This is a genomic window from Acidovorax sp. DMC1, assembly GCF_056314325.1.
The window spans coordinates 673,502-785,769 of record NZ_JBQUYO010000001.1 but is presented as its reverse complement, the minus strand read 5'-3'; the positions used below and the strand labels follow the sequence as shown (position 1 = coordinate 785,769).

The 112,268-nt window shown below is 66.9% G+C and carries 101 protein-coding genes and 1 riboswitch (2 of these 102 running past the window's edge); of the genes, 49 read left to right on the top strand and 52 right to left on the bottom strand.

The genetic code is table 11. The annotated features are described in order from the left end of the window. Positions 1-1,230, top strand: the 3' portion of a protein-coding gene (locus ACT531_RS03670) for a hypothetical protein (RefSeq protein WP_476016504.1). Its footprint begins 162 nt before the window's first position; 1,230 of the gene's 1,392 nt are visible here — the last part of the coding sequence; the start codon falls outside the window, past its left edge; the stop codon is at positions 1,228-1,230. Positions 1,231-1,369: 139 nt separating this feature from the next. On the opposite strand, the gene ACT531_RS03665 is transcribed toward ACT531_RS03670, so the two are convergent. The 5 genes from ACT531_RS03665 to ACT531_RS03645 all read right to left on the bottom strand — a co-directional run bounded on the left by ACT531_RS03665 (position 1,370) and on the right by ACT531_RS03645 (position 10,103). Continuing rightward, positions 1,370-3,604, bottom strand: a complete 2,235-nt coding sequence (locus ACT531_RS03665; RefSeq protein ID WP_110960585.1) for an NADP-dependent isocitrate dehydrogenase — start codon at positions 3,602-3,604, stop codon at positions 1,370-1,372. A 241-nt stretch (positions 3,605-3,845) separates the two neighbouring features. Continuing rightward, positions 3,846-4,583, bottom strand: coding sequence for a ligase-associated DNA damage response endonuclease PdeM (pdeM, locus tag ACT531_RS03660; RefSeq protein ID WP_476016622.1), 738 nt, complete (start codon positions 4,581-4,583; stop codon positions 3,846-3,848). A 5-nt stretch (positions 4,584-4,588) separates the two neighbouring features. After that, positions 4,589-7,321: a ligase-associated DNA damage response DEXH box helicase gene (locus tag ACT531_RS03655; RefSeq protein WP_476016503.1), complete on the bottom strand. Its 2,733-nt coding sequence runs from the start codon at positions 7,319-7,321 to the stop codon at positions 4,589-4,591. Further along, on the bottom strand, positions 7,318-9,045 hold the full coding sequence (locus ACT531_RS03650; protein ID WP_476016502.1) for an ATP-dependent DNA ligase: 1,728 nt from the start codon (positions 9,043-9,045) through the stop codon (positions 7,318-7,320). The genes ACT531_RS03655 and ACT531_RS03650 overlap by 4 nt, the downstream gene beginning before the upstream one ends. Further along, positions 9,042-10,103: a ligase-associated DNA damage response exonuclease gene (locus tag ACT531_RS03645; RefSeq protein WP_476016501.1), complete on the bottom strand. Its 1,062-nt coding sequence runs from the start codon at positions 10,101-10,103 to the stop codon at positions 9,042-9,044. Before ACT531_RS03645 ends, ACT531_RS03650 begins: the two co-directional genes overlap by 4 nt. Positions 10,104-10,417: 314 nt before the next feature. Here ACT531_RS03645 and ACT531_RS03640 point away from each other — a divergent pair, with 314 nt between their 5' ends. Further along, positions 10,418-10,957 (top strand): BON domain-containing protein, encoded by a 540-nt coding sequence (locus tag ACT531_RS03640; RefSeq protein ID WP_476016500.1) that lies wholly within the window; start codon positions 10,418-10,420, stop codon positions 10,955-10,957. Positions 10,958-11,122: 165 nt separating this feature from the next. Further along, on the top strand, positions 11,123-12,712 hold the full coding sequence (locus ACT531_RS03635) for an ABC transporter substrate-binding protein (RefSeq protein ID WP_476016499.1): 1,590 nt from the start codon (positions 11,123-11,125) through the stop codon (positions 12,710-12,712). A gap of 50 nt (positions 12,713-12,762) precedes the next feature. Here ACT531_RS03635 and ACT531_RS03630 read toward each other — a convergent pair whose 3' ends face one another. Together ACT531_RS03630 and ACT531_RS03625 are read right to left on the bottom strand one after the other, a co-directional pair. Further along, a complete protein-coding gene (locus ACT531_RS03630; RefSeq protein WP_209816647.1) occupies positions 12,763-13,089 on the bottom strand; it encodes a YnfA family protein in 327 nt (108 codons plus the stop codon). Then, entirely contained in the window at positions 13,083-13,811 is a 729-nt protein-coding gene (locus ACT531_RS03625) for an ArsR/SmtB family transcription factor (protein WP_476016498.1), read from the bottom strand. The genes ACT531_RS03630 and ACT531_RS03625 overlap by 7 nt, the downstream gene beginning before the upstream one ends. Before the next feature lie 79 nt (positions 13,812-13,890). Here ACT531_RS03625 and ACT531_RS03620 point away from each other — a divergent pair, with 79 nt between their 5' ends. Together ACT531_RS03620 and ACT531_RS03615 are read left to right on the top strand one after the other, a co-directional pair. Next, on the top strand, positions 13,891-14,235 hold the full coding sequence (locus tag ACT531_RS03620; protein ID WP_476016497.1) for an NIPSNAP family protein: 345 nt from the start codon (positions 13,891-13,893) through the stop codon (positions 14,233-14,235). Then, a complete protein-coding gene (locus ACT531_RS03615; protein ID WP_476016496.1) occupies positions 14,232-14,588 on the top strand; it encodes an antibiotic biosynthesis monooxygenase family protein in 357 nt (118 codons plus the stop codon). Before ACT531_RS03620 ends, ACT531_RS03615 begins: the two co-directional genes overlap by 4 nt. A 142-nt stretch (positions 14,589-14,730) precedes the next feature. Here the strand turns inward: ACT531_RS03615 and ACT531_RS03610 are convergent, their stop codons facing one another. The 3 genes from ACT531_RS03610 to ACT531_RS03600 all read right to left on the bottom strand — a co-directional run bounded on the left by ACT531_RS03610 (position 14,731) and on the right by ACT531_RS03600 (position 17,441). Next, the gene (locus ACT531_RS03610) at positions 14,731-15,024 is read right to left on the bottom strand and encodes a hypothetical protein (RefSeq protein WP_476016495.1); all 294 of its coding nucleotides are present in this window, start codon (positions 15,022-15,024) and stop codon (positions 14,731-14,733) included. Between the two features lie 80 nt (positions 15,025-15,104). After that, positions 15,105-15,896, bottom strand: a complete 792-nt coding sequence (locus ACT531_RS03605) for a hypothetical protein (protein WP_476016494.1) — start codon at positions 15,894-15,896, stop codon at positions 15,105-15,107. A gap of 120 nt (positions 15,897-16,016) precedes the next feature. Beyond that, complete coding sequence (locus ACT531_RS03600; RefSeq protein ID WP_476016493.1) at positions 16,017-17,441, bottom strand: FAD-binding oxidoreductase; 1,425 nt, start codon at positions 17,439-17,441, stop codon at positions 16,017-16,019. A gap of 170 nt (positions 17,442-17,611) precedes the next feature. Here ACT531_RS03600 and ACT531_RS03595 point away from each other — a divergent pair, with 170 nt between their 5' ends. From ACT531_RS03595 to ACT531_RS03550, 10 genes are all read left to right on the top strand, one after another. Then, positions 17,612-18,283: a TetR/AcrR family transcriptional regulator gene (locus tag ACT531_RS03595; RefSeq protein WP_476016492.1), complete on the top strand. Its 672-nt coding sequence runs from the start codon at positions 17,612-17,614 to the stop codon at positions 18,281-18,283. Between the two features lie 100 nt (positions 18,284-18,383). After that, entirely contained in the window at positions 18,384-19,382 is a 999-nt protein-coding gene (locus tag ACT531_RS03590) for a Bug family tripartite tricarboxylate transporter substrate binding protein (protein ID WP_476016491.1), read from the top strand. Beyond that, the gene (locus tag ACT531_RS03585) at positions 19,379-20,887 is read left to right on the top strand and encodes a carboxylesterase/lipase family protein (protein WP_476016490.1); all 1,509 of its coding nucleotides are present in this window, start codon (positions 19,379-19,381) and stop codon (positions 20,885-20,887) included. The genes ACT531_RS03590 and ACT531_RS03585 overlap by 4 nt, the downstream gene beginning before the upstream one ends. Before the next feature lie 109 nt (positions 20,888-20,996). Next, positions 20,997-21,569, top strand: a complete 573-nt coding sequence (locus ACT531_RS03580) for a hypothetical protein (protein ID WP_343734137.1) — start codon at positions 20,997-20,999, stop codon at positions 21,567-21,569. Positions 21,570-21,582: 13 nt separating this feature from the next. After that, positions 21,583-22,005, top strand: coding sequence for a DUF2752 domain-containing protein (locus tag ACT531_RS03575; RefSeq protein ID WP_476016489.1), 423 nt, complete (start codon positions 21,583-21,585; stop codon positions 22,003-22,005). Between the two features lie 261 nt (positions 22,006-22,266). Next, positions 22,267-23,061, top strand: a complete 795-nt coding sequence (locus ACT531_RS03570; protein WP_060987010.1) for a GntR family transcriptional regulator — start codon at positions 22,267-22,269, stop codon at positions 23,059-23,061. After that, positions 23,058-23,879 carry a transporter substrate-binding domain-containing protein gene (locus tag ACT531_RS03565; protein ID WP_476016488.1) on the top strand — a complete coding sequence of 274 codons (822 nt, stop codon included), beginning with the start codon at positions 23,058-23,060 and terminating at the stop codon, positions 23,877-23,879. The genes ACT531_RS03570 and ACT531_RS03565 overlap by 4 nt, the downstream gene beginning before the upstream one ends. 68 nt (positions 23,880-23,947) lie before the next feature. Then, complete coding sequence (locus ACT531_RS03560; protein ID WP_476016487.1) at positions 23,948-24,622, top strand: amino acid ABC transporter permease; 675 nt, start codon at positions 23,948-23,950, stop codon at positions 24,620-24,622. Between the two features lie 6 nt (positions 24,623-24,628). Continuing rightward, entirely contained in the window at positions 24,629-25,282 is a 654-nt protein-coding gene (locus ACT531_RS03555; protein ID WP_056057035.1) for an amino acid ABC transporter permease, read from the top strand. After that, positions 25,266-26,069: an amino acid ABC transporter ATP-binding protein gene (locus ACT531_RS03550; protein ID WP_476016486.1), complete on the top strand. Its 804-nt coding sequence runs from the start codon at positions 25,266-25,268 to the stop codon at positions 26,067-26,069. The genes ACT531_RS03555 and ACT531_RS03550 overlap by 17 nt, the downstream gene beginning before the upstream one ends. 138 nt (positions 26,070-26,207) lie before the next feature. On the opposite strand, the gene ACT531_RS03545 is transcribed toward ACT531_RS03550, so the two are convergent. Further along, a complete protein-coding gene (locus tag ACT531_RS03545; protein WP_298451438.1) occupies positions 26,208-26,537 on the bottom strand; it encodes an EF-hand domain-containing protein in 330 nt (109 codons plus the stop codon). 333 nt (positions 26,538-26,870) lie between these two features. Between ACT531_RS03545 and ACT531_RS03540 the strand changes: the two genes are divergently transcribed. Then, positions 26,871-27,311: a hypothetical protein gene (locus ACT531_RS03540; RefSeq protein ID WP_291443424.1), complete on the top strand. Its 441-nt coding sequence runs from the start codon at positions 26,871-26,873 to the stop codon at positions 27,309-27,311. Positions 27,312-27,494: 183 nt separating this feature from the next. Further along, positions 27,495-28,064, top strand: coding sequence for a cob(I)yrinic acid a,c-diamide adenosyltransferase (locus ACT531_RS03535; RefSeq protein ID WP_015011964.1), 570 nt, complete (start codon positions 27,495-27,497; stop codon positions 28,062-28,064). A 147-nt stretch (positions 28,065-28,211) separates the two neighbouring features. On the opposite strand, the gene ACT531_RS03530 is transcribed toward ACT531_RS03535, so the two are convergent. The 4 genes from ACT531_RS03530 to ACT531_RS03515 form a co-directional block, all read right to left on the bottom strand. Then, positions 28,212-28,634, bottom strand: coding sequence for a hotdog fold thioesterase (locus ACT531_RS03530; protein WP_476016621.1), 423 nt, complete (start codon positions 28,632-28,634; stop codon positions 28,212-28,214). A gap of 86 nt (positions 28,635-28,720) precedes the next feature. Beyond that, complete coding sequence (locus ACT531_RS03525; RefSeq protein ID WP_476016485.1) at positions 28,721-29,872, bottom strand: ABC transporter substrate-binding protein; 1,152 nt, start codon at positions 29,870-29,872, stop codon at positions 28,721-28,723. A gap of 159 nt (positions 29,873-30,031) precedes the next feature. Further along, entirely contained in the window at positions 30,032-31,573 is a 1,542-nt protein-coding gene (locus ACT531_RS03520; RefSeq protein WP_476016484.1) for an acetyl-CoA hydrolase/transferase family protein, read from the bottom strand. Between the two features lie 142 nt (positions 31,574-31,715). After that, positions 31,716-33,005: a solute carrier family 23 protein gene (locus ACT531_RS03515; RefSeq protein ID WP_476016483.1), complete on the bottom strand. Its 1,290-nt coding sequence runs from the start codon at positions 33,003-33,005 to the stop codon at positions 31,716-31,718. Positions 33,006-33,156: 151 nt separating this feature from the next. Between ACT531_RS03515 and ACT531_RS03510 the strand changes: the two genes are divergently transcribed. Both ACT531_RS03510 and ACT531_RS03505 read left to right on the top strand, forming a co-directional pair. Continuing rightward, complete coding sequence (locus tag ACT531_RS03510) at positions 33,157-33,903, top strand: zf-TFIIB domain-containing protein (RefSeq protein ID WP_476016482.1); 747 nt, start codon at positions 33,157-33,159, stop codon at positions 33,901-33,903. A gap of 175 nt (positions 33,904-34,078) precedes the next feature. Next, positions 34,079-34,990 carry a class I SAM-dependent methyltransferase gene (locus tag ACT531_RS03505; protein ID WP_476016481.1) on the top strand — a complete coding sequence of 304 codons (912 nt, stop codon included), beginning with the start codon at positions 34,079-34,081 and terminating at the stop codon, positions 34,988-34,990. Positions 34,991-35,070: 80 nt separating this feature from the next. Here ACT531_RS03505 and ubiM read toward each other — a convergent pair whose 3' ends face one another. From ubiM to ACT531_RS03490, 3 genes are all read right to left on the bottom strand, one after another. After that, positions 35,071-36,342, bottom strand: a complete 1,272-nt coding sequence (gene ubiM, locus ACT531_RS03500) for a 5-demethoxyubiquinol-8 5-hydroxylase UbiM (RefSeq protein WP_476016480.1) — start codon at positions 36,340-36,342, stop codon at positions 35,071-35,073. Positions 36,343-36,521: 179 nt separating this feature from the next. Continuing rightward, positions 36,522-36,953 carry a hypothetical protein gene (locus ACT531_RS03495; protein ID WP_476016479.1) on the bottom strand — a complete coding sequence of 144 codons (432 nt, stop codon included), beginning with the start codon at positions 36,951-36,953 and terminating at the stop codon, positions 36,522-36,524. Between the two features lie 145 nt (positions 36,954-37,098). Beyond that, the gene (locus tag ACT531_RS03490) at positions 37,099-38,679 is read right to left on the bottom strand and encodes a BCCT family transporter (RefSeq protein WP_476016478.1); all 1,581 of its coding nucleotides are present in this window, start codon (positions 38,677-38,679) and stop codon (positions 37,099-37,101) included. Between the two features lie 505 nt (positions 38,680-39,184). Between ACT531_RS03490 and ACT531_RS03485 the strand changes: the two genes are divergently transcribed. Beyond that, complete coding sequence (locus tag ACT531_RS03485; RefSeq protein WP_476016477.1) at positions 39,185-41,257, top strand: acetoacetate--CoA ligase; 2,073 nt, start codon at positions 39,185-39,187, stop codon at positions 41,255-41,257. A gap of 88 nt (positions 41,258-41,345) precedes the next feature. On the opposite strand, the gene ACT531_RS03480 is transcribed toward ACT531_RS03485, so the two are convergent. Further along, positions 41,346-42,347, bottom strand: coding sequence for a Bug family tripartite tricarboxylate transporter substrate binding protein (locus ACT531_RS03480; RefSeq protein ID WP_476016476.1), 1,002 nt, complete (start codon positions 42,345-42,347; stop codon positions 41,346-41,348). A gap of 90 nt (positions 42,348-42,437) precedes the next feature. Continuing rightward, positions 42,438-44,387 (bottom strand): acyl-CoA synthetase, encoded by a 1,950-nt coding sequence (locus ACT531_RS03475; RefSeq protein ID WP_476016475.1) that lies wholly within the window; start codon positions 44,385-44,387, stop codon positions 42,438-42,440. Positions 44,388-44,619: 232 nt separating this feature from the next. Here ACT531_RS03475 and pssA point away from each other — a divergent pair, with 232 nt between their 5' ends. Both pssA and ACT531_RS03465 read left to right on the top strand, forming a co-directional pair. Then, entirely contained in the window at positions 44,620-45,246 is a 627-nt protein-coding gene (pssA, locus tag ACT531_RS03470; RefSeq protein WP_043565028.1) for a CDP-diacylglycerol--serine O-phosphatidyltransferase, read from the top strand. Positions 45,247-45,288: 42 nt separating this feature from the next. Then, positions 45,289-46,131 (top strand): PhzF family phenazine biosynthesis protein, encoded by an 843-nt coding sequence (locus tag ACT531_RS03465; protein ID WP_476016474.1) that lies wholly within the window; start codon positions 45,289-45,291, stop codon positions 46,129-46,131. A gap of 119 nt (positions 46,132-46,250) precedes the next feature. Here the strand turns inward: ACT531_RS03465 and ACT531_RS03460 are convergent, their stop codons facing one another. Then, the gene (locus ACT531_RS03460; protein ID WP_476016473.1) at positions 46,251-47,132 is read right to left on the bottom strand and encodes a LysR substrate-binding domain-containing protein; all 882 of its coding nucleotides are present in this window, start codon (positions 47,130-47,132) and stop codon (positions 46,251-46,253) included. Positions 47,133-47,314: 182 nt separating this feature from the next. Here ACT531_RS03460 and ACT531_RS03455 point away from each other — a divergent pair, with 182 nt between their 5' ends. Next, positions 47,315-48,478 (top strand): GGDEF domain-containing protein, encoded by a 1,164-nt coding sequence (locus ACT531_RS03455; RefSeq protein WP_476016472.1) that lies wholly within the window; start codon positions 47,315-47,317, stop codon positions 48,476-48,478. A gap of 248 nt (positions 48,479-48,726) precedes the next feature. On the opposite strand, the gene ACT531_RS03450 is transcribed toward ACT531_RS03455, so the two are convergent. Continuing rightward, positions 48,727-50,190 (bottom strand): hypothetical protein, encoded by a 1,464-nt coding sequence (locus ACT531_RS03450; RefSeq protein WP_476016471.1) that lies wholly within the window; start codon positions 50,188-50,190, stop codon positions 48,727-48,729. Between the two features lie 189 nt (positions 50,191-50,379). Then, complete coding sequence (locus tag ACT531_RS03445; protein WP_476016470.1) at positions 50,380-51,297, bottom strand: DMT family transporter; 918 nt, start codon at positions 51,295-51,297, stop codon at positions 50,380-50,382. 167 nt (positions 51,298-51,464) lie between these two features. On the opposite strand from ACT531_RS03445, the gene minC reads away from it, so the two are divergent. The 4 genes from minC (at position 51,465) to yccS (ending at position 55,726) form a co-directional block, all read left to right on the top strand. Further along, on the top strand, positions 51,465-52,229 hold the full coding sequence (minC, locus tag ACT531_RS03440) for a septum site-determining protein MinC (RefSeq protein ID WP_476016469.1): 765 nt from the start codon (positions 51,465-51,467) through the stop codon (positions 52,227-52,229). A 44-nt stretch (positions 52,230-52,273) separates the two neighbouring features. After that, positions 52,274-53,089 carry a septum site-determining protein MinD gene (gene minD / locus ACT531_RS03435; protein WP_015011986.1) on the top strand — a complete coding sequence of 272 codons (816 nt, stop codon included), beginning with the start codon at positions 52,274-52,276 and terminating at the stop codon, positions 53,087-53,089. 2 nt (positions 53,090-53,091) lie between these two features. Further along, on the top strand, positions 53,092-53,358 hold the full coding sequence (gene minE, locus ACT531_RS03430; RefSeq protein WP_015011987.1) for a cell division topological specificity factor MinE: 267 nt from the start codon (positions 53,092-53,094) through the stop codon (positions 53,356-53,358). 169 nt (positions 53,359-53,527) lie between these two features. After that, on the top strand, positions 53,528-55,726 hold the full coding sequence (gene yccS / locus ACT531_RS03425) for a YccS family putative transporter (RefSeq protein WP_476016468.1): 2,199 nt from the start codon (positions 53,528-53,530) through the stop codon (positions 55,724-55,726). 40 nt (positions 55,727-55,766) lie between these two features. Here the strand turns inward: yccS and ACT531_RS03420 are convergent, their stop codons facing one another. Further along, positions 55,767-56,357 carry an MOSC domain-containing protein gene (locus ACT531_RS03420; protein ID WP_476016467.1) on the bottom strand — a complete coding sequence of 197 codons (591 nt, stop codon included), beginning with the start codon at positions 56,355-56,357 and terminating at the stop codon, positions 55,767-55,769. After that, on the bottom strand, positions 56,354-56,875 hold the full coding sequence (locus ACT531_RS03415; protein ID WP_015011990.1) for a flavin reductase family protein: 522 nt from the start codon (positions 56,873-56,875) through the stop codon (positions 56,354-56,356). The genes ACT531_RS03420 and ACT531_RS03415 overlap by 4 nt, the downstream gene beginning before the upstream one ends. A 104-nt stretch (positions 56,876-56,979) precedes the next feature. Between ACT531_RS03415 and ACT531_RS03410 the strand changes: the two genes are divergently transcribed. After that, the gene (locus ACT531_RS03410) at positions 56,980-57,771 is read left to right on the top strand and encodes an alpha/beta fold hydrolase (protein ID WP_476016466.1); all 792 of its coding nucleotides are present in this window, start codon (positions 56,980-56,982) and stop codon (positions 57,769-57,771) included. Positions 57,772-57,832: 61 nt separating this feature from the next. Next, the gene (locus ACT531_RS03405) at positions 57,833-58,591 is read left to right on the top strand and encodes a YdcF family protein (protein WP_476016465.1); all 759 of its coding nucleotides are present in this window, start codon (positions 57,833-57,835) and stop codon (positions 58,589-58,591) included. Positions 58,592-58,636: 45 nt separating this feature from the next. Here the strand turns inward: ACT531_RS03405 and ACT531_RS03400 are convergent, their stop codons facing one another. Beyond that, positions 58,637-59,212, bottom strand: a complete 576-nt coding sequence (locus ACT531_RS03400) for a flavodoxin family protein (protein ID WP_209816613.1) — start codon at positions 59,210-59,212, stop codon at positions 58,637-58,639. A gap of 48 nt (positions 59,213-59,260) precedes the next feature. Continuing rightward, positions 59,261-60,598 carry a D-amino acid dehydrogenase gene (locus ACT531_RS03395; RefSeq protein WP_343734165.1) on the bottom strand — a complete coding sequence of 446 codons (1,338 nt, stop codon included), beginning with the start codon at positions 60,596-60,598 and terminating at the stop codon, positions 59,261-59,263. Positions 60,599-60,774: 176 nt separating this feature from the next. Here ACT531_RS03395 and ACT531_RS03390 point away from each other — a divergent pair, with 176 nt between their 5' ends. Continuing rightward, positions 60,775-61,686, top strand: coding sequence for a LysR family transcriptional regulator ArgP (locus tag ACT531_RS03390; protein ID WP_476016464.1), 912 nt, complete (start codon positions 60,775-60,777; stop codon positions 61,684-61,686). A gap of 125 nt (positions 61,687-61,811) precedes the next feature. After that, the gene (locus ACT531_RS03385; protein ID WP_056057714.1) at positions 61,812-62,426 is read left to right on the top strand and encodes a TetR/AcrR family transcriptional regulator; all 615 of its coding nucleotides are present in this window, start codon (positions 61,812-61,814) and stop codon (positions 62,424-62,426) included. Between the two features lie 101 nt (positions 62,427-62,527). Here ACT531_RS03385 and ACT531_RS03380 read toward each other — a convergent pair whose 3' ends face one another. The 5 genes from ACT531_RS03380 to ACT531_RS03360 all read right to left on the bottom strand — a co-directional run bounded on the left by ACT531_RS03380 (position 62,528) and on the right by ACT531_RS03360 (position 66,550). Continuing rightward, on the bottom strand, positions 62,528-63,466 hold the full coding sequence (locus ACT531_RS03380) for a fasciclin domain-containing protein (RefSeq protein WP_099731587.1): 939 nt from the start codon (positions 63,464-63,466) through the stop codon (positions 62,528-62,530). Positions 63,467-63,521: 55 nt separating this feature from the next. Continuing rightward, positions 63,522-63,977 carry a fasciclin domain-containing protein gene (locus tag ACT531_RS03375; RefSeq protein WP_056057084.1) on the bottom strand — a complete coding sequence of 152 codons (456 nt, stop codon included), beginning with the start codon at positions 63,975-63,977 and terminating at the stop codon, positions 63,522-63,524. A gap of 188 nt (positions 63,978-64,165) precedes the next feature. Next, complete coding sequence (locus ACT531_RS03370; protein ID WP_015011999.1) at positions 64,166-64,588, bottom strand: universal stress protein; 423 nt, start codon at positions 64,586-64,588, stop codon at positions 64,166-64,168. A 113-nt stretch (positions 64,589-64,701) separates the two neighbouring features. Next, the gene (locus ACT531_RS03365) at positions 64,702-65,547 is read right to left on the bottom strand and encodes a metallophosphoesterase (protein WP_015012000.1); all 846 of its coding nucleotides are present in this window, start codon (positions 65,545-65,547) and stop codon (positions 64,702-64,704) included. Positions 65,548-65,572: 25 nt separating this feature from the next. Continuing rightward, a complete protein-coding gene (locus ACT531_RS03360; RefSeq protein WP_476016463.1) occupies positions 65,573-66,550 on the bottom strand; it encodes a LysR family transcriptional regulator in 978 nt (325 codons plus the stop codon). A gap of 137 nt (positions 66,551-66,687) precedes the next feature. Here ACT531_RS03360 and ACT531_RS03355 point away from each other — a divergent pair, with 137 nt between their 5' ends. Then, positions 66,688-67,128 (top strand): hypothetical protein, encoded by a 441-nt coding sequence (locus ACT531_RS03355; protein ID WP_015012002.1) that lies wholly within the window; start codon positions 66,688-66,690, stop codon positions 67,126-67,128. Positions 67,129-67,344: 216 nt separating this feature from the next. Here the strand turns inward: ACT531_RS03355 and ACT531_RS03350 are convergent, their stop codons facing one another. The 5 genes from ACT531_RS03350 to norR all read right to left on the bottom strand — a co-directional run bounded on the left by ACT531_RS03350 (position 67,345) and on the right by norR (position 73,464). Continuing rightward, positions 67,345-69,216 carry a phosphoenolpyruvate carboxykinase (GTP) gene (locus ACT531_RS03350; RefSeq protein ID WP_476016462.1) on the bottom strand — a complete coding sequence of 624 codons (1,872 nt, stop codon included), beginning with the start codon at positions 69,214-69,216 and terminating at the stop codon, positions 67,345-67,347. 308 nt (positions 69,217-69,524) lie between these two features. Then, positions 69,525-70,235, bottom strand: a complete 711-nt coding sequence (gene queC, locus ACT531_RS03345) for a 7-cyano-7-deazaguanine synthase QueC (protein WP_476016461.1) — start codon at positions 70,233-70,235, stop codon at positions 69,525-69,527. 95 nt (positions 70,236-70,330) lie between these two features. Continuing rightward, complete coding sequence (locus ACT531_RS03340; RefSeq protein ID WP_203422270.1) at positions 70,331-70,477, bottom strand: hypothetical protein; 147 nt, start codon at positions 70,475-70,477, stop codon at positions 70,331-70,333. 88 nt (positions 70,478-70,565) lie between these two features. Then, entirely contained in the window at positions 70,566-71,765 is a 1,200-nt protein-coding gene (locus ACT531_RS03335; protein WP_476016460.1) for a threonine ammonia-lyase, read from the bottom strand. A gap of 121 nt (positions 71,766-71,886) precedes the next feature. Next, positions 71,887-73,464, bottom strand: coding sequence for a nitric oxide reductase transcriptional regulator NorR (gene norR / locus ACT531_RS03330; protein WP_476016459.1), 1,578 nt, complete (start codon positions 73,462-73,464; stop codon positions 71,887-71,889). 251 nt (positions 73,465-73,715) lie between these two features. On the opposite strand from norR, the gene ACT531_RS03325 reads away from it, so the two are divergent. Beyond that, positions 73,716-75,998, top strand: a complete 2,283-nt coding sequence (locus ACT531_RS03325; protein ID WP_476016458.1) for a nitric-oxide reductase large subunit — start codon at positions 73,716-73,718, stop codon at positions 75,996-75,998. 71 nt (positions 75,999-76,069) lie between these two features. Beyond that, on the top strand, positions 76,070-76,498 hold the full coding sequence (locus ACT531_RS03320) for a hemerythrin domain-containing protein (RefSeq protein WP_015012009.1): 429 nt from the start codon (positions 76,070-76,072) through the stop codon (positions 76,496-76,498). Between the two features lie 121 nt (positions 76,499-76,619). On the opposite strand, the gene recQ is transcribed toward ACT531_RS03320, so the two are convergent. Continuing rightward, entirely contained in the window at positions 76,620-78,479 is a 1,860-nt protein-coding gene (recQ, locus tag ACT531_RS03315) for a DNA helicase RecQ (RefSeq protein ID WP_476016620.1), read from the bottom strand. A gap of 185 nt (positions 78,480-78,664) precedes the next feature. Here recQ and ACT531_RS03310 point away from each other — a divergent pair, with 185 nt between their 5' ends. The 5 genes from ACT531_RS03310 to ACT531_RS03290 all read left to right on the top strand — a co-directional run bounded on the left by ACT531_RS03310 (position 78,665) and on the right by ACT531_RS03290 (position 84,487). Then, positions 78,665-79,729: a homocysteine S-methyltransferase family protein gene (locus ACT531_RS03310; RefSeq protein ID WP_291443351.1), complete on the top strand. Its 1,065-nt coding sequence runs from the start codon at positions 78,665-78,667 to the stop codon at positions 79,727-79,729. Between the two features lie 176 nt (positions 79,730-79,905). Beyond that, positions 79,906-80,853 carry a tRNA 2-thiocytidine(32) synthetase TtcA gene (gene ttcA / locus ACT531_RS03305; protein WP_476016457.1) on the top strand — a complete coding sequence of 316 codons (948 nt, stop codon included), beginning with the start codon at positions 79,906-79,908 and terminating at the stop codon, positions 80,851-80,853. Between the two features lie 36 nt (positions 80,854-80,889). Then, positions 80,890-82,329 carry a prephenate-dependent tRNA uridine(34) hydroxylase TrhP gene (trhP, locus tag ACT531_RS03300; protein ID WP_476016456.1) on the top strand — a complete coding sequence of 480 codons (1,440 nt, stop codon included), beginning with the start codon at positions 80,890-80,892 and terminating at the stop codon, positions 82,327-82,329. Between the two features lie 29 nt (positions 82,330-82,358). Next, positions 82,359-83,732, top strand: coding sequence for an SH3 domain-containing protein (locus ACT531_RS03295; protein ID WP_476016455.1), 1,374 nt, complete (start codon positions 82,359-82,361; stop codon positions 83,730-83,732). A gap of 128 nt (positions 83,733-83,860) precedes the next feature. After that, positions 83,861-84,487 carry a hypothetical protein gene (locus ACT531_RS03290; protein WP_476016454.1) on the top strand — a complete coding sequence of 209 codons (627 nt, stop codon included), beginning with the start codon at positions 83,861-83,863 and terminating at the stop codon, positions 84,485-84,487. 53 nt (positions 84,488-84,540) lie between these two features. On the opposite strand, the gene ACT531_RS03285 is transcribed toward ACT531_RS03290, so the two are convergent. Beyond that, entirely contained in the window at positions 84,541-85,185 is a 645-nt protein-coding gene (locus ACT531_RS03285; protein WP_476016453.1) for a hypothetical protein, read from the bottom strand. A 207-nt stretch (positions 85,186-85,392) separates the two neighbouring features. Here ACT531_RS03285 and ACT531_RS03280 point away from each other — a divergent pair, with 207 nt between their 5' ends. Next, positions 85,393-86,562, top strand: a complete 1,170-nt coding sequence (locus ACT531_RS03280; protein WP_476016452.1) for a hypothetical protein — start codon at positions 85,393-85,395, stop codon at positions 86,560-86,562. Between the two features lie 192 nt (positions 86,563-86,754). Here the strand turns inward: ACT531_RS03280 and ACT531_RS03275 are convergent, their stop codons facing one another. The 3 genes from ACT531_RS03275 to ACT531_RS03265 form a co-directional block, all read right to left on the bottom strand. Beyond that, positions 86,755-88,284 carry an MFS transporter gene (locus ACT531_RS03275; RefSeq protein ID WP_476016451.1) on the bottom strand — a complete coding sequence of 510 codons (1,530 nt, stop codon included), beginning with the start codon at positions 88,282-88,284 and terminating at the stop codon, positions 86,755-86,757. Beyond that, the gene (locus ACT531_RS03270) at positions 88,281-89,969 is read right to left on the bottom strand and encodes a class I adenylate-forming enzyme family protein (RefSeq protein ID WP_476016450.1); all 1,689 of its coding nucleotides are present in this window, start codon (positions 89,967-89,969) and stop codon (positions 88,281-88,283) included. The genes ACT531_RS03275 and ACT531_RS03270 overlap by 4 nt, the downstream gene beginning before the upstream one ends. A 295-nt stretch (positions 89,970-90,264) precedes the next feature. Next, the gene (locus ACT531_RS03265; RefSeq protein ID WP_015012027.1) at positions 90,265-91,572 is read right to left on the bottom strand and encodes a Glu/Leu/Phe/Val family dehydrogenase; all 1,308 of its coding nucleotides are present in this window, start codon (positions 91,570-91,572) and stop codon (positions 90,265-90,267) included. A gap of 280 nt (positions 91,573-91,852) precedes the next feature. On the opposite strand from ACT531_RS03265, the gene ACT531_RS03260 reads away from it, so the two are divergent. Beyond that, positions 91,853-92,611 (top strand): hypothetical protein, encoded by a 759-nt coding sequence (locus ACT531_RS03260; RefSeq protein ID WP_476016449.1) that lies wholly within the window; start codon positions 91,853-91,855, stop codon positions 92,609-92,611. A gap of 57 nt (positions 92,612-92,668) precedes the next feature. Here ACT531_RS03260 and ACT531_RS03255 read toward each other — a convergent pair whose 3' ends face one another. Both ACT531_RS03255 and ACT531_RS03250 read right to left on the bottom strand, forming a co-directional pair. Next, entirely contained in the window at positions 92,669-93,580 is a 912-nt protein-coding gene (locus ACT531_RS03255) for a PPK2 family polyphosphate kinase (protein WP_476016448.1), read from the bottom strand. 315 nt (positions 93,581-93,895) lie between these two features. Beyond that, complete coding sequence (locus tag ACT531_RS03250) at positions 93,896-94,885, bottom strand: GlxA family transcriptional regulator (protein WP_476016447.1); 990 nt, start codon at positions 94,883-94,885, stop codon at positions 93,896-93,898. Positions 94,886-94,983: 98 nt separating this feature from the next. Here ACT531_RS03250 and ACT531_RS03245 point away from each other — a divergent pair, with 98 nt between their 5' ends. Further along, positions 94,984-95,820: an MBL fold metallo-hydrolase gene (locus tag ACT531_RS03245; protein ID WP_476016446.1), complete on the top strand. Its 837-nt coding sequence runs from the start codon at positions 94,984-94,986 to the stop codon at positions 95,818-95,820. A gap of 33 nt (positions 95,821-95,853) precedes the next feature. Here the strand turns inward: ACT531_RS03245 and ACT531_RS03240 are convergent, their stop codons facing one another. Further along, on the bottom strand, positions 95,854-96,795 hold the full coding sequence (locus ACT531_RS03240) for a LysR family transcriptional regulator (RefSeq protein WP_476016445.1): 942 nt from the start codon (positions 96,793-96,795) through the stop codon (positions 95,854-95,856). Between the two features lie 74 nt (positions 96,796-96,869). On the opposite strand from ACT531_RS03240, the gene ACT531_RS03235 reads away from it, so the two are divergent. The 3 genes from ACT531_RS03235 (at position 96,870) to metH (ending at position 101,072) form a co-directional block, all read left to right on the top strand. Continuing rightward, a complete protein-coding gene (locus ACT531_RS03235; protein WP_476016444.1) occupies positions 96,870-97,325 on the top strand; it encodes a PACE efflux transporter in 456 nt (151 codons plus the stop codon). Between the two features lie 88 nt (positions 97,326-97,413). After that, the gene (locus tag ACT531_RS03230) at positions 97,414-98,178 is read left to right on the top strand and encodes a hypothetical protein (RefSeq protein WP_476016443.1); all 765 of its coding nucleotides are present in this window, start codon (positions 97,414-97,416) and stop codon (positions 98,176-98,178) included. A gap of 18 nt (positions 98,179-98,196) precedes the next feature. Continuing rightward, positions 98,197-98,298, top strand: a riboswitch (S-adenosyl-L-homocysteine riboswitch). A 20-nt stretch (positions 98,299-98,318) separates the two neighbouring features. Then, complete coding sequence (metH, locus tag ACT531_RS03225; protein WP_476016442.1) at positions 98,319-101,072, top strand: methionine synthase; 2,754 nt, start codon at positions 98,319-98,321, stop codon at positions 101,070-101,072. A gap of 72 nt (positions 101,073-101,144) precedes the next feature. Here the strand turns inward: metH and ACT531_RS03220 are convergent, their stop codons facing one another. Next, positions 101,145-101,546 (bottom strand): RidA family protein, encoded by a 402-nt coding sequence (locus ACT531_RS03220; RefSeq protein WP_060986158.1) that lies wholly within the window; start codon positions 101,544-101,546, stop codon positions 101,145-101,147. Positions 101,547-101,704: 158 nt separating this feature from the next. On the opposite strand from ACT531_RS03220, the gene ACT531_RS03215 reads away from it, so the two are divergent. Both ACT531_RS03215 and ACT531_RS03210 read left to right on the top strand, forming a co-directional pair. After that, positions 101,705-102,634 (top strand): LysR family transcriptional regulator, encoded by a 930-nt coding sequence (locus ACT531_RS03215; RefSeq protein WP_476016441.1) that lies wholly within the window; start codon positions 101,705-101,707, stop codon positions 102,632-102,634. A 164-nt stretch (positions 102,635-102,798) separates the two neighbouring features. Further along, on the top strand, positions 102,799-103,176 hold the full coding sequence (locus ACT531_RS03210; protein ID WP_476016440.1) for a hypothetical protein: 378 nt from the start codon (positions 102,799-102,801) through the stop codon (positions 103,174-103,176). A 68-nt stretch (positions 103,177-103,244) separates the two neighbouring features. On the opposite strand, the gene ACT531_RS03205 is transcribed toward ACT531_RS03210, so the two are convergent. The 4 genes from ACT531_RS03205 to ACT531_RS03190 form a co-directional block, all read right to left on the bottom strand. Then, entirely contained in the window at positions 103,245-103,787 is a 543-nt protein-coding gene (locus tag ACT531_RS03205; RefSeq protein WP_060986156.1) for a shikimate kinase, read from the bottom strand. Between the two features lie 321 nt (positions 103,788-104,108). Continuing rightward, a complete protein-coding gene (locus ACT531_RS03200; protein WP_476016439.1) occupies positions 104,109-105,287 on the bottom strand; it encodes a serine hydrolase domain-containing protein in 1,179 nt (392 codons plus the stop codon). Positions 105,288-105,394: 107 nt separating this feature from the next. Then, positions 105,395-107,086 (bottom strand): long-chain fatty acid--CoA ligase, encoded by a 1,692-nt coding sequence (locus ACT531_RS03195; protein WP_476016438.1) that lies wholly within the window; start codon positions 107,084-107,086, stop codon positions 105,395-105,397. 71 nt (positions 107,087-107,157) lie between these two features. Continuing rightward, the gene (locus tag ACT531_RS03190; protein ID WP_056057149.1) at positions 107,158-107,931 is read right to left on the bottom strand and encodes an SDR family oxidoreductase; all 774 of its coding nucleotides are present in this window, start codon (positions 107,929-107,931) and stop codon (positions 107,158-107,160) included. 298 nt (positions 107,932-108,229) lie between these two features. On the opposite strand from ACT531_RS03190, the gene ACT531_RS03185 reads away from it, so the two are divergent. Together ACT531_RS03185 and ACT531_RS03180 are read left to right on the top strand one after the other, a co-directional pair. Next, on the top strand, positions 108,230-109,234 hold the full coding sequence (locus ACT531_RS03185; RefSeq protein ID WP_476016437.1) for a YihY/virulence factor BrkB family protein: 1,005 nt from the start codon (positions 108,230-108,232) through the stop codon (positions 109,232-109,234). A gap of 318 nt (positions 109,235-109,552) precedes the next feature. Next, the gene (locus tag ACT531_RS03180) at positions 109,553-110,350 is read left to right on the top strand and encodes an outer membrane lipoprotein (protein ID WP_476016436.1); all 798 of its coding nucleotides are present in this window, start codon (positions 109,553-109,555) and stop codon (positions 110,348-110,350) included. An 84-nt stretch (positions 110,351-110,434) separates the two neighbouring features. Here the strand turns inward: ACT531_RS03180 and ACT531_RS03175 are convergent, their stop codons facing one another. Beyond that, on the bottom strand, positions 110,435-111,622 hold the full coding sequence (locus ACT531_RS03175; protein WP_295943392.1) for an amidohydrolase family protein: 1,188 nt from the start codon (positions 111,620-111,622) through the stop codon (positions 110,435-110,437). A 68-nt stretch (positions 111,623-111,690) separates the two neighbouring features. Next, on the bottom strand, positions 111,691-112,268 hold the 3' portion of the coding sequence (locus tag ACT531_RS03170) for a TetR/AcrR family transcriptional regulator (protein ID WP_476016435.1). It continues 139 nt past the right edge of the window; 578 of the gene's 717 nt are visible here — the last part of the coding sequence; the start codon falls outside the window, past its right edge — the gene reads right to left on this strand; its stop codon occupies positions 111,691-111,693.

Here is a 112,268-nt window from a genome sequence, read left to right as displayed (position 1 = left end):
GACCTGGCGCCCATCGCCCGCTGCCTGTCGGGCAAGGATTCGGCCGGTGCGTATTACCTGGTGGCGGTGCCGCAGCAGTGGAACGGCCACCTGGTGCTGCACGCCCACGGCGGCCCGGCCCTGGGCGCGCCGAAGATGGAGCGGTCGGTGGAAGACCTGGAGCGCTGGGCCATCATGGTTCGCGCGGGGTATGCGTGGGCGGGCAGCACCTTCCGCCAGGGCGGCGTCGAGGTGCGTGCCGCCGCCGAGGACACCGAGCGGCTGCGCCAGATCTTCGTGCGCCATGTGGCCCAGCCGAAGCGCACCATCCTGCACGGCCAGTCCTGGGGCGCCAGCGTGGCGGCCAAGGGGGCCGAGATGTTCCAGACCACGGCAGATGGTAAGCGCCCGTATGACGCCGTGTTGCTCACCAGCGGCGTGCTGGCGGGCGGCACCCGCTCGTACGACTTCCGCACCGACCTGCGCGTGGTCTACCAGTACCTGTGCAACAACCACCCCCGGCCCACCGAGGCGCAGTACCCGCTGAACATCGGCCTGCCTGCCGATGCGGCGATGACGCAGGCGGACCTGGCCGCGCGCGTGAACGAATGCCTGGCGCTGAACAAGCCGGTGGCCGAGCGCACGCCCGAGCAGCAGCGCAAGGTCCAAACCATCGTGGACGTGATCCGCATCCCGGCCAGCTCCATCCAGGGCCACATGAACTGGGCCACCTTCCACTTCCGCGACGTGGTGCAGCATCGCACGGGCGGCGCCAGCCCGTTTGGCAACCGGGGCGTGTTGTACCGGGGCTCGCCCGACGATGCCGCGCTGAACGCCGCCGTGCTGCGCTACCGGGCCGACCCTGCTGCCGTGGCCCGCTTTGCGCAGGACACGGACCTGACCGGCCGCATCCCCGTGCCGGTGCTCACCGTCAAGGGCGTGGACGACCCCACGGCCTTTGTCGAACTGGACGCGGCCTTTCAGGCCACCATGGCGCAAGGCGGCAGCGCGGAGCGCCTGGTGCAGACCTTCACCCAGCACAACACCCACAGCTACCTGAGCGACCCCACCTACCCCACGCTGATGACCGCGCTGCTGCGCTGGGTGGACGAGGGCGCCAAGCCCACGCCCGAGGGCATTGCCCAGCAGTGCCCGGCCAACGAGGCGCGTTTTGGCAAGGGCTGCGCCTTTGTGCCGGCCTATGTGCCCAAGCCCTTGAGCAGCCGCGTGGCAGACCGCGACCGGCCCTGAGAACGTGGCTCTGGGGGCTGCGCGGCAGACGGAGCATCGACTGCGGCGCACGGCCCTCGGTGGTCGCGCTAACTCCCAGGTCCCGAAATAAAAAAGGCCCCGCACTGCGGGGCCTTTGCGTTGGAGCGGCCGAAAAGGATCAGGCCACCGAAGCCAGCGCCTTGTTCAGCGTCTCGCTGGGGCGCATCACGGCGTCCAGCTTGGCCACGTCGGGCAGATAGTAGCCACCGATGTCGGTGGGCTGGCCCTGCACGGCGTTCAGCTCTTGCACGATCTTCTGCTCGTTCTCGGTCAGCTGCTTGGCCAGGGGCGCGAACTTGGCGGCCAGTTCGGCGTCCTCGGTCTGCGCGGCCAGCTCTTGCGCCCAGTACAGGGCCAGGTAGAACTGGCTGCCGCGGTTATCCAGCTGGCCGGTCTTGGGCGAGGGGTTCTTGTTGTTGTCCAGCAGCTTGCCCGTGGCGGCATCCAGCGTCTTGGCCAGCAGCTTGGCGCGGGGGTTGTTGTTCTTGAGGCCCAGGTCTTCCAGCGACACGGCCAGCGCCAGGAACTCACCCAGCGAATCCCAGCGCAGGTGGTTTTCTTCCACCAGCTGCTGCACGTGCTTGGGGGCCGAGCCGCCCGCACCGGTTTCGTACATGCCGCCACCGGCCATCAGCGGCACGATGGACAGCATCTTGGCCGAGGTGCCCAGTTCCATGATGGGGAACAGGTCGGTCAGGTAGTCGCGCAGGATGTTGCCGGTGGCGCTGATGGTGTCCAGGCCACGGATCACGCGCTCCAGCGTGTAGCGCATCGCACGCACCTGGCTCATGATCTGGATGTCCAGGCCAGTGGTGTTGTGCTCGTGCAGGTACATCTTGACCTTGGTGATCAGCTGCGCTTCGTGCGGGCGGTACGAGTCGAGCCAGAACACCACGGGCATGCCGGAGTTGCGGGCGCGGTTCACGGCCAGCTTCACCCAGTCGCGGATCGCGGCGTCCTTGACCTGGCACATGCGCCAGATGTCGCCTTGCTCCACGTTCTGGCTCAGCAGCACTTCGCCAGTGGCCAGGTCGGTGATGTTGGCCACGCCGTCTTCAGGGATTTCGAAGGTCTTGTCGTGCGAGCCGTATTCTTCGGCCTGCTGCGCCATCAGGCCCACGTTGGGCACGGTGCCCATGGTCTTGGGGTCGAACGCGCCGTGCCACTTGCAGAAGTTGATGATCTCCTGGTAGATGCGGGCGAAGGTCGATTCGGGCATCACGGCCTTCACGTCCTTCAGGCGGCCGTTGGCGTCCCACATCTTGCCGCCGTTGCGGATCATGGCGGGCATGGAGGCGTCCACGATGATGTCGTTGGGCGAGTGGAAGTTGGTGATGCCCTTGGCCGAGTCGACCATGGCCAGCTCGGGGCGGTGCTCGTGGCAGGCGTGCAGGTCCCGCTTGATCTCGTCGCGCTGGCTTTGCGGCAGCGTCTCGATCTTGGTGTACAGGTCCACCATGCCGTTGTTCACGTTCACGCCCAACTCTTCAAAGGTCTTGGCGTGTTTGGCGAATGCGTCCTTGTAGAAGATGCGTACGCAGTGGCCGAACACGATGGGGTGGGACACCTTCATCATCGTGGCCTTCACGTGCAGCGAGAACATCACGCCCGTCTTGCGTGCGTCTTCGATTTCCTTCTCGTAGAACTCCAGCAGCGCCTTCTTGCTCATGAACATGCTGTCGATCACTTCGCGGTCCAGCAGGCTGACCTTGGGCTTCAAGACGATGGCCTTGCCGCTCTTGGTGATCAGCTCCATCTTCACGTCACGCGCCTTGTCCAGCGTCATGGACTTTTCGCCGTGGTAGAAGTCGCCAGCGTGCATGTGCGACACGTGAGAACGCGATGCCTGGCTCCACTCGGCCATGCTGTGCGGGTTCTTGCGGGCGTATTCCTTCACGGCCTTGGGGGCGCGGCGGTCGGAGTTGCCTTCGCGCAGCACAGGGTTCACGGCCGAGCCGGTGCACTTGCTGTAGCGGGCCTTGATTTCTTTCTCTTTGTCGTCCTTGGGCTGGTCGGGGTAGTCAGGCAGCGCGTAGCCCTTGGACTGCAGCTCGGCGATGGCGGCCTTGAGCTGCGCGACGGACGCGGAGATGTTGGGCAGCTTGATGATGTTGGCATCGGGCTGCAGCGTCTTCTTGCCCAGCTCGGCCAGGTTGTTGGGCACGCGCTGTTCTTCGGTCAGGTAGTCGGGGAACTCACCCAGGATACGTGCCGCCACCGAGATGTCGCTCTCCAGCACGTTGATGCCTGCCGGCGCCGCAAACGTGCGGATGATGGGCAGGAAGGAAGCCGTGGCCAGACGGGGTGCCTCGTCGGTCAGGGTGTAGATGATGGAAGGTTGCTGGGTCGTCATGGCTTGTCTCACGAAACAGAGTAGGTAGATGCCCCCGGCTGCGTCGCAGCGGGGCCAAACGCGGATGCTCTCTGATTCTCCTTGCTCGGGGCTGTCACAGCCCGCTATTTTTGCAATCGAATCTCACAATGCAAAATTATCATAAGTCCAGGGCACTTTTTTTCACCAAATAGGTGGTAATCACCCTGCGGCCCCCTGCAGTTTGATCGTCTTGGCGCCCGCGCGCCACCCCCTGCAGACCCTACGACAAAGTCCCTGGAACAGCCACCACCCGGCCCGGCAGCACCGCAAACTGCGCCCAGTGCGCGGGCAGGGTGTCGGGCGCCGTGCCGGTGAAGGCCCCGAAGGCGGGCAGGACCAACTGCCCGTCACCCCAGCCAAAGCAAGGCGCCCGCAGCGCATCCCGCGCCGGGCCGCGCAGCCGCAGCGTGGGGTGCAGGTGCCCGGCAATCACCGTGTGGCCCGCCACGGCCTGTGGGTGGTGGCAGGCCAGCACCGGCGCATCGGCACAGGGCAACCAGGGCTCGTTGACCAGCGCCAGAGCCAGCGCCGCCGGCGGGTCGCCCGCGTGCTGGTCGTGATTGCCGCGCACCAGAGTCATCGCCACATGCGCATGGCGCTGGCGCCAGGGCAGCAACTGCTGCCACAGCGCATCGGCAGCGCCGCTGCGCGCGTGCAGAAAATCCCCCAAGAACACCAGGTGGTCAGCACCAGTGGCAGCCAGCACCGCATCCAGCCGGACCAGGTTGTCGGCCGTGGTGCCATGGGGCACCGGCTGGCCCGCGCGGCGGAAGGTGGCCGCCTTGCCGAAATGCACATCCGCCACCATCACCATGCGCGCCGCGGGCCACCACAGCGCGCGCTGGGGCAACAGCTGCAGGGCCGTGCCGCAGGGCAGGGTGATGGCATGCGCACCCATGGGGAGCGCAGGGACGGCCTGCGTCTCGGGGACGGATGTGTGGAAGGGAAGCGTGGTCATCATGCTCAGAATCCGTGGCGTCCGCGGGCGCGGCGGGGGGCGTCCCCAGCCGCAGCCTGGCGCGCGCGTGGTGTGCGGGGCCCAGAGCTTTCGGGCAGGTCCCACACCATGTCCGTGGGCTGCACTGCGTGCTGCGCAAGGTGGGTGCCGGTGGTGACGTCGGCCGCCTGCTCCAGCGCCTGCACCATGCGCGCCAGCCGGTCGGCCAGGGTCTCGGTGCTCAGGCGCTCGCGAAAGCGCTCCACCATCAGCGGCAGGGCGAATGGTGTGGGGCGCTCCAGCGCGTGGATGGACAGGGTCTGCGCCTGCATGCCGCGCAGTGTGTGCGCCAGGCGCTCCATGTCCAGCTCGTTCGTCAGCAGCTCGGCACGGGCCTGGGCCAGCAGCAGGTTGCCCGGGTCGTACTGCGCAAACACGTCGTAGTACAGCGAGGACGAGGCCTGCAGCTGGCGGCTGCTGCGCTGCTCGCCCGGGTGGCTTTGAAAGATGAGCCCGGCAATGCGCGCGATCTCGCGAAAGCGCCTGCGCGCCATCTCGGTGGCGTTCAGGCTGGCCAGCACTTCCTCTTCCAGCCCGCTACCGATGGTGGTGTGCGTGCCCTCGCCAATCAGGCGCGGCAGCAGCGTGGCCCAGTCCACGGGCTTGGCCGACAGCAGCTCCAGCCCGTAGTCGTTGACCGCGATGGAGAAGGTGTTGGGCACCTGCTGCGACGCGCGCCAGCCCAGCAGCCCGGCCAGCCCCAGGTGCACCAGGCGCCCCGCCAGCGGGTACAGGTACAGGTGCCATCCCTCGCGGGTGTGCAGCGTCTCGGCCACCAGGCGGCTGGGTGTGGGCAGGGCCGACCAGGCCTGCTGCAGCTCCAGCAGCGGCTGGGCGCAGCGCATCTCGGGCGTGGTGAACGCGCCGCGCTCGGCCTGCGCCAGCTTTTCCAGCATCGCATCGGCCAGCGTGTTCGACAGCGGCATGCGCCCGCCGCTCCAGCGCGGCAGGGCGGCGCTGCCCTTGGGGGCGATGCGCACATAGGCCGTCATCTGCTGGGTGCGCACCAGCTCCAGCAGCCGGCCTGCAAACATGAACACATCGCCCTTGCGCAGCCGCGCGATGAAGCTCTCTTCCACAGAGCCCAGGCGCCCGCCGCTCACAAACTGCACCTGCATGGCGGCGTCGCTCACGATGGTGCCGATGTTGCTGCGGTGGCGGCGCGCTAGGCGCGCATCGGGCACGCGCCACACACCCTCGTCGTCCGGCACCACGCGATGAAAGTCCGGGTAGGTGGCCAGCGATGCGCCGCCCTGGCGCACGAACTGCAGCGCCCACTGCCAGTCGTTGTCAGTCAAGGCAGCGTAGGCCGGTGCGCGGCGCACTTCGGCCAGCAGTGCATCGGGCACAAAGCCGCCGCCCAGCGCCACGGTCACCAGGTGCTGCACCAGCACATCCAGCGGCGCACGCGGCGTGTGCCGGTCTTCGATGCGGCCCTGTGCCAGCGCATGGCGCGCGGCGGCGGCCTCCACCAGCTCCAGGCTGTGCGTGGGCACCAGCGTGATGCTGGAGCTGCGCCCCGGCGCATGGCCCGAGCGGCCCGCACGCTGCACCAGCCGCGCCACGCCCTTGGCCGAGCCGATTTGCAGCACCTGCTCCACCGGTAAAAAGTCCACGCCCAGGTCCAGGCTCGATGTACACACCACGGCCTTGAGCTGCCCGGCCTTGAGGCCTTGCTCCACCCAGTCGCGCACCTCATGCCCCAGCGACCCATGGTGCAGCGCGACGGTGCCCGCCCAGTCGGGTCGCGCCTCCAGCAGCGCCTGGTACCAGCGCTCGGCTTGCGACCGGGTGTTGGTGAATACCAACGTGGACGCCGCCGCTTCGATCGACTGCACCACCTGCGGCAGCAGGCTCAGCCCCATGTGGCCCGCCCACGCAAAGCGATCGGCCCGCGCGGGCAGCATCACCTGCACCTCCAGCCGCTTGTCGATACGGCCCTGCAGGAGCACGGCGGGCGGTGGGTGCGTCACGCCGGGTGCACTGGGCATAGGTTGGGGCAGCAAGGTGTGCAGGGCCTCGTCCAGGTTCCCCAGCGTGGCCGACATGCCCCACACCTGCAGCGCCGGGTTCCAGCCCGACAGGCGCGCCAGCGCCAGCTGCACCTGCACGCCGCGTTTGTTGCCCACCAACTCGTGCCACTCATCCACCACCACCAAGCGCACGCTGGCCAGGCGCTCACGCGCATCGGCGCGGGCCAGCAGCAGCGAGACGCTTTCGGGCGTGGTCACCAGCAACGTGGGCAGGCGGCGATCTTGCGCGGCGCGCTCGCCGCTGGCGGTGTCTCCGGTTCGCAGGCCGCTGGTCCAGGTGGGGGCCAGGTCGGGCAACGGTGCCTGCAGGGCGCGCAGCGAATCGGCAGCGAGTGCGCGCATGGGCGTGATCCACAGCACGGTGAGGGGCGGTGCCGCAGCGCGGCGCGTGCGCAGGGCGGTGCGGGCGTTGGGTGCTTTGGGGGCTTCTTCGGGCGCAGGTGCAGCATCCGCCTGTGCCAAGTGCTGCAGCGCGCCCAGCCATACCGCATAGGTCTTGCCAGCCCCTGTAGTGGCATGCAGCAGGCCCGAGCGGCCCTCGCCCATCGCGCGCCACACGTCGTGCTGGAAGCCAAAGGGTTGCCAGCCCCGCGCCGCCATCCAGGCGGCTGCGGCACTCGGTGCCACCGGGGTCAGGGCCTTGCGCAGGCGGCGGGTGGTGCTCATGCCGCAACGTCCTGCCCGGGCAACAACGCCATCAGCGTTTGCAAGGTATCGGCCTCGGCCACGGGTTTGTCCTGCCGCCAGCGCAGCATGCGCGGAAAGCGCACGGCAATGCCGCTCTTGTGGCGTGGGCTCTTTGCGATGCCTTCAAAGCCCAGCTCAAACACCAGCGTCGCATCCACGCTGCGTACGGGGCCAAAGCTTTCGCGCGTGGTCTTGCGGATGATGGCGTCCACCTGCGTAATCTCGGCATCGGTCAGGCCCGAATAGGCCTTGGCAAAAGGCACGAGCTGGCGCTCCGGGTCGTCCTGCGGCCCGGTCCACACGGCGAAGGTGTAGTCGGTGTAGAGGCTGGCACGGCGGCCGTGGCCGCGCTGGGCGTAGATGAGCACGGCGTCCACGCTCATGGGGTCGATCTTCCACTTCCACCACACGCCCACATCCTTGGTGCGGCCCACGCCGTACTGCGCGCTGCGGTGTTTGAGCATGAAGCCCTCGGTGCCCATGCTGCGCGCGGCCTCGCGCTGGCGCGCCAGGTCCGGCCAGTCGGCGCCGTGCAGCAACTCGCTCAGGCGTAAGGTCTTGTGCGGTGCGGCTGCGGCTGCGGCTGCGGCTGCGGGTGCGGGTGCGATATTGGTGTCGTCAGGCCGTTGCAGCGTGGCCTCCAGCAGCGCGCGGCGGGCCTGCTGCGGCTCTTGGCGCAGGTCTTGCCCCGCGTGCTCCAGCAGGTCGTAGGCCACCAGTACCACGGGCAGTTCGCGCAGCAGCTTCGGGCCCAGGGTCTTGCGGCCCAGGCGCTTTTGCAGGTCGGCAAAGGGGCGGGGCTGAGGCTCGCCCGGCAACCACACCAAGATCTCGCCATCGACCACCGTGCCGTCAGGGAGCTGCACCATCGCGGCCTCGGCCAGTTCGGGGAAGCGGTCGGTCACTAGTTCCTCCCCGCGCGACCAGACCCACGCCGCGCCCGCGCGCCGCACGATCTGCGCGCGGATGCCGTCCCACTTCCATTCCACCAGCCAGTCGCCGGGTGTGCCCAGCAGTGCAGGCATTTCGGCCGCGGGCTGGTTGAACGGGTGGGCCAAAAAGAAGGGGTAGGGCTGGCCCGCATCGGCGGCATCCGGCGTATTGGGATCGTCGTCCACCGGCGCGATCAGCGCCTGGTAGTCGCTGGCCTGCGGCTGCCGACCGATCTGCGTGTAGCCCATCAGCCGGTGCGCGATGCGCTTGGGGTCAAGCCCGCTCACGGTGGCCAGCGCCTGCGTCACCTGGAGGCGTGACACGCCCACGCGGAAGTTGCCGGTGATGAGCTTGAAGTACACAAAGCGCTGTTCGGGCGCCAGCCTGTCCCATTGCGTGCGCAGGCGGGCGTCGGCCTCGTCGGGCGGCAGGGCGCGCAGGGGCAGCAGCTGGGCCATCCATTCGGCCAGCGTCAGTTCGGTGGGTTGGGTGGGTGGGGGCAGCAGAAGCGCCAGGGTTTCGGCCAGGTCGCCCACGGCCTGGTAGCTTTCTTCGAACAGCCACTCGGGCAGGCCGGCAGCCTCTTGCGCCAGCGCCTTCAGGCGCTTGGTGGGCACCATCTGGCGGGGCTTGCCGCCTGCCAGAAAGTAGGTGGCCCAGGCCGCATCGGCGGGCGGTGCCGCGCGCAGGTACGCCACCAGCGCCGCGAGTTTGGCCGACTGCGCGGTGGTGGCGTCGAGCGCCTGGAACAGCTGGGCAAAGGCCTTCATGCCGCCCCCTCGGGTGCGGGTTGCCCGCTTGCTTCGGGCACAGCGCCTGCATCGTCCTCGTTGTCATCGGCACCGTATTCGGTCGCAAACACCTGGGCGTCCAGCCCCTGCTCGCACAGCCAGCGCACCATCACGGCCGTGCTGCCGTGGGTCACGATGACGCGCTCCGCGCCCGTGGCACCAATGGCTTGCTGCAAACTGGGCCAGTCGGCGTGGTCGCTCATTACAAAGCCCCGGTCCACGCCCCGGCGTCGGCGTGCGCCGCGCACCAGCATCCAGCCGCTGGCAAACGCGTCGGAGTGTTCGCCAAAGCGCTTGAGCCAGGGCGTACCGGCTGCCGATGGCGGGGCCAGCACCAGCGCGCGTTTCAGGTCCGCCTTGGTCAGGCCCGGGTTCGTCACACGCAGCGTGGGTGGCAAGGCTACACCGGCCGCGCGGTACACGGCGTTGAGCGGCTCCACCGCCCCATGCACCACGATGGGCCCGATGCTGGCATCTACCCCGTGCAGCAGCCGCTGCGCCTTGCCGAAGGCATACGCATACAGCACGCTGGCCTTGCCCGCCGCCGCATTGGCCGCCCACCAGGCATTGATGTCGGCAAATAGCGTGGGCTGCGACGGCCAGCGGTAGATGGGCAGACCAAAGGTCGATTCGGTGATGAAGGTGTGGCAGCGCACCGGCTCGAACGGCGGACAGGTGCCATCGTCTTCCAGCTTGTAGTCGCCCGAGGCCACCCACACCTGGCCGCCGTGCTCGATGCGCACCTGGGCCGAGCCCAGCACATGGCCCGCTGGGTGCAGCGACAGGCGCACGCCATGGTGGTCGACGACCTCGCCGTAGCCCAGCGTCTGCAGATCAATGCCCGCGCCCAGCCGGTTGCTCAGCGTGCCCGCGCTGTCCTCGTGTGCCAGGTAGTGGGCCGAGCCCATGCGCGCGTGGTCTGAATGGGCATGCGTGATCACGGCCCTATCCACCGGCCGCCAGGGGTCGATGTAGAAGTCGCCAGGCGGGCAATACAGGCCTTCGGGGCGGTGGACGATCAAGTCATTGCGGAGCATGCGTGTGGCATCGTAGGCGGCAAGGCAAAGTCGGTGGGGCCGCCCGGGTTTGCGCGGCGGGCTGTTACAGGCCTTTTGGGCATTCAATCTGCTGCATGCGCAGGTTTCATATGCCTTGTTTGCTATCAATAGTGAAGCGTTTGGTCTGCGGGGTCGTCCCGCTGCCGGAGCATGCCCTCCATCATCCCGTTGTGGATTGCGCCGTCTGCAGGACTGCGCCGCGTTCTGCGTACCTGCGTCTGTCTTTACTGCAGAACACCACGCCCGTAGGATGGCGTCGCCTGCGGCGCTGGCCCGCAGCCGGGGATTCATCCATGCGCTTGTATCCGTCGTATCGGTCGCTTTGTGCCCTGCTGGGCGGCTCGGCCATGGCTCTGTGCGCTGCAGGGGGCGCCGCCCAGGCCCCTGCCGATGGCCCGCCGCGCACCAACGCCTTCAACGACCCTTTCGTTCAGGTGACCCATGCCATCGCCGAGTGCCCTGTGCCCGAGGGGCCGCTGTACACCGAGGCCGAGGTGCGCGAGCTAGCGCATGTGCGCTCCCAACATGGCGGCAGTTGTCATCGCGTGGGGCGCTGTCGCCTGCCCAACTCCTACCTGTACGACGCCGAGATCATCCCGCGAGTGCAGCGCTATATCCAGCAGGACGGCCGCTTTGACGACACCAGCGTGTGGGTGCTGGGCGAGCGGCGGCTGGTGACGCTCAAGGGATGCGTGCAGTCGCAGGCGCAGTCCGACTCGCTGGAGAAGGCAGTGTGGTTGGTGGACGATGTGATGGGGGTGATCAACCTGCTGCAGGTGGGGACGGATGCAGCGGCGGCGCGGTACCCGCTGGCCTTGCCGCAAAAGCCGTGACATGCGCGGCCAGTTGGCGGCGCGTATCCCAGGCGCAGTGATTGCGCGATGGTCCTGGCGCCAGCGATGAATCACCGGCACCACACCGCTTGCCAAGCGCTTGGGCTGGTGCGCGTCCTGCTGCATATTGCCGGTTCGTAACGCTTCATTGATGAGGGAGTTTTCATGCCATTCAAGTTTTCATTGCCAGCGGCAGCCACCCTGGCCCTGGCAGTCGTTGTTTCCCCCGCCGTGTCGGCCAAACCCTTCAAGTGGTCCGGCTCCAGTGACATCCAGACCATGGACATCCATTCGCAGAACAGCGCTCTGGGCAACGGCATCCATGCGGCGGTGTATGAGTCGCTGGTGATGTTCAACAGCCGCACGCTCAGGGTGGAGCCGCTGCTGGCCACGTCGTGGCAGCCGGTCAGCCCCACGCAGATGCGCTTCAAGCTGCGCCAGGGCGTGAAGTTCAGCGACGGCTCGCCCATGACGGCGGACGATGTGGTCTATTCGCTGCAGCGCGCGATGAGCAAGACCTCCACCTACGCCATCTACACCCAGGGCATGGACCGCATTGCCAAGGTGGATGGCGAGACCATCGACATCTTTCTGAAGAACCCCAACCCCGTGCTGCTCAACCAGCTGACCGAGCTGCGCGTGATGAGCAAGGCCTGGGCCGAGAAGAACAACGCAGTGGAGCCCAAGGACATCAAGGCGAAGGACGAAACCTATTCGCACCGCAATGCCATGGGCACCGGCCCGTTCGTGCTCAAGGAATGGGTGCCCGACCAGAAGATCGTGTTCGCTGCCAACCCGGGCTGGTGGAACGCGGGCAAGGCGGAAGGCAACGTGACCGAGATCACCTACCTGCCCATCAAGTCCGAGGCGACGCGCATTGCCGCGCTGCTGTCCGGCGAGGTGGACATGGTGCGCGACACCAGCATCCAGGACCTGGGCCGCATCAAGGCCAACCCGAACCTCAAGGTCATGGAGATGGTGGAGAACCGTACTGTGTACCTGGCCATGGACCAGTTCCGCGACGAGCTGCCCGGCAGCAACATCAAGGGCAAGAACCCGCTGAAGGACCTGCGTGTGCGCAAGGCGCTGTACCAGGCCATCGATGGCGCGACCCTGCAGCGCGTGACCATGCGCGGCATGTCCAAACCTACCGGCGCGATGGTGTCGCCCCTGGTCAACGGGTGGACCGACGCGGTGGACAAGCGTCTGCCCTACGACCCCAGTGCCGCCAAAGAGCTGCTGACGCAGGCCGGCTACAGCGATGGCTTTGAGGTGGACTTTGCCTGCAGCAACAACGCCATCGTGCAGGACGAGCAACTGTGCCAGGCGATCACCGCCATGTGGTCGCGCATCGGCGTCAAGGCCAAGCTGCGCACCATGCCCGCCGTGAGCTACTACCCCATGGCCCAGCGCCACGAGGCCAGCATCGCGCTGCTGAGCTGGGGCGTGCCCACGTTCGATGCGCTCTACACGCTGCAGTCGCTCACCCGCACCAAGACCACGGGCGGCGACGGCAACTACAACCTGGGCCGCTATAGCAACGAGCGCATGGACTACATCGTGGACCGCGTGAAGACCGAGACCGACCTGCCCGTGCGCAACCGCTTATTGACCGAAGGCCTGCAGCTGCAGAACGACACCGTGGCCCACATCCCCCTGCACAACCAGATGCTGGCCTGGGCCATGAAGAAAAACGTGGAGCTGGTGCAGCGGCCGGACAACCGCATCGACTGGCGGTTGATCAAGGTGAATTGAGTCGCTTCCTGAAGTACTGGTCAGCGCCTTGCCCACGGTGCATGTCTGCGTCAGCGCGCAGGTTGCAGCATGATGATCGCCATGCCCGCCAGCGCCACCAGCACGCCCGCCACATCCCATGGCGTGGGGCGGATCCCATCCACCGCCCACAGCCATACCAGTGCCACCCCGATATAGACCCCGCCGTAGGCCGCATACACGCGGCCTGCGCCAGCGGTGTCGTGCAGCGTCAAGAGCCAGGCAAACAGCGCCAGGCTCGCGGCAGCAGGCAACAGGAGCCACGCGGGCTTGCCTTGTTTGAGCCACAGCCAGGGCAGGTAGCAGCCCACAATTTCAGCGAGGGCCGTGGCGATGAAAAGCAGCAGGGTATTCAGCATGGTGCGGGGCCTTGTGCGGCACTGGGGTTCGGGGCATCCGAATGGGTGGCCAGCCACTGGCGCAGCGCCAGCTCGCCCTTGGGGGTGAAGTGCACCACGCGCGAGTCCTGAGCGCGGTGGGCCCATCCCCCGTCGAAGAGGCGCTGCAGCAGCGCCGCGCCCAGGGCGCCGCCCAGGTGGTGGCGGCGCTCGCTCCAGTCCAGGCAGGGGCGGCACACCATGCGCCGTTGCTGCCCCAGCATGGACGTGTCGATCCCCACGTGCGCAAACCATTGCGTGCCAGCGGGCGTGATGGCCGCCCCCTGGGGCGTGGCCTGCAGCATGCCCTGGCGTACCAGTGCTTCATAAAACTGCACGCCCACCTCGCCCGCCAAGTGGTCGTAGCACATGCGCACGCGGCGCAGCGCAGGCTCCCGAGGGCTGGCGCGCAGCCGCACGGCACCGGCGCGAAACGCCACGTTCATCAGCGACTCCAGCAAGTGCGCCACATCCCGGTCTGCCAGCCGGAAGTAGCGGTGCCGGCCCTGGCTCTCCACGGCGATCAGGCCCGCATCCAGCAGCTTGGCGAGGTGGGCGCTGATGGTCTGCTTGGTCACGCCTGCAATGTCGGCCAGCTCGGTGGCCGTGAGCGCGCGGTCCGCCATCAGGGCGGTGAGGACTTCGGCGCGTGCGCTGTCGCCGATGAGCGCGGCTATGCGCGCGATGTGGGGGCCGTCTTTCATGGTTCGATCTTGGGCGAACCATCGAGTGCCGTCAACCGCCTATCGTGAAGCCCTTGTCCACCAACCATTCCAGAGCTTCATGATCACCTGCTTTATCCGCTACCACATCGACCCCTTCCAGCGCGAGGCGTTTGCCGAATACGCGCGCCGCTGGGGCCAGATCATTCCCCGCTGCGGCGGCCATTTGCTGGGCTACTTCCTGCCGCACGAAGGCAGCAACTACGAGGCCTGGGGTTTGATCGGCTTTGACTCGCTGGCCGCCTACGAGGCCTACCGCGCCCGCCTGCGCGCCGACCCCGAAGGCCGTGCCAACTTTGCGCTGGCGCAGGAAAAGTGCTTCATCCTGCGCGAGGAGCGCACGTTCACGCAGGGGGTGGAAGGCACATTGGGCTTGCCCGCCCACCGCCAGGAGCCTGCTGCATGATGGCCGTGATCTTTGAAGTTCAACCAGCGCCCGGCCAGCAGGACGCCTACCTTCAAGCGGCTGCAGCGCTGCGTCCGCTGCTGGAGCAAGTGGATGGCTTCATTTCCATTGAGCGCTTTCATAGTCTGACCGAGCCAGGCCGTTTGCTGTCGCTGTCCTTTTGGCGCGACGAGGAAGCCGTGGCCCGTTGGCGGCAGATGGAAGCCCACCGCCACACCCAGCGGCTGGGCCGCGCCAGCATTTTCCGTGACTACCGTTTGCGCGTGGCCGATGTGGTACGGGACTACGGCATGCACGACCGGGAAGAAGCGCCGCTGGATTCGCGCGCCACGCTGGAAACTGGCATACCGTAAGCCTTTGCATTCAGCCGAAAGTACATGAATCGCTTGGTGATCTTCACGTTAGCGCACCGCACTCGTCCAGCAGCGGCCGGCCGGGTGACCGGCGCAACTCCATGCCCGCTTTTGCGCTTTCTAGATGCGCGGGCGCATCTTCTCAGTCACTCTGCGTTCTGATCTCATGACCGCCTTGGCTGGCCATGCTGAAAAAGGGCAACAAACGAACGACGGTGTTCACCAGGGACTTGTTGGCGCTACCGCCGTTGATAGCCAGCAGCGCGATCAGTTCATGCAACAGTGCGCTGGCTTGTGCGGACGAGATACGGGGATCGTCGTAGTACGCCCCCCATAGCGCTGAAAGTGCCGGGAACTGAGGAGCGTTGGCCTGGGCCAGCGCAAAGATGAACTCTTCCTGGTGCTGGATGGCTTCGTGCTGGTCGTTGGCGTACATGTCAAATGGCATAGGCTTTTTGTGCACTGTGAAAACACGCTCGCATGGCCGCAACACACGTCGGGGGCCGGGGCGTGGTGCTATGCACGCGCAGGCTCGGTAGCCATGTGCGCGTCGATTTCTTTGGCAATGCGCCCCAGGGCCAACCACACCGTACGGTCGCGTTGGTAAGGCATGGCGCCGGTCACCGGGATACTGGTTTGGTCAAGCCCGGAAAGTATGTTCTTTCTTTCGTCCTTGGGAAGAATGGCGACGTGTTGATAGGGTTGATAAGAGGTCTTTGAAAGCACCAGCGTCGCATCGCTCTCGGTAATCTGTGCGGGCATCTCTGATGGCGAGGCAAAGCGCTGGCCGAGGACCGAAAAGACGGGATCCACGCTGTTCTCCAGCTCCGCAAACCCCACCAGCACCAGCAGGGCCGAGCCTCCCAGGGGCAGGTCCAAAGAGAAAACCGTTCCCACAGGGGCTGTGGTCCGGATCTTCTTTGGCTGTGGTGGTGAAATCTGGATCGGCTTTTCAGGCGGTTGGGGCGTGTGGAGGCGGGCCTCCAGTGCCTGGAGGGTTTTGCGGCGCGACGCGACGTCGTCAGGTGCGTCCCGCTCCCACACATCAATATCGCCACCCGCCTGCAGCAGCGAAAGGGCTTTGTCTTTCAGTGCCTGATCCAGTCGCCCATAGCGCCATGCGGTGTCGGCCAGGGCGAGGTACACAAGGCGGGCGATTTCCGTATTGGCGAGCAGATCGCCGTACCGGGCCAGGATCTTCTGGCAAGCCTCCTCAGCGGAGAGCCCGTGCTTCAAGTGCTGGACATAGTCGTCGCGAACATCACAGCTTGTGTCGTTGGCAAAGAGACCCGCTCCCCAAGCACCCACGTTGACCTCTCTTGTTGTTCATTTATGGGTACGGAGATGCACCCGGTGGCACCCCCGCCATCATTTTCGCGGCTCGATCGGCCAAGGGTCTCTGCCGTCCCGGGGGACGGCCCCATGCCCTCACATTGCAAAAATCTTGCCGGGGTTCAGGATGTTCTTCGGGTCCAGCGCCCGCTTGATGGCGCGCATCATGTCCACCGCGCCGGTGCCGGTCTCGTCCAGCAAAAAGCCCATCTTGTGGACGCCCACGCCATGTTCACCGGTGCACGTTCCGCCCATGGAGAGTGCCCTGGCAACCAGGGTGTGGTTCATGGCTTCGGCCTTGGTGCGTTCTTCGGCGCTGTTGGGGTCGATGAGGTAGCCGAAATGGAAGTTGCCGTCGCCCACGTGGCCGACGAGGAAGTAGGGGATGCCGCTGGCTTCGACCTCATCCACCGATTCGAGCAGGCAGTCGGCCAGGCGGCTGATGGGCACGCAGGTGTCGGTGCTGATGGCGCGGCAGCCGGGGCGGCTTTGCACGGCGGCGAAGTAGGCGTTGTGCCGGGCCGTCCACAGGCGGGTGCGTTCTTCGGGCGTGCTGGCCCATTCGAAGGCCTGGCCGCCGAATTCGCTGGCAATGTCCTGCACCATCTCGGCCTGCTCCTTCACGCTGGCGGGTGAGCCGTGGAACTCCATGAGCAGCATGGGTTCTTCGCGCAGATTGAGCTTGCTGTGTGCGTTCACCATGCGCACCGTGTGGTGGTCGATGAGTTCCACGCGCGCAATCGGCACGCCGATCTGGATGGTCTGGATGGTGGTGCGCACTGCGGCTTCGATGCTGGGGAAGGAGCAGATGGCGGCGCTCACCGCTTCGGGCAGCGGGTACAGGCGCACGGTGATCTCGGTCATGATGCCCAGCGTGCCTTCGCTGCCCACCATGAGGCGCGTGAGGTCGTAGCCCGCGCTGCTCTTTTTGGCGCGCGTGCCGGTGTGGATGACTTCGCCGCTGGCCGTCACCACCTCCAGCGCCAGCACGTTCTCGCGCATGGTGCCGTAGCGCACGGCGTTGGTGCCGCTGGCGCGCGTGGCGCACATGCCGCCAATGCTCGCATCAGCGCCGGGGTCGATGGGGAAGAACAGGCCGGTGTCCTTGATGGCCTCGTTCAAGGCCTTGCGCGTGATGCCGGGCTGCACCGTCACTGTGAGGTCTTCGGCGTTGATGCTGAGCACCTGGTTCATGCGGCTCACGTCGATGCTGATGCCGCCCTGCACGGCCAGCAGGTGGCCTTCGAGCGACGAGCCCGCGCCGTAGGGGATCACAGGCACTTCGTACTGGCTGGCCAGCTTCACCGCATCGGCCACGTCCTGCGTGCTTTCGGCAAACACTACGGCGCTGGGCGGCGGGGCCTGCAACGAGCCCTCGTCGCGCCCGTGCTGCTCGCGCACGGCCTGGGCCAGCGAGCACTGCGCGCCAAAGCGGGCCTGCAGCGCCTCGATGAGGGCCTGGGGCACGTCGCGCAGCTTGATTTCGGGCAGCAGGTGGGCGGCAGCGGTGGGGGCGTTCATGGTGTGTGTCTCCGGTGGGTGCGGTCAGTGAGAAGCATTCTAGGTTCGGCACCGCGGCCGGGCCCTGGGTGATCCAACTTGGGCCTGTGCGGGGATGCGGGTATTCACGGGCTTGTTGGTCGGCGCCTGCATAAATACATTACGTTCGAAATGTATATTGTGAAAGCGCTATGAACCACCGTGTTTCCCCCAAGGCCGGGGTGCGCCGCACCCATGCCGAGCGCAGCGCCGCCACCCGCCAGCACCTGATCGCCACGGCCATCGACGTGATCCAGCACCGCAGCCTGGAGGAGATGTCCATCCACGAGCTGGCCAAGTCAGCGGGCATGACCTCGGGCGCGGTGCAGCACCACTTCGAGTCGAAGGCGGTGCTGATGATGAATGTGCTGAGCGAGCTGATCGAGTCCACCGTGCGCTCGGGCGAACTCTGGCCCAGCGCGGCGCTGCCCGCGCGCGAACGGGGCGCGAAGTTTGTGCAGGCGGTGTGGGGCCTGGTCTATGCGCAGCCGCGCTTCATCGTGGCCTGGAACATCTACCTGGGCTGCCGCAACCAGCCCGAGGTGCTGGGCCACATTGCCGAGCTGCGCCAGAGCGTGCAGGCGCGCATGCATGAAGGCTTTTTTGAAGCCTTCCCCGAGCTGGCGGCAGAACCCGACCGCGACGGCCTGCTGGGCCTGGTGCTGTCGTCGCTGCGCGGGCTGGGGCTGCTGCAGCTGTTTGCGCCCGCCCAGCCCACCGTGCCTGATGCCGCACAGCAGGCGCAGCTGGCCTGCCTGGCCGACTGGATTGCCGCCCGGTGCGAAGCCGCTGCGCCCATCAAGGCGCGCACTCGTCGCCGCTGATCCCCCCCTCTTTGTCTGCCCGTGGGGTGTGCGGCATGTACCACCTGCATGCCGCGCCAAGCGGGCATCCCTCGCAGCAAACATTAACAGGAGACACACCATGACCTCAGCCTCTACGCGCGCTCCGCGCTTCCTCGCGCTCGCCGCTCTGGCCTGCGCGGCTGGAAGCGCCCTGGCACAGCAGCCTGCGGCCTACCCGGCCAAGCCCATCCAGCTCATCGCCCAGCAGCCGCCCGGCAGTGGCTCGGACGCGATGACGCGCGTGTGGGCTGATTGCGCCGCGCGCGAGCTGGGCCAGCCCGTGGTGGTGCAGAACAAGCCCGGGGCCAACGGCATCCTGGCCGTCAACTACCTGAAGGCCCAGCCGGCCGATGGCTACAACCTGCTGAGCATCGGCATGTCGCAGATGACCATCACGCCCTACGTCTACAAGCAGCAGCCTTACGATCCGCTGCGCGACTTTGATGGCGTGGCGGTGCTGGGCACATCGCCGCTGGTGCTGGCCGTGCCAGCGGGGCAGGGCATTGCCAGCTTGGCGGATCTGCAGAAGCTGGCGCGCTCCACGCCGGGCGGTATCAACTTCGGTTCGCCGGGCAAGGGCAGCCCAGCGCACCTGCTGACCTCTGCGCTCATCGAAAAGCTGGGCGTGCCTGGCACCCATGTGCCCTTTGTGGGCGAGGGCGCGGGCCTCACCGCGCTCATGGGCCAGCAGATCCATGCGATGACGCTGGTGATTGGCACGGCGGCCGCGCAGGTCAAGGCGGGCAAGCTGGTGCCGCTGGCGCTGTTTGGTGCGCAGCGCTCGCCCTTGCTGCCCGATGTGCCCACCATCGCCGAGGCCCTGCCCGCCGCCAGCGACCTGGCGCGGCCCGCGTGGATTGCCGTGGTGGCCAAGGCAGGCACGCCGCCCGAGCTGCTGAACCGGCTCAATGCCGCCACAGAGAAATGCCGGGGCGGCGATGCGCAGTACAAGTCCCGCCTCGAAGCCATGAACGTCACGCTCACCGCTACCGCACCGGCCGATGCACGCGCCTGGGCGGCGCGCGATGCGGCCGTGTGGCGCCCACTGATCGACAAGCTGGGACTGGCCACCGAATGACGGTGGGCACTGCAGAGCCCCGGGTCACGTTGACCCACGGCGGGCAGCTGCGCGGCCTGTGGGAGGAGGGCGTACGTGTCTTCCGTGGCATGCCCTACGCGCAGGCGCCACGCGGCGCGCTGCGGTTTGCGGCGCCGGTGCCTGCCTCGCCATGGTCCGGTGTGCGCGATGCCACTGCGTTCGCGCCCATGGCGCCGCAGCTGCCCCGCGCCGCGCGTGCCGCTGCGCCCATGCTGGGGGGCGACGACTGCCTGGCCGTCAACGTGTGGGCGCCGCCCGCTGAACCTGGCGCGCATATGCCCGTGATGGTGTGGGTGCATGGCGGCGGCTTCTTTTGCGGTGCGGCCAGCGAGCCCCTGTACGACGGCGCGGCGCTGGCGCGGCGGGGCGTGGTGTTGGTGTCGGTGCAGTACCGGCTGGGCATAGACGGTTTTTTGCACTTCGACGGCGAGGAGCAGGCTGCGCCTGCCAATCGCGGCCTGCTGGACTTGATGTTGGCACTGCAGTGGGTGCGGGACCATATCCACGCCTGGGGCGGCGATGCAGCGCGCACAACCGTGTTCGGCCAGTCGGCCGGTGCCGGGGCCCTGGCCTGCCTGATGGGCATGCCCGCGTCGCGCGGGTTGTTCCAGCGCGTCATTCTGCAAAGCCCCAGCGTGGCCTGCCAGACCTTGGAGGAAGCCGCCGCCGCGCGCCGCGCCGTAGCCACGCTGGCCGGGGTGGAGACCACCCTGACTGCATTGGAAGGAGCGCCGCAGACCGCCGTGCTGCACGCCGTGCACCGGCTGGCGTCCGAGCCTGCGCTGCGGCAGCAGCACGGGCTGGGCGGGCGCAACTTCTTTCCCCTGCGGCCCGTGGTCGATGGCCAGGTGCTCACCGCGCCGCCGCTGGAGGCGCTGGCGCAGCAGTGGGCGGCCCAGTCGCCCGACCTGCAGGTGCTGGTGGGCAGCAACGCGCAGGAGATGCGCCTGTACCACGTGCCCGGCGGCGCCATCGACCGGGTGACGGAGGCGCAGGTCCATGCCTTTGCGCAGGACGTGGGCTTGACCACCGATGCCGCAGAAGCGCTGCGCCACATGCTGCCGCCCGCGCAGCAGACGCACGGGGAGTGGCTGTGCGCGCTGCAGTCCGACTACTACTACCGCGTGCCCGCTCAGCGCATTGCCGCGCTGGCCAGCCGCTGGGCCCGCAGCGCCTATGGCTATGAGTTCACCTGGCCCTCGCCGCAGTGGCGCGGGCGCTTGGGCGCAGCGCACGGTGTGGAGCTGCCATTTGTGTTCGGCAATCTTCACACGCCCACGGGGCAGGAGCTGGCAGGGCCCGCGCCGCCCGCTGCGTTGTCCGAGGCGCTTCAGCAGCGCTGGGTGGCGTTTGCGCGGGATGGCCACCCTGGATGGGCGCCGTATGCCGGCGCACAGCCGCCGGTCGAGTATGTGGGCGAGACACTGTTCTGTGCGCCCCACACGCAGCCTGAGCGGTTCGCGCTGTGGGAGGGCGTGCTGTAGCGATCCGCTCACTGGGATCCCTCGCCAGGGGGTACCACAGCAGCAGCTGGCTCGCTACACTGGGCCGGCGCTTGTGCGCGACCAACCAACTACAGAGAGAGGGATTGCCATGGCTTCAGCCAGTGTGGGAGATTGCCTGTCGGGTGCCTGGGGCACCTTTAAGAAAAACGTCCTCACCCATGTGGTGTGCACCTTGCTGGTGATGGTGGTCGCCGGCATCAGCGCGGGCCTGTTGGCCGGGCCCATGATGGTGGGCTACATGCGCATGATCGAACGGGAGACGCGCGGCGAAGCGGTGCAGATCGGCGACGTCTTTCGGGGCTTTGACGACTTTGTGCCCGCCTTTGTGGCGGGGCTCATCAGCTCGCTGGTCGTGTCGCTGGGCTTCATGCTGTGCTTCATCCCTGGCCTGCTGGTCATGGCGCTGCCCCCGGTGGCGTTGTTTCTGGTGGCGCGCGGTGAGCGCGACGGTGTGGCCGCCTTCAGCCAGGCCTGGAGCATTGTGACCAAGAACCTGGGCTCGGCGTTTTTCTGCTCGCTGGTGCTGGGCATTGTGGGCTCGCTGGGTTTTCTGCTGTGTTGGGTGGGTGCGCTGCTGACGCTACCGCTGTCCACCATCGGCTCGTACTACATGGCACGCCAATTGGTGGGCGATGAACCGGTCGCACTGCCTCCCCTCTAACCCCGGACCCGCCGTGGTGCCGGTGGGCGGCACGCCCGCCTGGCAGCCGCTGGATAGGAGCGCGCGGCGGCTGCGGCTGATGTTCGGCCTGGGCTGGCCGCTGGCCATGGCCGCCACACCCTGGTGGCTGGGGCAGGGCGGGCCGGGTCTGGGTTGCGGGTTTCGCGCGCTGACGGGCATGCCCTGCCCGCTGTGCGGCGGCACGCATGCGTGCGCAGCCTTGGTGCAAGGCGATTGGGCGGCCGCCTGGGCTGCCAACCCGGGCGCGCTGGTGCTGCTGCTGTGGCTGGTGCTGCTGGCGGGCCAGGCGGTGGTTGAAGGCGCCCAGGGCCGCCGCCGCGTGGCGCGCTGGCATTGGTGGCACCCAGCGGTGTTGGCCGCAGTGGGCGGCGGGCTGGTGCTGTCCTGGGTCTTGCGCCTGACCGGACTCGTATAACGGCTTGCTGGGCCCGGAGGGGCTTTGTTGCTTCCCTACAGGCAAAAGCGATAGCTTTCTGCAGCCGTTAGGGCGCAGTGAGCGGCCCGCCGGCGCCGTGGGCTGCACCACATCCATGCACCAGCATCCCCTTGGGTCAAATTAGCGCAGCCCCGCGCATCGTTGCGGGGCAGACTGCCCCATGGTGCACAGCCTCCGTGCGCCAGGCTGGTGCATTGAGCTTGTATACCAGTTGGCACGGAACCTGCGATACCGCAGGCAATGACCACCGCCACCGAGATCAGCAACCGCATCATCGAAGCCGTGATGGCGCAAAAGCTCGCGCCCGGCTCGCGCCTCGGCGAGCAGCAGCTGGCCATGCTGTTCGACTGCAGCCGCACCATCGTGCGCGAGGCGCTCACGCGGCTGGCCACACGCGGCATCGTCACCGTCAGCGCCCGGCGCGGCTGGTATGTGATCGAGCCCTCGCAGGACGAAGCGCGCGAGGCCTTCGAGGCGCGCCGCGTGATCGAACTGGGTTTGCTGCACCAGCTCAAGGTGGTGGACAAGGCGGCACTGCGCCAGCTCAAAAGCCACCTGCAGCGCGAAAAAGCCGCGCTGGCCGGCACCGATGTGGGCATGCGCAGCTTTTTGCTGGGCGACTTTCATGTGTGCCTGGCCGAATGCCTGGGCAACAGCCTGCTGGCCGACACGCTGCGTGACTTCACGGCGCGCACCACGCTCATCGCCATGCTCTACCAATCATCGCACGATGCGGCGCAGAGCTGCGCCGACCATGTGCGCATCGTCGAGGCGCTGGAGGCGGGCGACATTGCCCGCGCCGAGGCACTCATGTCCGAGCACATCGGCACCGTGCAGTCGGCCCTGCGTCTGCAGGCCAGCAGCGACCCGCTGGCCGGGCTGCGCGACGCGCTGGCACCAGTGAGCAAGAGCCCTGCACCAGCCACCCCACCAGCCCGCGCGCGCAAGCCCCGCGCCGCCAAGAGTTCCTCCTCCCCAGCGTCTGACCCAGACGCACACGCCGACGCATCCACCTACCTAGGAGCCCTGCTATGACCACCGTCCGCACCGTCACCTCGTCCACCCGCCGCCTGACCCTGGGCGTGCTCGCCGCCAGCGGCCTTGCAGCAGCGCTGATGGCGCCCGCCGCCCACGCGCAGAACGCGCTGGACAACATCCTCAAGGCCAAGGAAATCAAGATCGCCATCCCCACCGACTACCCGCCCTACGGCTTTGTGGGCACCGACCTCAAGCCCCAGGGCCTGGACGTGGAGATGGCCAACTACATCGGCGCCAAGCTGGGTGTGAAGGTCGAACTCATCCCCGTGACCAGCGCCAACCGCATCCCGTACCTGCAGACCCAGAAGGCCGACCTGGTGATCTCCACGCTGGGCAAGAACCCCGAGCGCGAGAAGGTGATCGACTTCACTGCCGCCTACGCACCGTTCTTCCAGGCCGTGTTTGCGAGCAAGAGCCTGAACATCAAGAGCTTTGCCGACCTGGCGGGCAAGACGGTAGCCGTGACGCGCGGCGCGATGGAAGACCAGGAGCTGGCCAAGGTCGCGCCCCCCGGTGTGGACGTGAAGCGCTTTGAAGACCACGCCGCCAGCATTGCGGCCTTTGTGTCGGGCCAGACGCAGGCCATTGCGACCAGTGCATCGACGGCGGGCACCATCATGGTCAAGAACCCCAACCTGCAGACCGAATACAAGCTGCTGCTCAAGGACAGCCCCAACTTCATCGGCGTGGCCAAGGGCGAAGACAAGCTGCGCCTGCGCGTGAACGAAATCATTGCCGAGGCGCGCAAGTCGGGTGACATCGACAAGCTGTCGAACAAGTGGCTGGGCCGCCCTGCGGGCGACCTGCCCCTGTGATGCGGCGCACCGGATGAACTGCTGAAACCCAAGGGCCTGTGGCGCGACAAGCGGCGCAGGGCACAAGCATGCTGATTGCGCTCGATTTTTCTGCCGTCCTTGCGTCGTGGCCGCTGCTGGTGCGCGGCGTGGTCTGGACCATGGGCCTCACCATTGTGGGCACCGTGCTGGGCCTGCTGCTGGGCACAGCCTGCGCCTGGGCGCGGGCGCGCAACCTGGGGCACCGGCCTGCGCCGTTGCGCTGGGCCGTGGCCAGCTATGTGGAGCTGGTGCGCAACACGCCCTTCATCGTGCAGCTGTTCTTCCTGTTCTTTGGCCTGCCCGCGCTGGGGCTCAAGCTCTCGCCCGAGTTCGCGTCGATGCTGGCCATGGTGATCAACCTGGGCGCGTATTCGGCCGAGATCATCCGCGCGGGCATCGAGGCCACGCCCCGTGGCCAGATCGAAGCCGCACACGGCCTGGCGCTCACGCCGGGCCAGACCTTCCGGCGTGTGGTGCTGCCGCCCGCGCTGCAAAAGGTGTGGCCCGCGATGGTCAGCCAGATCATCATCGTGATGCTGGGCTCGGCCGTGTGTGGGCAGATCTCCACGCCCGAGCTGAGCTACGCCGCCAACCTGATCTCCAGCAACACCTTCCGCGCTTTCGAGGCCTTCATCCTGGCCACTGCCGTGTACCTGGTGCTGTCCATGCTCACCCGCCGCCTGCTGATGTGGGTGGGCGCCCGATTCTTGGTGGGGAGGTAAATCGAGATGGTTGAATTTTCCCTGTGGGACATCCTGCGCAACCTGCTGCTGGCAGCGCGCTGGACGGTGTCCCTGTCCCTCATCGCCTTCATCGGTGGTGGCCTGGTGGGCCTGGTGCTGCTGGTGCTGCGCCTGTCCAAAGTGCGTGGCGTGGACCGCGCCGTGGGCGCTTATGTGCAGGTGTTCCAGGGCACGCCGCTGCTGATGCAGCTGTTCCTGGCCTACTTCGGCATTGCGCTGTTCGGTATCAAGACCTCGCCGTGGACGGCTGCTGCGGTGGCGCTCACGCTCTACACCAGTGCCTACCTCACAGAGATCTGGCGCGGCTGTGTGGCCTCCATCCCCAAGGGGCAGTGGGAGGCGGCGCAGAGCCTGGCGCTCAACTTTGGCGAGCAGCTGCGCCACGTGGTGCTGCCGCAGGCGCTGCGCATCGCGGTGCCGCCCACGGTGGGCTTTCTGGTGCAGGTGATCAAGGGCACGGCGCTGGCTTCGGTCATCGGCTTTGTGGAGCTGACCAAGGCGGGCAGCATGATCTCCAACGCCACCTACAAGCCCTTCCTCGTCTACGCCTGCGTAGCGCTGCTGTATTTTGTTTTGTGCTTCCCGGTGAGCCTGGTGGCGCAGTCCCTTGAAAGGAAACTCCATGGCCATCGCCGCTGAAGCCTCCGCAACCAAACCCACCCTTGCGCACGACGGCATCGTGGTGGGTGAGCCGCCCATTGTGGACATCACTGCGCTGCGCAAGTCCTACGGCAGCAATGAAGTGCTCAAGGGCATCGACCTGAAAGTGCAGCGCGGCGAGGTCATCGCCATCATCGGCAAGAGTGGCTCGGGCAAGAGCACGTTGCTGCGCTGCGTGAATGGGCTGGAGGAGTTCCAGGAAGGCGCGCTCAGCGTCAACGGCCAGAAGCTGCTGCACGACAGCCCCACGGCCATGCGCGCGCTGCGCCAGCAGGTGGGCATGATCTTCCAGAGCTTCAACCTGTTTCCGCACCTCAGCGTGGGCCGCAACATCATGCTGGCGCCCACGCTGGTGAAGGCGCGTGATGCCAAGGCCGCCGAGGCGCAGGCGCGCCAGTTGCTGCAGCGTGTGGGTCTGGCCGAAAAGTTTGACGCCATGCCCGACCAGCTCTCGGGCGGCCAGCAGCAGCGCGTGGCCATTGCGCGCGCGCTGGCCATGGAGCCGCAGGTGCTGCTGTGCGACGAGATCACCTCGGCGCTGGACCCAGAACTAGTGGGCGAAGTGCTGCGCGTGGTCGAGTCACTGGCGCAGGAAGGCATGACGCTGATGATGGTCACGCACGAGATGGCGTTTGCCCGCAAGGTGAGCGACCGCGTGATCTTCATGCACCAGGGGCGGGTGCACGAGCAGGGCACACCTGCTCAGCTGTTTGGTAGCCCGCAGACGCCGGAACTGCAGCAGTTCTTGTCGTCGTTGCACGATTGAGTGACTGCGGGTTGCCGGGCACCGTGCATGTGCCTAGCCCTCGCGGGAGTGGAATCCCGCGAAGGCCCTCTGAAGTGCGTGGATAGAGATTCGCCGGGAGCAAGCTTGGCGGTCATCGCCCCGGTGTTGACGGATCGACTAAGAGTGCATGCCCTTCTCGAATTCGGTCGTTGACAGCGTTCCGTTCTTGTCCGTGTCGAGCTCCTTGAATCGCTGGCTAATGGCTGGCAGTCGGGCCGCTTCTTTTTCGCTCAGTTTGCCGTCCTTGTCGGTGTCGGCGCGGTTGAAGGCGTCGGTCGCAGCCCTGGATGGGTTACCCGTGCCGGGGCCGTAGGAATAGGGCGCGGCTTGGCCGGAAGACGCGGCGGTCTGCGCATGCAATGCACCCATGCCGCCCAGGGAGAGGGCCGCAAAAAGCATCACGCTGCGGGTATCGAACGAATAAGTACGTCGTTGCAGTGCTTTCATGGGAAGCGAAGCTCCTTCGAAGTTGAACAGGGTTTGATTGCACCGCAGCCCGGCCCTGCACGCCAGCACTCTTGCCTGCTGTTGCCTCGCTCTACATTTGCCTGCGCTGTGTAACGCCGCGGCCGTGTTTTGTGTCTGGGCGCGCCGCGGATGTAGCCAAAAGTAGGCGCAAACCAGGGCCTCGTTTCGCGCTGCGCCCTACGCGCCGGGACGATGGGGGGATGACCGGCAGGCCCGTGCGTGTCCTACAGCGTCTGCCCGCACTCCTTCCAACAATGAATTGCATGTGTCCTTCGGGATGCTGTTGTTCAACTTCCACCAAGGAGCCATTCCATGCAAAAGCAAACCGTTCTCGCCGCACTCGCTGCCTTCGCCTGTACCGCCGCACTGGCCCAGGCACCCGCCAACAACACCGCCCGCCCACCCTCTGAAGTGAACCCCACGGCATCGGGTGGTGTGGCAGCCTCTGCGGCGCAGAACAAGGTCGACCAACGCGCCAGCCGCAGCGCAGCGGCTCCCGCTGATCCCGCTGCCGGCAATGGCCGTTCAGCCCCCGTGGCAGAGATCAACCCCAGCGCAGCCGGCGGCAAGGCCGCTGCCAAGGCCGATATGCGCGTGAACGCGCGGCTGATGGACACCAATGGCGACGGCATGGTGTCGCGGGCTGAATGGGATGCCTACCACGCACAGGCCTGGAACCAGATGCAGCCCACCAACACGGGCGTGTCCACGGCAGACATCGATAAATTGAACCGTACGTCGGCAACCCACTGATAACCCCGGCGGCTTCGCCCGCCAACTGAGGGGAAACCTGTGGGAAAACTTCTCCACGCCCCCAAGCGCCCCTGCGTCCCGCCGCGCAGGGGCGCTTTGGCGTCTCGACCGTGCGGGCAAAAGGGGGATGGCGGGTCGGGGGACAATCCGGCATCTTCCGTTTGCTGACCCGCACTCATTCACATGGCCAACCGACTTTCACAGATCGCCACGCGCACCGGCGACGCCGGCACCACCGGCCTGGGCAACAACCAGCGCGTCTCCAAAAACAGCCTGCGCATTCACGCGATGGGCGATGTGGACGAACTCAACTCCCACATCGGCCTGCTGCTGTGCGAGCCCATGCCCGATGAAGTCCGCACCCTGCTGGTCGAGGTGCAGCACCAGCTGTTCAATCTGGGCGGTGAGCTGTCGATCCCGGGCTTTGAATTGCTCAAGGCCGAAGCCGTGCTGGCTCTGGACGAAGCCTTGGCCCACCACAATGCCGCGCTGCCGCGCCTGCAGGAGTTCATCCTGCCTGCAGGCACGCGCGCCGCATCGCAAGCGCACATCTGCCGCACCGTGGCCCGCCGCGCCGAACGTGCAGTCGTAGCCCTGGGCAACGAAGAGGCCCTGAACGACGCGCCACGCCAGTACCTCAACCGCCTCTCCGACCTGATGTTCGTGCTGGCCCGCGTGCTCAACCGCATGGATGGCGGGGATGACGTGTACTGGAAAAGCGAGCGCCTGGCACAGCAGAATGCTACTGAATAAATAGCAGCCAGCGCATATTTATCTAGCGCTTGGGGGCATTTTCATCAAAAATTTCCCCAGCCATTGCCACGGGCGCGCCCCATGCCAGGACCGCCGCGAGCGATGGGAGAGAAGGGGGAAGGCGCGAGTGCCTCAGGCTGCTGAGCCCTATCGTGGGGAAAGGATCGCCATGGTGAGGCGTGACACACAGGTCAGCTCGCCCGCTTCGTTGTGCAGATCGATGTGCCACACATGCGTGGTGCGGCCGATGTGCACGGGCTTTGCCGTGCCGGTCACCCAACCGCTGGTGGCAGAGCGCAGGTGGTTGGCGTTGATGTCCAGGCCCACGGCGCGGTAGCCCTCGGGCAGGGCGTAGTAGGCGCCGGTGGAGCCCATGGACTCGGCCAGCACCACGCTGACGCCGCCGTGCAGCAGGCCAAAAGGCTGGATGGTGCGGTGGTCCACCGGCACCCGGGCGCGCAGAAAGTCGTCACCCACCTCGACAAATTCGATGCCCAGGTGCTCTACGGCGGTGTTGCGGTTGGCGGCCTTCAGCAGGTCCAGATCGATGGGTTTCTTCCAGATGGGCATGGTGTTCACGGGGCAGGGCCAAGTCAGTGCAAGCCGCTGATTGTGCCAATGCCCGTGGCGCCGCCCTGTGCCGCACGCGTCTGGCCTCAGCCCACAAACTTCCCGTTGGCGCCCATCACCCCCAGGTCCAGAAAGCGCGAGCCCACATAGGGTGCGCCGCCTGCGTAGTCGATGGACAGGCCGCCCAGGTCATTGCTGCGGATGCCTGCGAGGGCGTTGCGCAGCTTGGCACGCGTCAGGTCGCGGCCGGCGCGCTCCAGGCCCTCGGCCAGCACGCGGGCGTTCACATAGCCTTCAAAGCTGCGGGCCGAGAACTCCTGGTAGCCCAGTGCGCGCATGGCCTTCTGGTAGTCGCGCACCACGGCATAGCTGGTGCGGGCCGCATCGGGCAGCACCATCGACAGCGCAATGCCCGAGGCCTTGCCACCCAGCTGGCGCAGGTTGTCGCCCGACAGCGCCACGCTGGTGGCGGCCAGCGGCGTGCTGGGCGAGACTTTCTTGAACTCATTGACCAGGGTGGCGGTGATGTCGCCCGCCGTGCCCAGCAGTACGGCGTTGGGCTTAGCGGCCACGGCCTTGCCCACCACGTCGGCCACCTGGGCGCCTTGGGCGTCGAGCTTGAAGGCCTTGGGCGCGGGCTGCTTGGCGGCCGCCATGGCCTTGGTCACATCGGCCAGAAACTCGCGGCCAAAGGCGGTGTCCTGGTACACGACGGCCAGCTCGGTGATGCCCATAGACACCAGCTTTTGGGCCAGGCGCTGGGCTTCATCGGTGTAGCTCGCGCGCACGTGGAACACCGAGCGGTACTCGGCCTTGCGCAGCGAGGTGGCGCCGCTCTGGGGGGCCACATAGGGGATCTGCGCCTCGTCCACCAGCGGCAGGATGCGCTGGTTGTTGGCCGTGCCCATGCAGGAGATCAGCGACACCACGTTGGCATCGGCAATCAGCTTGCGCACGTTGTCTTCCGATCGCGCGGCGTCATAGCCGTCGTCCAGGGCCAGCAGCTTGATCTCGCGGCCGTGGATGCCTTTGGCGTTGGCCTGCGCAATGCCCGCATCCAGCCCTTGCTTGAGTTCCTTGCCCAGGCTGGCCAGGGCGCCGGTGGTGCCCAGCGAGCAGCCAATGGTCACGCTCTTGGCGTCCATGGGGTCTTGCACGCCGACGGCGCGCGACGAGGTGGCAAGCAGCAGGCCGGCGCTGGCGGCCACGAGGGATTGGGTGAACTGACGGCGTTGCATGGTCACAAAAAAACTCGCAGGCAAAAAAGCCACCAGCCCCGGATGGGGGCTGGTGGGGGGTGGACAGGGGGAGGTCGATAGACCTAGGGTTAACCCTGATTTTATCTGCCCAGGCTGCCAATTGGCTGTCAAAGGCCTGCAGGCCCAACACGGACCGCTTTAAGCAGCGCTGGCAGGGCCTGCAGGTGCGCGCATGCTGCCCGTCTCCACATACCGCTGGTGCCACGACAGCGCCTCGTTCAGCAGGTGCGGTGTGTGCTGGCCTACGGCGCCGCGCTTGGCGCGGGCCACATAGTCGTGCAGCGCGGGCCGGAAGTCCGGGTGTGCGCAGCGGTCGATGATGATCTCGGCGCGTTGCGAGGGCGAGTGCCCGCGCAGGTCGGCCAGGCCTTGTTCGGTGACGAGGATTTGCACATCGTGCTCGGTGTGGTCCACATGCGAGGCCATGGGTACGATGCACGAGATGCTGCCGTTCTTGGCCAGCGACGGAGTCATGAAGATCGACAGATACGCATTGCGCGCAAAGTCGCCCGAGCCGCCGATGCCGTTCATGATGGCCGAGCCCATCACATGCGTGGAGTTCACGTTGCCGTAGATGTCGGCCTCAATCATCCCGTTCATCGCAATCAGGCCCATGCGGCGGATCAGCTCAGGGTGGTTGCTGATCTCCTGCGGGCGCAAAACGATGCGCTGCTTGTAGAACTCGATGCGGTCGTTGAAGTCCTGCATCGCTGTGGGGCTCAGCGACAGCGCCGTGGCCGAGGCGCTAGCCAGCTTACCCGAGCGCAGAATGTCCAGCATGCCGTCCTGCAGCACCTCGGTGTAGGCCGTGAGGTTCTCGAAGGGGCCGTTGTTCAGCCCGGCCAGCACCGCGTTGGCGATGTTGCCCACGCCCGACTGCAGCGGCAGCAGGTCCTTGGGCAGGCGGCCCTTCTTCACCTCATGCTGCAGGAACTCGATGATGTGGCCCGCGATGCGGTTGGAGGTGTCATCGGGCGCGGCATACACGCTGTTGCGGTCGGGCTGGTTGGTCATCACCACCGCAATCACCTTGTTCGGGTCGCAGCGCAGGTAGGGCTCGCCAATGCGCTCGTCGGGCCGCGTCATGGGGATGGGCTTGCGGTGCGGCGGTCGGTCGGTGCCGTAGTAGATGTCGTGCATGCCCTCCAGCTGCGGGTTGTGCCAGGCATTCACCTCCAGGATGACCTTGTCGGCCTGGTCCAGCCAGGTCTTGTTGTTGCCCACCGAGGACGAGGGGATCAGCCGCCCGTCGGGCAACACGCCCGCCACCTCGACCACCGCCACATCCAGCTTGCCCAGAAAGCCAAACCACACAAACTGCGCCACATGCGAGAGGTGAATGTCCACATACTGCATCTGTCCCGCATTGATCTGGCGGCGCACCGTGGGGTCGGACTGGTAGGGCAGGCGCATCTCGATGCCGTCCACCTGGGCCAGCGCGCCGTCCAGCTCGGGCGCGGTGCTGGCGCCCGTCCACAGCCCGATCTTGAAGCCATGGCCCTGCGCGTTCAGGCTTTCGATGCGGCGCGCCAGCGCGCCGGGCACTGCCTTGGGGTAGCCCGCGCCGGTGAATCCGCTCATGCCCACATGGGCACCGGCGGGGATCAGGGCGGCCGCCTCGTCGGCGGTCATGGTGCGGGAGAGAAAGTCGGGGTACAGCACCCGATCGGCCAGGGACATGAACAAACTCCGCAAAAAGAAAAAGGCCACCCGCCCGGTGAGCGGATGGCCCTGTGGACAAAACCCAGGATGCTAGCCTTCGTTCCTTACAAATTAAGGGTTAACCCTTACAAATGCCATCAGGCCGGGCCACATCCACAGATTACGCCGCTTTGCGGTTGAGCAGTGCGTACAGCAGGATTGCCCCGAACGTGGCGGTGCCGATGCCGCCCAGCGCAAACTGACCGAACTTCAGCGTGAAGTCGCCCGTGCCCAGGATGAGGGTGATGGCCGCCACGATGAGGTTCTTGTTCTGCGAAAAGTCCACCTTGTTGTCCACCCAGATCTTGGCGCCCGCCACCGCGATCAGGCCAAACACCACGATGGACACGCCGCCCATCACCGGCAGCGGAATCGTCTGGATCAGCGCGCCGAACTTGGGGGAAAAACCCAGCACCAGCGCAAACACGCCGGCCAGCAAAAACACGGCGGTGGAGTAGATCTTGGTCGCCGCCATCACGCCGATGTTTTCTGCATAGGTGGTCACGCCCGTGCCGCCCGCGCTGCCGCTGACCATGGTGGCAATGCCGTCGCCGATGAACGCGCGGCCCATGTAGCGGTCCAGGTTCTGGCCGGTCATGGCCGTCACGGCCTTGATGTGGCCCAGGTTCTCGGCGACGAGGATGATGGCCACCGGTGCAATCAGCAGCATGGCGTTGGCCTCGAACACCGGTGCGGCGAAGTTGGGCATGCCCACCCAGGCAGCATTCGCCAGGATCGACAGGTCAATGGGTTTGCCCAGGCCGAGGCCGTTGGTCAGCACCGCGTAGATGATGCTCGCCACGATGAGGCCCACCAGAATCAGCAGGCGCTGCACCATGCCGCGCGTGAGCACGGCCACCAGGCCCACGCTCACAAAGGTCACCAGCTGCATCCAGCTGTCAAAGTTGCTGGCCGCCATGTTCTTGATGGGAATGCCCGCCAGGTTCAGGCCGATCACCGCCACCACGGCACCGGTGACCACGGGCGGCATGAAGCGTTCGATCCAGCCTGTGCCAATGGCCTGCACCAGCGCGCCAATGAGCGTATAGAGCAGGCCGCACGCAATGATGCCCCCCAGCGCCACGCCAATGTTGGCGTTGGGCCCGCTGCCCGCATAGCCCGTGGCCGCGATCACCACGCCGATGAACGCAAAGCTCGACCCCAGGTAACTGGGCACCTTGCCGCCGGTGACGAGGAAAAAGATCAGCGTGCCCACGCCGCTCATCAGGATGGCCACGTTCGGGTCAAAGCCCATCAGGATGGGCGCCAGCACCGTGGCGCCAAACATCGCAATCACGTGCTGCACGCCCATCACCGCCGTCTGCGGCCAGGGCAGCCGCTCGTCCGGCGCGATCACGCCGCCTTGTTGCAACACCTCAGCGCTTTTCACGCGCCAGTTCATGAATCCCATCTTGTTGGTTCCTTGTTGTTGAGGCGCGAATGCTAGTGGATGGGGATGGCCTTGCCGTGAACCTGCGCGTCAATTGCCAGGCGTCCACCCGCTTTGTGCCGGGTTAGCATCTGCGCCAACCTCTGCTCTGCCTGCCACAGGCACCGCCGCCATGCACCCTCAGCCGTCCTGCCCCTCTTGCCGCCAGCCCATGGAGGCGCACCGGTTCACCAGCAACCAGTGGCACACGCTGGAGCTGGACATTTGTTTTGCCTGCCAGGGCCTGTGGTTTGACCGGCACGAAAACCTCAAGCTCTCGCCCCAGTCGGTGGTCGAGCTGTTCCGCCTGCTGCACGAGCACCGTACCGACCAGCACCAGCCCCTGGCCGAGAGCATGGCCTGCCCGCGCTGCAACACCAGCCTGGCCAAAGGCTTCGACGTGGTGCGCAGCGGCCGCTACATGATCTACCGCTGCGGGCGCCAGCATGGCCGCTTCAGCAGCTTCTCGTCCTTCATGGTCGAAAAGGGTTTTGTGCGCCACATGACGCGCCCCGAGATCGACGACCTGGCCCAACGCGTGGGCGCCATCTACTGCACCAGCTGCGGCGCCCCCGTGGACATCCGCAAGGACCACGCCTGCCCCTATTGCCGCGCCGCGTTCTCCCTCATCGACCCCCAGGCCGTGGTGCGCGCCATGGAGGGTTATGCCGCCGCCAGCGCCAAGGCACCGGTGGCGCCGGCATCGCCGGTGGACATTGGCGACGCCCTGGTGGCCCTGGAGCGCGACCGCGCCCGGGCCGAGCGCGAGCGCCAGAAGCGCGCGTTCACCACGGCCAGCAGCGATGCCAACGACAACTCGTTCACCGGCGATCTGCTGGCGGCCGGGGTGGCGCTGGTGTGGGCGCTGATGAAGGACTGAGAACGTGAACACGTGCTGAGGGGCCCGCCAGCGCATTGACATACCGCAGTACGCGCTGCGGTCATTCACGACAGACTGGGGCCGACCCTTCAGAATGGTCGCAGGCCCTTGCCCTGACCTTGGGCCCCCGCATTCCACCCAACCGTGGCGCCCGCTGCCACCGGAGGAGCGCCCCATGCCGCAGTCCCTTGCCCGACGCCGTGTTGTCCGACCGCCGCGCAGTGCTGCGCCCGCAGATGGCGCGACCCGTTGCGTTGTCAGCCTGCCGTTGCAGCGCGCGCAGCTACCCCCCGTCCCCAGCACCCTGCTCATCCCTTTGGCGGCGCGTGCCCATGGGGGCCGCTATTTTCCCTGGCTGGACTGCCATGATGCCGTGGCCCCGGCGCTGCTGGCGCAGATGGATGCCGATGTGAGCGGTACCCTGGACGACCTGCACACGGTGCTGCACGTGCTGTGGCGCACCCGGGCCATCCAGGGGGCGGGGCGCGCCTTTTTTTCCATGTACCCCCAGGCCCTGGGCGTCAACCTTGGGTGTGGGCTGACCCACTATTTCCAGTGGCTGGACGGGGGGGCCAACCAGTGGCTCGATGCCGACCTGCCCGAGGTGATGGCGCTGCGCCGGCCTCTGCTGCCCCCGCCGTGCCCGCGCATGCGTCACGCCGATCTGGACCTGTCGCACCCCGGCTGGTGGCAGCGGCTGGGGCTGCCCACGCAGCGCAGCGCCACGCCGGTGCTCCTGGTGTGCGAAGGCGTGCTGATGTACCTGCCGCCCGCGCAGGTGCACGCCGTGCTGGCCGAGTTTGCGCAGCATGCGCCGCCAGGCTCGCGCATGGTGCTGGACGTGATGACGCGCCGCGCCGTGGGCTGCGCGGCCCGCCACGCCAGCGTGCGGGCTACGGGTGCCGAGTTCCGCTGGGGCGTGGGCCGCATGGCAGAGCTGGAGGCTGTGCACCCGCGCCTGCAGTTGCTGCGCGAGCAAAGCGTGGCGGAGGGCTATGGCTGGCCGGGCGTTGCCATGGACCTGCTGTGGCGCCCCTGGCTGGGCGCGCCGCTGTACGGCCTGGCGACGCTCGGAATCAGGGAATGAAGTCCCTGTGAGTCGTCTTTGGCGAATTGTCCGCAGTGGGGGCCACCCGTTACCCCCGCTGCGCCTGTTGTAGGGCGCGGCTACGGCCTCAGTGCCAGTGCGCGCATCCATTGGGGTGGCTGGCCCGTCAGCTGCCCCACGATCGCCGCCTGCAGTGGCGGCAGGCGCCGCGCACCCTGCAGCACCAGCTGGCGCAGCAGGCGGGGCACCGGGCGGGCGTCGGTGTACAGGCGCACGATGGCGTTGGTGCCCTGGTAGATGGGCCAGGCGTGGCGGTGGTGGCCCTGGGCGTAGGGGGCCAGGGCGTCGGCGCTGCCAATGTCCTGCCCGCGCTGGCGCGCGCTCACCAGCGCGGCCGTGAGCCGCTCCACCCCTGCCAGGCCCAAGTTGTAGCCATGGGCCGTGACCGGGTGCATGCCCACGGCGGCATCCCCCAGCAGCGCGCAGCGGTGGCCCGCAAAGCGCTGGGCATACACGGCCACCAGCGGGTAGGCGTGGCGTTCGCCCACCAGCGCCATGTGGCCCAGCCGGTCGTTGAACTGGGCCTGCACCTGGGCGGCAAAGGCTTGGGGGCTCTGGGCCATCAGCGCTGCCGCATCGGCTGCGCCCGCCGTGACCACGACCGAGCACAGCGCATGTCCTGCCTGTGGGTCATCGGGCAGGGGCAGCACGGCCAGCGTGCGGTCGTAGCCAAAACATTCGTGGGCCACGTTGCCATGGGGTAGGCCATGACGCATGCGGCAGACGATGACGGTGCGGCCAAAGTCGGTCATCTGCGCGCCGATGCCCAGCTGGCGGCGCGTGGCCGAAAAGCGGCTGTCGGCGGCCACCAGCAGCGGGGCCGTCAGGCGTTGGGCTGGCGCCCCAGCGGTACCGGCCGGCACATAGTCCAGCTCTGCATGTCCTGCCAGCGTGGCTGCGCGCGTGACCTGGGCCTGGGTGACCAGCTGCACCCCCGGCGTGCGCGCCGCCACGGCGTAGGCGGCGCGGCGCAGCGCATGGTTGGGCACGATGAAGCCCAGCGCGCCGAGTGCTGCACCCTCCGGGGTCTGCGGGGTGTTCAGTTGCAGCGCGCTGTGCTGGCCCAGCGGGCCGTCGTGTACCTGGGCTTCGCAGATGGTGCCCACTTCATGCGCGGCCAGCAGGCCCCAGCTGCCCAGGCGCTGCAATGTGTCGCGGCTGGGGTGGGTCAGCGCGATCTCACGGCCGTCCGGCGCGGGCGCGGCCAGCGTGCTGTCGCTCTGCTGCTCGACCACCGTGGCGGAGAACCCGGCTTGCGCCAGGGAGATGGCCAGCGACAGGCCCGCCGGGCCTGCGCCGACGATGAGGACGTCGCTGTGGTGGGTGGTCATGGCGGGAGGAATGCAGGGTGACAAGGTGCCCGCCCCGGGGCGGGGAGGCCGCGCGCCATTGTGGGGGGGCGGGCTGGGGCACGCTTTGCCCTGCGTCAAGCCACGGTGTGGTACTGCTATCCAAACAATAGCTACTCAGGCATATAGTTCTAGCGCCTCGGGGCTAAAACCCATAAAACTCAGTCTTTGGCGGCCTTGCGCGGGCTTTTGGCAGACTTCTTTTTGGCCGGACCCGCCTTCTTGCCGCGCAGGTGCAGCACCCACGCCACCAGCAGCCACAGGTAGCCCGCCGGGATGCTGTACGCCGCCCAAGCCGCCAGCGACAGCGGTGGCGCGGTGATGGAGCGGGGGTTGGCAATGGTCTCCAGCAACTGGCGCGTGCCGGTGCCCAGCGTGGGCGTGGCGTGCTGGCTGCCCGAGCGGGCCATGAGGGCGCCCATGAAGGTGAAGAACTCCATGAGCAGCGCACCGATCAGAAAGCACGCCAGCAAGGCCATCAGCTGCGCCACCGCGCGCCGGTTGCCCTTGGCCAGGAACACGATGACCGACACCAGCCACAGCACGGGCAACAACAGGGCTATGGTGGGCCAGGCAGACAGGAGCATTTTCATGGGCAGCGACGTCGAGGATGTGGTGCGGCCCATTGCCGCACCACCAATGTGGCTGCGGATGATAGACCCACCTTCACCCCCGGCTGGGGGCGGTTGTGTGTCAGACCGCATCTCCACGCCGGCCGCAAGGGAGGGCCAGTCTCCGTCAGCGTGGAGCGTTTGGCCCGGGCGCTGAGGTGTCGGCGGCGGCCGGGTGGCCTGCGTGGTGCGTTGGGCCCACCATCTCGCGCATGCGGCGGCGCAGGGCGCGGTCGCGGCGGTCGTCGGCTTCCCAGTCGGCTTTCACGCCACGCCACAATGCCAGTGCCATCAGCAAGATGACGGCGGTGAACGGCAGCGCGAACACGATGGTGGCGGTCTGCACCGCCTTCACGCCACCGGCCAGCAGCAGGCTGATGGCGATGCCCGACACCAGCACGCCCCAGGTGATCTTGACGCGCGCCGACGGGTTCTCATTGCCGCCCGTGCTCATCATGCCCAGCACCAGCGTGGCCGAGTCGCCCGAGGTGACGAAGAACACCAGCACCAGCACGGTGGCCACGAACGACATCACGGCACCCCAGGGCAGCGCGTTGAACATGGCAAAAAGTGCGGTGGACACATCAGCCTTGACGGCTTCCGACAGAGGCACGCCCTGCATGATCTCCAGATGCAGGGCCGTACCGCCGAACACCGAGAACCACACAAACGCAGCCAGCGTGGGCGCCAGCACGGTGCCCAGGATGAATTCGCGAATCGTGCGGCCCCGCGAGACGCGTGCGATGAACAGGCCCACAAAGGGCGACCAGCTCACCCACCAGGCCCAGTAGAACACCGTCCAGCCGCTCACCCAGCCGCTGTCGCGGAACGGCGTCATGCGCAGGCTCATGCGCACGAACTCGCTCAGGTAGCTGCCCAGCGTGTTGGTGAAGCTGTCGATGATGATCACCGTGGGCCCCAATGCAAACACCGCCAGCGCCAGCAGCGCCGCCATGACCAGGTTGAAAGTGGACAGCCACTTGATGCCCCGCGCCACGCCCGACACGGCCGAGGTGAGGAACAGCACCGTGGTCACCACGATGATGCCCACCTGCCAGGCTTCGTTCACAGGCACGCCCATCGTGGCCGCCAGGCCGCTGTTGATCTGCAGTGCGCCCATGCCCAGCGATGCGGCCACGCCAAAGGCCGTGGCGATCACAGCGAGGATGTTCACGACGGGCCCGATGCGCTGCAGCGGCGCCCAGGGCAGCGCCATCACCGCCGTGCTGACCAGGGCTGAGCCGCCACGACGGAACTGGAAGAACGCGATCGCCAACGCGACGATGCTGTACACCGCCCAGGGGTGCAGCCCCCAGTGGAAGAAGCTGTAGCGCATGGCTGCGTTGGCAGCCTCGGGCGTATTGGGCGCGATGCCGGGCGGCGGCGTGCCGTAGTGCGAAATGGGCTCAGCCACACCCCAGAACACGAGGCCGATACCCATGCCCGCCGCAAACAGCATGGCAAACCACGCGCCGATGGAGAACTCGGGCTCGTCGTCCTCCTGGCCCAGCTTCAGGTCGCCATAGCGGCTGAAGGCCAGGATGAGCGCCATCACCACCAAGCCCAGCACCACCCACAGGTAGAACCAGCCGAAGTTGCGCGTGATGGCGGCCAGGGCCGTGTCGAACACGGTGCCCAGCGAATCGGGCGCAACCACGCCCCAGAGCACGATGGCGAGGATCAGCCCCGCCGAGATGAGAAGTTCCATGGGATCACCTTTCTCGAAGATCAACAAAGGATGTGCTGCCGGGCGCTTATCAGGCACCGGCGCGCAGTTGAGTACCAGCGGCAAAAACCGGCAGACTCCGTCGGCCAAAGACGACGAAAGGCGGCCTCCTGGGCTGCCTGGTGCGCGACAACGCGCAGCCAAGGGGGCAGACAGGAGCGTGCGAAACACATCACGAAAAAAGCAGGCCCGACGCAGCAAGGCGTGGCCCTAGAGGTCCGCGCACACCCGGGTGACCGGGGTACGGATGCCTCCATGCCGATGCGCGCAGCGGTGGCGCGGCAAGGCGGGTTACCTGCGGACGAATACGCCAGGAAAGGCGGCCGTCAGGCAGCAAAGAAGCTGCACGCAGAGAGGGAGAAGCCGCAATTTTATGTAACACCCCACCACGGCCACGGGAAATACCGCAGTCAAGCGCAGGGACGCTGTCAATTTGGAGACGTGCCAGCATGGTCAGTGGATGGGCCCGCTGGTACGCTGCGTCGCCATGGAGACAACACACACAACCCCGCCTTACATCCCCCAGATCCGCCTGTACCAGAACTGGCTGCGCGACCAGCGCGGTCTGCAGTTCGACAGCTACGACGCGCTGTGGCGCTGGTCCACCACCGACCTCGACGCCTTCTGGCAGAGCATCTGGGACTACTTCCAGTTGCAGTCGCCCACGCCCCACACGGCCGTGCTGGCCCGGAACACCATGCCCGGCGCGTTGTGGTTCCCCGGTGCGCAGGTCAACTACGCACGCCAGGCGCTGCGGCATGTGGATGCCGCCCACGCGGCGGGCCTGCCCGCCATCATCAGCCGCAACGAAAAGGGCCAGCACCGCGAGCTGAGCTGGCCCGAGCTGCGCCGCCAGGTCGCGTCGCTGGCGCTGCACCTCAAGGCCCAGGGCGTGATGCCGGGCGACCGCGTGGCCGCCTACCTGCCCAACGTGCCCGAGGCGATGATCGCCTTTCTGGCCACGGTGAGCATCGGCGGCGTGTGGAGCATCTGCGCACCCGACATGGGCACGCATGCGGTGCTCGACCGCTTTCGGCAGATCGAGCCCAAGGTGCTGATCGGTGTGGACGGCGTGAGCTACGGCGGCCGCGACCACGACCGCCGTCCCGTGCTGGCAGAGCTGCGAGCGGCACTGCCCAGCGTGCAGCACGCGGTGCTGCTGGGCAATCTGGATGCTTCTGTTTCGATAGCTGGTTGGGCAAGCTGGACGCGCGCAACGGCCCGAAATGATGCTGAAACCACGGCCTTCGATCCCCTGTGGCTCCCGTTCGACCACCCGCTGTGGATCGTCTATTCCAGCGGCACCACCGGCCTGCCCAAGCCCATCGTGCACGGCCACGGCGGCACGGTGCTGGTGGCGCTGCAGCTCAAGGTGCTGCACAACGACATCGGCTGCAGCTACGAGGCCAACAGCTTTGGCGAGCGCTACCACTGGTACAGCTCCACCGGCTGGGTAATGTGGAACGCGCAGCTCAGCGGCCTGCTGTCGGGCACCACCTGCGTGATCTACGACGGCAACCCCGGCGGCAGCAAGGACCACCCCGACTGGGGCGTGCTGTGGCGTTTTGCGGCCGAGACGGGCGTGACCTTTTTCGGCGCGGGCGCGGCGTTTTTTGCCAACTGCATGAAGGCGGGCATCACGCTGGCCGACTATGGCGACCTCACGCGCGTCCGTGCGCTGGGTACCACGGGCTCCCCGCTGTCGCCCGAGGTGCAGCAATGGGGCACGGCGCAGTTTGAAGCCATTGGTACGCACGACATCTGGTGGAACAACATATCCGGGGGCACCGACTTTTGCGGCGCCTTCATCGGCGGCAACCGCGAGATGCCCCAGGTGCCCGGCGAGATGCAATGCCGCATGCTGGGCGCGGCCGTGGAGTCGTGGGATGCCGAAGGCCGTCCCGTGGAGGACGCGGTGGGCGAGCTGGTCTGCGCGCAGCCCATTCCATCCATGCCGCTGTACCTGTGGGGCGACAAGGACGGTTCGCGTTATCTGTCGAGCTATTTCGACATGTACCCCGCAGGCCATGGCCGACAGCCGGGCGGTGGCGACGGCCCCGCCAGCATGGGTGCGGTGTGGCGCCATGGCGACTGGCTCAAGATCGGCGCCAACGGCGGCTGCGTGATCTATGGGCGCAGCGACGCGACCATCAACCGCCACGGCCTGCGCATGGGCACGAGCGAGATCTACAGCGCCGTGGAGGCCTTGCCCGAAGTGCTCGACAGCCTGGTGGTGGACCTGGAGTACCTGGGCCGCGAGAGCTACATGCCGTTGTTTGTCGTGCTGCGCCCGGGCTACGGGCTGGACGACGCCCTGCGCGCGCGCATCAACGGCGCCGTGCGCACGGCGCTGAGCCCACGTTTTGTGCCCGACGACATCTTTGCCGTGGCCGAGGTGCCACGCACCCTGAGCGGCAAAAAGCAGGAGCTGCCCATCAAAAAGCTGCTGCTGGGCCAGCCCATCGAGAAGGTGGTCAACAAGGACGCGATGGCCAACCCAGGGTGCCTGGATTGGTACGTGGCGTTTGCGGCGCAGCGGGTGAGTGCGCTCCAAAAATAATAGCTGCTAGCGCTTATTCAATAAGCGCTAGCGCCTTGTTTGGATGCAAGAGTGAGTGCGGCGCTGAGGCGCGCTGCGCCCCAGGGGGTCAGTCCAGCTTCGCGCCAGACGCCTTGATCAGCCGCTCCCACACCGGGCGTTCCTTGTTCATGGCGGCAGTGAACAACGCCGGTGAGCTCTTTTGCACGTCAAAGCCCATGGCGGTGATGCGCTGGGCCACATCGGGATGCTCGGTGGCCTTGCGCACCTCGGCCGCAACGCGCTCCAGGATGGCGGGCGGTGTGCCTGCGGGGGCGCCAAACGCCAGCCAGCCCGCCACGCGGTAGGCCTCGTCGTTCAGACCCTGCTCGCCCAGTGTGGGCACGTTGGGCAGCGTGCCCATGCGGCGCTCGCCGCTCACGCCAATGGCCTTGAGCTTGCCGGCGTCGATGTGCGCCTTCACCTGCAGTGCGCTCGCAAAAGCAATCTGGATCTGCCCGCCCAGCAGGTCTTGCACCATGGGCGCTTCGCCCCGGTAGGCCACGTGGCTCATGTCGGCGTTTTGCGACTGGCTCATGTACGCGCCGGCCAGGTGCGGGTAGGCACCCGTGCCGTACGAACCGTAGGCCACCTTGCCTTTGTTGGCGGCGATGTATTTCAGCAGCTCAGGCCCCGTGGCCACCGGCACGCTGGGGTGGGCCACCAGCACCAGGGGCGCGATGGCGATCTGGTAGATGGGCGCGATGTCTTTCTCGGGGCTGTAGGGCAGCTTGGTGTACAGGAACTGGTTGGTGAGCATGGAGTTGCTCAGCGCCAGCAGCAGGGTGTAGCCGTCCGGCGCGGCCTTGGCCACCGCGTCGGTGCCGATGATGCCGGCCGCGCCGGGCTTGTTGTCGATGACCATGGGCTGGCCCAGGCCCACGGCCATCTTCTCGGCCAGCACGCGCGCCAGCACGTCGGTGGCGCCGCCGGGGGCGAAGGGCACCACCACCTTGATGGGCTTGCTGGGGTAGGCGGCCTGGGCCCAGGCGGCAGTGCCGGTGCAGGTGGTGGCAGCGGCCAGCGCGGCGGCGCCGAGCCAGGAACGGCGGGTGAGGGCGTGGAAGGGCATGGGTTTGTCTCCTGTCATGGTTATAAAAATCACTCTGCGGGCTCCGCGATGCATGGTGGCGGGCCGGGGCCTGGCTGTCACGCCATGGGCTTATGCGGTCTGGGGGCTCCCTGCGGCGGGGGCGGCGATGACGCGAACGGTGAGGGGCAGGGGCGCAAGCACTTCGCGCAGGCGGGCCTGCAGCGTGTCAACGTCAGGGCCCGGGGCCACGCTCACGCGCACGGCGTTGTCGCCCTCGGGCTGCACCTGGGGGCGGGGGCTGCCCGGGGCTTCTGCGCACACACCATCCACCAGCGCCTGCACCGTGTGGCAGGCGGCGCGCTGGCGCAGCTCGGGCTTGTAGATCTTGCCCACGTTGGTGACGGGCATGGTCTCGATCACTTGTACCCAGCGCGGGCGGGCCACGGCCTCGTCCACGCGCTCGGCGGTAAAGGCCAGCAACTCCGCTTCGGTCACCTGCTCGCCGGGCCGCAGCGTGGCGTAGACCACGGGCAGTTCGCCCGCATAGGCATCGGGCGCGCCCACGGCGGCGCACAGCTGCACGGCGGGGTGGGCGCCCAGCGCGTCCTCGATCACCTTGGGGTCAATGTTGTGGCCGCTGCGGATGATGAGGTCCTTGGAGCGGCCGCTCAGGTGCAGGCGGCCCTGCTCGTCCACAAAGCCCAGGTCGCCGGTGGCCAGCCAGCCGTCGTGCGTGAAGGCCTTGGCCGTGTCGGCTGCATCGAGAAAACCCGAGAACAGGTTGGGCGACTGGAACAGCACCATGCCCGGCTGGCCGGGCGGCAGATCCTGGTCCGACGCATTGCCCTGCGCATCCAGTGCCACCACGCGCAGCTGGGTGTGCGGCAGCCGCCAGCCCACGCAGCCTGCGGGCGCGTTCACGCCGGGGGGCGTGATGGTGGAGATGCCCGCCATCTCCGTCATGCCCAGGCTCTCGTGGATGTGCAGGCCAAACAGCCGCTCAAACCGCACCGCCAGCTCGGGCGCCAGGATGGCCGCGCCGGTGCGGCAATAGCGCAGCGATGCAATGTCGGCCCCGTCCAGCGGCACATTGGCCAGCGCCGCCAGCACCGTGGGCACGGCGGACAGGTAGGTGCAGCGGTAGCGCTCCACCAGCCGCCAGTAGTTGGCAATCACCTCGCGGTTGCGGAACAGGCCGGTGGTGGGGATGATGGTCTCCACCCCCGCAGACAGCGCCGCCAGCGAGCCCGGCAGCACGCCCGCCACATGGAACAGCGGGTAGCCGTTGATGCCTACGTCCTCGGGCCGTATGCCCTGCATCTGCACGCTGCCCCAGGCAGTGAAGACCTGCGCGCCGTGGCTGTGGCGGGCCAGCTTGGGCGCGCCGGTGGTGCCACCGGTGTGGAAGTACGCGGCGATGTCCGTGGCTGCGATGCGGCGGCCGCTCACCAGATGGTCGCCCGGGTGCTGGTGGCGCGCGGCCAAGTCCAGCACGCCAGCGGGCAGGGCGGGCGCTGCTCCCGGCGCCTCATCGTGCGGTGCCACGCGCAGCACCGTGGTCAGCGTGGGCACCAGGGCGCGCAGGCGCAGGGCCTTGCTCCAGTAGCCCAGGTCGCCTTCGCCACCGTAGGCAATCAGCACCTTGGCGCGGGCCAAAGTCATCATGGCCGCGATCTTCTCGTCGGTGAGCATGGGGTTGAGCGGCTGCACGATGCCCGCCGCCTCGCCGCCCCACAGGGCCAGGTGGTATTCCAGGCAGCCGGGCAGTAGCACGGCCACGGCATCTTCGGGGCCCACGCCCAGGTGGTGCAGCAGGTTGGCCGTCTGGTGGATGCCGGTGAGCAGCTGCGCGTACGACCAGCGGATGGGTTCGGCGGCAGGGTCTGCGGTAGGCAAAAAGGTCAGCGCCGTCTTGTCGCCAAACGCCGCCGCCGAGTTCACAAAAATCTCGTAGGTGCTCTGCACCGGCAGCGCCTCGGCCAGGGGGCAGGCTTCGATCCGCTGTACATCCTGCAGGCTGCGCACCGGGGCACCGGGGGCAAAAGGCAGGTGGAGCGGGGGCATCTGAGGGAGGCGCATGGCGTGTCTCGGGTCTTATCTCGGGTCTTATGGGGGAGGACGGGTCGGTCACAGGGCGGATGCGGCATCGTCCTACCCTGCCGCGCCCGCCGCGTGGCCACAGTCTGTCTGTGTGTCCGCGCAAAAGCAGTCACGCAGATGTCAGAGAGGGTTAACGATCCCCTGCGGTGCGGCACACCCATAATGGACCTTGTTGATTGCCACTGCGCGCGCCGCCGCGCGCCCTTCCTCCATGAACACTCCGCAGCCGCCCAAACGTTTTTCGATGATCCGTGAGTTCCACCTTGCCGACTGGTTCACGCTGGGCAATGCGGTCTGCGGCGTAGGCGCGCTGTTCTCGGTCATGTCGTACCTGGAGACCAGCAATGTGGTGCACGTGTACTTTGCATGTGCCCTGGTGCTGGCCGCGCTGATCTTTGACGTGCTGGACGGCCGCATCGCCCGCTGGCGCCAGAAAAGCTCGGCCATGGGCCGCGAGCTGGATTCGCTGGCCGACGTGATCTCTTTCGGCGTGGCCCCGGCCATCATTGCCTATGGCTGCGGCATGCAGGGCCTGTACGACCGCATCGTGCTGGCCTACTTTGTGGCCTGCGGCGTGTCGCGCCTGGCGCGCTACAACGTCACCGCCGAAACGCTGTCGGGCGACGACGGCAAGGTCAAATACTTCGAGGGTACCCCCATCCCCACCTCCATCGTGCTGGTGGGCCTGTTGGCCCTGGCCGCCTGGCTGGGCGCAGTGCGCGAGAACCTGTGGTTTGGCAAGCTGCTGATCGGCGGCTTCACGCTGCACCCGCTGGTGCTGCTGTTTGCGCTGTCGGGGTCGCTGATGATCAGCCGGATCCGCATTCCGAAGCTCTGAGTCACGCGCGGGGTCGTCCCCTGTTTCTGCACGTTGAACCCCATGGCACTCCAAAAAATCGCAGCGTTCTCCGACGGCACCCAGGGTGGCAACCCCGCCGGTGTGTGGATCGGTGACGCGCTGCCCAGCCCCGCCGACATGCAGCGCATTGCTGCCGAGGTCGGCTTTTCTGAAACCGCGTTTGCCGCCCCGTTGGGCGATGGCCACTGGCGGGTGCGCTACTTTGCACCCGAGAGCGAGGTGCCGTTTTGTGGCCACGCGACGATTGCCCTGGGCGCCGCGCTCGCGCAGCGCGAGGGCGACGGCGTGTTTGCGCTGTCGCTGAGCCAGGCCGAGATCACGGTCGAAGGCCGTCGCGCGGGCGATCTGGTGCAGGCGGCGCTGCAGTCGCCCCCCACGCGCAGCGGGCCTGTGCCTGCTGGGCTGCTGGCCGATGCGCTGGCCCTGTTTGGCCTCGGCGCGGCCGATCTGGACCCGCGCATTCCGCCTGCGCTCATCCACGGCGGTGCGGACCACCTGGTGCTGGCCCTGCGCAACCGTGCGGCGCTGGCGGCCATGCACTACGCGCTGGACGCGGGCCGCACGCTGATGGTGAACGCCAAGCTGGTCACCATCGTGCTGGTGTGGGTGGAGTCCGACCGGCTGCTGCACACCCGCAATGCCTTTGCCTCGGGCGGCGTGCTGGAAGACCCGGCCACCGGCGCCGCCACTGCCGCGTTGGCGGGCTACCTGCGTGACCTGGGCTGGCCGCACGGCGGCGCCACCGATGTGGTGCAGGGCGAGGACATGGGCATGCGCTCGCGCCTGCGGGCTGAGATCGGGCCCGTGCCCGGCAGCTCCATCCGCGTGTCGGGCACGGCGCGGTGGATGGGGGATGGCGAATGATTTTTGCTATTGAAAATATAGCTGCTAGCGCATGATGCACTAGCGCTACCGCCCGATTTGTGCAGAAATCGGGCAAAACGGGCACGTGGGGGCCTTGTACTCCCGGCCCGGCCTCCCGCTCAGGCGCTGATCTCGTCCTGAAGCCACTGCACAAAACGCAGCGTCTCCGGCGATGGGTCCGGCGCCATGCCCAGGTAGTGCCGCGTGAGCGGCAGCCGCAAGCTGGGCAGCGGCGACACCAGCCGCCCCGAGGCCAGGTCGTGGGTGATCAGCGACACCGGGGCCACGGCAAAACCCAGCCCGTCCAGGGCGGCCTGCAGCACAAAGTGCAGGTGGTCAAACTGCAGGCAGCTGGCGGGCTGCAGCGTGGGCGCGTTCACCTGCTTCTTCCAGCCTTCCCAGTCCTTGCTGCGCGATTTGGACAGCAGCAGCACATGGGCCGACAGCGCCTCGGGCCGTGTCACCGGGCGCTGGGCGAACAGGGCGGGCGCGCCCACCACCAGCGCCTCATCCTCCAGAAACGGCTGCACCTGCATGCCCGGCGGCCACCCGCGCGGGCCGCGCCGCAGGGCCAGGTCAAAGGCCTCGGTGGCATGGTCTGGCGCCAGCGTGCTGGTGATGACCTGGGGTTCGATGTCCAGGTGCTGGGCCACAAAGCCGGGCAGCCGGGGGATCAACCAGCGCACCGCAAAGCTGGGCCGCACATTGATCTTGACGCTGCGCAGCCCGGCGTCGCCCCGCAGCGCCTGGGCGGCGGCGCCGATCTGCGCGAGCGCAGGGCCGACCTGCGCGTGAAACTGGTGGCCCGCTGCGGTGAGCAGCACCTGCCGCGTCTTGCGCTCGAACAGGTCCACGCCCAGGTGGGCCTCCAGCGCCTTGATCTGGCGGCTGATGGCGCTGTGGGTGACGTGCAGCTCCAGCGCTGCGTGGGTAAAGCTCTGGTGCCGCGCCGCCGCCACAAAGGCACGGACCGCGTTCAGCGGGGGCAGGCGGGGTGGCATGCGGGAGATTTTCACATGCGGGGTTGGGCACTCTGCGGTTGCTGCCGCAGCGGTGCAGGCTGCCAAAGCGCCCTGTGGCCTCGTCGGATCAAGGTATCCCAGCCCGGCGCGCATTAGACTGCCTGGATCGAATGGCCCACGCTGCCTCTTCCAGCGGTTGGCTCCACCCCTGCACTTTGCCCATGACGCTCGACCTTGCCACTTTGCTGGCCGCCACCATGGCCGCTGCGACCGCCCAGGCGCTGCCGATTGTGTTTGTGGCCCTGCGTGCCCGCTTGCACCGGGGGCTGGCGTTGTGGGGGCTAGGGCTGGTGGTCAATGCGCTGTCCTACCCGGCGTTCGGCTTGCGGGCATTCGGCTGGACCGAAGTGTCGATCCTGGCAACCAACCTGCTCAGCGGCCTGACGCTGGTGCTGCACACGCTGGCGATCGCGTCGTTTCAGCGGCACCGCGCGCAGCCTGTGCGCTCGGCGCTGGTGTGGTTGCCGCTCGCCGTCAACATGGTGGTGGTGCTGTTGTTCATGCGGGACGACCATTGGCGCAACATCCTGGTCGCCGGCATCCAGAGCGTGATGGCCGGCATGTTGCTGTACCAGGCCTGGGGCCCTGCGCTGGTCGAGCGGCGCCTGACGGGCCGCTGGGTTCTGATTGCCGGCTGCGCGGGCTTGGTGCTCACGCTGGTCGTGCGCACCGCTTACATGGTGTGGGCGTCTGATTGGGATGCCGTCTACAACGTGCCGGGCCAGGTGCAGGGGCTGACCTATTTTGCGGTGATGGCCGTTCTGTTGGTCAACAGCATGGGCTTTGTGCTGATGCAGATGGAATTTGCCCTGGAGCAGCAGCACGCCCTGGCTACGCACGACAGCCTCACCGGTCTGTACAACCGCAGTGCCCTGCAAGACCTGCTGCCAGCGCTGGGCGCGCGTGCTCGGCGCCAGGGGGAGCCGCTGGCTTTCCTGATGCTGGACATTGACCACTTCAAGCGCGTTAACGACACCTATGGCCACCTGGCCGGAGACGCCGTGCTGCGCGAAGTGGCGCTGCGCATTCGCCAGCGGCTGCGCCAGGCCGACGTGGTCGCCCGCTATGGCGGAGAAGAGTTTCTGGCGGTCTTGCCTGCCACCGACCAAGCCGGTGCGCTGCGCCTGGCGGAGCACGTGCGCAAGGCCATCGAGTCGCCGCCCGTGCGGCTGGCCAACGCCACGGTGCCGATCACCCTCAGCGTCGGTGTGCATGCCGGCATTCCAGACGATTCCCCCCTAGCCCTGGACGCGCAGATCGGACTCAGCGATGAGGCGTTGTATGCCGCCAAGAACGCGGGCAGAAACCGCGTCGAATGGCGTTAGGGCTGCTGCACAGGTCGCAGTGCCTCAGCCCACCAGTTCACCAGCACCAGCGCCGTGCTCACGCCCACCTAGTGCAGCAGCTGCTTGGCAGGGGGCCGTGCGTGCCCGGGGCGTGGTGCGGATGACTACCGTGATTGGGACTGAATGATCACGCTGTGTGCGATGTCGGGGGTGTCAGCGATTCCCCGTAAACCCCTCCCGAAGCCATGATCCCCGCCCATGGGCTGCATGGGCCGTGTGCACAAGGGTCAGGGGCAGGTCCAGGCCCCGTTGCGGCGATTGAAAAGCTCCCCGTAGAAGAGGGCGTTGCCATCGTTGGCCAGGGCCCATGAGGGGGCGGCCTCGCGCGCGATAGCAGCCTGCCGTTGCCATGCTGCACCACTGCGCGCAAACAGTGCAATGTGCGATACGGGTGCCGCATTCCCAGTTCCAGCTCTCGGGCAAGTGAGGTCTGCGGCCGTGATGTGGTATTCCGGCGGAAGCGTGTTGGGCGAGTTCCGGGCTTCCACCGCCAGGGTGTTGCCGTCGTGGGACAGCGTCATGGCGCTAAACACCGATGCAGCAATGTCCACAAAAAAAACGATGCCAACAGGCAGCCGCGCTTGCTCGGTCCATCCATCGACCCCGTTCTGCGCGTAGATATGCACGAGCGGTGGTGTGATATTCACACTGCGGGTGATGGCACCGCTGTTCAGTGCCAGAGTACTGCCGTCTCCCGACAGGGCGAGTGCCGTGCCCACGATATCGCCTTCTGGCGCGAAGTTGTTTTGCGCGGTCCAAGAGGTCCCCGTGCGCGCATAGGTGAAAACCGAGCTGAGGGCGGTGGTGCTACCGTTGACCCTGAAGCGCCCCGAGACCGCCAGCAGGTTGCCGTTGGCCGACAGAGCCAGCCTGTCCGGTTCCAATTGGCAGGGCTGGGCGCATGCAGTGGGCGCCTGGGTCGATGAAATCGTGGTTTGCCGGCTCCAGGAGCCGTTGCTGCGCTGGTAGATCTGTACCTTGAGCTCTTCGCTGGCTGCCAGCGTGTTGCCGTCCGCTGAAAGCGCGATCCGGTACGCATTGGTGGGGATCTCCGCCTGCTGTTGCCATGGCTGGCCGACGGCTGTGCGCGTGAACACCAGCAAGGTGCTTGTCGAACCGTTTGAGCCACGAAGGACCAGGGTCAGGCCGTCTTGGGATATGGGGTCGAAATTGCCCGATGAGGATTTGAGGGGGGCACGTCCCGAGGAAAACTCGTAGCTGATGCGGCTGGGAAGGTCCAGTGCCTTCGCTGCGGTGAAGGCTCCACATCCATCGCTGTTACAAGCCCGCAGGCGGAAGGTCGCGTTGATGAAATCAGCGATTCGGGCGAGATTCAGGTAGCCGAACTGTCGTTGCGTCGTGGAGTAGAAACTCAGGCCCTGCGCCTCGCCCATCTGCACTTCGGTCTGAGGCCCGGGGCCATCCATGTCGGCAAAGAGCTCGTAGCGGGTGGCGCCCGGCGTGGAGCTCCACGCAAAACTCAGTGCCCCGGTGTTCTCAAAGTTCTCGGGGGCGGCCAGGGTGCTGGTGGCAGGGGGCTGGCCAGGCTCAGCGGAGCCTGAGCCGCCACCGCAGCCAGCCAAAGCCATGGCCGCAAAGCCCAAGGCCAGCGTGGCTCGCAAGATCGGCAAGGCCCGCGGGGCCCACGGGTGAACGGCTTCGTTTGCAAAAGTCAGTGTGTCGTGACGCATGGATACCTTTTTGGAGAAAGCTTTAAACGGTGTTCGGGTACCGGTGGCGGTACGGTGCAGTGATGATTCAGGTCGTCCCCATGCGTTCTGCCGCATACCCGGACGCGGAATCTTTGACAACGAGTGCACTGAAAATGATAGCTGCCGGTGCCACGCAGGTGGCGCTTTGACACCGTTTGATACACATGGTCAAACCGCCCGTCGGTTCACCAGCACGATGCCCGCCGCCACCAGCACCAGCGCAGCCACCAGCCCGGGCGTCACAGCCTCACCCAGCCACAGTGCGCCAAACAGCAGCGCAAACACGGGCGTAAGAAACACGAACACCGAGATCTTGGTGGCCGGGTAGTGCGCCAGCATCCACATCCAGGCTAGATAGCTCACAAACGCACCCACCAGCGCCTGCACCAGCAGCGAACCCCAGGCAAAGCCGCTGAACTGCCAGACCCAGGCCTCGCCCAGGCCCAGCGACAGAACCGGTAGCACCGCAGTGCTTACCGCCACTTGATAGAAAAGCTGCTTGGCGGGGGCCACACGCGCCAGCGGCGTAGTGCGGATGACCACCGTGGTCAGCGCCCACATCAGGCCCGCAGCCAGCCCCAGCAGATCGCCCAGCCAGCCTTGTGGCAGCGCCGTGCTGGCGTGACCCAGCAGCCCGTCGCCCAGCGCCAGCCCCACGCCTACAAACGCAGCTGCCAGGCCCAGCCACTGCCAGCCCTGCAGGCGCTCACCGGGGATGAAGCGCGGCAGCAGCAATGCCACCCAGAAGGGCGACGCATACAAGAACACGGTGAGCCGCGACGCGGTGGTGTACTGCAGGCCCAGGTAGATGCATGCGAACTCGCCGGCAAACAGCGCCCCCGCCAGCAGTCCGGCGCGTGTGGCCCCGGCGGGCTCGCCCGCGCCGGAAAGGCTGACACCACGCCACAGGCACCAGGCCGCCACGGCCACCGTGGCCAGCGCAAAACGCACAAAGGCCTGGAACACCGGCGCCACCTCGGCCACCGTGGCCTTGACCAGCACCTGCTGGAAGCCCCAGAACATGCAGCAGGCGAGCAGCAGGGAGATGGCGAGGGCATCGATGTGGGTTTTGCGTGTGGAAGGCATTGGGGGATTATCAAAGGGGTGCTGTGCGCGGGCGGTCGCCTGCGCGGCGCGGCCGGTTGTAACCCTGCTTCTGTGTGCCCATAGCACCGGAACAGGCGCTTACACAGGCCCACGGTACACTTTGCGCCTTCTGAAACAGGTTCCCGCGCTCCTTTTCCTATCCCCTCATGGCCCTTACGACGGCGGCCCAGGCCCGCACCAGCTTTGACCTCAAGAGCGCTTCGCTGCCGGTGGTGGCGGTGCTGCTCAAGACCACTGACGCCGCCCAGTTCGCAGCCGACCTGGCCGAGCGTGTGGCCGATGCCCCGGGCTTTTTTGACAACGACCCCGTATTGATCGACCTGGCGCCCGTGCGTGAGGCCGAAGCGCCCATCGATTTTGCCGCCATCGCAGCCGCGCTGCGCCAGCACAACACCCTGCCTGTGGCCGTGCGCGGCGGCAGCCCCGCCCAGATGGAGGCAGCGCGTGCTGCAGGCCTGGCCGCAGCGCCCGATGCACCCCCCGCGCGTGCCGAGGCGCCCACGCCGGTGCAGGAAGTGGTGCGCGAGGTGATCCGAGAGGTCGAGGTCGAAGTGGTGCGCGAAGTGCCCATGCCCGGCCCCGGCACGGTGGTGGTGGACAAACCCCTGCGCTCCGGCCAGCAGGTGTATGCGCGCGGCGCCGATCTGGTGGTGATGGCGGTGGTGAGCTTTGGCGCCGAGGTGATTGCCGATGGCAACATCCACGTCTATGCCCCGCTGCGCGGCCGCGCGATTGCCGGTGCACGGGGCAACACCGAAGCCCGTATTTTTTCGACCTGCCTGGAGCCGCAACTGGTCTCCATCGCAGGCATCTACCGCACCACCGAGACCGAGCTGCCCGCCGAGGTGCGCGGCAAGCCGGCCCAGGTGCGCCTGGAAGGCGAGAAGCTCCTGATCGAGCCGCTCGCCTGAGCCCCCCATTTCATTCGTACCAACCCACAGAGAATCAGCAACACATGGCCAAAATCGTCGTCGTGACCTCCGGCAAAGGTGGCGTGGGCAAGACCACCACCAGCGCCAGCTTTGCCACCGGCCTCGCCCTGCGCGGCCACAAGACCGCCGTGATCGACTTTGACGTCGGCCTGCGTAACCTGGACCTCATCATGGGCTGCGAACGCCGCGTGGTGTACGACCTGATCAACGTGATCCAGGGCGAGGCCAACCTGAACCAGGCGCTTATCAAGGACAAGCAGTGCGACAACCTGTTCGTGCTGGCTGCCAGCCAGACGCGCGACAAGGACGCGCTGACGCAAGACGGCGTGGAAAAGGTCCTCAAGGACCTGGCCGCGATGGACTTTGAATACATCGTCTGCGACTCGCCCGCCGGCATCGAAAGCGGCGCGCTGATGGCCATGCACTTTGCCGACGAGGCGCTGCTGGTGACCAATCCTGAAGTTTCCAGCGTGCGCGACTCCGACCGCATCCTGGGCATGCTCGGCAGCAAAACCAAGCGTGCCATTGAAGGCGGCGAGCCCATCAAGGAACACCTGCTCATCACGCGCTACAACCCCAGCCGCGTGCAAGACGGCCAGATGCTGAGCCTGGAAGACATCCAGGACATCCTGCGCATCAAGCTGATCGGCGTGATTCCCGAATCCGAAGTGGTGCTGCAATCGTCCAACCAGGGCACGCCCGCCATCCACGCGCAGGGCAGCGATGTGAGCGAGGCGTACAAGGATGTGATCGACCGCTTCCTGGGGCAGGACAAGCCGCTGCGTTTCATTGACGCCGAAAAGCCCGGCTTCTTCAAACGCCTGTTTGGGAGCAAATAGCCATGGCTTCTTTCCTGTCCTTCCTGCTCGGCGAGAAGAAAAAAACCGCCAGCGTTGCCAAGGAGCGGCTGCAGATCATCCTGGCGCACGAGCGCAACGGCCGCAATGCGTCCGAGCCCGACTATCTGCCCGCGCTGCAGCGCGAGCTGGTGGCGGTGATCTCCAAGTACGTCAAGATCAACCCCGACGACCTCAAGGTGCACCTGGAGCGCCAGGACAACCTGGAAGTGCTGGAAGTCAAGATCGAGCTGCCCGATACCGTGCGATAGGCCGCCACGGCCACCGGGCCGCGCACTCCCATCGCGCCCCCGCGTCGCCCCAGACCCTGCCCTGCAACCTGCGTGGCAGGGTTTCTTTTTGGGCTGGTGGGACCTGATTTGGCCCGACAATTGCTGGATGTACTAGGGTAATCCCTAATCTCTCGGCAACAAGGCTCCTGTGGACACAACCTGGAAACTCAGCTGGCAGCGTGCACGCAACCATGAGGGCGTCACGCGCGGCGCGCGTGCCTTGGTCGCCCTGGCCGCCGTGCTGGCCTATGGCTGGTGGGCCGACTGGCAGGCTGAGCTGATGCCGGTGCTGCTGGGCGTGATCGCCAGCGCACTCACCGAAACTGACGACAGCTGGCGCGGGCGCCTGCGGGCGCAGTGCCTGGCGCTGGCGTGTTTTGGTCTCATGGCCGGGGCCGTCTGGGCCGCGGTGTCCTGGCCCTGGGTGCTGATGGGGGTGATGGCGTTGCTGGCCTTTGGCATCACCATGCTGGGGGCGCTGAGTGAGCGCTACCGCGCCATTGCCTTCGGCTCGCTCATCCTGTTCATCTATGCGGGGCTGGCCGCCCACAGCAGCCGTGAGGGCGCGGGTGACGCGATCCCCCGCATGCTGGCGGGCGCAGCCTGGTACGGCGTGGTGTCGGTGCTGTGGCATGCCGTGCTGCCGCGTGCGCCGGTGCGTTACCGCCTGGCCAAGCTGTACGCCATGCTGGGCGAATACCTGCGCCTGAAAGCGCTGTTGTTGGAGCCGGTGCGGGATGTGGACCTGGAACGCCGCCGCATGGCGCTGGCGCTGCACAACGGCCGCGTGGTGGACGCCCTCAACGCCACCAAGGAAAGCCTGATCAGCCGCATGGGCCGGGGTACGCCCCCGCTGTGGTTACAAACGGCCATGCACCAGTACCTGGCGGCGCAGGACGTGCACGAGCGCGTGAGTTCGTCCCACGAGCATTACGACCTGCTTGCCCAGTCGTTCTTTCACAGCGACGTGCTGTACCGCTGCCAGCGGGTGCTCACGCTGCTGGGCGAGCAGGCGCTCAAGCTGTCGGTGGCGATCGAGGCGCAGACGGTGCCCCAGCACTGGGGCGTGACGGCCCGTGCCATAGAGGACATGCAGGCTGCCGTGGCGCACCTGGCGTCACAGCCGCAGTCCATTGGTGCTGCGTCCCTGCCTGCACAGTCCCGGGCATTGCGGTCGTTGCAGGCGCTGGCCGACAACCTGACCGCACTGGCCGGGGTGTTTGCCGGTGCGCTGGCGCTGCCCGCCCACACCGCGGAAGCGGCGGTGGACTACGCCCTGTTTGACCGCGAGCCGCGCAGCCTGCGCGATGCCTGGGCGCGCCTGCGCTCGCACTGGCAGCTGCAGTCCCCCTGGCTGCGCCACAGCCTGCGGCTGAGCCTGTCCCTCATGGTGGGCTTTGCCCTCATGCAGGCCACAGCAGACCCGCACGGGTACTGGATCTTGCTGACCATTGTGTTCGTGAGCCAGCCGCAGTACGCGGCCACGCAGACGCGGCTGATGGAGCGCGCCAAGGGCACGGCGATGGGGCTCGCGCTCGGGTGGGCGGTGATCCAGCTGTTTCCGGGCGAGCTGGTGCAGGCCGCATTGCTGGTGCTGGGGGGCGCGGTGTTTTTTGGGGCGCGGCACACGCGCTACACCCTGGCCACGGCGGCGGTCACCACCTTGCTGCTGCTCAGCTTTCACCAGATGGGCGCGGCCAGCGGCGTGATCTCTGCGCGCCTGCTCGATACCATGGTGGGCTGCGTGATCGCGGCCGTGGCCTCATGGCTGGTGCTGCCGTCGTGGCAGTCGCGCCACTGGCCGCGGCTGGCCGCCCAGGTGTTGCAGACCCAGGCGCTGTACCTGCGGGAGATCCTGGCGCAGTACCAGGGAGGCAAGTGCGACCACCTGGCCTACCGCCTGGCCCGGCGCAATGCCCACAACGCGGATGCCGCGCTGTCCAACTCGTACAGCGCCATGCTCAAGGAGCCCTTGCATGTGCGTGGCAATGCCGAGGTGGTGGGGAATTTCCTGTGTCTTTCGCACACCCAGCTCAACTATCTGTCGGCCTTGGGCGCCCAGCGCGGTGGCGCAGCCGCTCAGCCCATGGAGGAGGCCACGCGCGAACTGGCGCAAAGCCTGCTGGCATCTCTGCAGCAGCTGGCGCTGGAGCTGGAGCGCGCGCAGCAGTCCGGCAGGGTGCGTAAGACCCACAGCGCCCCGGCGGTGGCCCAGGTGCTGCGCGAGTGGGGCACGGTGCCGGCAGCGCCCAGCGCGCACAGCCTCATGGCAGCGCAGCTGCAGCTGGTGGGCAAGGTGTTTCCGCAGCTGCAGGCGCAGGCGCGCCAGCTGGTGACCACGGAATAGGTTGGGCGGAGTGCGGCGCGGGAGTCGTGCCGCAGCCAGGTCAACGTGCGTGCTTGGCGAACTTGCCCGCAAACGCCTGGGCAATGCTCAGCCCGCGTTGCCCCGCGACCAGCGTCGCGGTCTGCCCGGCGGCGATGGTGCCGGGCCGGTCCACCGCCAGGTAGTAGCCGCTGCAGCCCGCCACTGCCATGGCGCGGCCGGCCTGGGCAAAGCCCATCACGGCATTGAACTTGAAGCAGGGCTCGCGCGGCGCCGCCACGCGCAGCACGCAGTCCGGGAAATGCCACTCGTCGCCCACAAACACCTCATGCTCCAGTGGACCGTCAATGGTGAGGTTCTCGCCCATGAAGCCCGGTGGCAGCGCTTCGTCGAACAGGCTCACGCCCCGATCGCGGCGCTGGGCCTGCCAGAACGCATAGTGCGCGGCGGGGTAGGCATACACCGCCTTGGTCAGGCCTCCGTGCACGCTCAGGTCGGCCTGCTCGTCCCCCGCCAGCCCCAGCGGGCCCACGGCCACGGGGCCGGCGACGGAGATTTTGCCGATGGCGGTGAGCACTGACCGCTCGCCCACCTTCAGGCGCCGGGCGGTGCCAACGTTCACGTGGCGTACGACGATGGCGGGTGCCGTCACAGCGGGTGCTCGGTGTAGAACTTGCCGCCGTGGTACAGCAGGGGCGATGCGCCCTCGCGGTGCTCGCAGCGCTCCACCTCGCCCACGAAGATGGTGTGGTCACCCTCCTTGTACTGGCTGCGGTTGAAGCATTCAAACGTGGCGGCGGCCCCCGCCAGCAGCGGCGCGCCGCTGATACCGGGACGGTGCTCCAGGCCGGCCCAGCGGTCAATGCCGCGGGTGGCGAACCGCTCGGCCAAGTCCTTCTGGTCCGCTGCCAGCACATGGATGGCGTAGTGCGAGCCGTTGGCAAACGCCGGCATGGTGCTGGCGCCGTGCGACAGGCTCCACAGCACCAGCGGGGGCTCCAGCGACACCGAATTGAACGAGCTGGCCGTGAGCCCCACCAGTTCACCCGCCGCATTGCGGGCGGTCACGATGGTCACACCCGTGGCGAACATGCCCAGCGCATTGCGGAATTCGCGGGTCGAAAAGCTCGGCGGCAGGGCGAGGGCGGGGCGGGGGAGCGAAGGGTTCACAAAAGCGGCGCCAGCGGTGGCGGCGTGGGGGCAAGCGACAGGACCTATTATCAGGCGCCACCCTCCGCCGCGCTGTTGCGGGGTTTACATCTGCTTTTCACCGCATGGCCGCATTGCTTCCCACCTTCACCACCCTCGGCTCAGGCCCCACCGTGCTTATGCTGCACGACGCGGACGGCGACCACCTCACCTTTGCGCCCCAGGTGGAGACCCTGGCCACCGCTGGCTACCGGGCCGTGGCCTGGGACATGCCCGGCTATGGCCGCAGCGCGCCTGTGGAGCCCTACACCTTCAAGGCGCTGGCACAAAGCTGCCTGGCGCTGATCGATGCGCTGCGCTGCGGCCCCGTCACGCTGGTCGGCCACGGCATGGGCGCCATGGTGGCGCTGGAGGCCGCCGTGCGGGACGCGTCCCAGGTGCGCCGCATGGTGCTGTGCGCGGGCGGTCCGGCGCTCGATGCCCAGGCCGTGCAGGACTGGGTGGCACCGCGCGAGCAGGCCCTCAAGGCCCTGGATACCGGCGGCAGCATGGAGCAACTGGCCCAGACCCTGGTGCCGCGGTGCATCGGCACCGGCGCCCTGCCCGAAGGCGTGCGGCTGGCGGGCCACGCGCTGGGCCAGGTGTTCCCGGGCGCCTACCGCCGCGCCCTGGAGGCCCTGCCCACGTTTGACCGGGGCGCTGCCGCGCTGGCGCACCTGACCATGCCGGTGCTGCTGGTGGGCGGCGATCAGGACCGGTGCACTCCTCCGGCAGCCCTGCAGGCGCTGGCCCAGGTGTTGCCCGATGCCCAAACGGTGCTGCTGCCGCATGTGGGGCATTGGCCCCAGCTGGAAGACCCCGAAGGGTTTGACGCAGCGCTGCTCGATTTTCTGGCCCAGCGGCGCACGCTGCACTGACCCTTTGGACCCCGCTTTGCCCGGCCGCCGCGCCGGGGCATGAACGCTGCCTTTTTTCTCCATGTTGTTTGCCCTCAAGAAAATTCTGTCTGCGCTGCTGCTGCCGCCGGTGTCCAGCATCGTGCTGGCGCTGTTTGGCCTGTGGCTGGCGCGCTACCACCGCCGCACGGGCAACACGCTGGTGGTGTTGTCGCTGTTGTCGGTGCTGGCGCTGTCCTGGCCGCCGGTGTCGGACGCGCTGGTGCGCAGCCTGGAGCGCTACCCCGCCATCACGCCGCGCCAGCTGCCCGAGGCGAAGGTGCAGGCCATCGTGGTGCTGGGCGGCGGTGCCGACACCGTGGCACCTGAATACGGGGTGGACGTGCTCAGCCGGGGTGCGCGCGAACGGGTGCGCTATGCCGCCTACCTGCAGCAGCAGACGGGTTTGCCCATCCTGGCCACGGGGGGCTCCACGGGCGGCACACGGGCCGAGGCCCTGGTGATGAAGGATGTGGTGGAGCGGGAGTTCAAGGGCCGGGTGCGCTGGACCGAAGTGGAGTCCCTCGACACCCGCAACAACGCCACCAGGTCGGCCGTCCTGCTCAAGGCCGCAGGCATCGAGCGCATCGCGCTCGTCACCCACGGCTGGCACATGGTGCGTGCCGCCCGGGACTTTGAGCAGGCCGGGCTGCAGGTGCTGCCGGCGCCCATGGGCTTCAAAGGGGGGCAGGCGCGCAAGCTGTATCGCGTGCTGCCGCGCGCCTCGGCGTTGTCCGACAGCAGCCTGGCGCTGCATGAGTGGCTGGGCATTTTGGCTCAGCGTGCTTCGCTGGACCGGTGAGAGCCTGTGGACGATCCCCTGCTAGATCGCCAACACGCTCTGAAATCAGCCTGCGGCGGGGGCCACCAGGAAGCGGCTGGCCGCCTCCACCGCCTGCGCATCGGCCTGCACGGCGCCCGGGGGGCCGCCCTTGCCCCACAGCGCACCGCCCCAGGTCATGGACAGGAACTGCGCGCACAGCGCCACCGAATCGATCATGGGCTGGGCCTTGGTGCGGTCGCCGCTGGTGGTGATGAGCGACAGCGTCTTGCGGCCCATGGCGTCCTTGAAGTCCAGGCCCGGCACGCGCATCCAGGCGCTCCAGTGGTCAAGGTAGGTCTTGAGCGGCGAGGGGATGCTGTACCAGTACACCGGCGCCACCCAAACGATGTGGCTGGCGGCCAGCGTGGCGTCCAGCAGGGTTTTCATGTCGCCCTCAGGCGGTGCGTAGGTGCCGGTGGTGTGGCGCTGGTCCACAAAGGGCGGCAACTGCATGCGCGCCAAGTGGTGCCAGGTTTGCTCCGTGCCCGCAGGCAGGGCGGCAGCGGCCTGCCGCGCCAGCCATTCGGTGTTGCCGAGGTGGCCGGGTTCGCGGGTCGAGGTGGTGAGGAAGAGGTAATGGGGTGCAGACATGGCCGGCATCGTAGCGGCACCGGCCCGTGTCTGCAGGCGCGCTGTGGGCGCCGCCTATCAGGCCGCGACCACGGTGCGCGGCGCGCGCACGGCTTCGGCCCCCAGAAAGCCGAAGTTCATCGCAGGCTGCTCGCCGCTGATCAGCTCGGCCAGGGCCTTGCCCGAGCCCGCACCGTGCGTCCAGCCCAGTGTGCCGTGGCCCGCGTTCACCCAGAGCTTGCCCACGCGGGTGCGGCCGATGAACGGGATGTTGGTGGGCGTGGCGGGGCGCAGACCGGTCCAGTACTGCGGGTTGCCGCCTTCCTCGGGCGTGCGGGTGTCGCACACGCCGGGCAGGATGGCCTCGATGCGGCGCGAGAGCATGTGGCAGCGGGCGCGGGCCAGGGAGCTGTCGAGGGTCAGGTCCCAGCCGTTGAGCTCGATGGTGCCCGCCACGCGCAGGAAGTTGCCCAGGCGGCTCATGGCGATCTTCTTGCCGTCGTCGATGGTGGAGACCATGGGTGCACCCTCGGGCTTGAGCAGCGGGAAGGTCGCGCTGTAGCCCTTGCCGGGGTAGATCGGCAGGTCCACGCCCACGCTGCGCAGCAGCGGCGCGCTGTACGAGCCGCAGGCCACCACAATGGCGTCCGCCTTCAATATGAAGTCTTTTTTGCCGCTTGCGCTAGTGGAATTTGGCATGACTGCTACTGAATCAATAGCATTGCCAATCTTGTTCAGACGCAGCACATCGTGGCCGTACAGGAACTGCACGCCCCGTGCCGCGCAGCGGCGGGCCAGTTCCTGGGTGAAGACCCGTGCATCGCCGCTCTCGTCGGTGCTGGTGTAGGTGCCGCCGGTGATCTTGTCGCCGTAGGCCTTGAAGGCCGGTTCGATCTTGAGCAGCTCATCGCGGCTCACCAGGCGGCGCTGCACGCCGTGCTTGCGCATCAGCTCCACGGCATGGCCTGCGGCGTCAAACGATTTCTGGTCGGTGTAGAAGTGGGCAATGCCGCGTTCGAGCCGGTTGTATTCGATGCCGGTGGTTTTCACCAGGTCCTTCAGTGCGGCATGGCTGTAGGCGCCCAGCGCCACAATCTGTTGCACATTGCGCTCGAAGGCCGCATCGTTGCACTGCGCCAGGAACTGCAGGCCCCAGCGCCATTGCTGCCAGTCCATCTGCGGGCGAAACAGCAGCGGCGCCTCTTTGTCGAACATCCACTTGAGCGCCTTGAGCGGCGCCTCGCGGTTGGCCCAGGGCTCGCAGTAGCTCACCGAGATCTGCGCCGCGTTGGCAAAACTGGTTTCGAGTGCTGCATCGGGCTGGCGGTCGATCACGATGACTTCGTGACCGCGTTCCAGCAGGTGCCACGCTGTGCTGATGCCGATGATGCCGGCGCCGAGAACAATGGTTTTCATATGCGGAATGCCTTGTGAGCCTTTGCGTGCCACACGCCCCAGTGCGGGACACGATGGGGCGCAGTGTGCGCGACATTGCATTCAACTAAAAGCAAAATTAAACTTACTCCAAAAACATCAGCGCACCTAATGAATAGCGCTGCGGAGACAACCCTCTTTTGTTCGAGTCCGAGACCATGAGCACCTACGATCCCGCCGCCCTGGAATGCCTTGCCGCCATCGTTGAAGAGGGCGGCTTCGAGCGCGCTGCGCAGCGCCTGAACGTCACGCAGTCGGCCGTCTCGCAGCGCCTGCGTGCGCTGGAGGCGCAGGTGGGCTCGGTGCTCATCGTGCGCAGCCGCCCGCTGCGGCCTACGTCGGCCGGGCAGCTACTGCTCAAGCACACCAAGCAGATGCGCCTGCTGCGCGCCGACCTGGAGCGCGACCTGCAGGAGCTGGCGCCCAGTGCACCGGGGGGCTCGCGCGAGGACGAGCGCATCTCGATCGCCATCAACGCCGACAGCATCGCCACCTGGGCCATGGGCGCGCTGCACGATCTGGTGCGCCAGCGCCTGCCGCTCGAAATCATCGTGGACGACCAGGACTTCACCCAGGAATGGCTACGCTCCGGCCAGGTGCTGGGCTGCGTGACCACGCTCAAGCAGGCACTGCGTGGCTGCAAGATGGTGCCGCTCGGGGCCATGCCCTATGTGGCGGTGGCGTCGGCCAGTTATGCGGAGCAGTACCTGCCGCAGGGGCTGACGCCCCACAACTTCCGCGATGTGTCGTTTTTGTCGTTCAACCGCAAGGACGACATGGCGGCCGAGTTTGTGGCCCGTGCGTTCGGGCTCAAGCGCGTGGCGCTCAACCACCTGTTTGTGCCGGGCTCCGAGGCGCAGATGCGCGCGGTGGCCGCTGGCTGGGCCGTGGGGGTGATGCCCGAGCTGATGGCGCGGCAGGCGCTGGCCGACGGCAGCATGGTTGACCTGGCCCCAGGCCGCTCACTGCCGATCCAGCTCTATTGGCATTGCTGGAACCTGGAGTCCGAACTGCTGGATGCATTGTCGGCAGCGCTGACGGGCGCCGCGGCCCAGGCGCTGGTGTCCTGACACGGCCTTGCTGTTCGCCACATGCGGGGCACAAGGCACGGTTTGTGCTGTCAAAAACGTGAACGACGTAGTTGCATTGCAACTTAGTCATTTATTTTTTTACTGCAATGTATAAAATAGACGCCATGCAAACGCCGCAACCCAAAGTCTCTTTCAAGGAGCAGATGCATCAGGCCCGCGAGGATGCCATCCTCCAGTCCGCTTGCCGCCTGCTGGGCGAAAAAGCCTTCGACGCCATGACCATGGACGACGTGGCCAACGCCGTCGGTATCGCCAAGGCCAGCCTGTACAAGCATTTCTGCAGCAAGGAAGAGCTGTGCAGCGCCGCCATGGTGCAGATCCTGGGGCGCGTACAGGCTTATCTGGCAGGGTTGCCGGCCGACATGCCCCCGCTGGAAAAGCTGCATGCGCTGGTGCGCTGGTCGCTGGAGCGGCTGCTGACCAACGAGATGCCCCTGCTGCCCAGCCGCAACTCCACGCTGCGTGCGGTGCTCATGGCCAACAAGGACTACCTGAACGGACTAGTGGCTGTGAGCGACCAGATCGGCGAATGGATCACCCAGGCCCAGGCCCAAGGGGTGATCAGCCCCACGCTGCCACCGCTGGTCGTGCTGTACACCCTGTATGCGCGTGCGTGCGACCCGGTGGTGAGCTTCCTCAAGGAAGGCGGGCAGTATTCGGACGCCGAAATCGTGGACCTGGTGGTGCGCACCTGTTTTGACGGGCTGGCGGCGCGTTGAGCCAGGCAGCTTCATAGGCCACACAGCAAAAAGCCCGGCATGCCGGGCTTTTTGCTGTGTGGGTGCTGCGCCGGTGGGGCCAGGCAGCACCTGCGGTCCTGTCACTTGGGCAGGATCACCTTGTCCACCACGTGGATCACTCCATTGCTGGTGAATACGTCGGTGGCCACAATGCTGCTGGTGCGCATGTTCTGGTCGGTGATCACCAAGCTGGCGTTGATGGTGAAGGTCTGGCCCTGCACGGTGGTGATGGCGGTATTGACGGGCACTTCGGCCTTGAGCACGCGCGCGGGCACCACGTGGTAGGTCAGCACCTGGGTCAGCAGGGTCTTGTTGGCCAGCAGCGCGTCCTTGGTCACGCCCAGCTCGGTCAGCAGCGCAGCAAACGCGGCGTTGGTGGGGGCAAACACAGTGAAAGGGCCAGCGCCTTGCAGTGTGCTCACCAGGCCCGCGGCCACTACGGCCTCGACGAGGATGCTGAAGTCCGGCAGGGCCGAGGCCGTGGCCACGATGTCCTTGTCGGCGGGCAGCAGCACCTTGTCCACCAGATGCACCACGCCGTTGCTGGCCTGGATGTCGGTGCTGGTGATGGTGCTCACGCGGTTGCGGCCGTCGGTGATCTTCAGGCCGTTGTTCGACTCGATCTTGAAGAAGCCGCCCGACACCGGCGTGATCGCCTTGCCCAGAGGCACATCAGCCCGCATCACCTTGCTGCCCAGCACGTGGTAGGTCAGCACGGCGGTCAGCAGGGGCTTGTTGGCCAGCAGCGCTTCCTTGGTCACGCCCAGTTCGGTCAGCAACGCGGCAAACGCTGCGTTGGTGGGCGCGAACACGGTGAGCGTGCCTGTGCTCAGCGTGGGCGCCAGGCCTGCTGCGACCACGGCTTCGACCAGGATGCTCAGCTCGGGGGTGTTTTGCGCCAGTTCGACGATGTTGCGCTGGGGTTCGTCGTCGCTGCCCCCGCAGGCCTGCAACAGGGTGGTGCTGGCGCCCAGGGCGGCGGCCATCAGGACGGTGCGGCGATTGAATACGGTGTTCATGGCGGCTTCTCCTCGTGAATGGATGGTGGGTGAAAAGAGCAGTGGTGCCTGTGGCTTACTTGGGCATCAGCACCGTGTCGATCGCATGGATCACGCCGTTGCTGGCGGCCACGTCGGCGGCGATGACCTTGGACTGGTCCACCATCACGCCCATGTTGGTGGTGACGGTGAGTTCCTGGCCTTGCACGGTCTTGACCTTGCCGGCCTTCACATCCTTGGCCATGACCTTGCCGGGCACCACGTGGTAGGTCAGCACCTTCGTCAGTGCGGCCTTGTCGGCCAGCAGGCCGTCCAGCGTGGCCTTGGGGATCTTGGCGAAGGCTTCGTCGGTGGGAGCAAACACCGTGAATGGGCCGGGGCCCTTGAGGGTGTCCACCAGACCGGCGGCCTGCACGGCGGCCACCAGGGTCTTGAAGTTGCCCGCCTTCACAGCGGTATCGACGATGTCTTGCGCCATGGCGCTGAAGGTGGCGCCAGCGGTCAGAGCGAGTGCAATCAGAGTCTTCTTCATGGGTCGTTCCTCTCGGTTTCGATGGAATTGACACGCCAAGATGGGCGTGGCGCGAATGTATAACCATTTGGTACAAAAGTAAACTGATTGGTTATTCAATAACCATTTAGTCGTAACGAGATGAAAAAAAGCCCTGCAAGGCAGGGCTTTTGGATGGTGTTGCGCAGTTGCGCAGCGGAGCTGGCAGTTCAGCGAACGATCAGCAGCGGTACCTTGCTGTGCGCCAGCACCTGGGTGGTCACCGAGCCCATCACCAGCGTGGCGATGGCACCATGGCCGTGCGAACCCATAACCAGCAGGTCGAACTTGCCGGTGTCTGCCACCTTGGCGATGGTTTCGCCCACCGCGCCGACCTTGACGCTGCGCTTGGCATCCACGCCATGGCGGCCGAGGAACTTGCACACCGGTGCGAGGATTTTTTCGGCTTCTTCGGCGTGGTAGTTGTCCACCACTTCCTTGCCCAGCGCGGCACGGGCGCGGGGAGGCAGCGGGGCCTGCACCGTCAGCACGGTGTAGGTGTGGGTGCCGCCCAGCAGTTCTTCGTGGGTGGCCAGGTAGGCCAGCATTTTCTTGGTGTAGGCGCTGCCATCGACAGCAAGCAGGATGTTCATGGTGTTCTCCGAAAAGGGATGGGGCAGACTACTCTGCGCGGGTGCCTGTTGTCTTGACCTGGGTCATGTTGTTCTGTTCGGCGCGTGGCGGATTCGTACGAACCGCATGCTGATCATACGGTGACCACGCAGCGCGGCTGAAACGCTGCCTGCTCGCCCTTGCGTGCGTAACCGAGCGGGTTGGCCACCACCCGGCACTGCCAGGGCGATCCGTCGCTGCGCTGGCCCTGCACGGTGTAGTCGCTGGGCGCATGCAGGTGGCCATGCAGCCACAGCGGGGTGTGCATCAGCAGGTCGTCCAGTGCGTTGCAAAACCCTGCTGTGCCAGGCACCAGACCGTAGCGGGGGTCGGCGCTGCGCAGGCTGGGCGCAAAGTGGGTGACGACCACGGTGGGGCCGTCAAAAGGCTGCTGCAGCACATCGCGCAGCCACTGCTGGCAGACCAGCGCCTGCTCGCGCATGGGCTCGGCCAGAAACGGCTCTGTGTGGCGCGTGCCCCCGGTCTTGCGCAGGTAGAAGTTGGCCGCGCGAAAGGCCTTGTCCCGCAGCTTGAGCCGGCGCGTGAGGTCGGTCGTGCCCTCATGGTCGGCCAGTGCGTCGAAATCGCTCCACAGCGTCGTGCCGACAAAACGCACGCCTTGCAGCACCAGGGTTTCGCGCTCCAGCCACACAATGCCCAGTCGCTCGCAGGTCTGGCGCAGGCGCAGGTGCGCGGCATCGAAGTCCTGGGCGTCGTACTCGTGGTTGCCGGGCACAAACAGCACGGGGGTCGGCCAGCCTGCATATTGGGGCAACGTCGAAAACCGGGCCAGGCCGAAGTCGTCGTCGTCCAGTTGAGAGCCCTGCTGGTAGGAGCCCACGTCCCCCGCCAGCACCAGCACATCGGCGCCGGGGGCGGGTTCGGGCACAAAGTGCGGGTGAGCCTCCAGATGGAGGTCGGAGAGAAGCTGGATATTCATCAGATTGGGCGCAGATGGGTGCAGTCTACGGCGTGCCGTGCAGGTCCTGCCCGGGGAAGGTGCGTCGCGCTGACTGCGCGAGGGCCTGCAGCAGCCAGGTCATCGCGGCCTGCTGGGGGCCGCGCCGGCGCCACAGGGCATCTACGTGCACGGCGGGCACGTCCAGCGGCAGGGCCCGTTGCTCCAGGGCGTCGGCAATGCCGGTCACCGGCACAAAGTGGCGTGGCAGCACGGTCAACAGGTCCGAGCCCGACACCACCCGCCCTGCCGTGAAGAACTGATTGACCGTGATCACCACCTTACGCTCGCGGCCCAGCGACGCCAGGGCTTCGTCGATGAAGCCAAAAGGGCGGCCCGAAAAACTCACCAGCATGTGCCGCGCGGCGCAGTAGGTGTCCAGCGTCAGCGGGGCGTCGGCCAAAGGGTGGCCCTGGCGCATCACGCACACGTATTCGCCGTCGTACAGTCGGCGACTTTCAAAGGCCACCACGCCGCCCGATTGCGCCCGCGCGGTGAGGTCGGCAAGCGCTGCGGGAAAGTAGCCCACGGCCATGTCGGCCGCCTCTTCCTCTAGCAGGCGCCGGGGGTCGCGCGTGGTGAGCGGCAGCACGCGAATGGAGATGCCAGGGGCTTCGCGCTCGATGATTTCCACCAGGGCGGGCACCAGCGTCGCCGCCGTGGCATCGGCCATGGCCAGCACAAAGGTGGACTCGGCCGTTGCCGGGTCAAAGTGACCGGGCGCCAGGGACTCCTGCAAATGGGCCAGGGCCTCGCGCACCGGCGGCCACAGGGCCAGTGCGCGCGGCGTGGGCTCCACCCCCTGGCCGCTGCGCACCACCAGTTCATCGCCCACCACGTCCCGCAGGCGCCGCATGGCGTTGCTGACGGCCGGCTGGGTGATGGAGAGCTTGTGCGCGGCCCGGGTAAGGCTGCGCTCGGCCATCACCTCGTCAAAGACGCGCAGCAGGTTCAGGTCCAGGGAGCGGAAGTTCAGAGGGGTCATGGTGACCCTACAGCATATTCATCACTGATATGAATATCAATGATTCAAAATATAAACTTGAACATGCAAAGGGTAAACCCTAATATCACCCCATCGCCCGGCAATCTCGCCACAAGCGTTAGAAAAGGGAAACCGAAATGACCGCCTTTGCACACGTTGAGTACCCCACCGAACACCCCGGCGTTGTCCGCGCCGAAAACGCTGCCGCCGCCCTGAAGAGCGCTGCCGCCCATTTTGACGGCGCGCGTGGCGCAGCCTCCTTGCTGCTGGCCGCCGTGGTCTCCGCGCTGCTGGTGGTTGCCAACCAGGTGATCGACACTTGGACCGAAGGCCACCTGCTGGCTGCCTGGATGGTGCTGTGGCTCGTGGCCTTCGCCGCGCTGGCCCTGCTGACCAGCCCTGCCCGTCGCGCCGGTGTGGCGCTGCGCGGTTCCGCGCTGGCTTGGGCCGAAAGCCGTCGCCGCGCCGCTGAAGACCAGCGCACCTGGCAAGTCGCCCTGAAGGACCCCCGCATCATGGCCGAGCTGAACCACGCAATGGGCATTCCCACCGTGGACAGCATTCGCAAGTACTACTGAACTGAGGGTTTAGCGCAGCACACGCTGCGCAATCCAGCGAATTTAAGCCGTGGCAGACGCCACGGCTTTTTTTGTGTCTGCGTTTGTCATGCCCCACATGCCCCATTCCTGGTGCTCCAGGCCGCTGCTGTAGCTGCAGCGCGGAGGCGAAAAAAAGCCGTCCCGCGAGTGCGAGACGGCTTTGAGTGGGGGAGCTTCCTGGATCGAATGGGCGTATCAGGCCGCCAGGCGCTTTTCCAGTTGCGCCTTGGTATCGAGCAGCGCTTGGGGCAGGTGGTAGGCCAGCTGCTCAAAGTGTGCGGTGTGCAGCTTGAACTCTTCCGTCCATGCGGCCTTGTCGATGCTGGTCACGGCGTCGAACTTCTGGGCACTGAAATCCAGACCGGTCCAGTTGATCTCGGCGTACTGCGGGGCCACGCCGAACATGGTTTCCTGGCCGGCGGCCTGGCCTTCGATGCGGTCGATCATCCACTTGAGCACGCGCATGTTGTCGCCATAACCGGGCCAGACGAACTTGCCGGCTTCGTCCTTGCGGAACCAGTTCACGCAGAACACCTTGGGCAGCGCCTTGCCGGTGGCGGCAATTTGGCCTTCCATGTTCAGCCAGTGCTGGAAGTAGTCGCTCATGTTGTAGCCGCAGAACGGCAGCATGGCGAAGGGGTCACGGCGCACAACGCCCTGGGCGCCAAAGGCGGCGGCGGTGGTTTCGGAACCCATGGTCGCTGCCATGTACACGCCTTCGGTCCAGGTGCGGGCTTCGGTTACCAGCGGCACGGTGGTGGAGCGGCGGCCGCCGAAAATGAAGGCGTCAATGGCCACGCCATTGGCATCGTCCCACTGAGGGTCAAGCGCCGGGTTGTTGGTGGCAGCCACGGTGAAGCGCGAGTTCGGATGGGCAGCCTTGGCGCCGGTTTCCTTGGCGATCTGGGGCGTCCAGTCCTTGCCTTGCCAGTCGATCAGGTGGTCGGGCAGCTTGCCGGTGTCCTTTTCCATGCCTTCCCACCACACGTCGCCGTCGTCCGTCAGGGCCACGTTGGTGAAGATCACGTCCTTGTCCAGGCTGCGCATACAGTTGGGGTTGGTGTGCATGTTGGTGCCGGGGGCCACGCCAAAGTAGCCAGCCTCGGGATTGATGGCGTACATCTTGCCGTCGGCATGGGGCTTGATCCAGGCAATGTCGTCACCGATGGTGGTGACCTTCCAGCCGGCAAAGCCCGCCTCGGGCGGCACCAGCATGGAGAAGTTGGTCTTGCCGCAGGCACTGGGGAAGGCTGCTGCCACGTGGTACTTCTTGCCTTGGGGGTTGGTCACGCCCAGGATGAGCATGTGCTCGGCCAGCCAGCCTTGGTCACGGCCCATGGTGGAGGCGATGCGCAGGGCCAGGCACTTCTTGCCCAGCAGCGCATTGCCGCCGTAGCCCGAGCCGTAGGACCAGATTTCGCGCGTTTCGGGGTAGTGCACGATGTACTTGACCTTGGGGTTGCAAGGCCAGCTCGTCGTGTCCTTTTCGCCTTCGGCCAGGGGCGCGCCCACGGTGTGCATGCAGGGCACGAACTCGCCTTCCACGCCCAGCACGTCGTATACGGCCTTGCCCATGCGGGTCATGAGCTTCTGGTTCACGGCCACGTAGGCGCTGTCGGTCAGCTCCACACCGATGTGGGCAATGTGGCTGCCCAGCGGGCCCATGCTGAAGGGCACCACGTACATGGTGCGGCCCTTCATGCAGCCGTCAAACAGCGGCTGCAGCGTGGCGCGCATTTCAGCGGGGGCCATCCAGTTGTTGGTGGGGCCGGCATCTTCCTTGGCGGCCGAGCAGATGTATGTGCGGTCTTCCACACGGGCCACGTCCGATGGGTCGGACCAGGCCAGGAAGCTGCCAGGGCGCTTGGCGGGGTTCAGCTTCTTGAAGGTGCCGGCATCGACCAGTTGCTGGCACAGGCGGTCGTACTCTTCCTGGGAGCCATCGCACCAGTAGATGCTGTCGGGCTTGCACAGGGCGGCCATGTCGGCCACCCAGGCGAGCAGCCGGGCGTTTTTGACGTAAGCGGGGGCGTTGAGATTCAGGCCCTGCATCGTGGGTGCGTTCATCGGGGAGCTTCCTAAGTTGAAAAAACGTTTTTCCAAAGGAAGCGGACCGAACGGGTCACGGCGAGGCCTGGCGCAATTGCGGTGCTGAGCGCTGCCTTTGAAAAAACGGCTTTCGTGCTCAGTCGGCGGGCGGGAGCGTGTGTCAGCCCCACGGGTGGAGGCTAGTTCCACGGATTCCGCGGGTCGGCTGGGATGTCAATTTTATGAATCTGCCGCCCATTTGTCTGTCAGACAGGGGTCAAAACCATGCAAAAAAAACATAGGGTTATGCATGTGATCCGACGCCCGGCAGGCGCCGGGCTGTGGCGCTAGGGACGGGTCGCCGCACCGCTCCAGCGCTCAAAGCCCGCCTTGCGCAGCGCACAGGCCGGGCAGGTGCCACAGCCATAGCCCCAGGCATGCAGCGTGTCGCGCACGCCGTGGTAGCAGGTGTGCGAGTCGTTCACGATCAGATCGACCAGTGCTTGCCCACCCAGGGTCCGCGCCAGCTCCCAGGTCTCGGCCTTGTCCAGCCACATGAGGGGCGTCTCGAACGTGAACCGCTGGCCCATGCCCAGCGACACCGCCACTTGCAGCGCCTTGAGCGTGTCGTCGCGGCAGTCGGGGTAGCCGGAGAAGTCGGTCTCGCACATGCCGCCCACCAGGGTGTGCAGCCCGCGCCGGTAACCCACGGCGGTCGCCAGCTGGAAAAACAGCAGGTTGCGCCCCGGCACAAAGGTGTTGGGCAGGCCGGCCGCAGTCATCTGGATCTCGGCGTCGCTGGTCAGCGCGGTGTCGCTGATGTGGCCCAGCACCGCCAGGTCGAGCATGTGGTCGTCGCCCAGCCGGGCGTTCCACTGCGGAAACTGCGCGCGCAGCGACGCCAGCACCGTCTGCCTCGCCTGCAGCTCGATGTGGTGGCGCTGGCCGTAGTCAAAGCCGATGGTTTCCACATGGACAAAGTGCTCCAGGGCCCAGGCCAGGCAGGTGGTGGAGTCCTGGCCTCCGGAAAAGAGGACGAGTGCGTGTCCGGGTCTCATGGGGTTCTCCAGGTCAAACGAGGATGGAATGTGGGGGGCTGGACGAAAAAAAGCCCCGCACTGCGGGGCTGTGGGGGTGATGCCTGCCGGAGCGGTCAGGCCATCATCACGGCGATGAACGCCAGCAGGAACATCATGATGCCGCCCACCACTGGCAGCACCACGGGGACCACGTGAACGACGTTTTCCACGGGGTCGTTCGATGGCGTTGCAGAGGCGTGCGAAGTGTTGTGGTCAGACATGGTTGGCTCCAGATGCTTAAAACTTGCGCAATTCTAGCCGCGAGAACCTGTGCAGGGGCAAAACCCTGTGGTCTCTATGCACAGGCTCTCAGATCAGGTCGGCCTGCATGCCCGCCGCCCGCAGCTGTCCCAGCACCTCATCGACATGGGTCTTGCCCCGGGTTTGCAGCACCAGCTCAATCTCCACGTTCTGCGCGGCCAGCATGGTGAAGGCGCGCTGGTGGTGCACCTCCTCGATGTTGGCACCCGCGTCGGCTACGGTGGCGGTGATGTGCGCCAACACGCCGGGCACATCGCGTGCGCTGACCTTGATGCGCGCGAGGCGCCCCGAGCGCACCATGCCGCGTTCGATGATGGCCGCCAGCAGCAGCGGGTCGATGTTGCCGCCGCACAGCACCAGGCCCACGCGCTTGCCCTGGAAGCGTTCGGGGTAGCGCACCAGCGCCGCCAAGCCAGCAGCCCCTGCGCCTTCGACCAGGGTCTTTTCAATCTCCAGCAGCATCAGCACCGCCTGTTCGATGTCGCCCTCGTCCACCAGCACCAGGTCGTCCACCAGGCGCTTGACGATCTCTTGCGTGATCTTGCCCGGCGTGCCCACGGCAATACCCTCAGCGATGGTGGAGGTGCCCTGCGGGTGGTGCGTACCCTTGACGGCGTTGACCATGGCCGGAAAGCGTGCGGTCTGCACGCCCACGATCTCGATGCCCGGCTTGAGCGCCTTGGCGGCCGTGGCCACTCCAGAGATCAACCCGCCGCCGCCCACGGCGATCACCAGCGTATCGAGGTCGGGCACGGCCTGCAGCATCTCCAGGCCCAGAGTGCCCTGTCCCGCAGCCACGCCTTCATCGTCATACGGGTGCACAAAGGTCAGGCCCTGCGCGTCTGCCAGTGCATAGGCATGGGCGCGGGCTTCTTCCAGCGTGTCGCCATGCAGCACCACGTCCGCGCCAAATCCGCGCGTGCGCTCCACCTTCACGCCGGGCGTGAAGCGCGGCATCACGATGACTGCGCGCAGGCCCAGGCGCTGTGCGTGGTAGGCCACGCCTTGGGCATGGTTGCCAGCGCTCATGGCCACCACGCCGCGCGCACGCTCCTCGTCGGTAAGCAGCGTGAGACGGTTGCAGGCGCCGCGCTCCTTGAAGGACGCGGTGAACTGCAGGTTCTCGAACTTGAGGAACACCTGCGCACCCACGATCTGCGAGAGCGTCTTGGATTCGACACAGGGGGTGTCCAGCACCTGGCCTTGTAAGCGGGTGGCGGCGTCGCGGATGTCTTGAAGGGTCAGCATGGGCCGATTGTGGCGCAATGCGCGCCGTTGGAGCGCGGCGGCGGGTGCAGGCCGAAAAATGGAGTGAAAAGTACTCCAAGCGCAAGAGGATCATGCGTTAGCAGCTATCAATTTTGATGATCTATTTGAGACCCAGCCTGCGCGCCAGCTTGTGCAGGTTGCTCGCGTCCACCTCCAGCGCACGCGCGGCCTGGGCCCAGTTGCCCTGGTGGCGCGCCAGCGCCTGGGTGATGGCGTGCCGCTGGCAAGCATCCACGGCGTCGCGAAGCGGGCTGCCGGCTGTGTCCGTCGTGGAGGCAGTCGCGGGTGGCTCTGTGGCCTGAGCGAGAGCACTCGCGTCCAGCGGGGCAGGGGCTGCGCTGGCGGCGTGGGCGTCCAGGTCCAGCAGCACGGGCTCCAGCGTCACGATGTCGGTGCGGCTCACACCCCGGCTCAGCGCCTTGAGGGCGGCCCGGCTGATCACATGCTCCAGCTCGCGGATATTGCCGGGCCAAGGGTATCGGCGCAGCGCCTCTTGCGCGCTGGCCGACAGCCGCAGGCTGCGCAGACCGAGGCGCGCACGGTTCAACTCCAGAAACCGGCCCGCAATGAGCAGCACATCGTTGCCCCGCTCGCGCAGCGGCGGGATGGGCACCGGGTACACGGAGAGCCGGTGGTACAGGTCAGCGCGAAAGTCGCCCGCAGCCACCTGCTCGCGCAGGTTGCGATTGGTGGCGGCGACCACCCGCACGTCCACACGGCGTGGCCGGTCGGCGCCCAGGCGCTGGATTTCGCCGTTCTGCAGCGTGCGCAGCAGCTTGGCCTGCACGGCCAGCGGCAGCTCGCCCACCTCGTCCAGGAACAGCGTGCCGCCCTCGGCGGCCTCAAAGCGACCGGGCCGGTCGGTCACCGCACCCGAGAACGCGCCGCGCACGTGGCCGAAGAGCTCGCTCTCGGCCAGCGACTCCGGCAGCGCCGCGCAGTTCACATGCACCAGCGGGCGTGCAGCGCGCGGGGACTGGCGGTGCAGCAGGCGCGCAAACAGCTCCTTGCCCACGCCGGTTTCGCCCAGCAGCAGCACGGGCAGGTCCGAGCCCGCCACCACCTCCAGCTCGTGCAGCAGGCGCAGCAGGGGCTCGCTCTGGCCGACGATCTCCATGTCGCCCTCGCCAGCGCGGGCGGTGCGCTCGTCGTCGGCACCACGGTTGTTGGGGGCGCTGCGCAGCGCCTGCACCTCGCGCTCCAGCCGCGAGATGCGCACCGCGGCTTCCACCAGCACCTTGCAGTCGGCCAGCGCGGCGCGCGCAGCCTCTCCAAAGGTACCGGTCTGCAAGGCATCGAGCGTGAGCACGCCCCAGGGCTGGCCGTCTACCTGCAGGCTCACACCCATGCAGTCGTGCACGGGCAGGGGCTCGCCCACCAGGGTGTCGAGCAGGCCATCGTAGGGGTCGGGCAGGGTGCTGTCGTGGTCAAAGCAGGTCACCTCCCGCCGCGCCAGGATGGCTGCGAGCCTCGGGTGCTGGCTGACTGCAAAGCGGCGTCCCAGCGCCTCGCGCACCAGGCCGTCCACGGCGGCGGGTCGCAAGTGGTCCTGTTCCAGTTGCAACAGTGCCACAGCACCGCAGTGAAAGCGGGCGCGCAGATGGTCTACCAGCCGCTGCAGGCGCACGGCCTGCGGCAGATCGGTGGACAGGTCGGCCAGCAGGGGTTGGTGATCCATGGTGCTTTTTACCTCATATGGGTGAATCTAACCCCAATCTGCTGGGGTAATAAATACCATGAACTTCGTAAGCACTTGATTTTATTGGGAGCTGCCGCTGGCCAGGCGCTTGCAATAGGGGGTGGACCGATTCACTCGTCACCTCACCATGATCATCACATCCTGTCCACCTGCGGCCTGCCTGGCCCTCCCGACGGCCAGCCCTCGCTGGCCCCGCCCGTTCGCCGTTTCATCGAAGCAGGAGGCCCGCCATGGGTAACTACCGCAAGCTCTGGTTCACGCTGATCGGCGTGCTCATCGTCACCTTCAGCCTGCTGGGCTACTACGGCGCCGAGGTGTACCGCACCGCGCCGCCCATCCCCGCGCGCATCGCCACGGCCGGGGGCGAGATCCTCTACACGCACGACAGCATCCTGGACGGCCAGACCGCCTGGCAGTCGGTGGGCGGCATGCAGCTGGGCTCCATCTGGGGCCACGGCGCCTACCAGGCGCCCGACTGGACAGCCGACTGGCTGCACCGCGAGCTGCTCAACTGGCTCGATGTCGCGGCCGAGCGCGCGCATGGCAAGCCGTTTGCCGAGATCGACGCCGCCGCGCAGGCCGTGCTGCGCGACCGCATGAAGACCGAGTACCGCACCAACACCTACAACCCCGAAATGGGCGTGGCCATGGTGTCGTCCACACGGGCCGATGCGATCGCGAAGACCGCGCTGTATTACGACCAGCTTTTCAGCGATGCACCCGCGCTGCACAAGACCCGCGAGCATTTCGCGATGAAGGAGAACACCTTGCCCAGCGCCGAGCGTCGCGCGCAGATGATGGGCTTCTTCTTCTGGACGGCCTGGGCCGCCGCCACCGAGCGCCCGGGTACGACAGCAACGTACACCAACAACTGGCCGCACGAACCGCTCATCGGAAACAAGCCTACCGCAGAGAACATGGTGTGGTCGGTGATGAGCGTGGTCGTGATGATGGCGGGCGTGGGCTTCCTCGTGTGGGGCTGGGCCTTCTTGCGCAAGCACGACGAGGTGGACCCCACGCCCCCGAAGCACGACCCGCTGTCGCGCGTGCCGCTCACGCCCTCGCAGCGTGCCCTGGGCAAGTATTTGTTCCTCATCGTCGCGCTGTTCAGCTTCCAGGTGCTGCTGGGCGGCTTCACGGCGCACTACACGGTGGAAGGCCAGCAGTTCTACGGCATCGACGTGTCGCAGTGGTTCCCGTACTCGCTGGTGCGCACCTGGCACATCCAGAGCGCGCTGTTCTGGATCGCCTCGGGCTTTTTGGCGGCCGGCCTGTTCCTCGCACCGCTCATCAACGGCGGCAAAGACCCGGCGTACCAGAAGCTCGGCGTGGACATCCTGTTCTGGGCGCTGGTGGTCGTGGTGGTGGGCTCGTTCGCGGGCAACTACCTGGCCATTGCGCAGATCATGCCGCCCGAGTGGAACTTCTGGCTGGGTCATCAGGGCTATGAATACGTGGACCTGGGCCGCCTGTGGCAGATCGGCAAGTTCACCGGCGTGGCCTTCTGGCTGGTGCTGATGTTGCGCGGCATCCTGCCGGCGTTCCGCCAGCCCGGCGACAAGAACCTGCTGGCGCTGCTTTCTGCATCGGTCATCGCCATCGGCCTGTTTTACGGCGCCGGCTTCTTCTATGGCGAGCGCACGCACCTGTCGGTGATGGAGTACTGGCGCTGGTGGGTGGTGCATCTGTGGGTCGAGGGCTTCTTCGAAGTCTTCGCCACCACGGCGCTGGCCTTCATTTTCTCCACGCTGGGGCTGGTGTCGGTGCGCATGGCCACCACGGCCAGCCTGGCCTCGGCCTCGCTGTTCATGCTGGGCGGCGTGCCCGGCACCTTCCACCACCTGTACTTTGCCGGCACCACCACGCCGGTGATGGCCGTGGGCGCGGCCTTCAGCGCGCTCGAAGTCGTGCCCCTGGTCGTGCTGGGCCATGAGGCCTGGGAACACTGGCGCCTGCAACACCGCGCGCCCTGGATGGCTCGGCTGCGCTGGCCGCTCATGTGCTTCGTCGCCGTGGCCTTCTGGAACATGCTGGGCGCGGGCGTCTTTGGCTTCATGATCAACCCGCCCATCTCGCTGTACTACGTGCAGGGTCTGAACACCACGCCCGTGCATGCGCATGCCGCGCTGTTCGGTGTGTACGGCTTCCTGGCGCTGGGCTTCACGCTGCTGGTGCTGCGCTACATCCGGCCGCAGCTGGTATTCAGCGACCGGCTCATGGCCACGGGCTTCTGGTGGCTCAACGCGGGCCTGGTGCTGATGATTGCCACCAGCCTGCTGCCCATCGGCCTGTTCCAGTTCCACGCCAGCGTGAGCGAAGGCCTGTGGTACGCCCGGGGCGAGGCCTTCATGCAGCAGCCCTTCATCCAGACGCTGCGCTGGGTGCGCACCTTCGGCGACGTGGTCTTCATCGTCGGCGCGCTGGCCGTGGCCTGGCAGGTGGTGAGCGGCGTGTTGGGATCGCGTGCGCCAGCCGTCCCTGCAGGCGCCACCTTGGCGGAGACCCGCCGCTGACCCGCGCCGTGCGCTGCCACCACCATCCCCGGCGGCAGCGCAGGCCCTTATTCATCCCACAAGGAGCGAACATGAACCTCGACAAATTCAAACACCAGCACACCGACATCCTGCGCAGCATCGCCACCTTGCGCGCCCTGGCCCATGCCGGTGTGGAGGCCAACGCCACGACCATCGCCCAGGGCATCGTTGCGATGAGCGGCACCATCAAGCTGCACCTGGCCGTAGAGGACCAGGTGCTGTACCCCGCACTGCAGCGCGGCGGCAATGCAGACCTGGCGCGCATGGGGCGCCAGTACCAGAGCGAGATGGCCTCCATTGCCAGCGCCTACGACGCCTTCGCACGCCGCTGGAACACTGCCGAACAGGTTCGGCGCGATGCCGAGGGCTTTCGCAGTGAAGCCAATGTGGTGCTGCGCCGCGTGTTTGAACGCATGCAGCGCGAGGACCACGACTTTTATCCACGCATCGAAGAGGAAGAAACCGCTGATTGCCATTGATAGGCCCAATGGCTGGGCGCTCCAGCCGTTCCCCATCCATCGGTAGGGCCTGAGGGCACCTCCCTTCACCGGCCCCAGAGGCCGGTTTTTTTGTTGCGGACTCGGTCTTTAGCGCAGAGCGTCAGCCTTGCTGGCACACCCTCAGCACCTCCGCCCCGTAAGCCTCCAGCTTCTTCGCCCCCATGCCGCTGATACCCTGCAGGTCGTCCAGGGACGCGGGGTTGCGCTCGGCAATCGCAGCCAGTGTGGCGTCGTGAAAGATCACATATGCGGGCAGGTTGTGCTCGCGTGCCACCTCGGCGCGCCAGGCCTTGAGGTTGATGAAGCGTGCCTGGGCATCGGGCCCCAGGTTGGCGGCAGCGGCGGGCGGTGCCGTGCTGCGGCGCGTGCGCTTGGCGGGCGCGCTGGCCGTGGATTCGCGCAGCAGCACGGGCACGTCCCCCTTGAGCACGGGGCGGGAGCCTTCGGTGAGGCTCAGCGTGTCGAAGCTGTGTCCGCTTTCCAGCATCACCTTTTGCAGCCCCACGGCCCCGGTGGCCAGCAGCTGGCGCAGCACGCCGCGCAACTGCGCTTCGGAATACTCCTTGCCCACGCCGAAGGTGGACACCTTGTCGTGCCCAAACTGCTTCACCTTCTCGGTGTCCTTGCCGCGCACGATGTCCATGATGTGGCCGGTGCCAAAGCTCAGGCCGCTGGCCTGCTGCACGCGGTAGATGGTGGACAGCAGCTTGCGGGCGGCATCCGTGCCGTCCCACACCGCAGGCGGGTTCAGGCAGTTGTCGCAGTTGCCGCAGGGTGTGGAGTGTTCCCCGAAATAGCCGAGCAGCCGCACGCGCCGGCAATCGGTGGCTTCGGCCAGGGCCAACAGCGCATCGAGCTTGCCGCGCATCACCTGCTTGAACTCCTCGCTCGCGGGGCTCTCGTCGATCATGCGGCGCTGGTTCACCACGTCCTGCAGGCCGTAGGCCATCCAGGCGTCGGCGTTCAGCCCGTCGCGGCCTGCGCGGCCGGTCTCCTGGTAGTAGCCCTCGATGTTCTTGGGCATGTCCACATGCGCCACAAAGCGCACGTCGGGTTTGTCGATGCCCATGCCGAACGCGATGGTGGCCACCATCACGATGCCTTCCTCGCGCAGGAAGCGGTCCTGGTTCTGCTGGCGCACCTCAGCAGGCAGGCCGGCGTGGTAGGGCAGGGACTTGAGGCCCGCGTCCACCAGTGCGGCCGACATCTCCTCCACGCGCTTGCGCGACTGGCAGTACACCACGCCCGCGTCCTCCGGGTGCTCGCGCTCGATGAAGCGCAGCAACTGCGCCAGCGGCTCCTTCTTTTCCTCGATGCGGTAGCGGATGTTGGGCCGGTCAAAGCTGCTCACGAAGTGCTGCGCGCCCTCCAGCTGCAGCCGCTCCACGATGTCGGCGCGCGTCAGCGCATCGGCCGTGGCCGTGAGCGCAATGCGCGGCACGCCCGCATAACGCTCGTGCAGCACCGTGAGCGCGCGGTATTCGGGGCGGAAGTCGTGGCCCCACTGGCTCACACAGTGCGCCTCGTCGATGGCAAACAGCGACAGGTGACCGCCGTGGTACAGACTGTCGAGCAGGCCCAGGAACCGGGGCGTGTTCAGCCGCTCGGGCGCGGCATACAGCAGTGTGATGTCGCCAGTCTGCAGCCGCAGCTCCACGTCCAGCGTCTCGTCATAGCTCAGCGTGGAGTTGAGAAACGCGGCAGACACCCCCGCCTCGTGCAGCGCGCCCACCTGGTCGTGCATCAACGCAATCAGCGGCGAGACCACGATGGTGACCCCACGCCCCTGCTGCTGGCGCACGATGGCTGGCACCTGATAACACAGCGACTTGCCGCCGCCCGTGGGCATGAGCACCAGCGCATCGCCGCCCGCGATCACATGCTCGACGATGGCCTGCTGGGGACCGCGAAACTGCTCGTAGCCAAAAACGGCCTGCAAAACGGCATGGGCAGGGGACAGTGCGGGGGACAGGCGAGGAGACAAACGAATACTCTGAAATTGATAGCTGCCAGCGCATACGAATCCAGCGCTTGGTGCCAATAAGGCCAAAATCCTTTGCCGTGCCTGGTCTTGGCCCCGTGCGCGGCAGGCGCATATTGTGCGCTGCAAGAGGGCGAGGGGCCGGCTTTCTACAATAGCGCCCTATGCAAGCCCTCCACTACACGCGCGCCGCGCAACTGCCCGACATCCTCGCCCAACGCATCGTCATCCTCGACGGCGCCATGGGCACCATGATCCAGCGCTTCAAGCTGGGCGAGGCGCAGTACCGGGGCGAGGGCTACACCGGGCCGGATGGCGCGGGCGACCGGTTCAAGGACTTTGCGTACGACGTGAAGGGCAACAACGAGCTGCTCAGCATCACCCGTCCCGATGTGATCCGCGACATCCACGAGCGCTACCTGGCGGCCGGGGCTGACCTGATCGAAACCAACACCTTCGGCGCGACCACCGTGGCGCAGGAGGACTACCACATGGCCCACCTGGCGCGCGAGATGAACCTGCGCTCCGCCCAATTGGCGCGCGCAGCTTGCGACAAGTATTCGACGCCCGACAAGCCTCGCTTTGTGGCCGGAGCCCTCGGCCCCACGCCCAAGACGGCCAGCATCAGCCCCGACGTGAACGACCCGGGCGCCCGCAACATCGACTTTGAAACCCTGCGCGCTGCCTACTACGAGCAGACCGAAGCGCTGGTCGAAGGCGGCGCCGACGTGCTGCTGGTTGAGACCATCTTCGACACCCTGAACGCCAAAGCCGCGCTGTTCGCGATTGACGAGTTCTTTGAAAAGAGCGGCGAGCGCCTGCCGCTCATCATCAGCGGCACCGTGACCGACGCCTCCGGCCGCATCCTGTCGGGCCAGACCGTGACCGCCTTCTGGCACAGCGTGCGCCACTCGCGCCCCCTGGCCATTGGCCTGAACTGCGCGCTGGGTGCCACGCTGATGCGCCCCTACATCCAGGAGCTGAACCGCGTGGCCGAGGACACGTTCATTAGCTGCTACCCCAACGCCGGCCTGCCCAACCCCATGAGCGACACCGGCTTTGACGAAACGCCCGAGATCACCAGCCGCCTGGTGCACGAGTTCGCGGCGGAGGGGCTGGTCAACATCCTGGGCGGCTGCTGCGGTACCACGCCAGACCACATCGGCGCCATTGCCAAGGCAGTGGCCGATGTGCCTACGCGCAAGATGTTCTACCCCGCAGAAGCCTGAATTTGAGTCAAATCGTCCTCTAGCGCTTATTCAATAAGCGCAAGCAGCTATAAAAAATGTAGTAAATGCCGTACCAGCGCAGTGCGGCAGCCCATTGCAAGGCGCCGCCGGGTGCGGCAACCTTGCAATCCCCCTTCATTGCGCATCCCCGTTTCGCCGTTTGGTCCGTTCACCCCATGCTTGATACCGCCACCCCGCCCGCCTCTTCCTTTGTGGAGGGCGACGACGCAGCCGCAGCGGCTGCCAAGGCCGCCGCGCACGCCGCGCTCAAGCTTGAAAAGCGCCTGGTGCGCCAAGTGGCCCAGGCCATTGGCGACTTTGGCCTGATCGAAGACGGCGACAAGGTGATGGTGTGTGTGTCGGGCGGCAAAGACAGTTATGGAATGCTGGACGTGCTGCGCATGCTGCAGCAGCGCAACGGCAACAAGTTCGAGCTGATCGCCGTCAACCTCGACCAGAAGCAGCCCGGCTTTCCGGCCCATGTGCTGCCCGAGTATTTGACGAAAGTGGGCGTGCCCTTCCACATCGAAACGCAAGACACCTACCGCGTCGTCAAGGAGCACATCCCCGAAGGCAAGACCATGTGCAGCCTGTGCAGCCGCCTGCGCCGGGGCATTCTGTACCGCGTGGCCGATGAGCTGGGGGCCACCAAGATCGCGCTGGGCCACCACCGCGACGACATGCTGCAGACCTTCTTTTTGAACATGTTCTTTGGCGGCAAGCTCAAGGGCATGCCGCCCAAGGTGCAGAGCGACCGGGGCGACCACCTCATCATCCGCCCGCTGGCCTATGTGGCCGAGGATGACCTCACGCGTTGGGCCGAACACCGCCAGTTCCCCATCATCCCCTGCACCCTGTGCGGCAGCCAGGAGAACCTGCAGCGCAAGCAGATCGGCCAGATGCTGCGCGACTGGCAACAGCTCTACCCCGGCCGCATCGAGAACATGGCCGTGGCGCTGCGCAACCTGGTGCCTTCGCACTTCATGGACCCACGCCAGTTCGACTTCAAGGGCCTGGTGCCCAACGGCATGCAGGACGCCGATGGCGACAAGGCGTTTGATGCCGAAGAGTTTCCAGCCCAGGCCATGGGCATGCTCGGCGGCCTGCCCCTGATGCCCCGCTGAACCCGACCTCCGACGATTTTTAGATTGGGCCACCCCATGACCACGCTCAAAGCCCCCGAACTCCTCCTGCCCGCTGGTTCGCTCGACAAGATGCGCGCCGCCTACGACTTTGGCGCCGACGCGGTGTACGCCGGCCAGCCGCGCTACTCGCTGCGCGCGCGCAACAACGAGTTCCGCCTGGAGCAGATCAAGCAAGGCATTGACGAGGCCCACGCGCGCGGCAAGAAGTTCTTCGTGACCAGCAACCTGATTGCGCACAACGACAAGATCCGCACCTACCTGCGCGACATCGAGCCCGTGATCGACTGCAAGCCTGACGCGCTCATCATGGCCGACCCAGGCCTCATCATGATGGTCAAGGAGAAGTGGCCGGAGACGGAGATCCACCTGTCCGTGCAGGCCAACACCACTAACTGGGCCACGGTGAAGTTCTGGCAAAAGATGGGTGTGTCTCGCATCATCCTCTCGCGCGAGCTTGCCCTGGATGAGATCGAAAAAATCCGCCAGGAATGCCCCGACATGGAGCTGGAAGTGTTCGTGCACGGCGCGCTGTGCATTGCGTACTCGGGCCGGTGTTTGCTCAGCGGCTACTTCAACCACCGCGACCCCAACCAGGGCACCTGCACCAACGCCTGCCGCTGGAACTACGCCACACACGACGCCGACATCGACCCCACCACGGGCGAAGCCGTTGCGCAGAAGATGGAAGGCGACTTCAACTTCGAGGCTGCGCAACAGAAGGCCGAGCAGGCCTTTGCCTCCACCACCGGCAGCGGCCAACGCCACCCCAAGGCCGACAAGGTCTACCTGATCGAAGAAGCCGGCCGCCCCGGCCAGCTCATGCCCATCATGGAAGACGAGCACGGCACCTACATCATGAACAGCAAGGACCTGCGCGCGGTGGAGCATGTGGCGCGCCTCACGCAGATCGGCGTGGACTCGCTCAAGATCGAAGGCCGCACCAAAAGCCTGTACTACGTGGCCCGCACCGCTCAGGTGTACCGCCGCGCCATTGACGACGCCGTGGCTGGGCGGCCCTTCAACCCCGAGCTGCTGATCGAGCTGGAAGGCCTGTCCAACCGCGGCTACACCGGCGGCCTGCTGGAGCGCCGCCCCAGCAACGACTACCAGAACTACCTCAGCGGCCATTCGGCCACCCAGCGCAGCCAGTACGTGGGTGAGGTGCTGGGCACCGAGGGCCTGGCCGATGCGGGCCTGAGCGGTGACTGGGTGCTGGTGGAAACCAAAAACCACTTTGCTGTGGGCGACCTGATCGAGGTGGTGCACCCCAGCGGCAACACCACCGTGCGCCTGCAGGAAATGCGCAACGTGGAAGGCCAGCCCGTGCAGGTCGCCCAGGGCAGCCCCGTGCGCGTGTGGATTCCGCTGCCTGCGCGCTACAGCGGCGCGCTGCTGGCTCGGGTGGTCGAGTCGCAACCGCCCGCCGCCCAGCCAGAGCCTGCGCTGGCAGTCTGATTCTTTTGAGAACGCCCCGGGGCTCCCGCATGACAACTCTTTTTGAATGCAGCCCCCACCGGGTGGTTGCGGCTGCTGTGCTTGGTGTGGCTTTGTCTGGCGGTGCCAGCGCCCAGGCCCCAGCCGTCGCTCCTGCCAAGCAGCGCTACGTGCAGGGCTCTTGGGTCAACCTGCGCGAGTCGGCCCAGTCCTCGGCCCGCATCGTGGCCCAGGTGCCCGCCAACACCGCGCTGCAACAGCTCACCGAGCGCGACGGCTGGTGTGCCGTGCTCTACGCAGGCGATGCCCGGCTGGGCCCGCCTTTGGCGGAGCCCCTGCAAGCCCATGTGGCCTGCAACCTGCTGGCCGACCAGCCCCTCACCCTGGCCCAGGCGGGCAAAGATGCCGCCCGCGCCTTCTGGGTCGCGCCGTCGGCCAACCGCATGCGGGCCTATGGCAACGCCCTGCCGCGCCCGGCTGCCTTGCAACTGCCCGCGCTGGCCAAAAGCCATACGCCCGAGATGCCCGTGCAGTACCCCCTGCGCCCCGAATGGGAGGCTGCCAAGAAGCTCATGCGCAGCGGCGTGCTGCTGCGGCCCGAGCAAGAGATTGACCGGGGCAGCCCTGTCAACCCGCTGGACGGTGTGAAGCTGGCCACCCGCGCCGTGGACCACATCCCGGCCGTGGCGCCCCTGGCCGCCCTGCCCACGCTGCCTGCCATTGCCCCGTCGTACTTCCGCAGCCACGCCAGTGTGGCCCTGCTCCACGAGACCGAGGCCGATGGCCTGGCGGCCGTGGCGGGCACGCGCATCAGCGTCATCCCCACCAAGGAACCCTACGGCAGCTTCAACCGCCACAGCGGCCCGGAGATCGAATTCGTGACGGGTTTTTGGGACGTGGGAGCCGCCGACCTCGCTTTTGCCCCGGCGCTCACGCTGTACGCCATCACGCACCAGGGCCTGGTGGGCGCCCGCACCTTGGGTCGGCGGTATTGGGACATCAGCAACGCAGACCACTATTGCGGAGGCCACTACCCGGGCAAGGGCTTTGACGACCCGCGCAACGATGAGACCACTGCCGTGCGCGGCTATGCCAAGGTGTCAGAGTCGGCCGACGTGCTGGTGCGCCTGGTGGTGCCCGGCAGGCTGCCGCCCGATGCGGTGAAGGTGCGCTCCAGGCGCTATGCCACCAGCTGGATGATGCCCGCCGACCCGCCCATCCGCGATAAGCCCCAGCGCAAGAACGCCGCCGTGCTGGTGCACGAGATCGACCTGGACCGCGACGGTGTGGCGGACATCCTGCGCATCGACACCCCTTCGCCAGGGGGCATGAGCTTTGAGCCCATCTTTGAATGGCGCTGGTTCCTCAATATCAACGGCCAGTGGTTTCCGGCGGGGTATTGGGTGGATCAGGAGTGCACGTGAGGGGATGCTGTTGGACTGCTTTGGGTCAGGATCGGCAGCGCTTAAGCCGTAGCCCCCCGCGCCGGTTGCATGACAATTCGCCTATGACGCTTTAAAAGGTGTCACTGCATGCTTTACTGGAAGCACTCATGGCGGAAAAACTGAATCCGGACGGCTGGCTTGACCTGCGGCTGTATCACGCGGTCTTTTTCGATCACATCATTTCCGACATCAAGTTCTGCCTTGAGAACAAGCGTATGGCCGCTGGAGCGCAGCTGCTGATGAGCGCCATCGACATAGCATCCGGAATCGAGCGACCACGCGAGAAAATGGATACAGACCGGGAGGACTTCATCTCCTGGGCAGACCGCTACTTAACCTTGTCTGGGCCAGAGTACACACTCCGTGGCGTTGATTTGTACGCTGCGCGATGCGGTCTCCTTCACGGCTACACATCGCAGGCCAAGCTCATCCGGCAGGGTAGGGCAGTGATGCTCGGATGGCTGGACGATATGCTGCCGCCCGTCCGCGCCAATGAGGACCAGTCACTGGTTCTTGCAAGTCTGGCCGCCCTGTTCGTGGCCTTCAATCATGGCTTGGCAGATAGCATTGGCCGCATTAACAGAAACGAGAAGCTTGCCGTTGTCGTCAATGAGCGACTGGCGTTCATGTTCCAGACTTCCGACATTGACGCTGACCTCAAGACATCGATGGGGCAAGCAGCTGAGAAGTGGCGCGAGGCTTTGAAGGCCAAAAAACAGCCGCGGAATGAATAACGCTCCTGTGAGCGGAGCGTATTTCGTCGTCAAGCCTTCACTTCGTTCGCTTCTTATCGCAACCCCGGCTGTCGCAACAACGCCCCCAGCACCAGCGCTTCGGCCACCACTTCCCGCCCTTCTTCCAGCCTGGCCAGCAGGGTGGGCAGCTCGGGCAGGCGGGGCCAGTGCGCTTGCACTTCGGGCCATTGGTCCACACCAATCGCTAGCCAGCCCACAGCCAGGCCCGCCCACAGCAGCGCGCGCGTGCCGGGGTGCCACAAGGCGCGGTGCAGCCAGGCCATGGTGAGCAGGCCCACCACCGCCACGGCGAGCATGGGGGCTTCGCGCACGGGGGCCCAGCGGCAGGCGTCCGTCCATTCATGGCAGCGGAACTTCCACAGCTCGTGCAGCATGAACTGCTCGTCCAGCGCCAGCGAAAAAAACGAGAGCGCCAGCCAGGCACCCAGCCGCCGGGGCAGGGCGCGGTCCCCCACCATCCGCAGGGCCGTGATGCTGAGCGCCAGCAGCAGCGCACTCGACAGCCACGACACCGGCGAGCCGTCCGAGCGGAAGGCGCGTTCCCACTGCGGCGCATACATCCAGCCACTGAACAGCAGAAAGCCCAGCACGGCCATCAGCAGTGCGGGCGCAACCCCGGTGTGGGGCGTGGGGGGGTGATCAACAAGGCGCGAGGGGGTGGTGGTGTGCGGGGGCATGGCGGGGGGGTGGCTGCGCGCTGAGAGGCAACGCGGCGGGCGGTGGAGCCGAATTGTGGGCAAAAAATTCCGGTAGCGCTGGACTTTATTGCACCCTTTGCTATGTAGTTGATAGCTGATGCGCTTGGCAGGCCTGCTCGCACCACGGCCTGTTCACGTCGCACGAATCACTACAGAATCGGACATTCCTTCCCCAGGCAGCCCGGCATGACCCTCCCCATCGATCCGTCCCGCACGTCATTGCCGCCCGTGGCCCAGTTTCTGGCCGAGGCGGCGCTGCAGCGGCAGACGGCGTTGCTGGGGCTGGACAAGCCCAAACCTGCTGCACCCACCGCCCCCACGCCGCCGCACACGGCTGACCCCAGCGCGCCGCCGCCCTCGGTCACCTCACCCAGCCCGCCCGGCGGGCCGCTGCCCACACCAGCGGACCAGGCCAGCATCTCGCCCCAGGCGCGCGAACAGCTGGCGGCGGGCTTTGACCCGCGCAGGGCGGGCGGGGCCGATGGCAATTGGCCGGGCACAAGGGGCGAGGGCGCCGGGCGGGCTGCGTCAGCGGGGGCTTCGGCGCTGCTGCCGCGTGGCGCCCCCACGACTGCGCCCGCCAATGCATCGGCGTCCGCAGCTTCCGCCACGGGCGGTACCGCCTGGCCTGCGTCGGGCCTCAGCGCACCGCTGCTACGAATGGTGAGTGTCCTGGTGGCACAAGTCACCGCGCAGGCCGGGGTGCCGCAGCGCGTGGTGGCCGCGCAGCCCTGGCCCATCGGCATGGCGCAGGCGCTGGAGAGTGGCGCGCTGGATGCCGACCAGCCGCCGCTGCAAACCTGGCTGGTGCGCCAGGGCGTGGTGGCGACGCCTGAGGGGCCGCGCGGGCTGGCGCTCACCTTGCGTGCCCCGGTGCCCTGGCTGGCGGCCCAGGCGTCGCCCGCCGCGGCGGGCGCGGGGGCGGTGCAAGTTGGCGCAAACCTGGGCGTGGGCGCCAGCGCTGCGGGTGGTGCGCTGCAGGTGCCTTTTGCGGGCGGAGGCCAAGCGTTGCAATCGGGGGTGATGGCCTTGGTGTTGCAGGGCATGGATGCTGCCGCGCCGCGCACCAGCGCGCTGCTGGTGCTGGACCTGCAGCCGCAACTGGCTGCCACCGTGTATGGCCGCGACATGCTGCAGCAGGCCACCGGCCGCCTGGACCCCTGGACCCAGATGGCCGTGCTGCAGGCCAGCGGCCAGGTGCCGCGAGAAGAGGAGAGGGCGCGCAATGGCGCGTCGGGCCTGTGCGAGACCGTGGGTTGCCCTTACGCCGCGCGGGCCGAGTGCGTGCAGCCCTTCTGCCTCGCGATGCGCGGTGTGCTACCGCCCGAGCCCGTGGGGCCAGCGCCATCTGCCTGAGGGCGCGTCTGCAAGCTCTCTAACTCTCTGAGGACCCTCTGCACGAATCACCGCGCCGTGTGCATCTGCGGTCTCGGGCGGTCTGCGGCGTTGCAAAGCCTCGCAATAGCTACGGCTTTTGCTGCGTTTTGCGCCTTGCCGTCCCTCCCGATCCGCAGTGCCCACTTACCGCTCGATTCGTGCAGAGGATCCCTAGCGGCTGTGTGCGAAGTCGTGCCCACCACTGGGCAGGGTGCGAGAGGGCGCCCACGCAGGGCGGGAGGTGTGTTCGCTCTGGCGGGCAGGGGTTGCGGCCACTGCGGTCGTACTGACCGCCTCGGCCGTGGCGGCAGCGCCCACGCTGCGCACCAGGTCTGCATGGCGGGCGCGGGTGATGGGGTAGGCCAGCAGCAGCGGAATGGCTAGCACCAGGCACAGCGCTGGCAGCAGTCCCGTCATGGCCGTGATGCCCTGCAGCGCCTGGGCCGACTGGGCCACGTTGGGCACATAGCCTGTCAGCTCCAGCATGCCGGCCACCAGGACCGTGGCCAGGGTGCGCGCCAGCTTGTCCACCAGGCCATAGAGGCCGTAGTACATGCCGGTCTGGCGCTCGCCCGCCTGCATGTGGCCGTGGTCGATGGTGTCGGGCACCATGGCAAACGGCACGATCCAGTGCGCGCCCATGCCGATGCCCACCACCACCAGGATGCCCGTCACCAGGGCCTGCTGGCCCGGACCCACCCAGTACAGCGCCACCAGCCCTGCGCAGCAGAACACCAGCCCGAGGATGTAGGCCAGGTTCTTCTCCCACCGGTCCACCACGCGCTTCCACACGAACAGCGAGATGCCCACCACCGCAAGCAGGATGCCCATGAAGCGCGGCAGGTCGCCCTTGTCGCCCTGCAACTGGTAGATGACGAAATACGCGAGCGAGGCCTGCACCAGCGTGAGGCCCAGGCGCACCAGCCCGGCTGCGCTCACCAGCATGACAAACGGGCGGTTGCGCAGCGTGGCCAGCAGGGTGTTGCGTACCGATGTCCAGCCGGGTGTGGCTGCTGGAGGGTTTGGGGCCGCAGGCGATAAGTCGCCGGTGGTGGCGGGCTCGCGCACGCGCCAGGCCACCACGGCCACAGCGACCCCGGCGGCCAGCCCGAAACAGGCGCCGGCCAGTGCGTAGCCCGTGCGTGCATCGGGCGCGGCCCGTACCAGCAGGGGCATGAACACGCTGCCCGCAAAAAACCCCAGCAGGGCACCCATGGATGCAAACGCCGTGAGGCTGGTGCGCTCGTCGTAGTCCTGCGTCATGTTGGCGGCCATGGCCTGGTAGGGCAGCTGCACCAGCGTCATCACGGTGTCGAACAAGGTGTAGGTGACGGCGATCCACACAAACGCTGCCCAGGGGCTCAGGCCCGGCGGCACCATCCACACGGCGGCAGCCACCACCGCCAGGGGCAGGGCGCCGTAGATCAGGTACACGCGGTGGCGGCCGTGGCGGGAGCGCGTGCGGTCGGTCAGCCAGCCAAACAGCGGGTCGTTGATGGTGTCCCACACCTTGCCTACCAGCAGCGCCGCACCGGCCACGGCCGGGGGCACCAGGGCCACGTCGGTGTAAAAGATCATGAGCAGAAAGCTCATGGCCGCAACCAGCATCTGCAGGCCGACGTTGCCCACGGCGTAGCCGAGTTTGGTACCCAGGCTCAGCCGAATAGGGGGGGTGGGCTGCATGTTCATGGGGGCTGTCATGGGTGTGCGGGTGCCATTGCTTCGGCCCGGGGGGGCGTTGCCATCGGGCCCGCCACAGGCTCTGCGCGTGCCGTATGCGCCGCACCGCTGCGCGGCGGCATGGCCTCCAGCATCAGGCGCACCTCGCGCCGCAGCATCTTGTTGAGGAAGCTGCGCGGAATCTCCGTGACCAGGCGCACATCGTCGGGCCGCATCTCGGGCGGCAGGTGCTGCACCAGAAACTCCGCCAGGTCGTGCTCCAGGGCCTGGGTGCCCCGGTCGTTGCGCCAGCTTTGCCGCAGGCTGGCCACCAGCACGGCGGCCGGGCCGTGCTGTACCAGGCAGGCCTCCTTCACGGCCGGGTGGCAGTGCGCCACTTCTTCGATCTCGCGCGGGTTCAGTGCCTGGCCATTGCGCACCACGCGGTCTGCGCTGCGGCCCAGCACATGCAGGTAACCGGCGGCGTCGAAGTAACCCAGGTCTCCCATCACCACCCAGCCGTCGCGCAGGGTTTCGCTGGTCTTTTCCGGGTCCAGCCAGTAGCCGTCAAACCGCACCGGCGTCTGCACGGTGATCAGGCCCATCTGGCCGAGGGGCAGCGGCACAAATTGTTCGTCGCGGATGACCACGTCCACACCCGGCATCACACGGCCCACGGTGGAGAGAATGTCGTTGCCCAGTGGTTGGCCCTGCGCGTCCACGTGCTCGTGGGGTAACAGCCAGGTGATGGGGGGCAGGGCCTCCAGGCAGCCGTAGCCCTGCTGAAAGATGGGCCCAAAGCGGCGGATGGCCTCCGCAATCTTGGGCGCGGGCATCATCTCCGAGCCGTACGGCACGTGGGTCAGCGACGACAGGTCGTACTGGCCCAGCGTGGGCTCGTCCAGCAGGTCGATGATGGCCGAGGGCGAGAGGAAGGCGCGCGATACGCGGTGCTTCTGGATCAGCCCGGCCAGCGTGGTGGCGCGGAAGTCCTCGGGCATCACCAGCGCCGCCCCCGCCAGCAGCGTGGGCAGCACCAGGCCCGAGCCCGGGCCGGTGAGCGGCAGGCCCAGCATGTTCACGTCCGGCCCGTTGGCGGGCGGCTTGAAGTCGATGGCGCGCGAGATCAGGCGCACGCTGTCCAGGTACTTGCGGTTGCTGTAGCCGATGGACTTGGGCAGGCCCGTGGTGCCCGAGGTCATGTGCAGCGCGAACACATCGTCCTCATGCACATCGGCAGTGCCGGCCGACGGGGTCTGCTGCGCCAGGGCACGCTCGTATTCGTCGCCCAGCGCCAGCATGCGCAGGCCGGGCAGTTGCTCGCGCACGGCCTGCAGGATGGGCGCGCTCAGCAACGGGTCGTGGATGAACACCGTGGGCTTGACGCGGCCCATGGTCGTGAGCGCTGCATCGGCCGGAAGGTGCTTGTGAAAGCTCGCAAAGATGGTGCCGTTTTCGAACGTGGCCAGCCGGGTTTCGTACTGCTCGCCGGTTTCGGGCAGCCAGGTGAAGACCACATCGCCTTTTTTTACGCCCTGGGCCTGCATCCAGGCCTGCAGGCGGTACACGCGATCCTGCAACTGCGCATAGGTGAGGGTGCCGCGCCGGTCGATGAGCGCGGGTTTGTGGGGATTCAGGCGGTACGCCAGACGGGCCACAGAGCGCGCGGTGCGCAGGCGGCTGAGCAGAAAGCGCGCCAGCAGGCTGCGCAGAGATGGAAGGGCCACCAGAATCTCCCGAAGACGGCGTGAATGCGAAGTCCTGGCAGTTTTTCACGCAAGGTCCGGGGGAAAGATCACCATTTGTATGTGTGCGTATCTTTTGGTTTCTGCGGCGGCTGCGCGGTCGTTCTGGGGCCTTGAACGGCCGTTGCGCGCGCTTGCTGCGTCGCCACGGCGCAACAGCCACGGTGGCTGCGCAAGGCCTGGGCAAAGAAAAACCGCCAGGGCTGGATCGCAGCGGCTGGCGGTGGTGTGACGGCCTGCCCCGGGTAAGGGGCAGGCCCGTGGGGCGGGCGAGGGCTTATGGATACAGGCCGCGCATTTCGCGGGCGTGCAGGATGCGCTGGCAGGCCACGATGAAGGTGGCAGTGCGCAGGCTCACCTTGTGCTCTTGCGCCACTTGCCAGATGCCCGCAAAGGCCTCTTGCATGATGCGCACCAGGCGGGCGTTGATCTCGTCCTCGCTCCAGAAGAAGCTGGAAAAATCCTGCACCCACTCAAAGTAGCTCACTGTCACGCCACCGGCGTTGGCGATCACATCGGGCAGCACCAGCACGCCCTTGTCGTGCAGGATGTCGTCGGCCTCGGTGGTCGTGGGGCCGTTGGCGCCTTCGATCACGAGCTTGGCCTTGATCTGGCCCGCGTTGTCCTTGGTGATCTGCCCTTCCAGCGCGGCAGGGATCAGGATCTCGCAATCCACGCCCCAGAACTCTTCGGCCTTCATCACATCGGCGCCGGCAAAGCCGCCCACGCCACCACGGGTCTTCACATGCGCCAGCAGTGCGGGCACATCCACGCCCTTGCTGTTGAAGATGGTGCCGGTGTGGTCTTGCACCGCCACTACCTTGGCCCCCGCTTCGGCAAACAGCTTGGCGGCAATGCCACCCACATTGCCAAAGCCCTGCACTGCCACGCGGGCACCGTCGAGCGCCAGGCCGGTCAGCTTGGCGGCTTCCACGCCCACGGTGAACACGCCACGGCCGGTGGCTTCCACACGGCCCAGCGAGCCGCCCAGGTCCACAGGCTTGCCGGTGACCACGCCGGTGGCGGTGGCGCCCACGTTCATCGAGTACGTGTCCATCATCCAGGCCATGACCTGGCCGTTGGTGTTCACGTCGGGTGCGGGGATGTCCTTGGACGGGCCGATAAGCAGGCCGATTTCGCTGGTGTAGCGGCGCGTCAGGCGCTCCAGCTCACCCATCGACAGCTTCTTGGGGTCCACACGGATGCCGCCCTTGGCGCCGCCGTAAGGCACGTTCACCGCCGCGTTTTTCACCGACATCCAGGCCGACAAGGCCATCACTTCAGACAGCGTCACGTCCTGGTGGAAGCGCACGCCACCCTTGCCGGGGCCCCGGCTCAGGTTGTGCTGTACGCGGTAGCCTTCGTAGTGGGCGATGGTGCCGTTGTCCAGCTCGATCGGCACGTCCACGATCAGGATGCGCTTGGGCCGCTTGAGCGTTTCCACCCAGCGCGCCAGGCTGCCCAGGTAAGGGGTGACGCGGTCCACCTGCTGCAGGTAGTTGCCCCAGGGGCCGAGGTGGTCGGCCTGCAGGTACGAGGGCAGGGGGTGGGATTGTGCGGCGGGGGCGCCGACAGGGTTTGACATGGTGAATTTCCTTGTGGGATCAGTTCAGGCTGCGAAGCTTATGCCTGGGCTGGGGCACTGTCCAAGGCCGGTGTGTTTGTGGGTTATGCATTTAATGCATGGCTCTCCGAGAGCCATTCAATGCTGCAGTGCGGCAATTTGCGGGCGGGGTGGCGGCCCGTGGCCTTGGCCCTGGCGCAGTGGCCCGTTGCCCCTAGACTCAGCCAGCCCGGCGCAGCACCGGGCGCTGCACCGGGCCCCACCGCACCGCCGGGGCCATGAAAAAAAGAGAGGGATATCCATGAGCGTGACCCGCACCGCCTGCCCGCAATGCCAGGCGCCCAACCACCCGACGGCGCGCTGGTGCGTGAAGTGCGCCCACCCGCTGGAGGCAGAGGTGCCCCCCGCTGCCTCCAATGACCCGGCGCCGATGGAGTTTGTGTTCGATGACGACGAGCACCCCGCTGCCACCCCGACGCGCCAGCGACCCCTCTTGGCCTATGCAGGCGCCGCAGTGGCCCTGCTGGTGGTGGCAGGCGCCGCAGCCTGGTATCTGCTAGGCCGGCCCGATGCTGCGCCGCCCGCGCGGCAGGCCCCGGCTGTCGCAGCGCCAGCGGCCGTGCCCAGCATCCCGGGCATTGCGGAGTCCGCACCCGCGCGCCCCGAGCCGGTGGAAGAAATCATCGAATCCCAACGCGCACGCCCGGCGGCCACTGCGTCTGCACCAGACAGCGCCACTGCCGCCCCCCCGCCCGCAGCCGCAGCGGCAGCCTCTGCACCGCCGTTCACCCCCGTCACCGTGCCCCGCGTGGCCGATGCGGCATCGTTGCCCGCCACCGGCAAGCCGCGCACGGCGGCACCAGCCGACGACGCACCCTGGCCGCCTCCCGCAGCACCCGTGCCGTCGCCGGGCGACAGCCTGGCCCGCTTGCGCGGCGCGCTGGCCCAGTGCGCGGCCATGAGCAACGAGCTGTCGCGCGCGAGCTGCCTCACCCGCACGCGGCAGAACTTCTGCGGCGACGCCTGGGGCCGTATCCCGGAATGCCGACCGGGCCAGTGACGACACGCGCAGTTTTTGTCCGCACCGCGCACTGCCGGGCCCGCTGCGGGGCGGGGCCTATTCGATGCGGATCTTCTGCATCGCCGGGTCGCCCGGCGGGTAGCGCAGGTCCAGGCCGGTGAGCACCTCGCGCACCAGCGTAGCGATCATCAGGTTGCGGTGGGTCTTGGAGTTGGCGGGCACGATGGTCCACGGCGCCCAGGGCGTGTGCGTGGCGGCCAGCAGCATTTCGTAGGCCTTCTGGTACTGGCTCCACTGCTTGCGGGCCTCGATGTCGCTCATCGAGAACTTCCAGTGTTTGGCCGGGTCGTCCAGGCGCTCCTGCAGGCGTTCGCGCTGCTCGTCAGCGCTGATGTGCAGCATGAACTTGAGCACGATGGTGCCGGTGTGCGTGAGCATGCGCTCGAAGTCGTTGATGTGCCCAAAGCGCTGGTGGTGCTGTTCGGGCGTGATCCATCCGTTGACGGCGGGCACCAGTACGTCCTCGTAGTGGCTGCGGTTGAACACCGTGATCTCGCCCGCACCGGGCACCTTCTGGTGGATGCGCCACAGGTAGTCGTGGGCACGCTCGGCCTCGGTGGGGGCGCTCCAACCCACGGCGTGCACGCCCAGCGCGCTCATGCGGCCAAACACGCCCCGGATGGTGCCGTCCTTGCCCGATGTATCGGTGCCTTGCAAGATGACCAGCAGCTTGTAGCGCTTGTCGGCGTAGAACAGGTTCTGCAGCGTGTCCAGCTCCTGCGCAATCGACTCGGTGGCGGCCTTGTCCTTGAGCTTGTCGCCCAGCGAAAACGGCTTGGCCGACGGATCAAAGTCCTTGAGCGACACCGTGCGGCGGTGTTTGCCGGCCTTGCGCCGCTCGGGCTGGCCGTCGGGCCGCTTGTCATCGTCATGCTGCGGCGCGTCCGGCTGCCATTGCGACCAGCGTTGGGCCACGTCTTTGTTGCTGCTGTGAAACGGGTGGTTCATGCGGGCTCCTCGATGGGCCATCGTACGTCAGCTGTGGGGGCGCGGTCTCCTCTTCTACGAAAACATGATGCTATCAAGTTGATAGCTGATTGCGTATGATTCACTAGCGCTTGGAGCAGATTGGGCTTGAAAATTGCCGCGGGAGCCGTTGAGGGACCCTCTGCACAAATCACCGCGCCGTGTGCCGCTGCGGTCTCGGGCGGTCTGCGGCGTTGCAAATACTCGCAATAGCTGCGGCTATTGCTGCGTTTTGCGCCTTGCAGCCCATCCCGATCCGCAGCGCCCACTTGCCGCTCGATTCGTGCAGAAGATCCCTTAGCGCACGCCATGTGCCATGCGGTAGGCCAGCGGCGTCTGCCCCGTGGCCTGGCGGAACGCGCGGTGCAGTCCGGCCTCGCTGGCAAAGCCCAGGTCTTCGGCAATGCGCTTGAGCGGCAGCGGCGTGTCGCACAGCGCCTCGCTGGCCTGGCGCAGCTTGATGCGGCGCATCCACAGGGCCGCCGTCAGGCCCGTGTGGGCCTGCACCCGCCGCGCCAGTGTGCGGGGCGAGAGGCCCAGCGCCTGGGCCAGCGCGGGCAGCCGCAGATCGGTGGCGGGGCGGCGCTGCACCCACAGCATGGCGCGGCGCAGGTCGTCGTCTGCCAGCGTCATCAGGTCATGCCCGGCAAATGCCGGGTGCGCCGTGCGGGGGCGGGGCAGCATCAGCAGCTCCTGCAGGTCGGTCATCGCCTGGGGCGGCAGGCGGGCGGCCAGCGCGTGCAGCATCAGCGGCAGGTAACCGTTGGCCCCGGCGGCCGTGGTGGCGGTGGGGCCGGCCACCAGCGGCTCGTCAAAGCGCCAGTCCACCTGCGCGAACTGCTGCTCCAGCGCGGCACGCAACCACCAGGTGGCCGTGGCGCCCTGGCCGCGCAGCCGCCCGCTGGCGGCCGCCAGCACCACGCCCGCGCAGTAGCTCCACACCTGCGTGCGCCGGGGCAGCGCGCGCAAGGCCTGCACCGTCGGGGCCAGCTGCTGCAGCGGCCCTTGCAGCTGGTCAGGCGACGAGAGCCACAGGCCCGGCACCAGCACCACATCGGCCTCGGCCTGCTGCAGTGCCACGGAGGGGGCCAGCGCGGGGCCTTGCCAGGTGGGCACGGGCGACCGGTCCACCCCTGCCCAGCAGATGTCCATCACGCTGGCCTGCGCACGCAGGTTGGCGGCGCGTGCCATGTCCGCCGCCGCAAACAGGCCCGCCGGCATGCAGCCCGGGTAGAGCAGCAGTGCCACGCGCAGGGGCGGCTGGGGTGTTGGGGATGGAAGAACCATGGGTGGCACAAAAGCGCAAGAAATTGTCAATCTGCGCCATTTTCGCGGGAGGCCTGCTTTTCAACAATGGCAACACCTCCTCCCACTGAAAGCCCCCCATGCTCATCACCCAATTGCGCAACGCCACCGTTCTGCTGGAGTTTCAGCACGCGGGCCGCCCCGTCGGCCTGCTGGTGGACCCCATGCTCGCGCCCCGGGGCAGCCTGCCCGCGCTGCGCTACCTGGGCACCCGGCGCCAGCGCAACCCCCTGGTGGATTTGCCCGCCGAGGCCGACGCGGCACTGCAGCGCGTGACCCACGCGCTCATCACCCATTGCCAGCGCGGGCACTTTGACCACCTGGACCGCGCGGGCAAACAGTTTTTGCGCGAGCGCCAGATTCCCGTCTTCTGCATGCCGCACGACGCCGCCTACCTCGCGCAGCGCGGCCTGCAGGTGCAGCCGCTGGCGGGCGAGGGCCGCCAGCCGTTTGCGCTGGGCGGGCAGGTCACGCCCGTGGCCTGCACCCACGGCCGGGGCTGGGTGGCGCGCTTCATGGAGCACGGCCACGGCTACCTGCTGGAGCTGCCGGGCGAGCCCAGCGTGTACCTGGCCGGCGACACCGTGCTGACGCCCCCGGTGCGCGACTGCCTGCAGCGCCTGCAGCCCGATGTGGCCGTGCTGCCCGCCGGTGGCGCCCGGTTTGACCTGGGCGCCGACATCCTGATGGACGCCGCCGAGGTCGCGCACGCCGCTGCGCTGACAACCGGCGCGGTGGTGGTCAACCACCTGGAGGCCTTGGACCATTGCCCCACCACCCGCGCCCAGGTGCGCGCCCTGGCGCAGCGTGGCGGGTGGGCGCACCGCCTGTGGGTGCCCGAGGACGGCGAGTGTCGGCACTACCCCGGGCCCACCGTTAAAAGCGATGCTATGAATTCAGTAGCTGCAGAGGCATGATCGACTAGCGCTACCGCCTAAAAAGGCTGCAACTCACGCCAGTTCGGCCTCCAGCGCGCGCTGGTCGCGCATCAGCGCCACAAAGCGCGCAGCGCCCAGGCCCAGCGGGCGCTCCTTGGACCACACCACGTCCACCCACAGCGCGGCGCCGTTGCTCAGGTTCTCGAAGGGCATCTCCACCAGCCGCCCCGCCTCGATGCGCGATTGCACCAGCGCGCGCGGCTGCCAGCCCCAGCCCATCCCGGCTTCGATGAGGCCCAGCGCGGCCAGGTGGTTGTCGGTGCGCCAGTGGTGGCGCGCAAACACAAAGCGCGGGTCGGTCTGCGCCAGGTCGCGGCTGGCCACCACGATCTGGCGTGTGGTGGTCAGGTGCTCCTCGCGCAGCATGGCGTCCTCCGGTGGGGCACCCCGTGCCTGGGCGGCGGCGCGGGCGGCCACCAGCACCGGGTGCTGCGGCGCCATCACCGCCACCAGGGTTTCGGTGCCCACCTCCTGAAAGCCCTCGCGCCCGTCGATGCTGGGCCGCTCGAACACCAGCGCCAGCTGCGCGCGGCCGCTGTGCAGCAGCGCCAGCGCATCCACCTGCGGCGCGGCCAGCACCTCGATCTGCAGCAGCGGGTGCTCTTGCGCCAATGCCGCCAGCGCCTCCGTCCAGCGCGAGGCCAGCAGCTCGGGCGCAATGGCCAGCGTGAGCCGCTCCTCCAGCCCCTGGGTCAGCGCCAGCGCCTGGGCGTTGAGCTGCTGCAGCTGCCCCGCCAGCAGCCGGGCCTGGGGCTCCAGCGCGCGGGCGGCAGCGGTGGGGCGGGGCTCGCGTCCGCTGCGGTCAAACAGCTGCACATCCAGTTCGGCCTCCAGATGGGCAATGGTCATGCTCACCGCCGACGGCACACGCGACAAGGCCCGCGCGGCGGCCGAGAACGAGCCGTGGTCGAGCACGGTCAGAAACACCTGCACGCTGTCGGAGTTGAACGCCATGGGGTATCAATCTATCAATAAAACTGAAACAAGCTGACTTTATATGTCAGTGCGGCGAATATAAAGTACCGTCCATGGACAAGACACCCACCCTTTTTGGCCTGCAAGGCGTCAAACGCCGCGTGATCTACGTGACCCTGTACGAGCTGATCGCCATTGGCGCCGCCACGGTGGGCCTGGCGCTGCTCACGGGCCAGGGCGCGGGGCATTCGAGCGTGGTGGCGGTGGCAGCCTCGGTGATCGCCATCGTCTGGAACATCGTCTTCAACTGGGCCTTCGAGCGCTGGGAGGCGCGCCAGCCCGTGCGCGGGCGCAGCGTGGCGCGGCGCGTGGCACACGCCATCGGGTTCGAGGGCGGCCTGGTCTTCACGCTGGTGCCGCTGTTTGCCTGGTGGTTTGGCGTGAGCCTGTGGCACGCGTTTGTGATGGACCTGGGGCTCATCGTGTTCTTCCTTGGCTACACCTTTGTCTTCAACTGGGTGTTCGACCACCTGTTCGGCCTGCCTGCATCGGCCATGGCAGCGTCGTAACAAAGGCCTTGAGCGCGCTTCTTCAAACAATGTCAACCGCCCTTCACCGGCGGTCAGGGACGCTCAGCCGCCACCCATAATCGGCCCCATGAGAGGGCCGTTTTTGTTGTTGCTGCTGCTGCGGGGATTGCCGGGCCGGTGGGCTGGCGTGGCGGTGTCCTGCTGCGTATTGGCAGGCTGTGCCAGCAACGCCCCCACGCCGCGCGGCGAGGTGAAGGGGACGCCCACCCATGCCGCCGAGCTGGCCCAGTCCGACGCCAACCGCATGGCCACCCTGGCCATGCAAGAGAACCTGGAAGGCCTGCTGCGCCTGGCCGACAAGCTCTACCGCCGCAACCCCGCCGAATGGCGCAAGGGCACTGCCACCAGCCGCGAGCAGGCGCTGGAGCAGCTGCGCACCGCCGTGTTGCAGCGCCAGCCCTGGGGCCCGCTGCAGGGCCGCCGCGACATCGCCGCCATGGCGCTGGCGCTGGCGCCCGAGTTCGGGGGCGATCGTGTGGCGGCCTTCATCCATGCCACGGCCGACATGATCATCACCGCCCACGGCGGCAAGACGGAGTTCTTCTTGCTGGACGGCATGGATGCCCAGCACCTCTACAACGCCGCGCGCAACGTCGAGACCGCCGTGTGGCTGCTGGCGCAGCGCCGCAACGCCCAGGGCCAGCCCCTGCTATTGGCCGACGAAATCGGCGCCCAGGGCCGCAACCTGAGCTTCGAGCGCGAGTTCGGCAAGATCATCGCGCGGCTCGATCTGCTGGCCGCCTTCACCACCGAAAAGTACCGCCGCGCGGCCATCAGCTATGTGCAGGGCATTGTGGGCGGCACCTTCTTGCAATTCCTGCCAGTGCGCTGACCCGGTAAAATCCGCCCCTTGCCCAAGGAGCGTTGCAGCGGCCCCACCGCCATGGTGAAGCCGTCAGGCTTGGGCACTCCACAAGCTATTCAAGCCCCACCGCAACGACGCTCACCTGTTTTTCTGCTGCCCCTGCACAGGTGAGTCCTATGTCCGCGTCTGCCCCGTCCCTGCCCCCCATGAAGCTGTCCGGCCTGGAGCCCGTCTCCATTGGCGAGGGCACGCTGTTCGTCAACATTGGCGAGCGCACCAACGTCACCGGCTCCAAGGCGTTTGCGCGCATGATCCTGAACGGCCAGTACGAAGAGGCCCTGGCCGTGGCGCGCCAGCAGGTGGAGAACGGCGCTCAGGTCATCGACATCAACATGGACGAGGCCATGCTCGACAGCAAGGCCGCCATGGTGCGGTTTCTGCAACTCATCGCGTCCGAGCCCGACATCGCGCGTGTGCCCATCATGGTGGACAGCTCCAAGTGGGAGGTGATCGAGGCCGGGCTGCGCTGCATCCAGGGCAAGGGCATCGTCAACTCCATCAGCATGAAAGAGGGCGTGGAGAAGTTCAAGCACGAGGCGCGCCTCGTGAAGCGCTACGGCGCCGCCGCCGTGGTGATGGCGTTTGACGAAGTGGGCCAGGCCGACACTTATGCCCGCAAGATCGAGATCTGCGAACGCGCCTACCGCGTGCTGGTGGATGAGGTGGGCTTCCCGCCCGAAGACATCATCTTCGACCCCAACATCTTTGCCGTGGCCACGGGCATCGAAGAGCACAACAACTACGCCGTCGATTTCATCGAAGCCACGCGCTGGATCAAGCAGAACCTGCCGGGCGCCAAGGTGTCGGGCGGCGTGTCCAATGTGTCGTTCAGCTTCCGTGGCAACGACCCTGTGCGCGAGGCCATCCACACCGTGTTTCTGTACCACGCCATCAAGGCCGGCATGGACATGGGCATCGTCAACGCGGGCATGGTGGGCGTGTACGACGACCTGGAGCCCACACTGCGCGAGCGCGTGGAAGACGTGGTGCTCAACCGCCGTCCCGATGCGGGCGAGCGCCTGGTCGAGATTGCCGAAACCGCCAAAAGCGGCGCCAAGGACGAGAGCAAGAAACTCGAATGGCGCGGCACGCCCGAGCACCCCAAGACCGTGGGCGAGCGCCTGAGCCATGCGCTGGTGCATGGCATCACCGACTTCATCACCGAAGACACCGAAGAGGCCTACCGCGAGATCCTGGCCAAGGGCGGCCGCCCGCTGCACGTGATCGAAGGCCCGCTCATGGACGGCATGAACGTGGTGGGCGACCTGTTCGGCGCGGGCAAGATGTTCCTGCCCCAGGTGGTCAAGAGCGCCCGCGTGATGAAGCAGGCCGTAGCCCACCTGATTCCGTACATTGAGGAAGAAAAGCGCCAGGACGAACTGGCCGGCCGCGACGTGCGCAGCAAGGGCAAGATCGTCATTGCCACCGTCAAGGGCGACGTGCACGACATCGGCAAGAACATCGTCACCGTCGTCTTGCAATGCAACAACTTCGAGGTGGTGAACATGGGCGTGATGGTGCCCTGCCACGAGATCCTGGCCAAGGCCAAGGTCGAGGGGGCGGACATCGTGGGCCTGTCGGGCCTCATCACCCCCAGCCTCGAAGAGATGCAGTACGTGGCCGGCGAGATGCAGAAAGACGAGCACTTCCGCGTCAAGAAGATCCCGCTGCTGATTGGTGGCGCCACCACCAGCCGCGTGCACACTGCCGTCAAGATCGCGCCGCATTACGAAGGCCCCGTGGTCTACGTGCCCGACGCCTCGCGCAGCGTGAGCGTGGCGCAAAGCCTGCTGGGCGACGGCGTGCAGAGCTATGTGGATGAGCTGAACGCCGACTACGAAAAAGTGCGCACCCAGCACGCCAACAAAAAGGCCACGCCTCTGTGGCCCCTGGCCAAGATCCGCGCCAACAAGACGCCGGTGGACTGGTCTGCCTACCAGCCTGCCGTGCCCCGCGCGCTGGGCCGCCGCGTGTTCAAGAACTTCGACCTAGCCGAGCTGGCCAAGTACATCGACTGGGGTCCGTTCTTCCAGACCTGGGACCTGGCCGGCCCGTACCCCGCGATCCTTACGGACGAGATCGTGGGCGTGGAAGCCACGCGCGTGTTTGCAGACGGCCAGGCCATGCTGAAAAAGATCATCGAAGGCCGGTGGCTCACGGCCAGCGGCGTGATGGCGCTGCTGCCTGCCAACAGCGTGAACGACGACGACATCGAGTTCTACACCGACGACACCCGCACCGAGGTGGCCATGACCTGGTATGGCCTGCGCCAACAGGCCGAGAAGCACACCATCGACGGCGTGACCCGCCCCAGCCGCTGCCTGGCCGACTTTGTGGCCCCCAAGGAGAGTGGCATTGCCGACTACGCGGGCCTGTTCGCCGTCACCGCCGGGCTGGGTGTGGAGAAGAAGGAAAAGGCTTTCATCGACGCGCTGGACGATTACTCCGCCATCATGTTCAAGAGCCTGGCCGACCGTCTGGCCGAAGCCTTTGCCGAATGCCTGCACCACCGCGTGCGCACCGACCTGTGGGGCTACGCAGCGGGCGAGCAGTTGAGCAACGACGACATGATTGCCGAGAAGTACCGCGGCATCCGCCCCGCGCCCGGCTACCCCGCCTGCCCGGACCACAGCGCCAAGACCGACCTGTTCCGCGTGCTGAACGCCGAAGAGATCGGCATGGGCCTGACCGAAAGCCTGGCCATGACCCCTGCGGCCAGCGTGAGCGGCTTCTACATCGGCCACCCCGAGGCGGTGTACTTCAACGTCGGCAAGATCGGCGAAGACCAGCTGCACGACATGGCCGAGCGCCGGGGCATGGATGAGAAGGTGCTGGAGCGGTTGTTGGCACCGAATCTGTGATGCTATGAATGAAATAGCTGCTAGCGCTTGACCAACAAGCGCTAGCGGCCTATTTGATTCAAAAATCGGCCATCAAACCGCGCTCTCCGGCAGCTTCGCAATCACCTTGATCTCGAACTGAAAGCCGTACAGCCAGGTCACCCCGATGCCCGTCAGCGTGGGGTGGGGCGCCTCGCCCCAGAATTCGGGCACGACGCCCCAGACGGTCTCGAAGTTCGCCTCGGGGTTGACCACGAACATCGTCACATCCACCACATCATCAAACGTGCAGCCCGCTGCCTGCAGCACGGCATTGAGGTTGCTGAACGCCAGGCGCACCTGCGCGGCCAGGTCGGGCTCGGGCGAGCCGTCTTCGCGGCTGCCCACCTGGCCGGACACAAACAGGAAACCGTTGGCCCGCACGGCGGGCGAATAGCGGTTGCGCTCGTACAGCGCCTGGCGGCCTGCGGGAAAGACAACATCACGTTGGGGCATGGAAATCCTTTCGTTCTGCAGGGCAGAGGGTTGCGATGCAGGCACTGTAGAAGCGTGCGTTGTTCTGATAAACAGGCTAATCTGCGCACCACTGTTCCTGATCGCCAAACAATGGCGGGCATGTCGCCCTTTCGGCACGCCCCAACTACCTCTACGCCATGGACCGTTTTGACGCCCTGCAGGCCTTCGCCCGCGTTGTGGAATCCGGCAGCTTCACCAAGGCCGCCCTCACCCTGCACCTGAGCCGCACCACCGTCACCCAGCTGGTGCAGCAGCTCGAAGCACGCCTGCGTGTGAAGCTCCTGCACCGCACCACCCGGCGCGTGCAGGTCACGCCCGACGGCGCTGCGTACTACGAGCGCGTGGTGCGCCTGCTGGCCGATCTGGACGATGCCGACGCCAGCGTATCCACCGCCGCCGCCGCGCCCCGGGGCCGCCTGCGGGTGGATGTGCCCAGCCCGCTGGCCCGCTTGATACTGATCCCCGCGCTGCCCGCGTTCCACGCGCAGTACCCCGACATCCTCCTGCACATGGGGGTGAGCGACCGCCCCGTGGACATGGTGGGCGACAACGTGGACTGCGTGGTGCGCGGCGGCGCCCTCACCAACCCCGCGCTGGTCGCACGCCATGTGGGCGACCTGCAATTGCGCGTGTACGCCGCCCCCAGCTACCTGCAGCGTGCGGGCACGCCCGCGCATCCGCAGGCGCTGGAAGGCCCGCACCACCGCACCGTAGGCTTTTTGTGGGCGCGCACCGGCCAGCCCCTGCCGTTCGAGATGCGCCGTGGCACCGAACACGTGCGCGCCCAGGGCCACGATGTTTGCGCCGTGGACGACGGCAACGCCTACCTGGCCGCAGGCTTGGCGGGCCTGGGCGTGCTCTGGCTGCCCGACTACATGGCCCGCCCCCACGTGGCCACCGGCGAGCTGGTGCCCCTGCTGCAAGACTGGACGCTTGCGCCCATGCCGCTGTACGTGGCCTACCCACCCCAACGGCATGTGAGCGCCAAGGTGCGGGTGTTCATTGAATGGGTGGCGGGGTTGATGGCGCTGCATGCGCCGCTTCAGCGTACTTCGACGACGCTATAGGAAACCTTCGACCACAGAAACCGTTCATGGAATGCCGGAAGAGACAGCCTGCCCGGCAGGCGCTTGCACACGCCATGCGCACCGCATTGATAGCGCGTGTCCATCAATGTCGCGTTCTGCCGAGGGCTATGCTCCGTTATTCACAAGAGAGTGGGAAGGCTGGGATGGAAAAAGGGACGGGAAAATCAATCGTGCTCATGGGAGCGCTGATGTGGATGGGGGCATGCGCCATGGCAGCAAACTGGGCATTTGAATTCAAGCCAGTCAATGCGCAAATGGCAATCTATTCTGGAGGTTTGGGTGACCCAACGGCGCCCACAGCCCACGACGCCAAAGTGTCATTCCATGTGCAGGGTAAAGCGGCCCGCGACTTGTTTGACCGCATGGGGCCCGATGTGAAGACAGAGTGCGGGTCCGACCCGAAAACGCGGGTACGAGCCCGCGACCGACTTCAGTGCATCCGCTATTCCCCTTCCGACTACAGCTGCTATTTCGGCTTTGATCTGAAAGACGGGAAAAGCATCGGGGGCAATATCTGCTGAGCAAAGCCAGACGACTTGCAGTTCAGCGCGGGGCCCTTTGATCAGGGTGGGACCAAGGCGCTATCGCCTCAGTGCGACCCCGCCCCACCCGCACTCTCCGCCATCTCCAGCTGCATCATCACCATGTTGACCAGCGTGTGCACCGATGGCCGCCCGGTCTCGATCACGTAGTGGGCGGTCTCGCGGTACAGGTGGTCGCGCTGGGCGTAGAGGTCGCGCAGCTTGTCCATGGGGTTACCGCCTTGCAGCAGGGGGCGGGTTTTGTCGTGTTTGACGCGCTTGAAAATTTCTTCGGGCGAGGCGCGCAGGTACAGCACGTTGCCGAACTGGCGCAGCACCTCGCGGTTTTCGGGGCGTAGCACAGCGCCGCCGCCGGTGGACAGGACCATGCCGCCGGGCTGGCGGGCCACGTCGGCCAGCACCTGGGCCTCGATGTCGCGAAAGCGGGCTTCGCCCTCGGCCTCGAAGAAGCTGCGGATGGTGGTGCCCAGGGTTTGTTCCAGCCGGTGGTCCAGGTCGATGAAGGGCACGCCCGCGCGGTGGGCCAGTTGCCGGCCGACGGTGGATTTGCCCGAGCCGGGCATGCCGACCAGTGCGCAGCGAATCTGCATAGGTTCAAGAAAGAGGTCTGGGGGGACGGGCTTGCGCACTGCGGGTGGGGCTGTGTCGCGTGCCTTGACTAGGCGTTGAGTGTAAGCCTGCCCCCGCGCACCGCATGTCAGGCACGGCCTTAGCAACTGGCGCGACCCAGACCAGTGGATGCCGAGCAAGGGCCGCCCCGCAGCGAGGGCGTCGTCCCCCTGCCCGCGCGCAGCGCGAGAGCGGGGGGCTGAGGGCCGCGGCTCCAAGCCTGCCTGCGCAGGCTTGGACGGCCTGAAGAGCTGCCGCCTCTGGCGGCTGCCCCGTGGCGCGCGCTCAGGGGGGTGTCCGAATCACAGTGCGGCGTACACCAGCGCCGGATACAGCTCGCACAGATACCGCAGCTGGCCGGGCGCCTGCGTGAGCAGGATGGCGAACAGGTCTTCCGCAGGGTCCACAAAGAAGAAGGTGCCGCCCAGGCCGCTCCAGCTGTAGTGCCCGGCCGATCCGGGGCGGGTGGCCTGGCCCGTGGCGGTGCGCACGGCCACGCCCAGCCCAAAGCCATAGCCGGTGGGCAGGATGTCGCCCGCCACGGGCAGGTTGCCCAGGTGGTCGGCGGTCATGAAGTCCACCGTGGCGCGGCCCAGCAGGCGAACGGGGGCGTCATTGCCGCTGGTGCCGTTGGGGCTGTCGGGCCCGGGGGCGGTGCCCCGGCCCAGCATGAGCTGCAAAAAGCGCGCGTAGTCGCTGGCGGTAGACACCAGCCCGCCACCGGCCGACTCGAACACGGGCGGCGCGGTCACGTCGATCAGCGGCATGCCAAGGCCGGTCTGCGGGTCGCGCTCAAAGGCTTCGGCCAGGCGGTGCTGCTGCGCGGCAGGCACCGAGAAGCCCGTGTCGTGCATGCCCAGCGGGCCGAACACCCGGCGCTGCAGGATGGCGCCCAGGCTTTCGCCCTCGATCACCTCCAGCACCGCGCCCAGCACGTCGGTGGCGCGGCTGTATTCCCAGCGGGTGCCGGGCTGGTGGAGCAGGGGCAGTGGGCCCAGCGCCGCGACCAAGTCCGCATTGCTGTGGCGGCGCGAGCCGACGCGGGCGGCACGGTAGGCGTCTGGCACGGTGCCGGCCTCCCACGCGTAGCTCAGGCCGGCGGTGTGGCGCAGCAGGTCGTGCACCGTGGCCTCGCGCTGCACGGGGGCGGTGGTGCCGGTGGCTTCGTCGTACACGCGCTGGCCGGCAAACGCGGGCAGGTAGTGCGCCACGGGGTGCGACAGCAGCAGGCGGCCTTCTTCCATGAGCATCATCGCCACCAGCGAGGCGATGGGCTTGGTCATGGAGTAGATGCGGAACACCGTGTCGGGCGCCATGGCGGGTACCGCCGATTCGGCGCTGGGCGGGCGCTGGTGGCCCACCGCCGTGTGCAGCACCGTGTGGCCCTGGTGGTGGATGAGGGCCACGGCACCGGGCAGCAGGCCCTGGTCCACATGGGTTTGCAGCACGGAGCGCAGGCGGGCGAGGGCGGTGGGGTTCATGGCAGTGGGAAGTGGGTTTTGAGTTAATTTTGGCTGGTAGCGCTAGTGCATATTGCGCTAGTAGCTATCAAAAACAGAGCAAATATGGCAGGCCTTGAACGCGGGTTTCAGGGCGTCGCACCGGCCGCGTGGCTGCGTTCCTGCTCCTGCAGCTCGCGCCACTGCACCTTGCCCGTGCCGGACTTGGGCAGGCTGTCCACCAGCTGCACGATGCGCGGGCTTTTGTAGGCGGCCATGTGTTCGTGGCTCCAGTCGATGATGGACTGCTCGCTCACCTGGCCCTTGAAGGCGTCGCGCAGCACGACCAGGGCCTTGACCGTCTCGCCCCGGCGCTCGTCGTGCGCGGCGATCACGCACACCTCCTGGATGGCGGGGTGGGCGTACATCATGGCCTCGACCTCGGCAGGCCAGACCTTGAAGCCCGACGCATTGATCATGCGCTTGAGCCGGTCCACCATGAAGAAGTAGCCGTCCTCGTCCACCTGCGCCAGGTCGCCCGTGCGCAGAAAGCGCTTGCCGTCCAGCATCACAAAGCTGTCGGCAGTGGCCTGCGGGTTGTTCCAGTAGCCCAGCATGACCTGGGGGCCATGCACCACGATCTCGCCGATCTCGCCCGGGGGCAGTTCGGCGAACGTGGCCGGGTCCACCACGCGCGCATCCACGTCAAACACCGGGATGCCCAGGCACTGCGGCTTGGGGCGGTGGGGCGGGTTGATGTGGGTGGCGGCCATGGTCTCGGACATGCCGTAGCCCTCCACATAGTCGAGCCCGGTCAGGTCCTTCAGCTGCTGCGCCACGGCCTTGGGCATGGCCGCGCCGCCGCCGCGTATGGCCTGGATGCTGCTGATGTCGTAGTCGGCGATGCGCGGGTTGGCCAGAAAGTCCACCACCATGGTCGAGATGGCCTGCCAGATGGTGACCCGGTAGCGCTGGATGAGCTGGGCGGCGGCGTCGCGGTCCCAGCGCGGCAGCACGACCACGGTGGCGCCCACAAACAGCGGCCCGTTCATGCTGCCCGACAGGCCGGTGACGTGGAACAGCGGCAGCACCGCGAGGTAGGTCGAATCCTGCGTGCGCGCAAACCACTGCACGCCGCCCACCAGCGTGCTCATGGCGCTGCGGTGCGTGTGCATGCAGCCCTTGGGGTGGCCGGTGGTGCCCGAGGTGTAGGGCATCACGCACAGGTCGTCGGGCCCGGTGGTGATGGGGCCTGGGGTGCGCTGCTGCGCCAGCATGTCGCTCCACAGCGCGACGCCGGGCGCATCAATGGCCTGGCGCGGGGCACTGACGAACGCGGGCACGGGCAGGTCGGTGGGCACCTGCAGGTAGTCGCTGTAGGCGGCCACGATCAGGTGCTTCAGCTTGCCTTCGCTCCCAGCAGCATCCACCAGCGGCTGCGCCAGCGCATGCAGATCCTGCGGCACAAAGGCCACGGTGGCGCCGCTGTCGTGCACGTAGTGGCGCAGCTCGTCGGTGCGGTTCATGGGGTTCACCGGCACCACCACCGCGTTGGCGCGCAGGATGCCGTAGAACGCCAGGATCCACTGTGGGCTGTTCTGCATGTACAGCAGCACGCGGTCGCCCGCCTTCACGCCACACACCTGCTGCAGGAAGCCCGCAATGTGCTCGGCCTGCTGCTGGAACTGGCGGAAGGTCACCAGCGTGTCGTAGAACACCAGAAAGGGCTTGTCCGGGTAGCGCGCGGCCGACACCTCGGCGTTGTGGAACAGGTGTGTCTGCGGCAGCGTGAGGTGGCGCGACAGGCCGGGCGGCCAGTGGGCGAGGTGGCGGTCGGACATGGGATACGGAACGCTGGGTTGGTTCGTGCGGGGCGCAGACCTGACGAAGCAGGTCGCGCCCCAGGGGGGCATTAGATCAAGCTGGCGCCACCATCCACCACGATGGACTCACCCGTGATGTGCCGCGAGGCGTTGGACGCCAGGAACACCACCGCGCCCTTGAGGTCCTCTTCGCCGCCAATGCGGCGCAGGGGCGTGCGCTCGATCATCGCAGGGCCCAGTTTTTCGATGAGGCCGCTGGCCATCTTGCTGGGGAAAAAACCCGGGCAGATCGCATTCACGCGCACGCCGTAGTGCCCCCATTCGGACGCGAGCGTGCGCGCAAAGTGCAGCGCGGCAGCCTTGGAGGTGTTGTAGGCAATGGTGTTCATGCCCGGGGGCGTGCCCTTCAGTGCGGCCACTGAGGCCGTGACGATGATCGAGCCCTTGCCGCGCGGGATCATGCAGCGCTTGCCCACTTCGCGCGAAAGGAAGAACGGCGCGCTCACGTTCAGGTCCATCACCTTGTGCCAGGCGGCGTCGGGGTAGTCCTCGGCCTTGGCGCCCCAGGTGGCACCTGCGTTGTTGACGAGGATGTCGATGGTGCCAAAGCGCTCGACCACCTGGTCCACCAGGCCCGGGATGTCTTCGGTCTTTTGCAGGTCGTTCACCACGGTCAGCACCTCGTAGCCCATGCCTTCCAGGTGCTTCTTGGCCTCGGCCAGCTCATCGGCCTTGCGCGCGGTGATGGCGAGTTTGGCGCCCATTTCGCCCAGGGCTTCGGCCATCTGCAGGCCCAGGCCGCGCGAGCCGCCGGTGACCAGGGCGACCTGGCCGGTGAGATCGAAGAGTTGCTTGACGCTCATGGAGAAAACGCTTTCGTGCAGAGAGAGGGTGAAGGTGAATGAGTGCCCGACCCGTGCCCGGTGGCTCGTGGCGCGCCGGGTGGGGTGAAGGGGTGCGGGGAAGGCGGCGGTGGCCGCCGTGCAAGCCGGTGAGTCAGCGCTTCATGCTAGCCCCGCGCCAGCCCGGTGTAAAACCGACGCTGTCACCTTTGAAACTCTGGGCGCTGCCGCTTTTCTCGCCGCGTGTGGGATGGCGCCTACCCCCGCTTGCGGCCACGGCGGATGGACGGATGCGCGCCCTGGCCCTAGGCTCGCAGGGATGAACGAGTCTTCCCCGCCCCTGGCGACAACCACCCCCTGGCTTGCCCGCATGGCCCAGCCCCTGCAGCCGCTGTGGCGGCTGGTGCAGCCATTCTGGCGTGCCGCGCAGATGTGGCTGGACGCCGACGGGCTGCGCATGAGTGCGGCCATGTCGTTCTACGGCATGCTGAGCCTGGCGCCCCTGCTGCTGTTGCTGGTGGGCGTGCTGGGCTGGTGGGTGGACCGCGGCTACCTGGAGAGCAGTCTGGTCGCCCAGGTGCAGTCGGTGATGGGCCAGCAGGTGGCCGACGTGGTGCGCCAGGCCCTGGCCAGCGCGCGGGCGCCGTCAGAGGGGCGGCTGGCATCGGTCATCGGATTTGTGGTGCTGGTCTCGGGCGCCACCGGGGTGTTTGTGGAGCTGCAGTCCGCGCTGGAGCGGCTTTGGCGCCGAGACGATGACACGCCGCCCCAGCGCGCCGCGTGGTGGCGCATGGCGTCCCTGCGGTTGCGGGGGCTGGCCTATGTGCTGGCGCTGGGGTTCTTGTTGCTGGTGTCGCTGGCACTGTCCACCTTGATCCACCTGCTGGCGGGCTGGGCCGGGCAGCATTTGGCCGCGGGCCACCTGCCTGTTTTGGCGCCCCTGGCGCCGCTGCTGCAGCTCGTCAATGAAGCCATTGCCTTTGGCCTGGCCGTGGCGCTGTTTGTGGGGCTCATGCGCATCGGCGCGGGCCCCAAGCCGTCGCTGCGCTACCTGGTGATGGGCGCCGTGGTGGGGGCCTCGCTGTTCACGGTGGGCAAGCAGCTGCTGGCCTGGTACCTGTCCACCGCCGCCGTGGTGTCGGCCTACGGGGCGGCGGGCTCGCTGGTGGTGCTGCTGATGTGGATCTACTTTTCGTCGGCCATCCTGCTGTTTTCTGCGAGTTGTGCGCAGGCGCTGGAGGATGCCTTGCATTCCGGCCCGCGCCGCCCAGCGGCGTTGGCGCGCTGGGCGGCATCCGCCCGGGCACGGGTGCAGGAGCTGTAAATGTTGGCAACAGCTCCCAGTACACAGATGGTTTGGCACGGGCCTCGTCGAGGCCACTGTCGCGACGGCGCCCGGTGCGCTGTCAGGCTGGGGCAGCAGGGGCTCTGCGCCAGGCCCTTGGGCACAAATGCGGCCAAAAGGGGTTTACCGCTGCTTACTGCCGCTTACAAACCGGCCACACCGCAGCGTCCGCCGCTGTGTACCTTTCGCTCATCTGGTCCGTTGAAACACCACGGCCCCATCCCGTAGCGGGCGCACAGCGCTTTCTTTGCACACCCGCCCCCTGCGGACTTCTCCGATACGAACAAGGAAATGACCATGAACCTGACGGTTTCTTCTCCCACCCCGCCTGCGTCGATCCCTGCTGCGGCCACCGCCGGCCCGGCCCTGAAATGGATGTGGGCAGCCATTGGCGTGCTGGGCGTGAGCGTGCTGGCCCTGGGCGCCACCCTGGTGATGCAAAACCAGGCACCGGCGGCAGCTGATGCGGCAGCCCCCGCCACCCTGGCAGCGGCCCCCCGCACGCCTGAGTCCGAGATCATTGAAGAAAGACGCGCCCAAGCGCCGGTCGTACCTACCCAGAATGCTATGAATAGCGGAGCAAACTACCGTGTGCAACCGGGCGGCAGCACAGGCCGATCCGGCGACATGGCGGGCGGCATGGCCCCCGGGGGTGTGGCCCAGCCCGTGCGTGCAGCGGCGCCCGTGTGCCGCAGCTGTGGCCGCGTTGAATCGGTGCAGGCGGTTCAGCAAGCCGCGCCTGCCACCGGCGTAGGCGCCGTGGCCGGTGGCGTGCTGGGTGCCGTGGTGGGCAACCAGATCGGCAAGGGCAGCGGCCGCACCGCCGCCACCGTGCTGGGCGCCGTGGGCGGTGGTTACGTGGGCCACAAGGTCGAAGAGCGCACCCGCACCCACACGGTGTACCAGGTGGCGGTGCGCATGGAAGACGGCTCGCTGCGCCACTTCCAGCGCGCAGAACCCACGGCAGTGGGCACGCCCGTGGTGCTGCAGGGCAAGGGCTTCCGCGTGGACCAGGGCGGCTCGGCCCGGGCGGCAGACCCCTATGCGCAGCCACAGCCCCAGCCAGGTGCGGTGCGGGTGTCGGACACCTACTGAGCCCATTGCTTCCCTCCAAACAAAAGCCCGCCAATGCGGGCTTTTGTTTTTGTCGCTGTTGGTTGCTGGTGGCTGGTTGGCGGGTTACAGCACCACCGGAATCTCGGTCGCAGGCGGCGTGTTGCGGCTGCGGCCGCAGCGCACCAGGCCGTCGATCATCACCATGCCAATGCCCGGGATGTCGCCTAGCTGCACGCTCTCCAGCAACGTGGCGCCAGCGGTGTGCTGGGCGCGGTCCATGAACACAAAGTCCGCCGCGCGGCCCACCTCGATCAGGCCACAGTTCAGGTTGCGGATGCGCGCCGTGTTGCCGGTGGCAAAGCAGAACACCAGTTCGGCGGGGATGTCGGCAAAGCTCGACAGCAGCGCAATCATGCGCAGCATGCCCAGCGGCTGCACGCCCGAGCCCGCAGGGCCGTCGGTGCCCAGAATCACGCGGTGCGGGCACTTCAGCTCCATGGCTGCGCGCGCAGCCTGGATGGCGATCTTCTCGTTGCCGTTGTGCACCAGCTCGATCGCGCGGGACGACTTCTCGCACAGCTCGCACACATGCTTCCAGGGCAGCGAGGTGTGGCCACCGTTGATGTGGCCGATCACGTCGGCATCAGCCTCCAGCACCACGTCCTTGTCGATCAAGCCCGAGCCCGGAATGGACGGGCCGCCCGTGTGGATGGTGCTCTGGATGCCATGCTTGCGCGCCCAGGCCACCATCTGCTGCGCCTCGTAGCCCGCCTTGACGGAGCCCAGGCCCACTTCGCCCAGCAGGGTCACGCCCGCGTCGGCCATGTCCTTGAAGTCCTGCTCGGTCATGCCTTTTTCGATGACCGGGGCGCCCGCAATCACCTTCACCCCACCGGGGCGGAAGTTGTCGAACGCGCGCTGCGCGGTGATGGCCAGGGCCTTGAGGCCCACGATGTCCTTGGGGCGGCCGGGCAGGTGCACTTCGCCGGCCGACACCATGGTGGTCACGCCGCCGTTCATGGTCGAGTCGATCCAGCCGATCTGGTTCTGGCGCGGCGTCCAGTCGCCAAACACTGGATGCACGTGGCTGTCGATCAGGCCCGGCGCCACACAGGTCTGGCGTGCGTCGATCACGGTGTTGGCGTGGTCGGTATCGCAGTCCTTGTAGCGGCCTACGGCCACGATGAGGCCGTCGTTTACCACGATGGTGTCGGCGTCGAGGATGGGCCGGTCCAGGTCCCCCGACAACAAAAGACCGATGTTCTGGATGACGACCTTGCCCGATTTGCCGCCTGCTGCTGCTTCTGCCATGGATTCTCCTCGTGGGGTGGTGGGCGGGGCGCCACGCGGCACTCCGCAGGGAAAAATCTCTTGTTGATTCAGGCCGCTGCCCTGCCCTTGGGCAGGTGGGGGCCGGGCGCCACGGTGCGCAGCACGGTGTCGATGACGAACGACTCCCAGTGCGCCAGCGCGTCGGGCGTCTCCAGGTCTTCACCCAGAAAGGCCGACAGCGTGTGCCGGTTGGACATGTAGAAGTAGCCCGTGGCGGCGATCAGCAGGTACACATCGCGCGCCGATACGTCCTTGCGGAACAGGCCCTGCGCCTGGCCGCTGTCGAGCACGCGGCGGATCACCTCGATGGCAGGCGACGAATATTCACGGGCGCGCATCGACTTGGAAATGTGCTTGCCCTTGTGCAGGTTCTCGGTGTTGAGCAACGTGATGAACTCGGGGTTCTTGCGGTAGTAGCCCACCACAAAGCGGATCACGGCCTGCAGCGCCTCCACCGGTTTGGCGGTGTCCAGGTCCAGTTTGGATTCGGCATCGTTCATGCGCCGGTAGGTTTCCTCCAGCACCTCGATGAACAGACCTTCCTTGCTGCCGAAGTAGTAGTAGATCATCCGGTCGAAGGACTTGGCCGCCTTGGAGATCTTCTCCACGCTGCCGCCTTCGTAGC

Bases quoted from the DNA above. Each gene is read 5' to 3' on its own strand.
- ACT531_RS03395 (WP_343734165.1), bottom strand. From the start codon at position 60,598: ATGAAAACCATTGTTCTCGGCGCCGGCATCATCGGCATCAGCACAGCG.
- ACT531_RS03555 (WP_056057035.1), top strand. From the start codon at position 24,629: ATGGTTGAATTTTCCCTGTGGGACATCCTGCGCAACCTGCTGCTGGCA.
- ACT531_RS03460 (WP_476016473.1), bottom strand. From the start codon at position 47,132: ATGCCACCCCGCCTGCCCCCGCTGAACGCGGTCCGTGCCTTTGTGGCG.
- trhP (WP_476016456.1), top strand. From the start codon at position 80,890: ATGACCACGCTCAAAGCCCCCGAACTCCTCCTGCCCGCTGGTTCGCTC.
- ACT531_RS03645 (WP_476016501.1), bottom strand. From the start codon at position 10,103: ATGCTCCGCAATGACTTGATCGTCCACCGCCCCGAAGGCCTGTATTGC.
- ACT531_RS03485 (WP_476016477.1), top strand. From the start codon at position 39,185: ATGGAGACAACACACACAACCCCGCCTTACATCCCCCAGATCCGCCTG.
- ACT531_RS03390 (WP_476016464.1), top strand. From the start codon at position 60,775: ATGAGCACCTACGATCCCGCCGCCCTGGAATGCCTTGCCGCCATCGTT.
- ACT531_RS03245 (WP_476016446.1), top strand. From the start codon at position 94,984: ATGCTCATCACCCAATTGCGCAACGCCACCGTTCTGCTGGAGTTTCAG.
- ACT531_RS03335 (WP_476016460.1), bottom strand. From the start codon at position 71,765: ATGCTGACCCTTCAAGACATCCGCGACGCCGCCACCCGCTTACAAGGC.
- ACT531_RS03410 (WP_476016466.1), top strand. From the start codon at position 56,980: ATGGCCGCATTGCTTCCCACCTTCACCACCCTCGGCTCAGGCCCCACC.
- ACT531_RS03465 (WP_476016474.1), top strand. From the start codon at position 45,289: ATGGCACTCCAAAAAATCGCAGCGTTCTCCGACGGCACCCAGGGTGGC.
- ACT531_RS03525 (WP_476016485.1), bottom strand. From the start codon at position 29,872: ATGCAACGCCGTCAGTTCACCCAATCCCTCGTGGCCGCCAGCGCCGGC.
- ACT531_RS03610 (WP_476016495.1), bottom strand. From the start codon at position 15,024: ATGTACGCCAACGACCAGCACGAAGCCATCCAGCACCAGGAAGAGTTC.
- ACT531_RS03530 (WP_476016621.1), bottom strand. From the start codon at position 28,634: ATGCCCATCTGGAAGAAACCCATCGATCTGGACCTGCTGAAGGCCGCC.
- ACT531_RS03210 (WP_476016440.1), top strand. From the start codon at position 102,799: ATGGAAAAAGGGACGGGAAAATCAATCGTGCTCATGGGAGCGCTGATG.
- ACT531_RS03400 (WP_209816613.1), bottom strand. From the start codon at position 59,212: ATGCCGGCCATGTCTGCACCCCATTACCTCTTCCTCACCACCTCGACC.
- ACT531_RS03350 (WP_476016462.1), bottom strand. From the start codon at position 69,216: ATGAACGCACCCACGATGCAGGGCCTGAATCTCAACGCCCCCGCTTAC.
- ACT531_RS03200 (WP_476016439.1), bottom strand. From the start codon at position 105,287: ATGAACCCCACCGCCCTCGCCCGCCTGCGCTCCGTGCTGCAAACCCAT.
- minD (WP_015011986.1), top strand. From the start codon at position 52,274: ATGGCCAAAATCGTCGTCGTGACCTCCGGCAAAGGTGGCGTGGGCAAG.
- ACT531_RS03190 (WP_056057149.1), bottom strand. From the start codon at position 107,931: ATGAGCGTCAAGCAACTCTTCGATCTCACCGGCCAGGTCGCCCTGGTC.
- ACT531_RS03320 (WP_015012009.1), top strand. From the start codon at position 76,070: ATGAACCTCGACAAATTCAAACACCAGCACACCGACATCCTGCGCAGC.
- ACT531_RS03340 (WP_203422270.1), bottom strand. From the start codon at position 70,477: ATGTCTGACCACAACACTTCGCACGCCTCTGCAACGCCATCGAACGAC.
- ACT531_RS03635 (WP_476016499.1), top strand. From the start codon at position 11,123: ATGCCATTCAAGTTTTCATTGCCAGCGGCAGCCACCCTGGCCCTGGCA.
- ACT531_RS03535 (WP_015011964.1), top strand. From the start codon at position 27,495: ATGGCCAACCGACTTTCACAGATCGCCACGCGCACCGGCGACGCCGGC.
- ACT531_RS03625 (WP_476016498.1), bottom strand. From the start codon at position 13,811: ATGAAAGACGGCCCCCACATCGCGCGCATAGCCGCGCTCATCGGCGAC.
- ACT531_RS03205 (WP_060986156.1), bottom strand. From the start codon at position 103,787: ATGCAGATTCGCTGCGCACTGGTCGGCATGCCCGGCTCGGGCAAATCC.
- ACT531_RS03520 (WP_476016484.1), bottom strand. From the start codon at position 31,573: ATGTCCCTGGCCGATCGGGTGCTGTACCCCGACTTTCTCTCCCGCACC.
- ACT531_RS03235 (WP_476016444.1), top strand. From the start codon at position 96,870: ATGGACAAGACACCCACCCTTTTTGGCCTGCAAGGCGTCAAACGCCGC.
- ACT531_RS03620 (WP_476016497.1), top strand. From the start codon at position 13,891: ATGATCACCTGCTTTATCCGCTACCACATCGACCCCTTCCAGCGCGAG.
- ACT531_RS03385 (WP_056057714.1), top strand. From the start codon at position 61,812: ATGCAAACGCCGCAACCCAAAGTCTCTTTCAAGGAGCAGATGCATCAG.
- pssA (WP_043565028.1), top strand. From the start codon at position 44,620: ATGAACACTCCGCAGCCGCCCAAACGTTTTTCGATGATCCGTGAGTTC.
- ACT531_RS03375 (WP_056057084.1), bottom strand. From the start codon at position 63,977: ATGAAGAAGACTCTGATTGCACTCGCTCTGACCGCTGGCGCCACCTTC.
- ACT531_RS03655 (WP_476016503.1), bottom strand. From the start codon at position 7,321: ATGAGCACCACCCGCCGCCTGCGCAAGGCCCTGACCCCGGTGGCACCG.
- ACT531_RS03260 (WP_476016449.1), top strand. From the start codon at position 91,853: ATGAGCGTGACCCGCACCGCCTGCCCGCAATGCCAGGCGCCCAACCAC.
- ACT531_RS03195 (WP_476016438.1), bottom strand. From the start codon at position 107,086: ATGTCCGACCGCCACCTCGCCCACTGGCCGCCCGGCCTGTCGCGCCAC.
- ACT531_RS03505 (WP_476016481.1), top strand. From the start codon at position 34,079: ATGCCGCAGTCCCTTGCCCGACGCCGTGTTGTCCGACCGCCGCGCAGT.
- ACT531_RS03290 (WP_476016454.1), top strand. From the start codon at position 83,861: ATGGCGGAAAAACTGAATCCGGACGGCTGGCTTGACCTGCGGCTGTAT.
- ACT531_RS03295 (WP_476016455.1), top strand. From the start codon at position 82,359: ATGACAACTCTTTTTGAATGCAGCCCCCACCGGGTGGTTGCGGCTGCT.
- ACT531_RS03360 (WP_476016463.1), bottom strand. From the start codon at position 66,550: ATGACCCCTCTGAACTTCCGCTCCCTGGACCTGAACCTGCTGCGCGTC.
- ACT531_RS03510 (WP_476016482.1), top strand. From the start codon at position 33,157: ATGCACCCTCAGCCGTCCTGCCCCTCTTGCCGCCAGCCCATGGAGGCG.
- ACT531_RS03495 (WP_476016479.1), bottom strand. From the start codon at position 36,953: ATGAAAATGCTCCTGTCTGCCTGGCCCACCATAGCCCTGTTGTTGCCC.
- ACT531_RS03180 (WP_476016436.1), top strand. From the start codon at position 109,553: ATGAACCTGACGGTTTCTTCTCCCACCCCGCCTGCGTCGATCCCTGCT.
- ACT531_RS03640 (WP_476016500.1), top strand. From the start codon at position 10,418: ATGCGCTTGTATCCGTCGTATCGGTCGCTTTGTGCCCTGCTGGGCGGC.
- ACT531_RS03275 (WP_476016451.1), bottom strand. From the start codon at position 88,284: ATGACAGCCCCCATGAACATGCAGCCCACCCCCCCTATTCGGCTGAGC.
- ACT531_RS03280 (WP_476016452.1), top strand. From the start codon at position 85,393: ATGACCCTCCCCATCGATCCGTCCCGCACGTCATTGCCGCCCGTGGCC.
- ACT531_RS03475 (WP_476016475.1), bottom strand. From the start codon at position 44,387: ATGCGCCTCCCTCAGATGCCCCCGCTCCACCTGCCTTTTGCCCCCGGT.
- ACT531_RS03240 (WP_476016445.1), bottom strand. From the start codon at position 96,795: ATGGCGTTCAACTCCGACAGCGTGCAGGTGTTTCTGACCGTGCTCGAC.
- ACT531_RS03600 (WP_476016493.1), bottom strand. From the start codon at position 17,441: ATGAACGCCCCCACCGCTGCCGCCCACCTGCTGCCCGAAATCAAGCTG.
- ACT531_RS03480 (WP_476016476.1), bottom strand. From the start codon at position 42,347: ATGCCCTTCCACGCCCTCACCCGCCGTTCCTGGCTCGGCGCCGCCGCG.
- ACT531_RS03550 (WP_476016486.1), top strand. From the start codon at position 25,266: ATGGCCATCGCCGCTGAAGCCTCCGCAACCAAACCCACCCTTGCGCAC.
- ACT531_RS03365 (WP_015012000.1), bottom strand. From the start codon at position 65,547: ATGAATATCCAGCTTCTCTCCGACCTCCATCTGGAGGCTCACCCGCAC.
- ACT531_RS03455 (WP_476016472.1), top strand. From the start codon at position 47,315: ATGACGCTCGACCTTGCCACTTTGCTGGCCGCCACCATGGCCGCTGCG.
- ACT531_RS03630 (WP_209816647.1), bottom strand. From the start codon at position 13,089: ATGCTGAATACCCTGCTGCTTTTCATCGCCACGGCCCTCGCTGAAATT.
- minE (WP_015011987.1), top strand. From the start codon at position 53,092: ATGGCTTCTTTCCTGTCCTTCCTGCTCGGCGAGAAGAAAAAAACCGCC.
- ACT531_RS03665 (WP_110960585.1), bottom strand. From the start codon at position 3,604: ATGACGACCCAGCAACCTTCCATCATCTACACCCTGACCGACGAGGCA.
- minC (WP_476016469.1), top strand. From the start codon at position 51,465: ATGGCCCTTACGACGGCGGCCCAGGCCCGCACCAGCTTTGACCTCAAG.
- ACT531_RS03250 (WP_476016447.1), bottom strand. From the start codon at position 94,885: ATGGTTCTTCCATCCCCAACACCCCAGCCGCCCCTGCGCGTGGCACTG.
- ACT531_RS03490 (WP_476016478.1), bottom strand. From the start codon at position 38,679: ATGGAACTTCTCATCTCGGCGGGGCTGATCCTCGCCATCGTGCTCTGG.
- ACT531_RS03595 (WP_476016492.1), top strand. From the start codon at position 17,612: ATGAACCACCGTGTTTCCCCCAAGGCCGGGGTGCGCCGCACCCATGCC.
- ACT531_RS03185 (WP_476016437.1), top strand. From the start codon at position 108,230: ATGAACGAGTCTTCCCCGCCCCTGGCGACAACCACCCCCTGGCTTGCC.
- ACT531_RS03405 (WP_476016465.1), top strand. From the start codon at position 57,833: ATGTTGTTTGCCCTCAAGAAAATTCTGTCTGCGCTGCTGCTGCCGCCG.
- ttcA (WP_476016457.1), top strand. From the start codon at position 79,906: ATGCTTGATACCGCCACCCCGCCCGCCTCTTCCTTTGTGGAGGGCGAC.
- ACT531_RS03370 (WP_015011999.1), bottom strand. From the start codon at position 64,588: ATGAACATCCTGCTTGCTGTCGATGGCAGCGCCTACACCAAGAAAATG.
- ACT531_RS03255 (WP_476016448.1), bottom strand. From the start codon at position 93,580: ATGAACCACCCGTTTCACAGCAGCAACAAAGACGTGGCCCAACGCTGG.
- ACT531_RS03570 (WP_060987010.1), top strand. From the start codon at position 22,267: ATGACCACCGCCACCGAGATCAGCAACCGCATCATCGAAGCCGTGATG.
- ACT531_RS03265 (WP_015012027.1), bottom strand. From the start codon at position 91,572: ATGTCAAACCCTGTCGGCGCCCCCGCCGCACAATCCCACCCCCTGCCC.
- ACT531_RS03380 (WP_099731587.1), bottom strand. From the start codon at position 63,466: ATGAACACCGTATTCAATCGCCGCACCGTCCTGATGGCCGCCGCCCTG.
- ACT531_RS03615 (WP_476016496.1), top strand. From the start codon at position 14,232: ATGATGGCCGTGATCTTTGAAGTTCAACCAGCGCCCGGCCAGCAGGAC.
- ACT531_RS03590 (WP_476016491.1), top strand. From the start codon at position 18,384: ATGACCTCAGCCTCTACGCGCGCTCCGCGCTTCCTCGCGCTCGCCGCT.
- ACT531_RS03585 (WP_476016490.1), top strand. From the start codon at position 19,379: ATGACGGTGGGCACTGCAGAGCCCCGGGTCACGTTGACCCACGGCGGG.
- ACT531_RS03220 (WP_060986158.1), bottom strand. From the start codon at position 101,546: ATGCCCCAACGTGATGTTGTCTTTCCCGCAGGCCGCCAGGCGCTGTAC.
- ubiM (WP_476016480.1), bottom strand. From the start codon at position 36,342: ATGACCACCCACCACAGCGACGTCCTCATCGTCGGCGCAGGCCCGGCG.
- ACT531_RS03580 (WP_343734137.1), top strand. From the start codon at position 20,997: ATGGCTTCAGCCAGTGTGGGAGATTGCCTGTCGGGTGCCTGGGGCACC.
- ACT531_RS03355 (WP_015012002.1), top strand. From the start codon at position 66,688: ATGACCGCCTTTGCACACGTTGAGTACCCCACCGAACACCCCGGCGTT.
- ACT531_RS03515 (WP_476016483.1), bottom strand. From the start codon at position 33,005: ATGGGATTCATGAACTGGCGCGTGAAAAGCGCTGAGGTGTTGCAACAA.
- ACT531_RS03325 (WP_476016458.1), top strand. From the start codon at position 73,716: ATGGGTAACTACCGCAAGCTCTGGTTCACGCTGATCGGCGTGCTCATC.
- ACT531_RS03545 (WP_298451438.1), bottom strand. From the start codon at position 26,537: ATGAAAGCACTGCAACGACGTACTTATTCGTTCGATACCCGCAGCGTG.
- ACT531_RS03215 (WP_476016441.1), top strand. From the start codon at position 101,705: ATGGACCGTTTTGACGCCCTGCAGGCCTTCGCCCGCGTTGTGGAATCC.
- ACT531_RS03310 (WP_291443351.1), top strand. From the start codon at position 78,665: ATGCAAGCCCTCCACTACACGCGCGCCGCGCAACTGCCCGACATCCTC.
- queC (WP_476016461.1), bottom strand. From the start codon at position 70,235: ATGAGACCCGGACACGCACTCGTCCTCTTTTCCGGAGGCCAGGACTCC.
- ACT531_RS03560 (WP_476016487.1), top strand. From the start codon at position 23,948: ATGCTGATTGCGCTCGATTTTTCTGCCGTCCTTGCGTCGTGGCCGCTG.
- ACT531_RS03450 (WP_476016471.1), bottom strand. From the start codon at position 50,190: ATGCGTCACGACACACTGACTTTTGCAAACGAAGCCGTTCACCCGTGG.
- ACT531_RS03175 (WP_295943392.1), bottom strand. From the start codon at position 111,622: ATGGCAGAAGCAGCAGCAGGCGGCAAATCGGGCAAGGTCGTCATCCAG.
- norR (WP_476016459.1), bottom strand. From the start codon at position 73,464: ATGGATCACCAACCCCTGCTGGCCGACCTGTCCACCGATCTGCCGCAG.
- ACT531_RS03540 (WP_291443424.1), top strand. From the start codon at position 26,871: ATGCAAAAGCAAACCGTTCTCGCCGCACTCGCTGCCTTCGCCTGTACC.
- ACT531_RS03230 (WP_476016443.1), top strand. From the start codon at position 97,414: ATGAGAGGGCCGTTTTTGTTGTTGCTGCTGCTGCGGGGATTGCCGGGC.
- ACT531_RS03565 (WP_476016488.1), top strand. From the start codon at position 23,058: ATGACCACCGTCCGCACCGTCACCTCGTCCACCCGCCGCCTGACCCTG.
- ACT531_RS03650 (WP_476016502.1), bottom strand. From the start codon at position 9,045: ATGAAGGCCTTTGCCCAGCTGTTCCAGGCGCTCGACGCCACCACCGCG.
- ACT531_RS03285 (WP_476016453.1), bottom strand. From the start codon at position 85,185: ATGCCCCCGCACACCACCACCCCCTCGCGCCTTGTTGATCACCCCCCC.
- pdeM (WP_476016622.1), bottom strand. From the start codon at position 4,583: ATGACCACGCTTCCCTTCCACACATCCGTCCCCGAGACGCAGGCCGTC.
- ACT531_RS03445 (WP_476016470.1), bottom strand. From the start codon at position 51,297: ATGCCTTCCACACGCAAAACCCACATCGATGCCCTCGCCATCTCCCTG.